We start from the raw sequence: 111574 nt of genomic DNA on the forward strand, positions 1-111574 counted from the left end.
GACCCGAAGAAGAACCCGCAGGTCGCGGCCGCCTTCCCGGTCACCCCGGGCTCGATCGAGCCGACCCCGGGCAGCTACTCGGTCTACAGCCGCACCCCGACCACCACCGGGACGGACGGTCGGCAGATCGAGCACGTGGTGCGCTTCGCGCAGCAGAACGGCGTGGTGTTCGGCTTCAGCGCGGCCGTGGACGGCGCCACCGCGACCGCCGACCCGAAGGCCAAGACCGGCGGCATCCGCAGCACCCGCCAGGCCGGCCAGCTGATCTGGGACTTCGCGCCGAACGGCACCAAGGTGGTCGTGGTCGCCTGACCCGGCGGACACGCCCTACGCCGCGCGGGGCGCCCCGGTGTCGGGCTCCTCGGCCCGCCGTGGCTGCGGCTCGGGCGGGGTGGACACCGCTTCGGCCGCCGCGCAGGCGGCCAGCAGGGCCCGCATCGGCTCCCCGTGAGCGCTGCGGGCGGACTCTCCGGCCCCGGTGCCGCGCGCGGTGCGCTCCGGGGCGGGGGTGGTGCTCGACATGGCGCCTCCCTAGTTAGGCAGACCTAACCGCAGCACCCATCCCACCACGCCCGGTACCCCGCCCGCAACACCTTGCCGACAGCCTGTCGGGAAGACGGCACCCCCGGCTACGCGAGCTCCGCCAGCCGGACGCCCGCCCAGCGCGGGCCGACGCCGGTCAGCACCACCCGGCGCGGATCGTGGTCCTCCCCGGGGGTGTCGCCGATCGCCCGCTCGATCCGGACCTCCAGCCGGTCCTCGGACAGCCGCTCGACCTTGCCCTCGCCCCACTCGACCACCACCACCGACTCCGGCAGCGAGACGTCCAGGTCGAGGTCCTCCATCTCGTCCAGGTCCCCGCCGAGCCGGTACGCGTCCACGTGCACCAGCGCCGGGCCGCCCACCAGCGAGGGGTGCACCCGGGCGATCACGAAGGTCGGCGAGGTGACCGCCCCGCGGACCCCCAGCCCCTCCCCCAGGCCCCGCGTCAGTGTGGTCTTCCCCGCCCCCAGCTCACCGGAGAGCAGCACGAGGTCCCCCGGCCGCAGCAGCGCGGCCAGCTCCCGGCCGAGCCGGCCCATCCGCTCCGGGGTGGGGACGGTGAGAGTGGCGTGCGAGCCCATGCGCGTGTCTTGCCCTTCGGTCCGTACCGGCGCGCCGACCACCGGCCGCCACCGCTACCGTGCCACATCGCCGCCCGCCCGTGTGCCGGGCGGGCCCCACCGGGCGGGCTCGGTCCGGTCAGGGCCGGACGGTCTCAGCCCAGATCGAGGGCAGCGTCGGGCAGCGACGCCGTACCGGCGAACCGGGCGGCCCGACGCACCAGCGCCGCCAGCTCCTCGTCCACCAGCTCCGGCCGCTCCAGCATCACCAGGTGTCCGGCGCCCTCCACCAGCACCAGCTCCGCCCCCGGCAGCCGCTCCGCCATCGCCTCGCTGTGCGCGGGCGGCGTCAGCAGGTCCTTGGTACCGGCCAGCACCAGCGTCGGGAGGCCACGCAGGGCGTCCAGCGCCTGGTACTTCTCGTGCGCGCCGAACACCGGGTAGAACTCGGCGACCACGTCGATCGGGGTGGCGTCCAGCAGCTGCTCGGCGAAGCGGACCACGCCCGGGTCGACGTCCTTCCCGCCGAAGGAGAACTTCCGGTAGAAGACCGCGGTGACGTCCGAACCCAGCCGCCGGGTCGCCTCCACCAGCTCCACCTGACGGCCCAGCAGCCTCATCATCCCGGGCGCGACCTTCTTGAACAGCTTCGCGCCCGCCGACGGCAGACCGAGACTGACCGCGTTCCAGTCGCCCGCCAGCGTGCCGACCAGGGCGACCCCGGCCACCCGCTCCCGGAACAGCTCCGGGTACTGGTCCGCCAGCGCCATCACGGTCATGCCGCCCATCGAGTGGCCGACCAGCACCAGCGGCCCGGTCGGCGCGACGGCGTCGATCACCGCCTTCAGGTCCCCGCCCAGCTGGTCGATGCTGGCCGGCTCGCCGGCCAGGTACGAGCGGGAGCGCTCCGAACGGCCGTGGCTGCGCTGGTCCCAGAACACCAGCCGCAGGCCCTCGCGCAGCGCGGCCCGCTGGAAGTGCCAGCTGTCCTGGTTGAGGCAGTAGCCGTGGCAGAACACCACGGTCAGCGGCTCGCCGTCGGGCGCCCCGCCGTCCGGATCGGCCCAGCCGGTGCCGTCCAGCTCGACGTAGAGCCCGGTGCCGTCCGGGGCGGCCACCGTGGTCGGGCGCCCGCGCAGCGACCCGTACGGGGCACTGGCGTCCAGCTCGGCCCGGGCCCGGCGGCGGGTCGCCCGGCCGACGGTCAGCCGCTCGATCGCCACCCCGGCGGCCGCACCGGCCGCCAGCACGCCGACCGAGATCCCGATCACGCCCGCCCGGCTCACGCCCGAGGCCGCACCGGCCGCCTTGGTGACCGCCGCGACCGGGCCGCCCTCGCCGGGTCCCTCGGTCATGCCCTCAGGCCCTCGGCGAAGCCGCCGGCCAGGTGGCTGCCGCCGACGTAGCGGCGCGGCACCCGGGCGCCGATCCGGGTCACGATCTCGTACGAGATGGTGCCGCTGGCCCGGCCCCAGTCCTCGGCGGTCGGCTCGCCGCGCTCGCCGTTGCCGAACAGCAGCACCTCCTCGCCGATCGGCGGGGTGTCGCCGCCCAGGTCCACCACGAACTGGTCCATCGCCACCCGGCCGGCCACCGTGCGCCACTTGCCGCCGATCTGCACCGGTCCGGCGCCGCTGGCGTGCCGCGGCACGCCGTCGCCGTAGCCGACCGGGACCAGGCCCAGCGTGGTCGGGCCCGGCGTCACGTAGTGGTGGCCGTAACTGACCCCGTGCCCGCCCGGGACGTGCTTGACCAGCGCCAGCCGGGCGGTCAGCGCCATCACCGGCCGCAGCCCGAAGTCGGCCGGCGAGCCCACCTCGGGAACGGGCGACAGCCCGTACGCGGCCAGGCCGGTGCGGACCATGTCGAAGTGCGACTGCGGAAGCAGCAGGGTGGCCGGCGAGTTCGCCAGGTGCCGGACCTCGGGGCGCAGCCCGGCGGCCTCGGCCTGCACCAGCGCCAGGTGGAAGGAGTCCAGCTGGGCCTGGATCGAGGGGTGGCCCGGCTCGTCGGCCGCGGCGAAGTGCGACCAGACGCCGACCACCGTCAGCAGCCCGTCCAGCTCGGCCCGGCGGGCGGCCGCGACCAGCTGCGGCCAGTCGTGCGGCTGGCAGCCGTTGCGGCCCAGGCCGGTGTCCGCCTTCAGGTGCACCCGGGCCGGGATGCCGGTCTCCCGGACGGCCGGCAGCAGTTCGTCCAGCGCCCACTGGCCGCTGACCGAGATGTCGAGGCCCGCGCGCAGCGCCTCCCGCCACGGCCCGCCCGGCGTCCACAGCCAGCACAGGATGCGGGCCTGCTCCGGGCGGATCCCGGCGGCCCGCAGCGCGAGCGCCTCCTCGGGCGTCGCGCAGCCGAGCCAGCCGACCCCGTTGGCGACCGCCTCGCGGGCGCACTCGACCGCGCCGTGGCCATAGGCGTCCGCCTTGACCGCGAGCATCACCGCCGTGCTCCCGACACGTTCGCGCAGCGCGGCGAGGTTGCCGCGCAGGGCGGCCAGATCGATGGTCGCCTCGGCCCGTACGCCGTCGGTGAGGGTGGCCGTGCCGGCCGTCTTCGCTGTTGTCATCAGGGTCAGTCTCCCAGACGTCCCGGAGTCCTCGCCGAACGGCCCGTCGGCGCGGCGCCCGACGCCCGGGGTCCGCCCACCGCTGCGACCTGCGCCGGACCCCTCGTCACCCTCTACCGGACGCCCACGGACCACCGGCGGTTCCACCGGCGCACCCGGCCCCGGGCCCGGCCGGACCGCCCGCCACACCCCCGGCCCCGCCTCAGCCCGCCCGGACCGCCCGCCAGACCGCCGCCAGCGCCTCCGCCACCCCCAGCGCCGTCACCGGCGCCCCCGGCTGACCGGCCGCCTCCCGCCCGGCCAGGCCGTGCAGGTAGGCCGCCACGGACGCGGCGTCCAGCGCCGACAGGCCCGCGGCCAGCAGGGCGCCGGCCAGACCGGCCAGGACGTCGCCGCTGCCCGCGGTGGCCAGCCAGGAGGTGCCCGTCGGGTTGACCCGGACCGCCCCGCCCGGGTCGGCGATCACCGTGGTGGAGCCCTTGAGCAGGACCGTCGCCCGGTAGGCGGCCGCCAGCCGGCGGGCCGTGGCCAGCCGGGTCGCCGCCAGCTCCGCCGCGGCCGGGGGCGGGGTGCCGTCCACGCCCGCGAGCAGCCGGGCGGCCTCACCGGTGTGCGGGGTGAGCAGGGTGGGCGCCGTCCGCCCGGCCAGCGCCTCCGGGCCGAGCCGGCCCAGCTCGGTCAGCCCGTCGGCGTCCACCAGCACCGGGACGTCGCCCGCCAGGGCCTCGGCCAGCGCCTGCCGCGCCCCCTCGCCGCCGCCCGGCCCGACCACCCAGGCCTGCACCCGCCCGGCCCCGGCCGGCCCGCCCTCGGTGACCAGCGTCTCCGGGAAGCGCCGCACCACCTCCTCGGCCGCCGTGCCGACGTACCGGACGGCGCCCGCGCCGCCGCGCAGCGCCCCGGCGACCGCCAGCAGCGCCGCCCCCGGGTACGTCGCCGAGCCGGCCGCCACCCCCACCACGCCGCGCCGGTACTTGTCGCTCTCCGCGCCCGGCAGCGGCAGCAGCGCCGCCACGTCCGCGTGCTGCATGGCCGTCACGTCCGGTGCGGGTAGCTCCAGCCCGATGTCGACCAGCTGGACGGCACCCGCGTACGAGGCCCCCGGGTCGACCAGCAGGCCCGGCTTGTACGTGCCGAAGCAGACCGTGACGTCCGCCCGCAGCGCCTCGCCCGGCACCTCGCCGCCGTCGGCGTCCACCCCGCTGGGCAGGTCCACGGCCACCACCACCCCGCGCCGCCCGGCCCGCGCGTACGGCACCGCCTCGGGCCGCAGCCCGCCCTGGCCGCCGATGCCGACGATCCCGTCCAGCACCAGGTCCGCGCACGAGAAGTCGGCCAGCCCGACTTCCTGCTCCACCGTCACCCGCCCTCCGGCGGCCCGCAGCGCGGCCAGCCCACCCGTGTGCGCCCGCTCCGGCGCCAGCAGCACCGCCGTCACCCGCGCCCCGCGCCGGCCCAGCGCCGCCCCGGCGTACAGGGCGTCACCCCCGTTGTCCCCACTGCCCGCCAGCACCACCACCCGACTGCCGTACACCCGCCCCCGACGCCGGATCAGCAGCCGCGCGCAGGTCGCGGCCAGCCCGGCCGCCGCCCGCTGCATCAACGTGCCCTCGGGCAGCCGCGCCATCAGCGCGGCCTCGGCGGCCCGAACGACTTCAACCCGGTGCGCGTGACGCATGACGAGAGCTCCTCCAGCAGTCGGCTACCGCCGACGCTACGCCCGGCCCGCCCCGGGCCGCAGCCCGCTCAACGCGGAACCCCCGCGGTAGGACGCAGCCACCGCGGGGGTTCCGGGCACGGACCGGTCGGAACTACTCGACCGTGACCGACTTCGCCAGGTTGCGCGGCTGGTCGACCTCGTGGCCCTTGGCCGTGGCCAGCTCGCACGCGAACACCTGGAGCGGCACGGTGGAGACCAGCGGCTGGAGCAGGGTCGGGGTGACCGGGATGCGGATCAGGTGGTCCGCGTACGGGACGACGGCCTCGTCGCCCTCCTCCGCGATCACGATGGTGCGGGCGCCACGGGCCCGGATCTCCTGGATGTTGGAGACGATCTTGTCGTGCAGGATCGACCGCCCGCGCGGCGAGGGCACGACCACGACGACCGGCAGCCCCTCCTCGATCAGCGCGATCGGGCCGTGCTTGAGCTCGCCCGCCGCGAAGCCCTCGGCGTGCATGTACGCCAGCTCCTTGAGCTTGAGCGCGCCCTCCAGGGCCACCGGGAAGCCGACGTGGCGGCCGAGGAACAGCACCGAGCGGGCGTCGGCCAGCGAGCGGGCGAGCTCGCGCACCGGCTCCATGGTCTCCAGCACCTGCTCGACCTGCTTCGGCGCGTCGCCGAGCTCCTTGATGATGGTGAAGATCTCGTCGCCCCACTTGGTGCCGCGCACCTGGCCCAGGTACAGGGCGACCAGGTAGCAGGCGACCAGCTGGGTCAGGAACGCCTTGGTGGACGCGACGGCGACCTCCGGACCGGCGTGCGTGTACAGCACGGCGTCCGACTCGCGCGGGATGGTGGAGCCGTTGGTGTTGCAGATCGCCAGCACCTTGGCGCCCTGCTCGCGGGCGTGCCGCAGCGCCATCAGGGTGTCCATGGTCTCGCCGGACTGGGAGATGGCGATGACCAGCGTGCCCGGGCCCATGATCGGGTCGCGGTAGCGGAACTCGGACGCGACCTCGACCTCGCAGGGGATGCGGGTCCAGTGCTCGATCGCGTACTTGGCGATCATGCCGGCGTGGAAGGCGGTGCCGCAGGCGACGATGACGACCTTGTCGACCGAGCGCAGGTCGGCGTCGGAGATCCGCAGCTCGTCGAGGGTGAGCCGGCCGTCGGTGCCGATCCGGCCCAGCAGGGTGTCGGCGACGGCCTTCGGCTGCTCGGCGATCTCCTTGAGCATGAAGTAGTCGTAGCCGCCCTTCTCGGCGGCGGAGGCGTCCCAGTCGACGTGGTACTCGCGCACGTCGGCCGGGGTGCCGTCGAAGTTGGTCACGGTGACGGACTCGCGGCGCAGCTCGACGACCTGGTCCTGGCCGAGCTCGATCGCCTCGCGGGTGTGCGCGATGAAGGCGGCGACGTCGGAGGCGAGGAAGTTCTCGCCCTCACCGCGGCCGACGACCAGCGGCGAGTTGCGGCGGGCACCGACGACCACGTCCGGCGCGTCGGCGTGCACGGCGACGAGGGTGAAGGCGCCGTCCAGCCGGCGGCAGACGACCCGCATGGCCTCCGCCAGGTCACCCTGGTAGGCCTCGCCGAGCAGGTGGGCGACGACCTCGGTGTCGGTCTCCGAGCGCAGGGTGTGGCCGCGCTCGGCGATCTCGGCCCGCAGCTGGGCGAAGTTCTCGATGATGCCGTTGTGCACCACGGCCACCCGGAGGTGGTCGTCCAGGTGGGGGTGGGCGTTGGCGTCCGTCGGGCCGCCGTGGGTGGCCCAGCGGGTGTGACCGATGCCGGTGGTGCCGCCGGGCAGAGGGGTCTCGGCGAGCGACTTCTGAAGGTTGGCGAGCTTGCCGGCCCGCTTGTCGGTGGACAGGCTCCACTGCCCGTCGGTGCCCTGGACCTGCACCGCGACACCGGCCGAGTCGTAGCCCCGGTACTCCAGTCGCTGCAGGCCCGCGATTACTACGTCGAGGGCGGGCTGCTCGCCCACGTATCCAACAATTCCGCACATGCGTGCCAGCATAAGGGCGGTTCTGCCGCCCTTTTCCCCCGTTGTGCGAACAGTGCGTGACGGACACCACAAGCACCGTGAACGCCGCGACGGCTCACAATGGAGCATGTGCTGACCGAACTCTGTACGCGGGGCGCCGCCACGCCCGGCCCGTCGCCGTCCCCCTACGTGGACCTGAGCAGGGCCGAGTGGAGCGCGCTGCGCGAGCGTACGCCGCTGCCGCTGACCGCCGAGGAGGTGGAGCGGCTCCGGGGCCTGGGCACCGCCCTCGACCTGGACGAGGTCCGCGACGTCTACCTGCCGCTGTCCCGGCTGCTGAACCTGTACATCCACGCCACGCACGAACTGCGCGGCGCGCTGGGCACCTTCCTGGACACCCCGGACACCGACCGCACCCGCACCCCGTTCATCATCGGCGTGGCCGGCTCGGTCGCGGTCGGCAAGTCGACCACCGCCCGGCTGCTCCAGGCCCTGCTCGCCCGCTGGCCCGAGCACCCGCGGGTCGAGCTGGTCACCACCGACGGCTTCCTGCTACCCAACGCGGAGCTGCGCCGCCGCGGCCTGATGGCCCGCAAGGGCTTCCCCGAGTCGTACGACCGCCGGGCGCTGATGCGCTTCGTCGCGGACGTGAAGGCGGGCAAGGAGCGGGTCACCGCGCCGGTGTACTCGCACCTGGTCTACGACATCGTGCAGGGCGAGCGGCTGACCGTGGAGCGCCCGGACATCCTGATCGTCGAAGGCCTGAACGTGCTTCAGCCGGCCCTGCCCGGCACCGACGGCCGCACCCGGCTCGCGGTGGCCGACTACTTCGACTTCTCGATCTACGTCGACGCCCGCACCGACGACATCGAGCACTGGTACCTGGACCGCTTCCGCAAACTCCGTCAGACCGCCTTCCAGGACCCGAACTCCTACTTCCGCCGCTTCACCGAGGTGCCGGAGGAGGAGGCGATGGAGTACGGCCGGCAGGTCTGGCGCACCATCAACAAGCCGAACCTGCTGGAGAACGTGCTGCCCACCCGCGGCCGGGCCACCCTGATCCTGCAGAAGGGCTCGGACCACAAGGTCCGCCGCGCACTGCTGCGCAAGCTCTGAACACGCCTCGGAACAGGACCCCGGAACAGGAACCCCGGAACGGACGAAGGGCCCCCGCCGAACCCGGCGGGGGCCCTTCGCGTCCGGGCTCAGCCCAGGTGCGTCCGGACCGCCTCGGCCAGGCGCTGCGCGACCGCGTCGGCCTGCGCCGCGTCGGCGGCCTCGACCATGACCCGGACCAGCGGCTCGGTACCGGACGGGCGCAGCAGCACCCGGCCGGTGGCGCCCAGCTCGGCCTCGGCCCCGGCGACGGCGGCGGCCAGCTCGGTGCTGGTCTTCACCCGGCTCTTGTCGACGCCCTTGACGTTGATCAGCACCTGCGGCAGCCGGGTCATCACCGACGCGAGGTCGGCCAGCGGCTGCTTGGTGGCGGCCAGCCGGGCACCCAGCATCAGGCCGGTCAGGGTGCCGTCCCCGGTGGTGGCGTGGTCGAGCAGGATGACGTGGCCGGACTGCTCGCCGCCCAGCGCGAAGCCGTGCTCCTTCATCGCCTCCAGCACGTAGCGGTCGCCGACGGCGGTCTCCACCAGCTCGATGCCCTCGCGCTCCATGGCCAGCTTGAAGCCGAGGTTGGACATCACGGTGGCCACCGCGGTGTTGCCGCGCAGCGTGCCGGCCTCCTTCATCGCGACGGCGAGGATCGCGATGATCTGGTCGCCGTCCACCTCGTTGCCGTCCGCGTCGGCGGCCAGGCAGCGGTCGGCGTCGCCGTCGAGGGCGATGCCGAGGTCGGCCCGGTGCTCCTTCATCGCCACCTGGAGCCGGTCCAGGTGGGTGGAGCCGACGCCGTCGTTGATGTTGAGACCGGTGGGCTCCGCCCCCAGGGTGTGGACGACCTCGGCGCCGGCCCGGGCGAAGGCCTCGGGGGCGACGTAGGCGGCCGCGCCGTGGGCGCCGTCGATGACGACCTTGATGCCGTCCAGGCGGTTGGGCAGCACGCCGATCAGGTGGGCGACGTACTTGTCGAAGCCCTCGGTGTACTCGCGGACCCGGCCGACGGCGGCGCCGGTCGGGCGCTTCCACTCGGCGCTGCCGAGCGCGTACGTCCGGTAGTGCTCCTCGATCGCGTCCTCGATCCGGTCGTCCAGCTTGTGGCCGCCCCGGGCGAGGAACTTGATGCCGTTGTCCGGCATCGCGTTGTGGCTGGCGGACAGCATCACGCCGAAGTCGGCGCCGAGCGCGCCGGTGAGGTACGCCACGGCGGGCGTGGGCAGGACGCCGACCCGGAGCACGTCGACGCCGGCGCTGGCCAGGCCGGCGATGACGGCGGCCTCCAGGAACTCGCCGGAGGCTCGCGGGTCCCGGCCGACCACCGCGACCGGCCGGTGGCCGTCGAATGCGCCGGCCTCACCCAGCACGTGGGCCGCCGCGACCGACAGCCCGAGCGCGAGCTCGGCCGTCAGGCCCTCGTTGGCCACCCCGCGTACGCCGTCCGTACCGAAGAGTCGTCCCACTTGTCCCGTCCTCCATACCCACTGCAGGAACCCAACCGATGATCCCCGGCCGCCGCACGCTAGCCGGGGAACACGTCGCCCCGGAGTACGCGTGGTACTCCGGGGCGACGGTTTGCGCAACCAGGGGTGCGCCGCCAGGGCGACCGCACCCCCAGGGACGCGATTAGCGCTTGCTGTACTGCGGCGCCTTGCGGGCCTTCTTCAGACCGGCCTTCTTGCGCTCGACGGCGCGGGCGTCACGGGTCAGGAAGCCGGCCTTCTTCAGCGCGCCGCGGTTGTTGTCCACGTCGGCCTCGTTCAGGGCACGGGCCACGCCGAGGCGCAGCGCGTAGGCCTGGCCGGAGACGCCGCCACCGGTGATGCGGGCGACGACGTCGTAACGGCCGTCCAGCTCCAGGAGCTTGAAGGGCTCGTTCACGGTCTGCTGGTGCACCTTGTTGGGGAAGTAGTTCTCCAGGGTGCGACCGTTGATCTTCCACTGGCCGGTGCCGGGGACGATGCGCACGCGGGCGATCGCCTCCTTGCGACGGCCCAGGCCGGCGCCGGGGACGGCCTCGCCGAAGCGGCCGGCCAGCGACTCGGAGGTGTAGGTCTCCTCGGAGGTGTACTCGCCCTCGACGACGGTCTCGTCGAAGTCGACCTCAAGGGTTTCAGTGGTCTCGGCCACGGTGTTCCTCAGCTCTTTTCAGTGATGGGGGGCTTGGTGGCCGGAATTACTGCGCGACCTGGGTGATCTCGAACGGCACCGGCTGCTGGGCAGCGTGCGGGTGCTGGTCGCCCGAGTAGACCTTCAGCTTCGAGAGCATCTGACGGCCCAGGCTGTTCTTGGGGATCATGCCCTTGATGGCCTTCTCGACGGCCTTCTCCGGGTTGTTCGCCAGCAGGTCGTCGTAGCGCACCGAACGCAGACCGCCCGGGAAGCCCGAGTGGCGGTAGGCCAGCTTCTGGGTCTTCTTGTTACCGGACAGGTGCACCTTGTCGGCGTTGATGATGATGACGAAGTCACCAGTGTCAACGTGCGGCGCGTAGATCGCCTTGTGCTTGCCCCGGAGGAGGTTGGCGGCCTGGGAAGCCAGGCGGCCGAGCACGACGTCGGTCGCGTCGATGACGTGCCACTGACGCTGGACGTCGCCGGGCTTGGGGCTGTACGTACGCACGGTCGTAGCCTTCGCTTTTCAGTGAGTGAGTCCTGACAGGAGCACCGGGACGGAAGAGCAGCCTGGCCAACCTTGGACGCAATTCAAGGGGGACCGCTGGTCGTCGACCTGATGTCTCCGGCGTACCGACCTCTCACGTGAGATAGAGCGAGCCAATACGCACATCAAGCGTCCAGGTTACCGGTCGGGCGGGGAGGGGTCAAAAATCGCCGACCCCGCCCCCGGCCGTCACTCAGCGTTCGCGGTCCACCCGGGTGACGTCCCAGACCGGCTCGGACGACTCGTACACCCGGCCGTCCGCGCCGAACACCAGGAAACGGTCGAAGGTCTTGGCGAACCAGCGGTCGTGGGTGACGCACAGCACGGTGCCGTCGAAGGCCTCCAGCCCGGCCTGCAACGCCTCGGCGCTCTCCAGGTCCAGGTTGTCGGTCGGCTCGTCGAGCAGCAGGGCCGTCACGCCCGAGAGTTCGAGCTTGAGGATCATCAGGCGGGCCTGCTGGCCGCCGGAGAGCGACTCGAACTTCTGCTCCTCCTGCCGGTCCAGCTCGTACCGGCGCAGCGCGCCCATCGCGGCGCCGCGGCTGAGCGCGTGCTCCTCCTCGACGATCGAACGCACCGTCCGCCCGAACAGCTCGGGGTGGGCGTGGGTCTGCCGGAAGTGGCCGGGGACGACCCGGGCGCCGAGCTTCCAGTCGCCGGTGTGCGCGACCGTCGTGTCGCCCGCCAGCAGCCGCAGCAGGTGCGACTTGCCGGCGCCGTTGGCGCCCAGCACGGCGACCCGCTCGCCGTAGAAGACCTCCAGGTCGAAGGGCTGCATCAGGCCGGTGAGCTCCAGCCGCTCCAGGGTGAAGGCGCGGACACCCGTCCGGCCGCCCTTGAGCCGCATGGTGATGGACTGCTCGCGCGGCGGCGCCTCCGGCGGGCCGGCCTCCTCGAACTTCTTCAGCCTGGTCTGCGCCGCGGAGTAACGGGAGGCCATGTCATGGCTGACGGACGCGGCCTGACGAAGGGTGACGACCAGCTTCTTCAGCTTGGCGTGCTCCTCGTCCCAGCGGCGGCGCAGCTCCTCGAAGCGCTCGAAGCGGGCCTTGCGGGCCTCGTGGAAGGTGTCGAAGCCACCGCCGTGCACCCAGACGCTGCTGCCGGCGGCGCCGCTCTCGACGCTGATGATCTTGTCGGCGGTGCGGGAGAGCAGCTCGCGGTCGTGCGAGATGAACAGGACGGTCTTCGGGGTGGCCCGGATGGCCTCCTCCAGCCAGCGCTTCGCCGGGACGTCCAGGTAGTTGTCCGGCTCGTCCAGCAGCAGCACCTCCTCGGGGCCGCGCAGCAGCGCCTCCAGCACGAGCCGCTTCTGCTCACCGCCCGAGAGCGTGTTCAGGCCGCGCCACTGGGCCTTGTCGAAGGGCATGCCGAGGGCCGCCATGGTGCAGACGTCCCAGTCGGTCTCGTAGTCGTAGCCGCCGACGTCGGCCCAGTCCGAGAGCGCCTGGGCGTAGGCCATCTGGGTCTTCTCGTCGTCCTGGGCGATCATCGCCAGCTCGGCGGCGTCCACCGCGCGGGCGGCGACGGCGATCCGCTCGGGCGCGACCGACACCAGCAGGTCGCGCACCGAGGCGTCGGCCGGCAGCGCACCCGGGGTGGACTGCTGGTCCTCGCGGCCGGTGGTGCCGACGAACTGGCGCATCACGCCGAGCCCGCCGCTGATCGTCACCGAGCCGCCGTGCGGCTGGAGGTCCCCGGCGATCATGCGCAGCAGGGTGGTCTTGCCGGCCCCGTTGGCGCCGACCAGCGCGACCGCGGCGCCCTCGCCGACCCGGAACGACGCGTCGTCGAAAAGCACCCGCCCGTCCGGCAGGTAGTACTCAAGGTGCGAAATCTCGACGTGTCCCATGCGGACGATTGTCCCAAGCCGACCCGCCCGGCCAAAACCGATTAAGAGCGGGCGGGCTGCCCGGGCAGCGTGCGCATCCGGCGGGCCGCCCGGTTGCGCTCGGCGAGCTGGTCCTCCGGCGGGTAGCCGACCTCCTCCAGGGTCAGCCCGTACGGCCGGATCACGTTGACCGCGGAGTTGCGGACCCCGCCGGCCAGCACCTCGCCGGGGAACTCCACCGGCCGGTGCCCGTCGCCGACCAGCAGCATCGCGCCGACCAGCGCCCGGACCATGTTGTGGCAGAACGCGTCGGCCCGGACGGTCGCGACCGCCAGCGAGCCCTCCTGGGCCGCGTAGGTGTCCACCGGGACGCGGTCCCAGTGCAGCTCCAGCAGGGTCCGGATGGTGGTGGCGCCCTCGCGCTTCTTGCAGTAGGCGGCGAAGTCGTGCTCCCCGAGCAGCAGCTTCGCGGCCGCGTTCATCCGGTCCAGGTCCAGCGGCCGGTCGTGCCAGAGCACGTGCCCGCGCAGCAGCGGGTCCACCCCGCCGGGGTGGTCGGCGACCCGGTAGGCGTACCGGCGCCAGATCGCCGAGAAGCGGGCGTCGAACCCGGCCGGCGCCTCGCCGACCCGGTAGATCCGGACGTCCCCGGGCAGCCGACCGGCCAGCCGGCGCAGCAGCTTCTCCCGGTGCGCCTCCCACAGCTCGGCCGGCAGGTCGACGTGGGCGACCTGGCCGCGGGCGTGCACCCCGGCGTCGGTGCGGCCGGCCACCGTCAGCGGGAAGAGCTCCTGGCTGCGGGTCACGATCTGCAGCGCGGTCTCGATCTCCTCCTGGACGGTCCGGCGGCCGCCCTTCTGTCGGGCCCAGCCGGAGAACTCGGCGCCGTGGTAGGCGAGGTCGAGCCGGACCCGGACGTACCCGTCGGCCGGGCCGTCCTTCACCGGCGGCTGCTCGGCGCAATCGTTGACCACTGCTGTTCCTTCCCGGGGACGAAGAACGGGCCCGCTCCCCCATCGCTGGGGAAGCGGGCCCGCAACACACCTAGAGGTGTCAGGCCTGCTCGGCGGCCTCGGCCTCGTCGGCCTTGGTCTCGACGGCGGCGGCCTCGTCGGCCTCCTTGACGGCGCGCTTGGTGGCGGCCTCGGCCTCGCCGACGGCGGTCTGCGCGACGGTCAGCGCCTCGACCAGCTCGATCACGGCCATCGGGGCGTTGTCGCCACGACGGGGACCGATCTTGGTGATGCGGGTGTAGCCACCCGGGCGGTTCTCGTAGCGCGGCGCGATCTCGGTGAAGAGGGTGTGCAGCACCGAGATGTCGGTGATGGTCTTGCGCACCAGGCGACGGTTGTGGATGTCGCCCTTCTTCGCCTTGGTGATCAGCTTCTCCGCCAGCGGGCGCAGGCGGCGGGCCTTGGCCTCGGTGGTGGTGATGCGGCCGTACTGGAACAGCTCACGGGCCAGACCGGCGAGCAGCAGGGGCTCGTGGTGCGGGCCGCCGCCGAGGCGGGCACCCTTGGTGGGACGCGGCATGGAATTACTCCTCGAATCTCCGACTGCGGCCGTACCAGGTACCGCAGCGGGCGTACGGGCACTGTGCCCGCACGACTTTCACGACGACGGGGGCGGTTCCGGGGAACCGCCCCCGCGGTCAAGTCTTTCAGTACTGCTCGGTCTCCGCGTAACCCGCGTCGTCCAGGTCGTCGGCGCCGAAGGCGTCGGCGGCGGCGGTCGGGTCGAACCCGGGCGGGCTGTCCTTGAGGGCCAGGCCCATGCCGGCCAGCTTCGCCTTGACCTCGTCGATCGACTTCGCACCAAAGTTGCGGATGTCGAGCAGGTCGGCCTCGGAGCGGGCGACGAGCTCACCCACGGTGTGGATGCCCTCGCGCTTGAGGCAGTTGTAGGAGCGGACGGTGAGCTCCAGCTCCTCGATCGGCAGCGCCAGGTCGGCGGCCAGGGCGGCGTCCGTCGGGGACGGGCCCATGTCGATGCCCTCGGCGTCGATGTTCAGCTCGCGGGCGAGGCCGAACAGCTCCACCAGGGTCTTGCCGGCCGAGGCCATGGCGTCGCGCGGACGCATGGCGGGCTTGGTCTCGACGTCGACGATCAGCTTGTCGAAGTCGGTCCGCTGCTCGACACGGGTGGCCTCGACCTTGTAGGTGACCTTCAGCACCGGGCTGTAGATCGAGTCGACCGGGATGCGGCCGATCTCCTGGCCGGAGGCCTTGTTCTGGACGGCGGAGACGTAGCCGCGACCGCGCTCGACGGTCAGCTCCATCTCCAGCTTGCCCTTGCCGTTCAGCGTGGCGAGGACCAGCTCCGGGTTGTGCACCTCGACACCCGCCGGCGGGGCGATGTCGGCGGCGGTGACGACACCCGGGCCCTGCTTGCGCAGGTACATCACGACCGGCTCGTCGTGCTCCGAGGAGACGACCAGCTGCTTGATGTTGAGGATGAGGTCGGTCACGTCCTCCTTGACGCCCGGCACGGTGGTGAACTCGTGCAGGACGCCGTCGATGCGGATGCTGGTGACAGCGGCACCCGGGATCGACGACAGGAGCGTGCGGCGCAGGGAGTTGCCGAGGGTGTAGCCGAAGCCCGGCTCCAGCGGCTCGATCACGAACCGCGAGCGGAACTCGTCGACGACCTCTTCGGTCAGCGAGGGACGCTGAGCGATAAGCATGGGGAGGTTCCTCCAGTTGTCTTCGGCACCCACTATTTGATGCCGACAGGACCAAGCGTACGGGGTCCCGCCAGAAACGGGACCCCGTACGAGGTTTAAAGCAGACTGCGAGCCCGAAGGCGCTGCGTCAGACGCGGCGGCGCTTCGGCGGACGGCAGCCGTTGTGCGGGGTGGGGGTGACGTCCTGGATCGAGCCGACCTCCAGGCCGGTGGCCTGGAGCGAACGGATCGCGGTCTCGCGGCCGGAGCCCGGACCCTTCACGAAGACGTCAACCTTGCGCATGCCGTGCTCCTGCGCGCGACGGGCAGCGGCCTCGGCGGCCATCTGCGCGGCGAACGGGGTGGACTTGCGCGAGCCCTTGAAGCCGACGTGGCCGGCGGAGGCCCAGGAGATCACGTTGCCCGCGGGGTCGGTGATCGAAACGATGGTGTTGTTGAACGTGCTCTTGATGTGCGCGTGGCCGTGAGCGACGTTCTTCTTTTCCTTGCGGCGGATCTTCTTCGCGCCGGCAGCCTGACGACCCTTGGGGGGCATAAGTCTGTTCTCCTACTGAGGTGGTCGGTCCGCTGACCCGCGGGCCGGAGGGATGTCCGGTTACGGGACGGACTACTTCTTGCCCGGCTTCTTCTTGCCGGCGATCGCGCGACGCGGGCCCTTGCGGGTACGCGCGTTGGTGTGGGTGCGCTGGCCGCGGACCGGCAGGCCCCGGCGGTGACGCAGACCCTCGTAGCAGCCGATCTCGACCTTGCGGCGGATGTCGGCGGCCACCTCACGGCGGAGGTCACCCTCGACCGTGTAGTTGGCGTCGATGTACTGGCTCAGCTTGACCAGGTCTTCCTCGGTGATGTCGCGAACGCGGACATCCGGGTTGACGCCGGTCTCGGCGAGGGTCTGCTGGGCGCGGGTACGGCCGATGCCGTACACGTAGGTGAGGGCGATCTCGATCCGCTTCTCACGGGGGAGATCAACGCCGGCGAGGCGTGCCATTCATGGCTCCTGTGGTTCTTCAGAGGTCTTGCGTGCCACCTACTCCTTCATCTCGCGATGAGGGAGCCCCGGCCTCTGACCGGGGGCGGCAGTCCGGCCCTTCACAGGGACGGATCGGGTGGCCCGCTTATGACGTTTTTCGCGTCGCGCGAAGTACTACGAGAAATGCGGGAGGCAGATCAGCCCTGGCGCTGCTTGTGGCGCAGGTTGTCGCAGATCACCATGACCCGGCCGTGACGGCGGATCACCTTGCACTTGTCGCAGATCTTCTTGACGCTCGGCTTGACCTTCATGTTTCAGGTTCTCCGGGTCTAGATCTGACGTTCTTACTTGTAGCGGTAGACGATCCGGCCGCGCGTGAGGTCGTAGGGGCTGAGCTCCACGACGACCCGGTCGTCCGGCAGGATGCGGATGTAGTGCATGCGCATCTTGCCACTGATGTGCGCGAGGACCTTGTGACCGTTCTGCAGCTCGACCTTGAACATCGCGTTCGGAAGAGACTCGATCACGGTGCCCTCGATCTCAATGGCGCCTTGCTTCTTAGCCATGAACTGCGAGATCCACCTTCCGGGACCGGCTACCGTATGCGGAACGCTCGTGCGAACCTGGGTTCACCCCGCCCCCGAGGGGAAGAGGGCGTGCTGAAGCACGCTACGAGTGAGCCGACGGTCCATCCTACGCCAGCGCGCGCGGTGGGCCAAAACGGAGGCCCCGGAAGGCGGCCACCGTCACACTCCGGTGGAGACCGTCAGCGGCTCGACGTGGGCGGTGCAGGCCGAGCAGCGCCGGGCGGCCTCCGGGATCTCGGTCAGGCACTCGGGGCAGGGGCGCTTCGGGGTCTTCGGCTTCTTCGGCAGGTACCGCTCGGTGGCCTTGGTGACCGGCAGGACGATGCAGAAGTACAGCACCGCGGCGGTCATCACGAAGGCGATCAGCACGTTGAGGAACTGGCCGTACGGGAACGTGACCCCGGCCACCGTCGCCTTGTACGAGCTGAAGTCGCCGGCCGCGCCGACCACCACGCCCACCAGCGGCGTCAGGAAGGCGGACACGAAGCCGGTCACCACCGCGGTGAACGCGGCACCGATGACCACACCGACCGCCATGTCGACGACGTTGCCGCGCATCATGAAGTCGCGGAATCCCTTGAGCACTGCTCTCTCCTGCCCGATCGAAGCCACTAAGCCCTGCCAGCCGATAAAAATAGGACAAAAGCCCTGGAGGTCCAAACCTCCAGGGCCCTGATCCCTCGTCAGCGACGGCGGTCGGCCGCCACCGCCGCTACGCCAGCGGGTCCGGCGCCGCGGTGACGCCCAGCTTCGCGAGCTCCGCCTTGCCGCCGTCGAAGGCGGTCAGCACCAGCGGACCCTGCTCGGTGACGGCCACCGAGTGCTCCCAGTGCGAGGCCCAGGTGCCGTCGTTGGTGACGACCGTCCAGTCGTCCTCCAGCACGGTGGTGTGCGGGGTGCCCAGCGAGACCATCGGCTCGATCGCCAGCACGGTGCCGGGGATCAGCTTCGGGCCCTTGCCGCGGCCGCGCTCCACGTAGTTCAGCACGTGCGGCTCCATGTGCATCGCGGTGCCGATGCCGTGGCCGCCGTAACCCTCGGTGATGCCCCACTTGCCCTTCGGCGGCAGCGGCTGGCGGCGGATGTAGCCCTCGATCGCCTTGGAGACGTCGACCAGGCGGTTGTTCTTCTTCATCTGGGCGATGCCGGCCCACATCGAGCCCTCGGTGACCCGGCTCAGCATCTCGACCTCCGGGCGGACCTCGCCGACCGCCACGGTGATCGCCGAGTCGCCGTGCCAGCCGTCCAGGATGGCGCCGCAGTCGATCGAGATGATGTCGCCCTCCTGGAGCACCCGGTCGCCCGGGATGCCGTGGACGACCTCGTTGTTCACCGAGGCGCAGATCACGCCGGGGAACCAGAGGCCGCCGTGGTGGGCGCGGAAGTTCGAGGTGGCGCCGTGGTCGGTGATGACCTTGTCGGCGATGTCGTTCAGCTCCTGGGTGGTCACCCCCGGAGCGACCGCCTCACGGCAGGCCTTCAGCGCCTCGGCGACGACCAGCCCGGCCGCTCGCATCTTCGCGATCTGCTCGGGGGTCTTGATCTCCACCATCTGGTCACGCCTTCCAAGTCCGGATTACCACTGCTTACCACCGTACGACGCCGAAACGGCCGGGCCGCCCGCACAAGGGGGCGACCCGGCCGTTACCGGAGTCCTCAGGCGCTCTTCTTCTGCTCCAGGGCAGCCACCGCGCGCTCGGTCACCTCGTCGACCTTGCCGAGGGCCGAGATCGTCACCAGCAGGCCCTGGTCCGCGTAGTAGCCGATGATCGGCTCGGTCTTGGAGTGGTACTCCTCCAGACGGACCCGCACGGCCTCCTCGGTGTCGTCCGAGCGCTGGTACAGCTCGCCGCCGCACTCGTCGCAGACGCCCTCGACCTTCGGCGGGTTGTAGACCACGTGGAAGACGTGGCTGCCCTCGTTGCGGCAGAGGCGACGCCCGGCGATCCGCTTGACGACCTCCTCCTCCGGCACCTCGAGGTCCAGCACGCCGTCGAGGACGATGCCCTGCTCGGTGAGGAACTCGTCCAGCGCCTTGGCCTGGCCGAGGTTGCGCGGGAAGCCGTCGAGCAGGAAGCCGTTCGCGGCGTCCGCCTGGAGCATGCGGTCCTTGGCCATCCCGATGGTCACCTCGTCCGGGACCAGGCGACCGGCGTCCATGTACGACTTCGCCTCGAGCCCCAGCGGGGTGCCCTGGCTGATGTTCGCACGGAACAGGTCGCCGGTGGAGATGTGGGGGATGGACAGGGTCTTGGCCAGGACGTGCGCCTGAGTACCCTTCCCGGCCCCGGGAGGACCAACGAGGACGATACGCATCAGCGGAGGAACCCTTCGTAATTGCGCTGCTGGAGCTGGCTCTCGATCTGCTTCACAGTTTCGAGTCCGACGCCGACGACGATGAGCACGCTGGTGCCGCCGAACGGGAAGTTGGTCTGCTGTCCGAAGGCGACCAGGGCGATCATCGGGATCAACGCGATCAGGCCCAGGTAGAGCGAACCCGGCCACGTGATTCGGGTCAGCACGTAGTTCAGGTACTCGGCCGTCGGCCGGCCGGCCCGGATGCCCGGGATGAACCCACCATACTTCTTCATATTGTCGGCAACTTCTTCGGGGTTGAAGGAGATGGCGACGTAGAAGAAGGCGAAGAAGACGATCAGCAGGAAGTAGGTGGCCATGTAGATCGGGTGGTCACCCTTGACGAAGTTCGTCCGGATCCAGGTCGCCCAGCCGGCCTGGCTGTTGGTCAGCTGCACCACCAGGGCCGGGATGTACAGCAGCGACGAGGCGAAGATGACCGGGATGACACCGGCCTGGTTCACCTTGAGCGGGATGTAGGTCGAGGTGCCGCCGAACGCCCGGCGGCCGATCATCCGCTTCGCGTACTGGACCGGGATCCGGCGCTGGGCCTGCTCGACGAAGATGACCAGCATCACAACGATGACGCCGACGGCGACCACGGAGAGGAACTCGACCCAGCCGTCGCCGATGGTGCCGGACTGCTTGATCGCCCACATCGAGGACGGGAACTGCGCGGCGATCGAGGTGAAGATCAGCAGCGACATGCCGTTGCCGATGCCGCGGTCGGTGATCAGCTCACCCAGCCACATGATCACCGTGGTGCCGGCGGTCATCGTCAGCACCATGACGGCGATCCGGAACACACCGGTGTCCGGGACGATCTGGTTGGCCAGCGGGCAGCCGGAGAACAGCGCACCGCTGGAGGCCGTCGCGACGATGCCGGTGCCCTGGAGCACGGCGAGCGCGATGGTCAGGTAGCGGGTGTACTGGGTGATCTTCGCCTGGCCGGCCTGGCCCTCCTTCTTCAGCATCTCCAGTCGCGGGATCACGACGGTGAGGAGCTGGAGGATGATGCTCGCCGTGATGTACGGCATGATGCCGAGGGCGAAGATCGTCAGCTGGAGAAGCGCGCCACCACTGAACAGGTTGACGAGCCCGAACAGGCCGCTGTTCTTCGTCTCCTTCACACACTCGTTCACCGCCGTGAAGCTCACGCCGGGGATCGGGATGTGCGAGCCCAGCCGGAACAGCACCATGATGCCCAGCGTGAACAGCAGCTTCTTGCGCAGGTCGGGCGTCTGGAACGCCCGCGCGAACGCACTGAGCACGGTGCCTCCTGCGCCTCCCGCGCGTCGTCGGCGGGAGGGTCGGTCCTGAAAGGGGGAGTTTGCGGTTCGGGCTCCCGTACAGACGGCACAGGCGAGCCTACGCGCAGCCTACAAGGGAACTCCACGGACTCTAACAGTGCGCAGCCACTCGGAAGAAGCGCGTACGGCCCCTCCCCCACTCACGGGGTACGGGATGCCCGGATTTGCCACACAAAAGAACGAGGGCCCCGGCGCCGACCTGGCCGGAAACGGCGCGAGCCCCGCGCCTCCCGAAGGAGACGCGGGGCTCACAGCCGGTTCAGCGGGCTCAGACGAGCTCGGTGACCGTACCGCCGGCGGCGGTGATCTTCTCGGCGGCGGAGCCGGAGACGGCGTCGACCGTCACCTGAAGCGCAACCGAGATCTCGCCGGTGCCGAGCACCTTGACGAGGGAGTTCTTGCGAACCGCGCCCTTGGCGACCAGGTCCTCGACCGTGACCTCGCCACCCTGCGGGTAGAGCTCGGCCAGCTTGTCCAGGTTGACAACCTGGAACGTGATCTTGAACGGGTTCTTGAAGCCCTTCAGCTTCGGCAGACGCATGTGGAGCGGCATCTGGCCACCCTCGAAGCGCTGCGGAACCTGGTAGCGGGCCTTGGTGCCCTTGGTACCACGACCGGCGGTCTTACCCTTGGAGCCCTCACCACGACCCACGCGGATCTTGTCGGTCTTGGCACCCGGGGCGGGCCGCAGGTTGTGGATCTTGATCGGGTTGTCGCCCATGATCAGTCCACCTCCTCAACCGTCACCAGGTGACGGACCGTGTGGGCCATCCCGCGGATCTCGGGACGGTCCTCCTTCACCACGACGTCGTGCATGCGCTTGAGACCAAGCGAACGCAGGGTGTCACGGTGGTTCTGCTTGCTGCCGATGTACGACTTGGTCTGCGTGATCTTCAGGCGAGCCATCAGGCGCTCACCCCTGCAGCACGCGCCCGCAGCAGAGCGGCGGGGGCCACGTCCTCCAGCGGCAGGCCACGACGGGCGGCGATCTCCTCGGGGCGAACGAGGCCCTTCAGAGCAGCCACGGTGGCGTGCACGATGTTGATCGCGTTGTCGGAGCCGAGCGACTTCGACAGGATGTCGTGGATACCGGCGCACTCCAGGACGGCGCGCACCGGACCACCGGCGATAACACCGGTACCGGGGGCGGCGGGCTTCAGCAGCACGACGCCGGCGGCCTTCTCACCCTGGATCGGGTGCGGGATGGTGCCCTGGATACGGGGAACCTTGAAGAAGTTCTTCTTGGCCTCCTCAACACCCTTGGCGATGGCGGCCGGAACCTCCTTCGCCTTCCCGTAACCGACACCCACGGTGCCCTCGCCATCGCCCACCACGACCAGCGCGGTGAAGCTGAAGCGACGACCACCCTTGACAACCTTGGCGACACGGTTGATCGCGACGACGCGCTCGACGTAAGCGGTCTTCTCGACGGCGGGGGCGTTGCCCCGGTCGTCACGCTTACGGTCGCGCCGCTCGCCACCGGTGCCGCCGCCGGCGCCGCTACCGCGGCGCTGGGGTCCAGCCATTGGAATTACCTCTCTCGATTACGTCCGCCGACAGAGTCGACGAGCGGCTTAGAAGTCGAGCCCGGCCTCGCGAGCCGCGTCCGCCAGGGCGGCGATGCGGCCGGCGTACCGGTTGCCCGCGCGGTCGAAGACGACCGACTCGATGCCGGCGGCCTTGGCGCGCTCGGCGACCAGGCTCCCGACCTTCTTGGCCAGCTCGGTCTTGTCGCCCTCGGCGCCCTTGATGGACACGTCGAGGGTGGACGCCGACGCCAGGGTGTGACCCTTGGCGTCGTCGATGACCTGGGCGACCATGTGGCGGTTCGAGCGCGTCACGACGAGACGCGGACGCACCTCGGTGCCGACGACGCGCTTGCGAACGCGGATCGCGCGGCGCTTGCGAGCGGCGCTCTTGTAGGCGTTGCCCTTGCCGATCTTGACAGAGACACTCATCGCTTACTTACCACTCTTTCCGACCTTGCGGCGGATAACCTCGCCCGCGTACTTGACACCCTTGGCCTTGTACGGGTCGGGCTTGCGCAGCTTGCGGATGTTCGCGGCGACCTCGCCGACCTTCTGCTTGTCGATGCCGTCCACGTGGAACTTGGTGGGCGACTCGACGACGAAGGAGATGCCCTCCGGCGCGGTGACCAGGATCGGGTGGCTGTAGCCGAGCGAGAACTCCATGTCGGAGCCCTTCGCCGCGACGCGGTAACCAACACCGCTGATCTCCAGCGACTTGCGGTAGCCCGCGGTCACGCCGGTGATCATGTTCGCCACCAGCGTGCGGGTCAGGCCGTGCAGGGCCTTCGAGCGACGCTCGTCGTTCGGGCGGGTGACGAGCACGATGCCGTCCTCGCCCTTGCCGATCTCGATCGGCTCGGCGACGACGTGGGTGAGGGAGCCCTTCGGGCCCTTCACCGAGACCGCCTGGCCATCGATGGTGACGTCCACGCCAGCGGGGACCTGGATGGGCAGCCGTCCAATGCGCGACATTGCTGTACCTCCGTTTCCCGAATTACCAGACGTAGGCGAGAACTTCTCCGCCTACGCCCTTCTTGGCGGCCTGCTTGTCGGTGAGGAGACCCGAGGACGTGGAGATGATCGCCACGCCCAGGCCGCCGAGCACCTTCGGCAGGTTGGTGGACTTTGCGTAAACACGCAGACCCGGCTTGCTGATGCGCTTGATGCCGGCGATGGAGCGCTCACGGTTGGGGCCGAACTTGAGCTCGATGGTCAGCTTCTTGCCGACCTCGCCCTCAGCGGGCTCCTCAACCTTGTAGGAGGAGATGTACCCCTCCTGCTGCAGGATCTCGGCGACGTGCGCCTTGATCTTGCTGGCCGGCATCGCCACGGAGTCGTGGTACGCCGAGTTCGCGTTACGCAGACGCGTGAGCATGTCTGCGATGGGGTCGGTCATGGTCATGATGGCCTCAGGCCTCTCTCGCCGTGGTTTCTCCGCACCAGGTCCCCCTGCCGCACTCTTCCGAGTTCGCCAGGGGCACAAGCGCAGGGGACCTACGACGTAGTAAGACTGGGTGCGAGCCCTCCCAGAAGAGGACCACGGACATCCATGGGGAAGCCGTGGCAGGGGGCCCGACCCCACAACCTTACGGGAATCCGTACGGAGGCCCAAAACGGGCCGGTGTGGGATCGGGCACCTCTGCTTCGCTGTGTGCCTAAAGCGCCTGGACTACCAGGAGCTCTTGGTCACGCCCGGCAGCTCGCCGCGGTGCGCCATCTCACGGAGGCAGACACGGCACAGGCCGAACTTGCGGTACACCGAGTGCGGACGGCCGCAGCGCTGGCACCGGGTGTAGGCCCGGACGCCGAACTTCGGCTTGCGCTCGGACTTCGCGATGAGGGACTTCTTCGCCATTGGCTCACGCCTCCTTGAACGGGAAGCCCAGAGCGCGCAGGAGCGCCCGGCCCTCGTCGTCGGTCTGAGCGGTGGTCACGACGGTGATGTCCATACCGCGCTGACGGTCGACCTTGTCCTGGTCGATCTCGTGGAACATAACCTGCTCGGTCAGACCGAAGGTGTAGTTGCCACGGCCGTCGAACTGCTTCGGGGAGAGGCCACGGAAGTCGCGGATTCGCGGCAGCGCCAGCGAAACCAGGCGGTCCAGGAACTCCCACATGCGGTCACCACGGAGGGTGACGTGGGTGCCGATCGGCTGGCCCTCGCGCAGCTTGAACTGCGCGATGGACTTGCGGGCCTTGGTCACGGCCGGCTTCTGACCGGTGATCGCGGTCAGGTCCTTGATCGCACCCTCGATCAGCTTGCTGTCACGGGCAGCCTCGCCGACACCCATGTTGACCACGACCTTGACCAGGCCGGGGATCAGCATGACGTTCTCGTACGAGAACTGCTCCTGCAGCTGGCCCTTGATCTCGGAGTTGTAACGCTCCTTGAGGCGGGGGGCCACCTTCTCAACAGTCGTCTCAGACATCAGATGTCCTCACCGGTCCGCTTGGCAACGCGGATCTTGTTGCCCTGGTCGTCGAAGCGGTAACCGACGCGGGTGACGACCTTCTTGCCGTCCTTCTCCACGACCAGCTGGACGTTGGAGACGTGCACCGGGGCCTCAACGGTGACGATGCCACCCTGGGTGCCCGGACCCGGCTTGGTGTGCTTCTTGACCCGGTTCACACCCTCGACCAGGACCTTGTTCTCAGCCGGCATGGCCTGGATGACCTTGCCCTGCTTGCCCTTGTCCTTGCCGGTGATGACCTGAACCAGGTCACCCTTCTTGATCTTCATGCTGTTCGCCATGGGTTAGAGCACCTCCGGCGCCAGCGAGATGATCTTCATGAACTTCTTGTCGCGCAGCTCGCGGCCCACGGGGCCGAAGATGCGGGTGCCACGGGGGTCACCCTCGGTGTTCTTCAGCACGACGGCGGCGTTCTCGTCGAAACGGATGTACGAGCCATCCGGACGACGACGCTCCTTGACGGTGCGGACGACGACGCACTTGACGACGTCACCCTTCTTCACCGAACCACCGGGGATCGCGTCCTTGACGGTCGCGACGATGACGTCCCCGATTCCGGCGTAGCGGCGACCGGAGCCACCGAGAACACGGATGCAAAGGATCTCCTTGGCACCAGTGTTGTCGGCAACACGCAGTCGCGACTCCTGCTGGATCACAGCTTTCTCCTGATCGTCAACGAGAGTCGACGGGCCGGCCGCTGCTCACACCGGCGTCCCAGGGGGACCCGGTGCACATACGGCCGTACCTCATCGGCTTCGTTACTTGGCCTTCTCGAGGATCTCGACGACGCGCCAGCGCTTCGTCGCGGACAGCGGGCGGGTCTCCGCGAGGAGGACCCGGTCGCCCACGCCGCACGCGTTCTGCTCGTCGTGCGCCTTCAGCTTGTTCGTACGGCGGATGACCTTGCCGTACAGAGCGTGCTTGACGCGGTCCTCGACGGCGACGACGACGGTCTTGTCCATCTTGTCGCTGACGACGAGACCCTCACGGGTCTTGCGGAAACCGCGCGTCTCGTTGGTGTTCTCAGTCATCAGGCGTTCTCCACCGTCTCGATGCCCAGCTCGCGCTCGCGCATCAGGGTGTAGATCCGCGCGATGTCCTTGCGGACGAGCTTGAGCCGTCCGTGGTTGTCGAGCTGCCCGGTCGCCGCCTGGAAGCGGAGGTTGAACAGCTCCTCCTTGGCCTCGCGAAGCTTGGCAACGAGACCCTCGTTGTCCAGCTGGCGAAGCTCAGCAGCCTTGGTAGCGGCCGACATCAGCTCTCACCGTCCTCGCGCCGGACGATCCGGCACTTCATCGGCAGCTTGTGCGCGGCGCGGGTGAGCGCCTCGCGAGCAACCTTCTCGTTCGGGTACGACAGCTCGAACATGACCCGACCCGGGTGCACGTTCGCGATCCACCACTCCGGCGAACCCTTACCGGAACCCATGCGGGTCTCGGCCGGCTTCTTGGTGAGCGGGCGGTCCGGGTAGATGTTGATCCAGACCTTGCCGCCACGGCGGATGTGACGGGTGATCGCGATACGAGCGGACTCGATCTGACGGTTCGTCACGTAGGCCGGGGTGACGGCCTGGATGCCGAACTGGCCGAACGCCAGCTCGGTGCCACCCTTGGCAGCGCCACGGCGCTTCGGGTGGTGCTGCTTGCGGTGCTTGACCCGACGGGGGATCAGCATTGCGGTCAGGCCTCCGTTCCGGTGTTCTCGGCAGCCGGAGCCTCGACGGCCGGGGCCGCGGGGGCCTCGGCAGCGGCGGGACGACGGCCGCGGCCACCGCGCTCGCCACCACGGCGCTCGCCACCGCGGGCGGGACGACCACCCTCGGGACGGGCCGGGCGGTTACCCGAGCGGGCAGCGGCGTTCTCAGCGCGGACCTCGGCGATGTTCTTGACGTCGCCCTTGTAGATCCAGACCTTCACGCCGATGCGGCCGAAGGTCGTCTTGGCCTCGAAGAAGCCGTAGTCGACGTTCGCGCGCAGGGTGTGCAGCGGCACACGGCCCTCGCGGTAGAACTCCGAACGGCTCATCTCGGCGCCGCCGAGACGACCGGAGCACTGGACCTTGATGCCCTTGGCGCCGGACTTCATGGTGCCCTGCATCGACTTGCGCATGGCACGGCGGAAGGAGACGCGGGAGGACAGCTGCTCCGCGACGCCCTGAGCCACGAGCTGGGCGTCCAGCTCGGGGTTCTTGACCTCGAGGATGTTCAGCTGGACCTGCTTGCCGGTCAGCTTCTCGAGGTCGCCGCGGATGCGGTCGGCCTCGGTGCCACGGCGACCGATGACGATGCCGGGGCGAGCGGTGTGGATGTCAACGCGGACGCGGTCGCGGGTGCGCTCGATCTCGACCTTGGAGATGCCGGCGCGCTCCATGCCCTTCGTCATCATGCGACGAATGGCGACGTCTTCCTTGACGTAGTCCTTGTACAGCTTGTCGGCGTACCAACGGGACTTGAAGTCCGTGCTGATGCCGAGGCGGAACCCGTGCGGGTTAACCTTCTGGCCCATTACCGGGTCCCTTCCTTGCTGCTGACGACCACGGTGATGTGGCTGGTCCGCTTGCGGATCCGGTAGGCACGGCCCTGGGCACGCGGACGGAACCGCTTCAGGGTCGGACCCTCGTCAACGTACGCCTCGGAGATGTAGAGGTCGTCCACGTTGGAGTGGTTGTAGTTGTGCGCGGCGTTGGCAATGGCGCTGTCGAGCACCTTGCCGACCGGCACGGTGGCGGCCTGCGGAGCGAAACGCAGGACGGCCTGGGCCTCCGTGGCCGGCAGGCCACGGATGAGGTCCACCACGCGGCGGGCCTTCATGGGCGTTACGCGGATGTACCGCGCCTGAGCCCTGGCTTCCATGGTTGTCCCCTTAATGGAGTAAGTCATTGAGTCGTTCTGGCGCTGAAGCTCAGGCGCTTAGCGACGCTTCGACTTCCGGTCTTCCTTCACGTGGCCACGGAAGGTGCGGGTCGGAGCGAACTCGCCGAGCTTGTGGCCGACCATCGACTCGGTGACGAACACCGGGACGTGCTTACGGCCATCGTGAACCGCGATCGTGTGACCGAGCATGCTCGGGGAGATCACGGAACGACGGGACCAGGTCTTGATGACGTTCTGAGTACCCGCCTCGTTCTGAGCGTCCACCTTCTTGATGAGGTGGCCGTCGATGAAGGGGCCCTTCTTAAGACTGCGCGGCATCTGACCTGCTCCTAGCGCTTCTTGTTGGTCTTGCGGCGGCGCACGATGAGCTTGTCCGACGCCTTGTTCGGGCGACGGGTGCGGCCCTCGGGCTTACCCCACGGCGAGACCGGGTGGCGACCACCGGAGGTCTTACCCTCACCACCACCGTGCGGGTGGTCGATCGGGTTCATGGCGACACCACGCACGGTCGGGCGGACGCCCTTCCAGCGCATACGGCCGGCCTTGCCCCAGTTGATGTTCGACTGCTCGGCGTTGCCGACCTCGCCGACGGTCGCGCGGCAGCGCGCGTCCACCAGGCGGATCTCACCGGAGGGCATGCGCAGGTGCGCCATCTTGCCCTCACGCGCCAGCAGCTGGATGCCGGAGCCGGCCGAGCGGGCCAGCTTGGCACCGCCGCCGGGACGCAGCTCCACCGCGTGGATGGTGGTACCGACCGGGATGTTGCGCAGCGGCAGGTTGTTGCCCGGCTTGATGTCGGCGCCAGCGCCGTTCTCGATCCGGTCACCCTGCGCGATGCCGCGCGGCGCGATGATGTAGCGCTTCTCGCCGTCCGCGTAGTGCAGGAGCGCGATGCGCGCGGTGCGGTTCGGGTCGTACTCGATGTGCGCGACCTTGGCCGGCACGCCGTCCTTGTCGTGACGACGGAAGTCGATCACGCGGTAGGCGCGCTTGTGACCGCCACCCTGGTGGCGAGCAGTGACACGACCGGCGTTGTTACGGCCGCCCTTGCTGTGCAGGGGGCGAACCAGCGACTTCTCCGGCGTGGACCGCGTGATTTCTACGAAGTCGGCCACGCTGGAGCCACGACGGCCCGGCGTAGTCGGCTTGTACTTGCGGATGCCCATTTGGCTCTCTCGTCCTCGTCCTAATCGACGATCACGATCTCCTTGTTCAGGAGACCGGACCACCGAAGATGTCGATGCGGTTGCCCTCGGCCAGCGTCACGATGGCGCGCTTGGTGTCCTTGCGCTTGCCAAAGCCCGTCTTGGACCGCTTGCGCTTGCCCTGACGGTTGATCGTGTTGACAGCCTCGACCTTGACCGAGAAGACCGCCTCGACGGCCTGCTTGATCTGGGTCTTGTTGGCGCCCGGCGACACGATGAACGTGTACTTGTTCTCGTCGAGAAGGCTGTAGCTCTTCTCGGAGATGACCGGCTTCACCAGGACGTCACGGGGGTCCGTGAACGTCTTGCTCGTAACGTCGCTCATCAGGCGGCGCTCCCTTCGAGCTCGCCCTCAGCGGCAACGGCCTTGGCGGACGCGGCCGGACCGGCCACGAAACGCTCGAAGGCGGCCTGGGTGAAGACCACATCGTCGGAGACGAGCACGTCGTAGGTGTTCAGCTGACCGGCGTCCAGGATGTGCACGTTCGGCAGGTTGCGAGCGGACTTGAGGCCCAGCTCGTCCGCACGCTCGACGACCAGGAGGACGTTCTTGCGGTCGGTGATCTTGCCGAACAGGCTCTTGGCGGCCTTGGTCGACGGCGCCTCGGTCGCGGTCACGTCGGTGATGACGTGGATGCGGTTGTGGCGGGCCCGGTCGGTGAGCGCACCGCGCAGAGCGGCGGCGATCATCTTCTTCGGGGTCCGCTGCGAGTAGTCGCGCGGCACGGGACCGTGCACGACGCCACCGCCGGCGAACTGCGGCGCACGGGTCGAGCCCTGACGGGCGCGGCCGGTGCCCTTCTGGCGGTACGGCTTCTTGCCGCCACCGCGGACCTCGCCACGAGTCTTGGTCTTGTGGGTGCCCTGACGGGCCGCAGCGAGCTGCGCCACGACGACCTGGTGCATCAGCGGAACGCTGACCTTCGCGTCGAAGATCTCGGCCGGCAGCTCGATGCTGCCGGTCTTGTCGCCAGCCGGCGACAGGATGTCAATGGTGCTCATTTCCTCACAGCCCCTTCGCCGCGGTGCGGACGAGGACGAGGCCGCCGTTCGGGCCCGGGACGGCGCCCTTGATGAGCAGCAGACCCTTCTCCGCGTCGACCGCGTGCACGGTCAGGTTCTGGGTGGTCACACGCTCGTGACCCATCCGACCAGCCATGCGCAGGCCCTTGAACACACGGCCCGGGGTGGCGCAGCCACCGATGGAACCGGGCGAACGGTGCTTGCGCTGGGTGCCGTGACCGGCGCCGAGACCCTTGAAGTTGTGACGCTTCATGACACCGGCGAAGCCCTTGCCCTTGGAGGTGCCGGTCACGTCGACCTTGACACCCGCCTCGAACAGCTCGGCGGTGATCTCCTGGCCCAGGGTGTACTCGGAGGCGTCCGAGGTACGGAGCTCGACCAGGTGGCGGCGCGGGGTGACACCGGCCTTGGCGAAGTGACCCGCGAGGGGCTTGTTCACCTTGCGGGGGTCGATCTCGCCGAAGCCGATCTGGACGGCGTCGTAGCCGGCCGGGCTGTCGGCGGTGTGGACCTGGGTCACGACATTCGGCCCGGCCTTGACGACGGTCACCGGGACGACCCGGTTGTTCTCGTCCCAGACCTGGGTCATGCCGAGCTTCTCGCCCAGGATGCCCTTAATCTGCTTAGCCATCTTCGGTGCGCCTCTCAGAGCTTGATCTCGATGTCGACGCCAGCCGGCAGGTCGAGACGCATGAGCGAGTCAACCGTCTTCGGCGTGGGGTCGAGGATGTCGATCAGACGCTTGTGAGTACGCATCTCGAAGTGCTCGCGCGAGTCCTTGTACTTGTGCGGCGAGCGGATGACGCAGTACACGTTCTTCTCAGTGGGCAGCGGCACCGGGCCCGCGACCTGCGCACCAGTACGGATCACCGTCTCGACGATCTTCTTCGCCGAGGAGTCGATGACCTCGTGGTCGTAGGCCTTGAGCCGGATGCGGATCTTCTGTCCCGCCATGGCTACTCAGTAGTCCTTTGTCCTTAGTTGCCGCACGACTCCCCCTCCGACCCCCGCGCTCGGGCGTGTCGCACTCGCGCTTGCAAAAAACCGGCGAAGTACTTCGTCGGTTTCGAACTTTCGGGGTGGGGGGAGCCGGGCCGAGGCCCCGCACACGCTTCCCGGAAGATTCCCGTACTTTCGCCCCGCAGCTGCCGTGGCGTAGAACTCACGCTTGACGGCCATCACGGGAACGACGAGTACATGGGACTCGCTTCCGGTCCTCCCGGCGGGAGGCGCGCAGCATCGGCACTCAACCGAGCAACTTGGACATACTGCCACATGGAGCAGCCCGGATGCCAATCGGGGCCGGTGAGGCGTACCTCACCGACCCCGATCGGGTAGTCCTGCTGCTACCGGCGGCGGGTGCCGCCGGTCCGGGTCACCAGGGTCGCTTGTAGCCGCAGACCAGCGCCCAGTCCTCGCCGCTCACGTTGGCGCACCACAGCCGGCCCTTGTCGGGCTCGTTGTTGTACTCCTTGAGGTCCTTGTTCACCGGGGCACAGTCGGTCGGCCCGGCCGGATCGTACTTGGGGCACTTGCCGTTCTTGTTCACCAGGATGTGGGCGCGCCAGGCGTCCGCGCCCATGTCGACGCCCTTGGCGTTCGCGGTCGGCACGAATTCCGGCTTGGTGGTCGGCATGTAGCGGTCGACCGACCAGGAGGCGGCCATGGTGGCGAACAGCGCCACCGCGCACACCGCGCCGGCCACCAGGCGGCCGGTGACCGAGGAGCCGAGCGTCAGCGGCGCGGGCCCGCCGTCGACGCCGATCCGCTGCACCGTCCGGAGCCAGCCGGTGCCCCGCTGGACGGCGAACATCAGGCCGAGCACCGCGAGGATCATCAGCGCGTACAAGATGATCCAGGTGGTGCGCGGGTACAGCTGGACGGCCTTGGCCTGGGCCAGGTGCGAGGCGAAGTAGAAGCGCAGCAGCCAGGCACTGACCAGGGTGGCCGCCACGGTCCGCACGGTGATGCTGCGCAGGCCCAGGCCCAGGGCCAGCGCGGCGCCGGCCAGCAGCATCAGGGTGTAGGCGCTCTGCCCGGAGAGCTCCCCGCGCCACGGGAAGTCGTGGTAGGTCATGCCGGCGTTGCGGTCCGAGGCCCAGCCCATGATGTACGCCGGGTCGATGTACACCGACAGGTAGGCGTACCGGTCCTTGGCCTGGGCACCCAGTCGCACCAGCTCGTACAGCAGCGGCGAGCCGACCACGCCGGCGCTCACCAGGGTCGCGCCGAGGAAGAGCAGCACCCGCTTGATCCGGGCGGCGCCCTGGCGCCACGGGATGACGAACAGCGTCAGGACGAAGACGCCGGGCGCGGCCCAGACGAACCAGCCCGAGTACCAGAGGAACATCACGCCGAAGGAGACGCCGAAGCCGATTCCGCGCAGCAGCGTGGAGCGGGCGGTCAGCTCGTGCGCCCGGCGCAGCTCGCGCAGGGCGCCGGCCAGCATCGGCACCATGACGATCATGGTGACGTGGCTGTACGGCCGGATCGGGTCGAGGAACAGGATCGCGGACGGGACGGCGATCAGCAGCGCCCAGAACGGGCGCAGCAGCAGCCGCCACGACAGGTACGCCATCGGACCGACCAGCGCGGTGCAGATCAGCTGGATGTCCTTCAGGGCGTAGCCGACGCCGCCGACGCCGCCGTAGAACAGCTTCGACCAGATCGCCATCGCCGCGGGGAAGCCGGGCGGGTAGACGCCGGGCAGGCCCTGGCCGCGCAGCATGTCGTTGGCCATGCCGATCAGGTTGCCCGGGTCGCCCTCCTGGCCGCCGAGGCCCCACTGGGTGCCGTTGAGCGCGACCACGATCCCGCCGGCCACCACACCGGTGGACAGCCCGGCCACGGCCGCGCAGACCAGCCGCTGGGCCAGCTGGTTCCGGGCCACGCTGCCCCGGTAGGCGGTGTACAGCAGCACCGCCAGGACGGGCAGGCCCACCACGGCGGCGTACTTCTGGATCATGGCCAGGCCGCTGACCTGGCCGACCCGGTTGAGCGGGTTGACGTCAATGCGGGTGCAGATCAGGGCGAAGCCGAACGCCGCCACGATCGAGACCAGGGCCTCGGCCGAGCGGACCGCCAAGGGCCGCGCCAGCAGGCCGTCGAACCGCCCGGGGCGGGGGGCGACCGTGCCCTCCGGTTGCCGCGACTCCGTGCGGGAGCCGCCGACCGGGCTGGTGGCCAGATCAGTCATGTCAGTCACTTCCGTGGTGGCCACTACCGGTGAGTGGCGTGGAGTGGCGCGGGGGACGGCGATCAGCGGACATCATAGGGCCGCTACCAGAGGCCCCGGCCTCGGGCAAAGACCCTATTCCGGCCTTATCGACCCAGGTCAGCTGCTGCGGACCGCGCGGCCCACCATGGCACCGGCGTGGGAGAAGTCACCCGCGCCGAGGCGGCCGGCGGCGACCATCAGGGCGTGCAGACGGGACGACAGGTGCAGGTCGGCGGAGCGGGCCGCGGCGTTCCAGCCCTTGGCGCGCAGCTCCTTGGAGATGAGGGTGTAGTACCGCAGCTCCTCGTCGAAGCGCTTGCCGTCCTTCACCCGGGTGGAGGAGTCGCTGGCCTGGTGCCGGCGGTAGCGGAACACCGGGCGCTCGTCGACCAGCAGGTTGCCGCCCTCCATCAGCATGTCGACCATGAAGGCCAGGTCGTGGATGGCGTCGATGTCCGGGCGGTACGGGATCTTCGACAGTGCGGACTGCCGGTAGGTGAGCGACGGCGTGTACAGCCAGTTGCCGGACAGCAGGCTCTTGACCGCGGCCTCGCCACTGATCACGCCGGCCTTGCGGGCCGGGGCGCTGATCCGGCGCTTGACCTTGTCACCGATGCCGAGCGAGGGCACCAGCGTCCCGTCGCTGTCCATCACCCGCACGCCCGGCTGGACGGCGATCGCGTTCGGGTCGGCCTTCATCCGCTCCAGGACGACGTCCAGGTAGTCCGGCTCCAGCAGGTCGTCGGCGCCCATCATCGAGACGAACTCGCGCTCGGCGAGGGTCGAGGCCTTGTAGGTGTTGCCGTTGGGGCCCAGCCGCTCCTCGTTGCGGACGTACCGGATCCGCTCGTCGTTCAGGCCCTCGATGTACTCCAGCGCCCGGTTGCCCGGGTACTGGTCATCCACGATCGTCAGCCGCCAGTCCTGCTGGTGCTGGGCCCGGATGCTGTCGATGGTGGCGAACAGGTACTCCGGGTCGCCGTAGTACGGGATGACGAAATCGACGCTCATGACGGCGCCGCACCTCCTGGTCCTGGGTCACGCTTCGGTGCCGCCCGGCCTCGGCCAGCCAGACGCCCCAAGTCAACCAGCTTCCGGTGGGTGGCCGCTGATCGGTACCGGTCCGGGCCCGGGCCGGGGCACCCACAACCGACGCCGGCGGGCGCACGGATGAACGGCCCTGGAATTCCCCTCCGGAAAGCGGACTTTCGCGACGAACCCGAATCACCGATCAGCGCAACGAATGTCCGTTATGTCGACCCATTCCAGGCATTCCGCATGCGAGCGTTGGTGATATGAGCCTACTGTTAGAGTCGCATTTTGGCGCATCGCCACCCGCAACGGGTTTCGAAGGGTTCCCGAATGACCATCAGCGCACTGGACGGCCTCCGAAGAACGGGCCGGTCGCGCTCCGCCCCACCCGACTCGTCGTCAGTCCCGCAGCACGCCACCGGCCGTCCGGAATCGCGCTGGTGGCTGATCGCCGAAGGTGCCGTCGGCGCCGCCGTCGCCATGTTCACGACGTGGCTGGCACGGTTCGTGCACGTCGACCCCATGGTGCGGGTGGGGCAGGTCAGTGGGCTGGCCTCACTCCAGCTCTTTCTGCTGGTCCTGATGGCAGCGACGCTCGCGGTCGCGATTCCGGCGATGCGCCGGTGGCGGCTGCTTCCCGTCCAATTCGCCTCCGCGGTATTCGCCGGGCTCGCCACCGGAATTACCGCGGCCGGTATCTCGATCGCTCTCAAGGGCACCAGCTGGCCGCTGAACGGGCAGGCCGGCGACTCCGTCACCCTGCAGAACTGGGCGTACCAGCTGGCCCACGGCGGCGCGATGGACCCGACGTACCCGCCGCTGTTCCCGCACCTGCTCAGCTGGTACACCCAGCTGTTCACCGACGGTGACCCGGGTCACGCGCTCAAGATGCTCGGCCTGGCGTTCACCGCGCTGCTCGGCCCCGTCGCCTACCTGGCCTGGCGACTGCTGCTGCCCCCGCTGTGGGCGCTCGGCATCGGCGTCACCTCGGCGATCCCGCTGATGGATCCGTACAAGCCGTACACCTCGGTGGTCCTGGTCGGCCTGCTCCCCGTCCTGGCCAAGCTGCTCCAGCTGATCCAGCGCTCGCAGCTGCTCTCCCGGCGGGAGGCCGTGCTGCTCGGTGTGGCCGTCGGCGGTGTCCTCGGGGTCCTGTTCCTGCTCTACTCCGGCTGGTTCGTCTGGTCCGCCGCCGGGCTGATCCTCCTCGGCCTGGTCCTCCTGGTGCGGCTGCGCCGGCTGCACGGCAACCGAGCGCTCGGTGTGGCCGTGCTGCTGCTGGGATCGACCGGTGCCACCTTCCTGCTGGTCTCCGGCGTCTACCTGTACCGGCTCCTCACGTCGGCGGGCGCGGCCGTCGACCGGTACTGCTACTTCGACGTCTACACCGAGCCCACCTACTTCGCGATGTGGGGCAGTGACGTGCCCGGCTCCCTGGCGTACGGCACCTGGCCCGCCCCCGGCGAGATCGGCGGCGTCAGCCTGTTCACCGTGCTGCTGCTCGCCGGTGCCGGTGCGGCGCTGGCGCTCGGGCCGCGCAACTCCGTGGTCCTGGCCATCGCCGCCGCGGCCGCCAGCGCCTTCGCGATGCGCTACTGGTACGCCTCGCACATGTTCAAGAACCAGGCGGTGATGCTGTACCCGCGCACCAACGCCCAGCTGCTGTACTGCTTCCTCGCCCTCACCGGCTTCGCCTTCTTCCTCGGCCTGGACCGGTACCGGAACCGACGGCTCAAGACCGGCCCCGCCGCCGCGATCCGCACCCCGCGCGGGGCCGTCGTCGGCGCGCTCTGCGCCCTCGGGCTCCTGTTCGGCATGGCCGGCTCCTCCACCGCCAACAGGTACATGCCGGAGGACCCGCGGCACAGGTCCGGATTCGGCAGCTTCGCCTGGGAGGCGCAGACCCTGCGCGGTCTGGACGGCAGCTGCTCGCCCTACGCGCCGGAGGAGCTCTGCCACGACGCCCAGAAGCCGGCCGCCTCGGTGGAGGCGGCGGAGCGTCGCGACGCCGAGAACACGAGGCGGGCCGAGACGGAGCCCGCTCCGGCCAAGGTGACCTGCCAGGACCGCAATCCCTTCCCGCTGCCGAACACCCGCCACGCCGGCGCGAACCGGCTCTCCGTCACCGTGGCTGCGCTGCTTGCCGGTTGACCCGGCACGGGCGCCGGTCGGCGCCCCGGGATACGACGAAGCCCTCCCGGCGGCGGTCCCGCCGGGAGGGCTTCGTGGTGTCGGTGTCCGGGTCAGCCCCGGTCGTTGACGGCGTAGACGCGGACCGGGTCGTTCCCGCTGACCAGGTGGAACCGGGCCCGGTCGGTCTCCACCATCTTGATCATCTCGCCGTCGCGCCAGCCGGCCGGGTCGAGCGCGAGGTACTGCGCACCGGTCCGGCGCAGGTCGGCGCGGAGCGCCTTGAGGTCCTCGGTGACGCCGACCTGGACGAGCTTGCGCTCCATCTTCAGGCCCATCAGCGGCAGCCGGATGTCCGGGCCCTGGTCGGAGATCGCGATGACCGAGCCGTCGGGCAGGTTCCGGACGTTGTGGAAGGTGTTCCACGGCCAGACCTGGTCCTGCTGCACCGAGCGGTTGCGCATCAGGTCGACGGTCTCCTTCACCGTGGCGCTGTGGTTGTGCGGCACCGACACCGTCAGGTACGTGGGCTCGGTCGCCGCCCACATCGAGTCCGCGGTGGTCGCCACCAGGCCGAAGCCGATGGCCACGGCCACCGCCCAACGGCCGTACCAGGCCACGCCGGTGGGACGCTCCCGGGCGCCGCTGATCCAGGTCAGGAACACCGCGAGGAAGACGCCGCCGAGGATCGGCAGGTAGATGGTGTACCGGGCCCACCACGGCCCCGGACTGGCCGCCGCCATCACGGCCATCGGCAGCAGCAGGCCCAGCAGCGGGGCCCACTGACGGCGGCAGACGAAGACCACCAGGCCCGCGAGCACAGCCGGGAACAGCACCCAGAGCCAGCCGGTGCCGAGGCCACCGAGTCGCTGGTCGTACGAGAAGGGGGTGGCGACCGGCGTGTTCCAGGACTCCCAGAGCTGTCCGGCCACACCACCGGCGTCCTTGATCGGCTTCGGGGTGTTGTTGACCATGATCAGGTCCTTCACCGTCCCCTTGCCGGAGAAGCCGAACATGGTGAAGGGGTAGAACGGGTTGTCGTAGGCGATCCAGGTCCGCACGTACCAGAACGAGGAGAGCAGCACCGAGGGCAGCACCAGCGCCACGCCCAGCACGGTCAGCTGACGCACCCCCGAGCGCAGCGGGCCGTCCGAACCCGGGTGCGACGCACCCTCGCCGGACGCACGGCGCTCGGCGAGCAGTGCGACGAGTACCTGACCGATGCCCACGGCGACGACGCAGGCCATCGTCAGCAGGTTGGAGGCCTTGACGCTGGTACCGAGGGCCAGCGCGACACCGGCCGGCCACAGGTAGCGCACGCGCCCCGCGACGGCGCCGTTGCCGTCCGGCAGGGCGAGCAGGAACTGGAACGCGGCCGCAGCGGTGGTCGCCGCACCCACATCGACGTAGGACGTCGCCGCCTGGGCGAGGACCGCAGGGATCGTCAGGAAGCCGAGCGCCGCGAGCAGCGCGTGGTCCCGACGGGCGCCGAACCGCTGCGCGAGGCCCAGGGTGGCCGTGAAGCCGAGCAGGGCGAACGGCAGGCTCGCGGCCCACGCCCAGCGCAGCGTGTGGGTGAAGACACCGGCCCAGGCCCCGAGCAGTTCCTGGCCCTGCGGGTAGACGTCCGACCAGAACGCGGCCGGGGTGTGGACGATCCGGCCCTCCTGGATCCACTGGGCCTGGCCGACCAGGTGGTACCACATGCCGTCCCACTCGGTCGGCAGGACGAAGGCGCCCAGCGCGATCCGCCAGCCGTACGCCGTCAGCACCAGCAGCGCGAGGACGACCACCGCCGGGTTGCGCCAGAGCGCCCCGCAGTGACGGACCGCCAGGAGAAGGCCGGACAGCGTCTCCCGGTGGCGGGCCAGCGCGGTGGGGCGCCGGCGCACCAGCGCCACCTCCGCCGCGCCGACGAGCAGGGCCGCGGCGAGCATCGGAACCGGCTTCAGGCCGTGGAAGGGGACTCCGACGAGCAGGGCCAGCCCGATCAGCTGGGTCACCCCGGCGAGGATCCAGGCCGAGAGGGCGTCAGCGGCCCGCCATGGCCCGAACGCGCCGACCACATGTGCCGTGCCGACGGCTGTCGCCGTCAGAGCCAACAACAGCCCCAGTACGCCCACGAGCGATCCTCAACCCATCCACACTTCTGCCACATGGGCACCTGAACGATGATCCCGGCGACGGTACCAGAGGCAAAAGAATGATCAACCGATCGGCCGCCCCCCGCGGCGAACGTTCCGACCCGTCGGCAATGCCTCCGCTTGTGCAGAAGGAGAAAGCGGTACCTGAGGGGACTGTTATGACGATATGAAAACAGTCTGTATCCTGTCCGCGCACGCCTGTCGTCGGGGGGCGCAAGAGCAAACCGAGGTCTGTGGGACCGACCAGCGTGCTGCGTGAGTCCCCCCGCTCCAGGAAGCGTGCTTCCCCGCTTCTTCTTCAGAGGACACCAGAATGGCCCAGATTCTCCGGGCGTTGGAACGGGTGGACAACCAGGTCTACCGATCGGTCCGTGAGCGGTTCGGCGACAAGCGTTCAGTCGACGTCAGCAAGGCCCTGTCCTGGACCGGCGAGCACGCCGCCGGCTGGCTGGCGCTCGGCGTGGCCGGTGCGGTGATCGACACCGAGCGCCGCCGCAGCTGGCTGCGGGCGACCACCGCCGTGGCCGGCGCGCACGTCGCCAGCATGGCCATCAAGCGCGTGGTCCGTCGCCCCCGTCCCAACGGTCCCGGCATGGAGCCACTGGTCCAGACCGCCGGGAAGCACAGCTTCCCGAGCTCCCACGCCACCTCCTCGGCGGCCGCGGTCGTGGCCTTCGCGCCGCTGCTGCCCGCCGCGACGATCGCCCCGGTGGCCGGCGCGGTGTGCTTCTCCCGCCTGGTCGTGGGCGTCCACTACATGTCCGACGTGGTCGGCGGCGCGGCGCTCGGTGCCGCCGTCGCGGCGGCCGGCCGGTCGTGGATCACCAAGGGGCAGCGCGCCGATGTCTGAGTCGAGCACCCTGGAGGCCGGGCCGGTGAGCGCTGCGGGCATACCCGCCGCCACCACCGCCACGCCGTCCGCCGCCGCCCCCGCGTCGGCCATCCGCCCGTTCCGCCTCAAGGCGCTGCCCGGTGGTCTGATCCGCAACGCCCGCCCGCGCCAGTGGGTCAAGAACGTCCTCGTCCTGGCGGCGCCCGGCGCGGCGGGGATGCTCACCCACACCGCGGTGCTCCGTCAGGTCGGCATCGTCTTCGTCCTGTTCTGCGCCGCCGCGTCGGCGATCTACTTCCTCAACGACGCCATGGACGTCGAGGCGGACCGCGCGCACCCGACCAAGCGCAACCGCCCGATCGCCTCCGGCGTGGTCCCGCTGCCGGTCGCCTACCTCTGCGCGCTGCTCCTCGGCGGCGGCGCCATCACCGGCGCCCTGCTGCTGTGCAACACCCCGACCGCGATCGCGCTGGGCTGCTACCTGGTGATGCAGTTCCTCTACTGCACCGGCCTCAAGCACGTCCTGGTGGTCGACCTCGCCTTCGTCACCTCCGGCTTCCTGATCCGCGCCATGATCGGCGGCCTCGCCGCCAACATCCAGCTGTCCCAGTGGTTCCTGATCACCACCGGTTTCGCGGCGCTCTTCATGGTCGGCGCCAAGCGCTACTCCGAGCTGGTCAGCATGGGCGACGCCGCGGCCGAGTCCCGCAAGCTGCTCGGCGAGTACAGCAGCAGCTACCTGCGGTTCGTCTGGCAGGCCTCGGCGGCGGTGGCCGTGCTCAGCTACTGCCTCTGGTCCTCGGACCACACCGGCGGCGCCGACGTGGCGCTGCGCCAGATCACCGTCCTCCCGTTCGTCTTCGCCATCCTCCGCTACGCGATCTTCGCCGACCGCGGTCAGGCCGAGGCGCCGGAGAACGTGGTCCTGAAGGACCGCCCGCTGCTCGCCCTGGGCGCGATCTGGGCGGCCCTGTACGGATTCGCCGTCCTGGGTGGCTGAGATGGCAGGCAGTGACAAGCTCCGCGCCGCACTTCCGGAACTGCTGAAGTTCGGGGTGATCGGCGGACTCGGGTACGCGACCGACGTCGTCCTGTTCGTCCTGCTCCGCGAGCCGGCCGGCCCGGTCCTCGGCAAGGTGCTGTCCCTGACGGCCTCGACCGCGGTCGCGTTCGTCGGGAACAAGTACTGGACGTTCCGGGAGCGCCGGTCCGGCGGGCCGGCCGGCGAGACCGGCCGGGAGACCGCCATGTTCCTGGTGGTCAACCTCGTCGGCGCGCTGGTCCAGCTCGGCTGCCTCGGCTTCTCGCACTACCTGATGGGCCTGACCAGCCCGACCGCGGACCTGATCTCCAGCAGCGTGATCGGGATGGCCCTGGCGACCGCCCTGCGGTTCTGGGGCACCCGGACCCTGGTGTTCCGCGAAGCCCGGGCCTGACCGCCCCTCCAGGGCGTCACGACGGTACGAGGAAGGGCCGCACCCCCCGCGGGGGGTGCGGCCCTTCCTCGTACCCGTCCTCGGCCGTCCGGCCGGGCCGTCAGCGGTCGGAGCCGACCGGGACGTCCAGGCGGTCGTTGTTGTGCCGGATGCCCTCGGTGATGGCGACCGTGCGGGCCAGGTCGGTGAGCTTCTTCTCCAGCGAGCGGAAGCGCAGGTAGGTGTTGAGCGTCAGGAAGCCCATGGCGATCACCATCAGGTAGAGCACCAGGTCCGTGCCGCGGCCCACGCCCACCGCGGTGGCCAGCTTGGTCACCCCGGCCGGCCACAGGATCGCGACCACGTTGGCGATCACGAAGAGCGCGAAGGCGATGCGCTTCCACGCCCGGGTGTTCGCGGCGTCCCAGCGCCGGACGAACAGCAGGGCCATGGCCACCGCGGCCACGACGAGGATCAGCTGAATCCAGAGGTGATTCATCGGCGGTTACGCTCCCGCAGCGAGATGTCGAAGAGGATGTTGACGCCGTTGATCAGGGACTGGCCCTTGGCGCGTGAGTAGTCGGTGTACAGGATGTCCACCGGCACCTCGGCGACCCGGAGGTCCGAGCCGGCGAGGAAGGAAACGATCTCCGAAGCGTGCGCCATGCCGTTCATGGTGATCCGGATCCGGCTGGCGGCCTCGCGGTTCATCACGCGCAGGCCGTTGTGCGCGTCCGTGAGCTTGAGCTTGCGGGCGGTCGGGCTGACCGCGGCGGCGGTGCGGAGCACGACCCGCTTGATCCACGGCACCTGGCCGGTCTGCTCGATGAAGCGGGAGCCGAGCACGATGTCGGCCTCGCCCTCGCGCAGCAGCGCGACCATCTTCTCGACGTCACCGGTCTGGTGCTGGCCGTCCGCGTCGAAGGTCGCGAAGTACTCCGCGCCCTCCTGCTCCAGCGCGTACCTCAGACCCGTCTGCAGCGCGGCGCCCTGCCCCAGGTTGACCGGGTGGCGCACCAGGTGGGCGCCGGTGGTCATGACGTGCTTGGCCGTGTCGTCGGTGCAGCCGTCGTCGATCACCACGATGTTGGGGAAGGTCTTCCGTGCCCCTTCCACGACCTCGGCGATCACCTGGCCTTCGTTGTAGGCCGGGATCACCAGCCAGACGTTGTCGTACTCGGACACAGGGGCTCCATGCTTGGCGAACGGCACGGCGTCGCGTGCCTGGGTCTGTCTATCGGTGATGGTCATGGGCGTCGTCGGCCAATCACAGTCGGGCCCCCACCCTCACGAGGTCCGCAGCGGCTCGGCGGCGCGCTGCTGGTCGGAGGGCTGCCCGGGGTCCGCGGCGGGGCGGGAGGGGAAGGCGCGGTAGAGCGACCACAGCATCAGCACGGCGCTCACCAGCGCGCCGACCAGGTACGCGAGCTCGGCGCGGAGACCGACACTGCCCGGGGCGAGCGCGACGGCTACCAATGCTACGGAACCGGCCGTCCAGCCCACCAACTGACGACGGTGCTGGGCGCTCGACATCAGCGCCTGGCCGAAGACGGTCGCCAGGACGTAGCAGAGCGTCCCGAACACCAGCCAGGTGAAGTCCAGCGGCCCGAGCAGGTCCTTGGCGTTGAACAGCAGCGGGTTGAGCCAGGCGCCGAGCGCGATCACCGGCAGGCCGCCGCCGACGCACATCGCGGTGACGATCGCGGTGGTGCGGGTCAGCACCTTGCGGAACTCGGTGTGGTCGCCGGCCGCGGCGGCACCCGACAGCGCGGAAACCATCGAGGCCTGCAAGGCGCTGTAGGCGAACAGCGGCACCCGGGCCATCACCACGGCCTGGCCGAGGGCGAAGACCAGGGCGTCGGAGGCCTCGGAGTGCTTCGGGGCGAGCAGGCGGACGCAGACCACGGTCGCGTTGACCACCAGCTGGCTGAGCATCACGGAGGCGATCAGCAGACCGAGGCCGCCGGTGAGCTGGCGCCAGGACACCTCCGGCCCGGGGGCGCGGTCGGCGAGGATGCCGCGCAGGCCGATCAGCGAGGCGGCGACCGGCGCGACCACCAGGATCAGGCCGAAGGCCAGCGCCGAGTGCAGTCCGACCACCGCGGTCAGCGCGGCCAGCCCGATGCGCAGCGCGCCGTCGACGGCCAGCTGGGTGCCGTACGGGCCGAACAGGCCGAGGCCGGCCAGCGCGCCGCGGGAGACCGAGCTCACCGCGAGGCCGGCCATGCCGCCGGCGAGGGCCAGCACGAGCGTCCGGTCACCACCGAACAGCTGGTCGGCGATCGGGCCCGCGGCGGCGGCCAGGACGGCGCAGGCCGCGGCCAGGATCGCCAGGGCGAGCAGCAGCATCCGCCGCACGGCGGGTAGCGCCCCGGCGCCGGCCACCTTGCGGGCCGCGACGAGGCGCGTCAGCTCCAGTTCGACGGGCTGGAAGAGCCCCCACCCGACGGACATCACGATCGTCCAGAGCATCGTGACCCTGGCCGCACCGGCCGTACCGAGGCTGTACCCCACCAACGCCATGTAGACGTACGCCGAGGCGCCGAGCACGACCGTGCCACCGACCACGAGCCGGGCCCCCGGGGGAAGGACCCCGAGCAGCTTGGCGATCGGGTTCTTCATCACATGATCACCGAGTTCACCGGCCGACCTTGGCACCCGTCTCCGCACGAGGTCGGCCCGGGCCGTGCGATTGCTGTGAATAGTAGCGGGTCGCCGTGAACCCCCGGTGCACGGAGGCTCACCTTCAGACCCCCGGGAACGTACGACCCCAGGGCTGCGTCCAGAGGATCTCCGGATCGCTCAGCACCTTCACCTTGACGCCCTGCGCGGCCAGGTCCCGCTTGATCCGCTCGCCCACGGAACGGTCGGCGGTCAGGATGACCGGCGTGACGGGCGGCTCGCCCGGACGCAGGCCCGGGAGGAGGTCGAGGGCGCCCTTCAGCCGGCCCAGCGACCGTCGGTAGTCCTCTTCCTTCACCACCGGGCCGCCCATGTCCACCCAGTGCATCTCGTACAGCGCCTTCAGATCGCCGCCGCGCCGGTTCAGCAGCGAGGCGAGCCAGGTGGCCTTGAGGTTCTTGTAGTTGTCGTTGGAGACGAGCGCGATCACCGGACCGTCGGTGCGCAGCACGTCCAGCGCCTCGATGCCCTTGGGGCCCATGTCGCTCTGGAACTCGCCGCGCCCCCAGACCACCAGCGGGTTGGCCGACCACGCCGACGGGTACTTCTCGGTGGTCAGGAAGCCCCACTGGACGTTGGCGAAGAGGCTCAGCGCGGCCGCGATGGCAAGTCCGGAGGCCACCAGCTCACCGGCCCGTCGGCGCAGTGTGCGGCGGCTCCCCCGGTACGCGGGCTGCAGGGCGACGCCGACGGCACCCAGCGAGATCAGGCTCACCACGACGCCCACGGCGGTCATCTTGTGGAAGTAGTACGAGTACTGGCCGATGGTGTGCAGCTGGTACCAGGCGAAGGCACTGAGCAGGCCCCCCGTCCCCAGCAGGACCGCCAGGTGCGCCTGACCGGTCGCGGTGCGGCGGTTGCGCGGCATCGCGGCGGCCAGCAGACCCAGCAGACCGCCACCGATGAGGACGGAGCGGTCGGCGGCAACGCTCGGGCCCGCCATGTTCGAGGCGCTGGCCACGTCGAGGTTGCCCAGCACCGACAGGACGCTCGGCAGTGCGGCCACGCCCAGCGCGAACGCCAGCGCGCCGGCGGTCCACCACCAGCGCCCGGCGAACTTGCGCCGGTGCGCCACCAGTGCGCCCAGCAGCGCCACACCGACGAAGGCGCCGTAGATGTTGTACGCGTAGGTGACGGTGATCAGCCCGGCCGATGCGGCCACCAGGAACTCGGTCACGCCCATGGCCGGCCGGACCAGCACCGCCAGCGCGAGGGTGACCAGGAGAAGTCCGATGAAGGTGGAGTCGAAGCCGTGGACCAGCAGGTCCAGGTAGTTGCTCGCGAGCATGATCGAGGCCACGCTGGCGCACACCGCGGCGCACCGCCAGCCGCGCAGCCGCGGCCCGCCGATCCAGCGGGCGGCCCAGACCAGGGCCCCGCAGAACAGCGCGTACGCCACCAGGAGGTACAGGAAGTACCGGTTCATCGTGTAGAGCATGTCGCCGGGCGCGGCGGACGAGTGGACCAGCGTGTCGGTGAAGGCCAGCAGGAAGTGCGAGCCCTGTGGGTAGGTCACCTCGGACGGTGCCATCAGGTAGTTCCGTGCGGCCTCCTGGTGGAGGAAGTTGAAGCCGCCGACGCCCTGGATGCCGGAGAAGAACGAGAAGTGTGAGAGCCGGTCCTCGGCGGTGGCGAAGTAGGCGACCCGCTCGGCCGCCGACGTCCCGGCGAGCGGGTGGAACAGGTAGTGCCAGAAGCCGTAGACGGTGCCCAGCACCAGCAGGTCGGACCAGCGGAAGCGCAGCGGCAGCCGCGGGGTGCGGCGGGCGGCCCAGGCGGCCACCGTCACCACACTGAACATCAGACCGGTGGTGGCGATCGGCGCGAGCCCCCACGGCCACACGGAGAAGAGCAGCCCGAAGGTCAGCACCGCACCGGTCAGCATCAGTCCGGCGACGACCAGCCGGTCGAGCAGCACGCCGCCGACCCGGATCACGGCGGCGATCGCCAGGACGAGCAGCGGCAGCAGGAGGATGCCCAGGTTCAGCGCGATCAGCCCGGCCGGCACCAGCCAGGACAGGGCGAGCCCACCGGCCAGGAAGGGCAGGCTGCGCCGGGGCCGGGCGTCGACGGCCGGGGCGGGCGACGGCCCTGACGGCGAGGTCGCTCCCTGGAGCTCGCGATCCAGCGCGGAATGAACGGTCGACACCGTGACGTGCCCCTTCGGTCGAGTCCCTGCCACCGCGTCCCCCGGCCGGGTGGGACTCCTCTACCGTCAGCGGGCAGGCTACAAGCGCACAGGATACCGAGCGGGGGCGGGCCGGGGCGCGCGCGGGGCCCGGCTGGTCGGTCCGCGAACTCCGGGCGGCCGGGCCGTGGTTCAGTCCTTGAAGACCCAGACCTTCAGCAGCAGGAAGCGGGCCACCGTGGCCAGGCCGTTGGCCACGATCAGCCCGGCCACCTCCACCGGGCGGGAGGCGTGCGGGACCGCCCGGTCCAGCAGGGCGAGCACGCCGGCGCTGAGACCCAGCCCGATGAGGAAGGCGACCGCCCCCTGGAGCTGATGCCGGATCATCCCCTGCGCGCCGGTGACCCCGAAGGTGAACCGGCGGTTGGCCGCGGTGTTGGCCACCGCGCTGACCGCCAGCGCGATCAGGTTCGCCGCCTGCGGGTTGACGAACCAGCGCGCGGCGACGAACAGCCCCAGGTAGAAGAGGGTGCTGAGGACCCCGATGACCAGGAAGGACGGCAGCTGACGACGGGCCGGCGGGGCGGGCTCGGTCGGCTCCTCGGTGAAGGTCACCGGTTCCGTCCCGGCTCGTCGTCCTCGGCCGAGTCGTACCCGACGAAGTAGGTGGGGCGGGCCTGCACCGCGGAGTAGATCCGGCCGATGTACTCCCCGAGCAGCCCGACGCAGATCAGCTGCACGGCGCCGATGAACAGCATCCCTATGAACAGCGAGGACCAGCCGGGCACCGTCGAGCCGAAGGCGTACGAGACGGTGGTGTAGACCGCGAGCCCGATGCAGACCACGAAGCTCACCAGGCCCAGCCAGGTGGCCAGCCGCAGCGGGGCGGCGGAGAAGTTGGTCACGCTGTCCAGCGCGAGCCGAACCATCTTCGACAGCGGGTAGTGGGTGTCGCCGGCGACCCGCTCCTCCCGGACGTAGACCACCTCGCCGCTGGGGAAGCCGAGCCACGGCACCAGCAGCCGGTAGACCGGCTGGTGCTCGGGCATCTGCTTGAGCGCCTCCACCGCGGCACGGCTGAGCAGCCGGAAGTCGCCGGCCTGGTTGGGCATCCGCTTGCCGACCAGCCTGCGCATCAGCCAGTAGTAGGCGCCGGCCGTCCGGCGCTTGAAGGCGGTGTCGGTGCCGCGGTCCCCGCGCACGCCGTAGACCACGTCGAGGCCCTGCTCGCGGGCCAGCGCGAGCATCTCGGGAATCTTCTCCGGCGGGTCCTGGAGGTCCGCGTCGATGCTCACCACGTAGTCGCCGTACGCCCGGTGGAGGCCGGCGGTGAGTGCGGCCTGGTGCCCGGAGTTGCGGGCGAAGCGGACGATGCGGAACTCCGGCCAGTCCTGCCGGATCTTCTGCATCAGGACCGGGGTGGCGTCCCGGCTGCCGTCGTCGACGCCCACCACCTCGTAGTCGACCCCGAGCCCGTCCAGGATCGGCCGGAGCCGCTCGACGGTCAGCGGGAGCGCCTCCTGCTCGTTGTAGATCGGCATCACGACCGACAACAGTGGTGCCGTTGGCATGGGTGGGATCCCCCTTTCCGCGAGGGCGGGGCCGACTGGTCGCCCGACCATAACAGTCGGCGATGAGCCGCCCGTGAAACGGGTGAGCGGCGGATGAGACGCCGCCGGAAGGCCGAAGGGCCCCGCACACCGGAGTGTGCGGGGCCCTTCGGTTCGCCTGTACGGAGACAGACAGGTCAGAGCACCAATTACTTGATGATCTTGGTGACCTGGCCGGCGCCGACGGTGCGGCCACCCTCACGGATGGCGAACTTGAGGCCGTCCTCCATGGCGATCGGCTGGATCAGCGCGACGGTCATGGCGGTGTTGTCGCCCGGCATGACCATCTCGGTGCCCTCGGGGAGGGTCACGACGCCGGTCACGTCCGTGGTACGGAAGTAGAACTGCGGGCGGTAGTTGTTGAAGAACGGGGTGTGGCGGCCACCCTCGTCCTTCGACAGGATGTAGGCCTGGGCCTCGAAGTCGGTGTGCGGCGTGACCGAACCCGGCTTGATGATGACCTGGCCGCGCTCGACGTCCTCGCGCTTGATGCCACGGAGCAGCAGACCGACGTTCTCACCGGCCTGGCCCTCGTCGAGCAGCTTGCGGAACATCTCGATGCCGGTGACCGTGGTGGTGGTCTTGGTCTCCTTGATGCCGATGATGTCGACAGTCTCGTTGACCTTGAGGATACCGCGCTCGATACGACCGGTGACGACGGTGCCACGACCGGTGATCGTGAAGACGTCCTCGATCGGCATCAGGAACGGCTGGTCCACGGCGCGGGCCGGGGTGGGGATGTTCTCGTCGACGGCGTGCATCAGGCCGAGGAGCTTCTCGCCCCACTCCTTGTCGCCCTCCAGCGCCTTCAGCGCGGAGACGCGGACGACCGGCAGGTCGTCGCCCGGGAACTCGTACTCGGAGAGGAGCTCACGGACCTCGAGCTCGACGAGCTCCAGGATCTCCTCGTCGTCCACCATGTCGGCCTTGTTCAGGGCGACGACGATGTAGGGGACGCCGACCTGGCGGGCCAGGAGGACGTGCTCCTTGGTCTGCGGCATCGGGCCGTCGGTGGCGGCGACGACGAGGATCGCACCGTCCATCTGGGCCGCACCGGTGATCATGTTCTTGATGTAGTCCGCGTGACCCGGGCAGTCGACGTGGGCGTAGTGACGCGCCTCGGTCTGGTACTCGACGTGCGCGATCGAGATGGTGATACCGCGCTGCCGCTCCTCCGGCGCCTTGTCGATCTGGTCGAACGGCGTGAAGGGGTTGATCTCCGGGTACGCGTCGTGCAGCACCTTGGTGATGGCCGCGGTAAGGGTCGTCTTACCGTGGTCGATGTGACCGATGGTGCCGATGTTGACGTGGGGCTTCGTCCGCTCGAACTTCGCCTTCGCCACTGCAGTCCTCCTGAGGACAGTTCTGTACGCCGTGCTGACGTCAGTTGGTCTTTGATCGGGCTGGGCACGGGGTGCCGGAGCACTCCACGCCGTCCCGCGGGTGGGGGCCGGAGGCACCCGGGAGAATCCGACCGGATCCTCCCGGGACGCCTCCTAATAGCCTAAGGGGTCCTAATCATCCCGAATGTCGGGACGTTACTCGCCCTTGGCCTTGGCGATGATGTCGTCCGCCACGTTCTTCGGAACCTCGGCGTACGAGTCGAACTGCATCGAGTAGCTCGCGCGACCAGAGGTCTTGCTGCGCAGATCACCGACGTAGCCGAACATCTCGGAGAGCGGCACCAGCGCCGTGACGACGCGGGCACCGTGACGCTCGTCCATGGACCGGATCTGGCCACGGCGAGAGTTGATGTCGCCGATCACGTCGCCCATGTAGTCCTCGGGCGTGGTGACCTCGACGGCCATCATCGGCTCAAGAAGAACCGGCTTGGCCTTCTTGGCGCCTTCCTTGAAGGCCATCGAACCGGCGATCTTGAACGCGAGCTCGGAGGAGTCGACGTCGTGCGAGGCACCGTCGAGCAGCGTGACGCGGACACCCTGCAGCGGGTAGCCGGCGAGCACACCGAACTCCATGGCCTCCTGGCAACCGGCGTCGACCGAAGGGATGTACTCCTTCGGCACGCGGCCACCGGTGACCTTGTTCACGAACTCGTAGCCCTCGGCCTGCTCGAGCGGCTCGATCGCGATCTGGATCTTCGCGAACTGGCCCGAACCACCGGTCTGCTTCTTGTGCGTGTAGTCGATGCGCTCGACGGCCGAGCGGATGGTCTCGCGGTACGCGACCTGCGGCTTGCCGACGTTGGCCTCGACCTTGAACTCACGCTTCATGCGGTCGACCAGCACCTCGAGGTGCAGCTCGCCCATGCCCGCGATGATGGTCTGGCCGGTCTCCTCGTCCGTGTTGACCTGGAAGGACGGGTCCTCCTCGGCGAGACGCTGGATGGCGACACCCAGCTTCTCCTGGTCACCCTTGGACTTGGGCTCGATCGCGACGCGGATGACCGGGGCCGGGAAGTCCATGGACTCCAGGATGACCGGGTTCTTCTCGTCGGACAGCGTCTCACCGGTGGTGGTCTGCTTCAGGCCCATGACGGCGACGATGTCGCCGGCGCCCACCGACTCGATCTCCTCACGCTTGTTCGCGTGCATGCGGTAGATCTTGCCGATGCGCTCCTTCTTGCCCTTGACGGCGTTCAGCACCGAGGTGCCGGACTCCAGGCGGCCGGAGTAGATCCGGACGAAGGTGAGCTTGCCCAGGTGAGGGTCGGACATGATCTTGAACGCCAGCGCAGCCAGCGGCTCGTCGTCCGAAGCCTTACGGGAGATCTTGGTCTCCGGGTCGTTCGGCTTGGTGCCCTCGATGGACTCGATGTCCAGCGGAGACGGCAGGTACTTGACGACCGCGTCGAGCAGGGGCTGAACGCCCTTGTTCTTGAAGGCGGTACCGCAGAAGATCGGGGTGAAGTCCGAGTTCAGGGTGCCCTTGCGGATGACGTCCTGCAGCAGCTCGACCGGGATCTCCTCGCCCTCGAGGAAGAGCTCGGCGATCTCGTCGCTGATGGTCGAGACGGTGTCGATCAGCGCCTCGCGGTACTCCTCGGCCTGCTCCTGCAGCTCGGCCGGGATGTCGACGATGTCGTACATCTCGCCCTTGGCGGCCTCGGCCGACCAGACCAGCGCCTTCATGCGGACAAGGTCGACAACGCCCTTGAAGTCCGACTCGGCACCGATCGGGAGCTGCATGACCAGCGGGGTCGCGCCGAGGCGGTCCACGATGGTCTGCACGCAGAAGAAGAAGTTCGCGCCCGTGCGGTCCAGCTTGTTGATGAAGCAGATGCGCGGGACGCCGTAGCGGTCAGCCTGCCGCCACACGGTCTCGGACTGGGGCTCGACACCGGCGACACCGTCGAACACCGTCACGGCACCGTCGAGGACGCGCAGCGAACGCTCCACCTCGACGGTGAAGTCGACGTGACCCGGGGTGTCGATGATGTTGATGGTGTGGTCGGCGTCGTCGACCGTCCAGTGACAGGTCGTCGCGGCCGACGTGATCGTGATGCCGCGCTCCTGCTCCTGCTCCATCCAGTCCATGGTGGCAGCGCCATCGTGGACCTCACCGATCTTGTACGAGACACCGGTGTAGAACAGGATCCGCTCGGTGGTGGTGGTCTTGCCCGCGTCGATGTGCGCCATGATCCCGATGTTGCGGACCCTGGCGAGGTCAAGGGAGGTTGCAGCCATGGTGGCTCGTTCTCTCTCTGTCTAGTGACGGGGTACGGACTACCAGCGGTAGTGCGCGAAGGCCTTGTTGGACTCGGCCATCTTGTGGGTGTCCTCGCGACGCTTCACGGAAGCGCCCAGGCCGTTGCTGGCGTCGAGGATCTCGTTCATCAGGCGCTCGGTCATGGTCTTCTCGCGACGGGCGCGGGAGTAACCGACCATCCAGCGCAGCGCCAGGGTGCTGGCGCGGCCCGGACGGACCTCGACCGGAACCTGGTAGGTCGCGCCACCGACACGGCGGGACTTGACCTCGAGGGCCGGCTTGACGTTCTCCAGCGCGCGCTTCAGCGTGACGACCGGGTCCGAGCCGGTCTTCTCACGGACGCCCTCGAGGGCGCCGTAGACGATCCGCTCGGCGGTGGAGCGCTTGCCGTGCAGCAGGATCTTGTTGACCAGCTGGGTGACGACCGGGGAGCCGTAAACCGGGTCGATGATGACCGGGCGCTTCGGGGCGGGGCCCTTACGAGGCATTCTTACTTCTCCTTCTTGGCGCCGTAGCGGCTGCGGGCCTGCTTGCGGTTCTTGACACCCTGGGTGTCAAGCGAACCGCGGATGATCTTGTAGCGGACACCAGGAAGGTCCTTCACACGACCACCGCGGACCAGCACGATGGAGTGCTCCTGCAGGTTGTGGCCCTCGCCCGGGATGTAAGCGGTGACCTCGATCCCGCTGGTGAGGCGCACACGGGCGACCTTACGAAGCGCCGAGTTCGGCTTCTTCGGGGTGGTCGTGTACACACGCGTGCAGACCCCACGACGCTGCGGGGAGCCCTTCAGCGCGGGAGTCTTGTTCTTCTCGACCTTGTCCTGCCGGCCCTTTCGGACCAGCTGCTGGATCGTAGGCACCGTTTCTCCGTTTTCTGTGTGCCAAGGCTTGGTGAAACTAACCTGCGGTGTCTCCCTCGCACACGGCCCCGTGGTCGACCCACGCGGTCGGGTGTGTTGGGCTTATTCCGACACGGAATCCCATGAGCCGATGTACAGCGACGGCGCTCAACGCGCGGAGCGCTGGAGGGCGCTCCGGCTCGGCGCGGCGACCGGTGTGCATGCACGCACAAGGACCCGGGGACACCCCAGGCACAAGGTCAGAGCGTACCTAGCGCATGGGGCGCGGTCAAAACAAATGCAACGCCGCAGGTCGCGGCCTTCGGCCGGGTGTCGCGGGAGTGTCCCGCACACGGCCGCCCGGTGTCCGGCCGCCCTCAACCCGCTTTACCACAGTCGGCCGGCCGCCGCCACCGGACGCCCCGGCGGGTCGCGCTCGGTAGGGCGCGTCTCACCAGGGCGCGCGGAACAGCACCGCGAGCAGTACCGTCCAGATCACGCACCCGGCGTAACCGAAGATCAACCCGAGCGTGGCCATCCAGTCGCCGTCCACGTCCCGCCGGCTCACCCGGGACTTCGCGACGTGCCCGACCACCACCGCGGGCAGCGAGAGGCCGGTCAGCCCGAGCACCATCGCGGTGACCGCGAGCCCGCTGGTGCGGGCCGGCGGGGCCGGGCGCGGGGGCGGCGGCGGCAGGAAGGTCGCCGGCACGGGCGGAGCGGCGTAGGCCACCGGCGTCACCATCGGCCCGGAGGGCAGGTCGGCCACCAGGGTGGCCAGCTGGCCGTAGGTCTGCGCGGCGGCCGCGGCCTCGTGCCGCTGCTCGAACTCCTCGGCGGACAGCCGCCCCTCGGCGAACGCGGCCTTCAGCACGTCGACCGTCCGGTCGCGGTCCGCGTGGCCCGCGCGCATCCCCGCCTGCGGGCCCGGCACCGGCTGCCAGCCCCCGGCCGGGCGCCGCTCGGCGAAGCCGGGGCCGGTCTCGCCCCACGGTTGAACGGCCATCCGCCACCTCCCGGCGCCCCGACGCGACCCGCGCGCTCACTGTCCCTCATAGTGCAGGACGATCGGGGCCCCTGAGTAGTTGCCAGCCCACCGGGAACCGCCGCCGCGGGTTCCCGCGAGCGGCGCGCCTCACCCGTTCGGCGCACACGCTCAGGGGATCCTCAACTGGGAAGACAGTCCGTTCGGCCGGTGCCAGGCTGTGTCCCAGAAGAGAACGTCCGCGTCAAAAAACATCCACGCCGAACAGAGAAGGCCACCATGCAGGCGTCACCGCCGCCGTCCACCGACCCCGGGCCCCGCACCACCTCCGCCGTCAGCATCCAGGGGCTGTGGAAGCACTTCGGCGAGCAGGCCGCCGTCGCCGGTCTCAGCCTGGAGCTGCCGGCCGGCTCGTTCATCGGCCTGGTCGGCCCGAACGGCGCCGGCAAGACCACCACCCTGTCCATGGTCACCGGCCTGCTCCGGCCCGACCAGGGCACCGTGCTGGTGCACGGCCGCGACGTCTGGGCCGACCCGGTCGCGGTCAAGGCCCGGATCGGCATCCTGCCCGAGGGCCTGCGGATGTTCGAGCGGCTCAGCGGCCGCGAACTGCTCCAGTACAACGGGCGGCTGCGCGGGCTGCCCGGCGCCGAGGTGGACCGCCGCGCCGAGGAGCTGCTGGCCGTCCTCGACCTCGCCCGCGACGCCGACAAGCTGGTCGCCGACTACTCCACCGGCATGCGCAAGAAGATAGGCCTGGCCGCCGCGCTGCTGCACAACCCCGACGTGCTGTTCCTGGACGAGCCCTTCGAGGGCGTCGACCCGGTGTCCGCCCAGACCATCCGCGGCGTGCTCAAGCGGTACGCGGCGGCCGGCTCCACGGTCGTCTTCTCCAGCCACGTCATGGAGCTGGTGGAACAGCTCTGCGACTGGGTCGCCGTGGTCAACGCGGGCCGGGTGATCGCCCACGGACCGCTGGAGGCCGTCCGGGGCGGGCGCAGCCTGCACGAGGCCTTCCTCGACCTGATCGGCGTCCGCGAGGACGACGGCCAGGCGCTCGGCTGGCTCGGCGGCGGGCAGCTCGGGGGCGGGCTGTGAACACCGTCACCGACACCGCCGTGCCCGACGGGCGGACGGTGGTCCGCGCCCTGGTGGCGCTCAAGCTGCGGCTGCTGCGCAACGGACTGCGACGCAGCTCCGGCCGCACCGCCGTGTACGTCCTCGGCGCCGTCCTCGGCCTCGCCTTCGCGGGCGGCATCGCCTTCGCGATGGCCATGATGAACGGGCGCTTCGCCGGCTCCGGGGACGCCGGGGTGATGCTGGTCGGCGTGCTGGCCCTCGGCTGGGCCGCGCTGCCGCTGTTCCTGTTCTCCAGCGACGAGAGCGCCGACCCGACCCGGCTCACCATGCTGCCGCTGCGGCCGGGGCCGATGCTGCGCGGCTCACTGCTGGCCGCCCTGATCGGGCCCGGCCCGCTGATCAGCCTGGTGCTGGTCACCGGTGCGGCGCTGTCCGGCGCCGACGGCGTCGCCTCGGCCGGGGCCGCGCTGATCGGCGTCCCGCTCGCGGTGCTCTGCCTGGTCACGCTCTCCCGGGCGGTGGCGGCGGGCAACGCCCGGATGCTCTCCAGCCGGCGCGGCAAGGACTTCGCGATCTTCGGCGGGCTGCTCTTCGCGCTGCTCGTCCAGGCCGCCAACGTCGGTTCGCAGAGCATCTTCGGCCGACCGGGTGAGCAGCTCGACCTCAGCCCGCTGGCGCCGATCGCCTCGGTGCTGCGCTGGGTGCCGCCGATCGGTGCGGCCGACGCGGCCCGGACGGCGGGCGAGGGCCGGTACGGGCTCGCGCTGCTCCAGCTGGCCTCGGCCGGCGTGCTGCTCGCCCTGCTGCTGCGCTGGTGGCGCAGCAGCCTCCAGGAGCTGATGGTGACCGCCGACGCCTCCACCCTGGAGGTGGCGCGCGGGGTGCAGAGCGCACGCGGCTGGAGCCTGCTGCCCGCGGGCCGGACCGGCGCGGTGATGCAGCGCCACCTCCGGTACGCCTGGCGCGAGCCGCGGGCCAAGGCCGCGGTGTTCACCAGCATCGGCATGACGCTGGTGCTCTGCGTGCTGTCGATGGTCCAGGGCTGGTCGAGCGTCTACCTGCTGGCGATGACCGGGATGTTCCTCGGGCTGCAGATGCTCAACCTGTTCGGCATGGACGGCTCGGCGTTCTGGATGGTCGCCGCCACCCTGCTCACCCCCGCCGACGCACGGGACGAGCTGCGCGGCCGCGCGTACGCGGTGCTGTCGTACGCCCTCCCGGTGACGCTGGTGCTCGGGCTCGTGCTGGCCGCCGTCACCGGCGACTGGGCCGGTCTGCCGTCCGCGCTCGGCCTCGCGCTGGGGCTGCTGGGCTGCGGGATCGCGCTCGGCTCGGTGCTCAGCGTGCTCGCGCCGTACACCATGCCGGCCGACAGCAGCCCGATGCGCAACGCCGCCCCCGGGCAGGGCGGGCTGGTGCTGCTGAACAGCTTCGGCTCGATGTTCGGAGTGGCGCTGCTCTCGCTCCCGGTGACCGGCTACCTCGGCTGGGCGGTGCTCACCGGAGCCCCGAGCTGGCCGGTCCTGCTGCTCGGCCCGGCGTACGGCGCCCTGGCCGCCGTCCTGGGCATCCGGCTGGCCGCCGAGCGACTGCTGGAACGCACCCCGGAGATCCTGGCCACGGCCATCGAGCGGTAGCCCCAGCGCCGGTCCGAACGGTCGCGGGCGGGCCGGCCCCGGCGGTCGCGGCGGGCGCTCCGGCATCATGGGCGGGAGGACCGGGCCGTCGAGGAGAGCAGGGACAGACCGTGGGCAAGCGCGCGCAGCAGGGCGGGGGCGGGGGCGCCGGGCCGCTGCTGGAGCAGGCGGTGCGGTCGGTGCTGACGGCGCCGGACGAGGGGCTGGACCTCGCCCTGGACACCGGGGCCTCGCTGCTGGCCGCCTCGGCCGGGCAGTGGCCGGCGGTCAGCCGGGCGGTGCTGGGGTACGCGGACACCGCCGTCGGGCGGTGCTGGTCCGCCGGGTGGCGGCCGGCCGACCTGGTCCGGGTGGTCCGGCGCGGTCTGAAGCCCGTCCACCTGGCGCTCGCGGTGGACCTGATCGCCGCCGAGGGCCGCCGCCATCCGGCGGCCGCGCTGGACCGGCGCTGGCAGGAGCAGCTGCGCGAGCTGGAGACCGAGGTGTGGTGGCCGGCCGACGAGCAGTACCTCGGCGCCTTCGCCCACCGGCACCGGCTGGACCGCTTCGCGCTCGCCACCGCCGTCCTGGAGCTGCTGCGGACCTGGGGCCGGCTGCCCCCGATCGCCCCGGTCGGCCCGGCCCCCGGGCAGCGGGTCCGGCCCGAGCGGGCCGGCGGTCCGGTGCCGGGCGAGCCCCGGATGCTGGCCCGGATCCGGGCGCTGCTGGCGAAGGCCGAGTCCACCGAGTTCCCGGAGGAGGCCGAGGCGCTGACCGCCAAGGCCCAGCAGCTGATGGCCCAGCACAGCATCGACGAGGCTCTGCTGGCCGCCACCGGCACCGACCGGGACACCCCGGCGGCGCTGCGGATCGGTGTCGACAACCCGTACGAGGGCCCGAAGACGATGCTGCTGGACGCGGTCGCGGCGGCCAACCGCTGCCGGGTGGTGTGGGCGAAGGAGTTCGGCTTCTGCACCCTCGTCGGCTTCGACGGCGACCTCGACGGCGTCGAGCTGCTCTACACCTCGCTGCTGGTCCAGGCGACGCACGCGCTCAACAAGGCCGGCTCGGGGCGGGACTCCCGCAGCAAGGCGTTCCGGCAGTCCTTCCTGGTCGCCTACGCGGCGCGGATCCGTGAGCGGCTGACCGCCGCCACCGAGCGGACCACCAGCGCCGCGGCGGCCGGCCGGCACCTGCGCGAGGACGGCACCGAGGAGCAGTTGCTGCCGGACGAGCGGCTGCTGCCGGCGCTCGCCGCCCGTTCCGAGGCGGTCGACGAGGAGGTGGGCCGGCTGTTCCCGAAGCTGGTCTCGCAGCGGGTCCGGGTGAGCGACGGCGAGGGCTGGGCGGCCGGTCGCGCCGCCGCCGACCGCGCCGCCCTGCACGGGCGCGCGGGCGAGCTCCGCCGGTAGCCGCCCGGGTGACCTACCCCACGGTGTGTCAGCCGACCCGGCAACCGACCTGATAGAACGTACTCCGCCACGAACGGATGGGGGATCGACGTGACGGAGTCGGCGGCCGAGTCGGGATACCGGGACCGGGTGCGCGGGGCGCTGCTCGGCGGGGCGATCGGCGACGCGCTGGGCTGGCCGGTGGAGTTCCAGCAACTGCACCAGATCCAGGAGCGGTACGGGCCGGCGGGCGTGACCGGGCTGCCGGCCGCCGGGGGCCCGGTCGAGGTCACCGACGACACCCAGATGACCCTGTTCACCGCCGAGGGCCTGATCCGCGGCTTCGTCCGCGGCTGGTCGGGCGGCGGTGGCTCGGTGCCGGAGGCCGTCCACGGCGCGTACCGGCGCTGGCTGCGGACCCAGTACCAGGGCGCCCCGGACCACGAGCCGCAGCCGCGCCCGTACGACGGCTGGCTGCAGAGCCGGCCGTTCCTGTACGCGCGGCGGGCGCCGGGCAACGCCTGTCTGAGCGGGGTGGCCGAGCACCCGGTGTTCGAGGCGCCGTCCGCGATCGGGCGGCCCGGGCCGATCAACCCGGGTTCGAAGGGCTGCGGCACGGTGATGCGCTCGGCGCCGTTCGGGCTGGCCCGGCTGGGCGTCGAGCAGTCCTTCGGGCTGGCCGTGCAGTGCGCCCAGCTCACCCACGGCCACCCGACCGGCTACCTCGCGGCGGGCGCCTTCGCGGCGCTGGTTGAGCGGCTCGCGGGCGGGACGGAGCCGTGGGCGGCGGTCGGCGAGACCGTCGAGCAGATCCGCGAGCTGCCCTCCTCCAAGGAGACCGTCCAGGCGCTGGCCCGGGCGGTGCGGCTCGCTCAGGAGGCCGAGCCCTCGGCGGAGACCGTGGAGCGGGTCGGCCTCGGCTGGATCGCCGAGGAGTGCCTGGCCATCGCCGTGCACGCGCTGCTGGCGGCCACCCTCGACCCCGACCCGGTGCGCACCGCCCTGCTGCTGTCGGTGAACCACTCCGGGGACAGCGACTCCACCGGGGCGGTCTGCGGCAACCTGGTCGGCGCCGCGTACGGCGCCTCGGCGCTGCCCGCCGACTGGGCCGGGGCGGTCGAGGGCCGGACCGAGCTGCTGCGGGTCGCGGACGACCTGCTGGTGCTGTTCGGCAGCCGCGATCCGGCCCACCCGGCACTCGGCGGCCGCTACCCGGCCTGGTAGCGGCTACTTCGCCTGCGGGTCGGTGACCTGGCCGAGGAACAGCGGCCGCCCGCCCGAGGTGTCCCGGATCAGGAACAGGAACGGCCGGTCGATGTGCAGCTGGACGGTCCTGCTCGGGGCGGGCGCCGCCGCCGCGGCGATCCCCACACCGCTGCCGGCCGCCGCGACCGTGCCCTCCTCGTCGACCTGGACGGTGGCCTTCTGCACCACCGTGCTGACGACGAGCGGGTCCTTGGCGATGCCGCTGAGGTCCGCGTTGTCGAAGACCGAGTGGACGCCGAGCGAGCGCAGCGCGGAGCTGAGCTCGTTGGACGTGTCGAAGTGGAAACGCGGCAGTTGCAGGTCGACGGACTGCTCGGCGAGGGCGGCGAGGATCCGGTCGAGCTGGGGCTGGTCCAGCCCCTTGGTGAAAGCCGCGAAGCCGCCCTGCGCGGGGACGATCAGGTCCATCACCAAGTTTCCGCCCGCGTAAGGGAGTTCGACGGCCTGCCAGGGCTCGCCGACGATCCCGCCGGAGCCGTCGGCGTACTTGAACTCGCCGGTCTGGCCCATCAGCGGGACGGACGGGGTGGAGCCGTCCAGCTTGTGGAACGGGCGGTCGGCGGTGTGGCCGGGCTTGAACTCGGAGGCCCACTTCGCCTTGAGGTAGAGCGCGTCGGTGAGGGCCAGCCGGGTGTTCCCGTTGATCGCGCCCGGCGCGAAGAGGTCCTTGATCCGCCCTTCGGTTGCCTTCTCCACCGCCGCGTTGACGGCCTTTCGGGAGCCTTCCGGGTCCTTGACGAAGTCGGTGGTGTGCACGCCGGCGTCGAAGGCGGCGGCGAGCGTGGCCAGGTAGTCGGGCTGCACCGGGAAACCCTGCTGCGTCCAGACCTCGTCGCTCTGACGCAGGGTGACCCCGTCGGTGGCCGGCACCGGGCGGTTCAGCGCGCCGGTGGCGAGGGCGTACTGCTTCGGGTCGAGGTCGGTGTGCAGGGCCTTCGCCAGTTCGTCGGCGCTCGCCCCGCGGGCGCCGGGGAGCAGCATGGCGAGCACGGTGGCCAGGCCGTTCGGGGAGATCACGAGGTTGCGCCCGGCGTCGTCCGGCTTCGCGGTGAGGGTGTGCAGGAGATCCAGCCCGAAGGCGTCGGTGGCCTTCGCGGTGGCGGCCACCTGGGCCGGATCGACGGCGGGCCGGCTGGCCGGCGCGGAGGCCCTCACCTCCGTGCCGGTCGCGGCCCCGGTGCTGCCGCAGCCGGCGATCAGCGGCGCGGCGAGCACGGCGGCGAGGAGCAGCGCCGCCGGGCGGCGGGACGGACGTCGACGGGTTCCGGTGCGGCTGTTCGTCATGGCCCTTCGACGCGGCACCCCGCCTCCGGGTTCCGCCTCAGTCCCAGAGCGCCCCGAGCGCCAGCAGTTCGTCCCGGTACTCGATCCGCTCGACCCACTCCCCCGGCCAGACCGCCTCGCCGTGGTGGGCGCCGGCGAAGGCGCCGGTCAGGCAGGCGAGCGAGTCGGAGTCCCCGCTGGAGTAGGCGGCCCGGCGGACGGCGGCCACCGGGTCGTCGGGCAGCAGCAGGAAGCAGAGCAGGCCGGTGCCGAAGGCCTCCTCGGCGACCCAGCCCTCGCCGGTGGCCAGGCACGGGTCGGCCTCGACGTCGGGCGCGGCGAGCGCGGCGTCCAGCTGGTCGAGGACGCTCAGGCAGTCGTCCCAGCCGCGCGCGATCACGTCCTGCGGCGAGCGGCCGTACCAGCGGTCGGCGAGGTCGCCGAGCCAGAACTCGTCGTACCGCTCGCGGCTCGCCAGCGCGTACGCCCGCAGCGCGGCCGGCAGGTCGGCCGGCCGGACGCCCTCGGCGAGCCTGCGGACGGCGTACGCGGTGAGGTCGCTGGCGGCGAGCGCCGTGGGGTGGCCGTGGGTGAGCCCGGACTGGAGCTGCGCGGCACCGGACAGGGTGCGGGCGTCGAGGCCGGGGAGCAGCCCGATCGGGGCGACCCGCATGTTGGCGCCGCAGCCCTTGGAGCCGACGTCGCTCGCCTGCTGCCAGCGGTACTCGGGGTGGCTCAGCCGTTCGCAGGCGCGCAGGCAGGTCATGCCGGGGGCGCGGTTGTTCTCCGGGGAGCGCCACCAGTCGACGAACTCCTCGCGGACCGGCCGCGCCAGCCGGGACGGGGTCAGCGGCCCGCGCTCCAGGGCGGTGCGCAGGCCGCGGCCGAGGGCGAGCGTCATCTGGGTGTCGTCGGTGACCAGCGCCCTCTCCGGCAGCGGCAGTTGACGCCAGTCCGGGTGGTCGGCGGCGATCGTCTCGACCGCCTTGAACTCGGTCACCCGGCCGATCGCGTCCCCGATCGCCAGCCCCAGCAGTGCCCCGGTCGCCTTGCCCACGGCCGTTCCCCCCTCTTCGCTACACCTCGACCAGCAGTTCCTTCAGCCCGCGGATCACGTAGCCCGGATTCCACTCGGGCTCGCGGACCAGCCGCAGCCGCGGCGCCCGGCGCAGCAGCGCGCCGTACGACTCGGTGAGCTCCAGTCTGGCAAGCGGGGCGCCGAGACAGAAATGGATTCCGGCGCCGAAGGTGATGTGCGGGTTGTCGGCGCGGCCGAGGTCGAGCCGGTCCGGGTCGGCGAAGCGCTCGGGGTCGCGGTTGGCGGAGCCGAAGAGCAGGGCGATCTCGGAGCCGCGCGGGACGGTGACGCCGCGGACCTCGATGTCCTCCAACACCCAGCGTTCGAACATCTGCAGCGGGGTGTCCCAGCGCATCAGTTCCTCGACGGCGGTGGGCAGCAGGCCGTCCACGTCGCCGCGCAGCCGGGCGAGTTCGCCGGGGTTGCGGAACAGCGCCCACCAGCCGTTGCCGGTGGTGTTGACGGTCGCCTCGTGCCCGGCGTTGAGCAGCAGCACGCAGGTGGAGATCATCTCCTGCTCGCTGAGCGCGTCGGAGCCCTCCTGGGCCTGGATGAGCGCGCTGATCAGGTCCTCACCGGGACGGGCCCGACGCTCCCGGATGAGCGTGCGCAGGTAGTCGGAGAACTCGATGCTGGCGGTGACGGCCCGGCGGGCGGTCTCCTCGGTCGGGTTGAGCTCGAACATCCCGGTGATGTCGGCGGACCAGGGCCGCAGCAGGTGCCGGTCGCCCTCCGGCACGCCGAGCATCTCGGCGATCACCGCCACCGGCAGCGGCTCGGCGACGGCGGCGATCAGGTCGCCGCCGCCGGCCGCGAGCAGGCCGTCGACCAGTTCCCCGGCGAGCCGCCGGACGGTCGGCCGCAGGCCCTCCACCATCCGCGGGGTGAAGGCCTTGGAGACCAGCCGGCGGATCCGGGTGTGGTCGGGTGCCTCCAGGTCGAGCAGCCCGTGGTCGTTGAGGGTGTGGAAGGGCTCGTGCGCCGGGTCGGGCTCGGGGCGGCCGAACTCCTGGTGGCTGAAGCGGTGGGTGTAGGTGCGGCCGAGCCGCCGGTCCCGCAGGAGGGCGCTGACGTCCTCGTACCGGGAGACGAGCCACTGCCCGGTCGGCTCGAAGTAGCTGACGGGCGCGTGCTCGCGCAGTTCGGCGTACGCGGCGTACGGGTGGGCCACGAAGGCCGCCGACCAGGGGTCGAACGTCGTCGGTCGCTCGGTCATCGCTCGATCACTCCAGGCCGTCGGGGGGAGCCGGAAGGATCATCGTACGCACGCGGTTCGCCCGTTTTAAGAGTGTTCGGTCAGCAACTTCCGCACCAGCGCCGGAAGGGCGGTGGAGATCGGCTCCCGGATCACCTCGTCCGCGGCCTCGTCGAACGGCGTCGGCTCCCCGTTCATCACCACCAGCCGGGCGCCCGACTCCAGCGCGATCTGCGGCAGCGCGGCCACCGGGTAGACCTGGAGGCTGGTGCCCACCGCGATGAACAGGTCGCAGGCCTTGGCGATCGCATCGGCCTGCTGGAGCACCACCGGGTCCAGCGCCTCGCCGAACATCACCGTGCGCGGCCGCAGGATCCCGCCGCACTCCCGGCACGGCGGGTCCGGCTCCCCCGCCTCGACCCGCGCCAGTGCCGCCGCCATGTCGCCGGTCACCCGGCAGCTCGCGCACTGCACCTCCCGTGCGGTGCCGTGCAGTTCGAGCACCTTGCGGGCGGGCAGACCGGCGCGCTGGTGCAGCCCGTCCACGTTCTGGGTGAGCACCCGCACCGGCAGCCCGGAGCGTTCCAGCTCCACCAGCGCCCGGTGCCCGGCGTTCGGCTCGGCGGCCAGCGCCCCGGCGTCCCGGCGCATCAGCCAGGACCGGCGACGCACGTCGGGATCGCTCAGGTACGGGCCGAGGGTGACCAGCCGTTGGGCGGACGGGTCCTGCTGCCAGAGCCCCTTCGGGCCGCGGTAGTCGGGGATACCCGAGTCGGTCGAGATGCCCGCGCCGGTGAGCACGGCGATCAGCGGTCGCTTCGCGTTCATACCCCGGACGGTACGGTCCCGGCCCGACGGACGGCCACCGAAATTCCGGCCGGCCGAACCACCCCGGTGGAAGCCGCCCCCCGGGGACCGACCGGAAACGCCGCAGGGCGGCCACCCCGTGTGGGGTGACCGCCCTGCGATCAGTGACTCGAGACTCAGCCGGTGTACGGGCCGTAGTCGTAGTCGTCCAGCGGGACCGCCTGGCCGGAGCCGGCGCCGAAGGGCGACAGGTCGTAGTCGTCGTAGCCGACGGCCGAGTACATCGCGGCCTTGGCCTCCTCGGTCGGCTCGACCCGGATGTTGCGGTAGCGGGGCAGACCCGTACCGGCCGGGATGAGCTTACCGAGGATGACGTTCTCCTTGAGGCCCAGCAGCGGGTCCGACTTGGCGTGGATCGCCGCGTCGGTGAGGACCCGGGTCGTCTCCTGGAAGGAGGCGGCCGACAGCCAGGACTCGGTGGCCAGCGAGGCCTTGGTGATACCCATCAGCTGCGGACGGCCGGAGGCGGGGTGACCGCCCTCGGCGACCACACGACGGTTCTCGGTCTCGAAGCGGCCGCGCTCGACGAGCTCGCCCGGGAGCAGCTCGGCGTCGCCCGACTCGATGATCGTCACGCGGCGGAGCATCTGCCGGATGATGATCTCGATGTGCTTGTCGTGGATCGACACACCCTGCGAGTTGTAGACCTTCTGGACCTCGGCGACCAGGTGGACCTGGACGGCACGCTGGCCCATGATGCGCAGGACGTCGTGCGGGTTGGTGGCACCCATGGTCAGCTTCTGGCCGACCTCGACCGCCTCGCCCTCGCTGACCAGCAGCTTCACACGCTTGGAGACGGGGTACGCGATCTCGTCGGTACCGTCGTCCGGCGTGATGACCAGCTTGCGGGTCTTCTCGGTGTCCTCGATGCGGACCCGGCCCTGCGCCTCCGAGATCGGGGCCACACCCTTGGGGGTACGGGCCTCGAAGAGCTCGACGACACGCGGCAGACCCTGGGTGATGTCGTCACCGGCCACACCACCGGTGTGGAAGGTACGCATGGTCAGCTGGGTACCGGGCTCACCGATGGACTGGGCGGCGATGATGCCGACCGCCTCACCGATGTCGACCAGCTTGCCGGTGGCCAGCGAACGGCCGTAGCAGAAGGCACAGGTGCCGACGGCCGACTCACAGGTCAGGATCGAGCGGGTCTTGACCTCGCTGATGCCGTGGCGGATCAGCTCGTCGATCAGCACGTCACCGAGGTCGGTGTTGGCGGTGGCAAGGAGCTTGCCGTCCACCGTGATGTCCTCGGCGAGCATGCGGGCGTACACGCTGGTCTCGACGTCGTCGGCCTTGCGCAGCACGCCGTCGGCGCCCACGGAGCCGATCGCCAGCTTCAGGCCGCGCTCGGTGCCGCAGTCCTCCTCGCGAATGATGACGTCCTGGGAGACGTCGACCAGACGACGGGTGAGGTAACCGGAGTCGGCGGTACGGAGGGCGGTGTCGGCCAGACCCTTACGGGCACCGTGGGTGGAGATGAAGTACTCCAGCACGGTGAGACCCTCACGGAACGACGCCTTGATGGGTCGCGGGATGGTCTCGTTCTTGGCGTTCGACACCAGACCACGCATACCGGCGATCTGACGCATCTGCATCATGTTTCCACGAGCACCCGAGTCGACCATCATGAAGATGGGGTTCGTCTTCGGGAAGTTCGCGGCCATGGCGTCCGCGACCTCGTTGGTCGCCTGGGTCCAGATGCCGACGAGCTCCTGCTTGCGCTCGTCGTTGGTGATCAGACCGCGCTCGTACTGCTTCTGGACCTTCTCCGCCTTCGCCTCGTAGCCCTCCAGGATCTGGGGCTTGCTCGGCGGGACGATGACGTCCGAGATCGAGACGGTGACACCCGAACGGGTCGACCAGTGGAAGCCGGCCGCCTTCAGGTTGTCCAGGGTCGCCGCGACGACGACCTTGGGGTAGCGCTCCGCCAGGTCGTTGACGATCGCGGAGAGCTGCTTCTTGCCCACCTCGTAGTCGACGAACGGGTAGTCCTCGGGCAGCAGCTCGTTGAAGAGCGCGCGGCCCAGGGTGGTGGTCAGGCGGAAGGACTCGCCCTCGAACCAGGTCGACTGGCCGTCCTCGTCCACCGGAGCGGTCCAGCCGCGCGGCGGGACGGTGCCGGCCGGCAGGCGCAGCTCGATCGGGGCCTGGACGTCCAGGTCGCGGGCGTCGAAGGCCATGATCGCCTCGGCGGTCGACGAGAAGGTGCGGCCGGCGCCCTTCACGTTGTCGCGGTCCGAGGTCAGGAAGAACAGACCGAGCACCATGTCCTGGGTCGGCATGGTGACGGGGCGACCGTCGGCCGGCTTCAGGATGTTGTTCGAGGACAGCATCAGGATGCGGGCCTCGGCCTGCGCCTCCGCGGAGAGCGGCAGGTGGACGGCCATCTGGTCACCGTCGAAGTCCGCGTTGAACGCGGTGCAGACGAGCGGGTGGATCTGGATGGCCTTGCCCTCGACCAGCTGCGGCTCGAAGGCCTGGATGCCGAGGCGGTGCAGGGTGGGCGCACGGTTCAGCAGGACCGGGTGCTCGGCGATGACCTCTTCGAGCACGTCCCACACGACCGGACGGGCACGCTCGACCATGCGCTTGGCCGACTTGATGTTCTGCGCGTGGTTCAGGTCGACCAGGCGCTTCATCACGAACGGCTTGAAGAGCTCCAGCGCCATGGCCTTGGGCAGACCGCACTGGTGCAGCTTGAGCTGCGGGCCGACGACGATGACCGAACGGGCCGAGTAGTCGACTCGCTTGCCGAGCAGGTTCTGGCGGAAACGACCCTGCTTGCCCTTCAGCATGTCGCTGAGGGACTTCAGGGGCCGGTTGCCCGGACCGGTGACCGGACGACCGCGGCGGCCGTTGTCGAACAGCGCGTCGACGGCCTCCTGGAGCATGCGCTTCTCGTTGTTCACGATGATCTCGGGGGCGCCGAGGTCGAGAAGCCGCTTCAGGCGGTTGTTGCGGTTGATGACGCGGCGGTACAGGTCGTTCAGGTCGGAGGTCGCGAAGCGGCCACCGTCCAGCTGCACCATCGGACGCAGGTCCGGCGGGATGACCGGGACGCAGTCCAGCACCATGCCGTTGGGCTTGTTGGTGGTCTGCAGGAACGCGGAGACGACCTTGAGGCGCTTGAGCGCACGGGTCTTCTTCTGGCCCTTGCCGGTGCGGATGATCTCGCGCAGGCGCTCGGACTCCTCCGCCAGGTCGAAGGTCTCCAGGCGGTCCTTGAGGGCCGCCGCGCCCATCGAGCCGGAGAAGTAGGTGCCGAAGCGGTCGCGCAGCTCGCGGTAGAGCAGCTCGTCGCCCTCGAGGTCCTGGACCTTGAGGTTCTTGAAGCGGGCCCACACCTCGTCGAGGCGGTCGAGCTCGCGCTGCGCGCGGTCGCGCAGCTGCTTCATCTCGCGCTCGGCACCCTCGCGCACCTTGCGGCGCACGTCGGCCTTGGCGCCCTCGGCCTCCAGCTCGGCCAGGTCGGTCTCGGCCTTCTTGGCACGGGCTTCGAGGTCGGCGTCGCGACGGTTCTCGATCTGCTGGCGCTCGACCGAGACGTGCGCCTCCAGGGACGGCAGGTCGCGCTGGCGGCGCTCGTCGTCGACCCAGGTGATCATGTAGGCGGCGAAGTAGATGACCTTCTCGAGGTCCTTCGGCGCCAGGTCGAGCAGGTAGCCCAGACGCGACGGCACACCCTTGAAGTACCAGATGTGGGTGACCGGGGCGGCCAGCTCGATGTGGCCCATCCGCTCGCGGCGCACCTTGGCGCGGGTCACCTCGACGCCGCAGCGCTCGCAGATGATGCCCTTGAAGCGGACGCGCTTGTACTTACCGCAGTAGCACTCCCAGTCCCGGGTGGGGCCGAAGATCTTCTCGCAGAAGAGCCCGTCCTTTTCCGGCTTCAGGGTGCGGTAGTTGATGGTCTCCGGCTTCTTGACCTCGCCGTGCGACCACTGGCGGATGTCGTCGGCGGTGGCCAGGCCGATGCGGAGCTCGTCGAAGAAGTTGACGTCAAGCACTGGTCGTCAAGCCCTCTTTCGTAAGTCGAGAGTCGTTCATGTGGTCTGAGGGGGGCCTGGGGGCGGGCCGGCCGCGGTCGTGCGGCCGGCCCAACCTCCGTCAGACCTCTTCGACGCTGCTCGGCTCGCGCCGGGACAGGTCGATGCCGAGCTCCTCGGCGGCGCGGAACACGTCCTCGTCGGAGTCCCGCATCTCGATGGACTGGCCGTCCGAGGACAGCACCTCCACGTTGAGGCAGAGCGACTGCATTTCCTTGATGAGGACCTTGAAGGACTCGGGAATGCCGGGCTCGGGGATGTTCTCGCCCTTGACGATGGCCTCGTAGACCTTCACGCGGCCGAGCACGTCGTCGGACTTGATGGTGAGCAGCTCCTGCAGCGCGTAGGCCGCGCCGTACGCCTCAAGGGCCCACACCTCCATCTCACCGAAGCGCTGACCACCGAACTGCGCCTTACCACCGAGCGGCTGCTGGGTGATCATCGAGTACGGGCCGGTCGAGCGGGCGTGCAGCTTGTCGTCGACCAGGTGGTGCAGCTTGAGGATGTACATGTAGCCGACCGAGATCGGCATCGGGAACGGCTCGCCGGAGCGGCCGTCGAACAGCCGGGCCTTGCCGGTGGAGTTCACCAGGCGCTCACCGTCACGGGTGAGGGTGGTGTTGTCCAGCAGGCCGGTGATCTCGTCCTCGCGGGCGCCGTCGAAGACCGGGGTGGCGAGGTTGGTGCCACCCTCGACCGTGTCGGCGCCGATCGCCTGGAGGCGGCGGGCCCACTCGTCGGCGAGACCGGAGACGTCCCAGCCCTGCTTGGCGAGCCACCCGAGGTGGATCTCCAGGACCTGTCCCGGGTTCATTCGGGACGGGACACCCAGCGGGTTGAGGATGATGTCGACCGGGGTGCCGTCCTCCAGGAACGGCATGTCCTCGACCGGCAGGATCTTCGAGATGACGCCCTTGTTGCCGTGACGGCCGGCGAGCTTGTCACCGTTGGTGATCTTGCGCTTCTGGGCCACGTAGACGCGGACCAGCTGGTTCACGCCCGGCGGGAGCTCGTCGCCCTCTTCGCGGTCGAAGACGCGGACGCCGATGACCTTGCCGGACTCACCGTGCGGGACCTTCAGCGAGGTGTCGCGGACCTCACGGGCCTTCTCACCGAAGATCGCGCGGAGCAGGCGCTCCTCGGGGGTCAGCTCGGTCTCACCCTTCGGGGTGACCTTGCCGACGAGGATGTCACCGGTGACGACGTCGGCGCCGATCCGGATGATGCCGCGCTCGTCGAGGTCGGCGAGGACCTCCTCGGAGACGTTCGGGATGTCCCGGGTGATCTCCTCGGGGCCGAGCTTGGTGTCACGGGCGTCGACCTCGTGCTCCTCGATGTGGATCGAGGAGAGGACGTCGTCCTGCACGAGGCGCTGCGACAGGATGATCGCGTCCTCGTAGTTGTGACCCTCCCACGACATGAACGCCACGAGCAGGTTCTTGCCGAGGGCCATCTCGCCCTCGTCGGTGCACGGGCCGTCGGCCAGCACCTGGCCGGCCTCGACCCGGGCGCCCTCGTCCACGAGCACCTTCTGGTTGAAGGAGGTGCCCTGGTTGGAGCGGGTGAACTTGGCGGCGCGGTACGTGGTGTACGTGCCGTCGTCGTTGGCCACGGTGACGTAGTCGGCCGAGACCTCCTGGACGACACCGGCCTTCTCGGCGGTGATGACGTCGGCGGCGTCGACGGCGCAGCGGTACTCCATGCCGGTACCGACCAGCGGGGCCTCGCTCTTCAGCAGCGGCACCGCCTGGCGCATCATGTTCGAGCCCATGAGCGCGCGGTTGGCGTCGTCGTGCTCGAGGAAGGGGATCATGGCGGTCGCGACCGACACCATCTGGCGCGGCGAGACGTCCATGTAGTCGACCTCGGAGCCCGGCACGTAGTCGATCTCGCCGCCACGGCGGCGGACCAGGACACGCGGCTCGGCGAAGTGGTTGTCCGCGGTCAGCGGAGCGTTCGCCTGGGCGATGACGAAGCGGTCCTCCTCGTCGGCGGTCAGGTAGTCGACCTGCTCCGTCACGAGGCCGCTCTCGTCGACCTTGCGGTACGGGGTCTCGATGAAGCCGAAGGCGTTGACCCGGCCGTACGAGGCCAGCGACCCGATCAGACCGATGTTCGGGCCTTCCGGGGTCTCGATCGGACACATGCGCCCATAGTGCGAGGGGTGCACGTCACGGACCTCGAAGCCGGCGCGCTCACGGGAGAGACCACCGGGGCCGAGGGCGGACAGACGACGCTTGTGGGTCAGGCCCGACAGCGGGTTCGTCTGGTCCATGAACTGCGACAGCTGGCTGGTGCCGAAGAACTCCTTGATGGAGGCGACGACCGGCCGGATGTTGATCAGGGTCTGCGGCGTGATCGCCTCGACGTCCTGGGTGGTCATGCGCTCGCGCACGACGCGCTCCATACGGGCGAGACCCGTACGGACCTGGTTCTGGATCAGCTCGCCGACGTTGCGCAGGCGACGGTTGCCGAAGTGGTCGATGTCGTCGACCTCGACCACGATGTCGCGGCCCTCGCCGTCACGCCACTCGGTCTCGCCCGCGTGCAGCTTCACCAGGTACTTGATCGCACCGATGATGTCGGGCTCGGTGAGCACGCCGGAGTCCAGCGACTCGGCGTTGCCCAGCTTGCGGTTGACCTTGTAGCGGCCGACCTTCGCGAGGTCGTAGCGCTTCGGGTTGAAGTACAGGTTCTCCAGCAGCGTCTGCGCGGCCTCGCGCGTCGGCGGCTCGCCCGGACGCAGCTTGCGGTAGATGTCCAGCAGCGCGTCGTCCTGGCCCTGGGTGTGGTCCTTCTCCAGGGTGTTGCGCATCGACTCGTACTCGCCGAACTCCTCGAGAATCATCTCGTTGGTCCAGCCGAGAGCCTTGAGCAGCACGGTGACGGACTGCTTGCGCTTGCGGTCGATGCGGACGCCGACCATGTCGCGCTTGTCGATCTCCATCTCCAGCCAGGCACCACGCGAGGGGATGACCTTGCAGGAGTAGATGTCCTTGTCGGACACCTTGTCCAGGGTGGAGTCGAAGTACACACCCGGGGAGCGGACCAGCTGCGACACGACGACACGCTCGGTGCCGTTGATCACGAACGTGCCCTTGTGGGTCATGAGCGGGAAGTCGCCCATGAAGACCGTCTGAGACTTGATCTCACCGGTCTCGTTGTTGGTGAACTCGGCCGTGACGAAGAGCGGAGCCGCGTACGTGAAGTCGCGGTCCTTGCACTCGTCAATGGAGTTCTTCGGCGGCTCGAAACGGTGGTCGCGGAAGGTCAGCGACATCGACCCACTGAAGTCCTCGATCGGCGAGATCTCCTCGAAGATCTCCTCCAGACCGGACTTGGTGGGGACGTCCTGACCGTTCTCCAGCGCCGCCTCGACCCGGGACTTCCAGGCCGCGTTGCCGAGCAGCCAGTCAAAGCTCTCGGTCTGCAGGGCCAGGAGGTTCGGGACCTCAAGGGGCTCCTTGATCTTCGCGAACGAGACGCGGAGCGGGGCGGTGGATGCGGCGGAATTGTTCGAGGCGTTGCGCGGCGCGGCCAAGAGGGGGGTCCTTCCGAGGGCTCGGAGCTCACTACGCGCGTACCAGCCGGGCCTGCTTGGGCTTGGTGCCGCCTCCCTCGCAACTGGCCTCTGCCGGGATCGAAACCCCAGGTCAGAGCCGCTTTGCGGAGGCGGTGCCAGACCCCTTCAGGGCAACGCAAACTCCGGGCGACGAGTCACGGAGAAGCTAACAGGCAGCGCAAAGGGACAGTGTAGCCAAAGGGCACACTGCTGTCCAGCTCTGATTCGGAAACCGAATCGGAGACTCCTCCCGGTAGCCGGCGGACGCGAACGCCCACCGGTACTGCACTGGTCTTGCACCAGCGTCCTGCACCGGCCCGGGCACTGCCCGGGCCCGATGACTCACGTGGAGTCATTTCCCGCCTGAGCCGCCGGTTATGCATCCAGCGGCGAACCAACCGGGCGGACTCGCGCCTTGAGAATCGCGCGCCGCGCCAGGTTCGTCAAGGGCCCGCCTCGGGCGCGGACCTCGACCCGTTCATCGGCCGGGCACCCCCCGGCGTTACAGAAGCCGTGGTGGGCGCTACCGCCGCCGACGGTGATCACCATACCCCTCGGCACCGACAGTGCCGAGTGCGCCGTCGGCCACACCGGTGGTTCCGGAGCCCGCGCCGGCCTGGCCCCGGGAACGCCAAAAGGCCGGGCCGACCACCCGCAAGGGTGATCGGCCCGGCCATGGAGCTCCCGCTCCCTCAGAGGGAGCGTGGGGGCACCTCCCGGCCGTCAAGGCCGGGGGAAAGTCACTTGACGGTGACCTTGGCGCCGGCACCCTCGAGGGCGGCCTTGGCCTTCTCGGCAACGTCCTTGGCAACCTTCTCCAGGACCTTGGCACCAGCGGTGTCAACGAGGTCCTTGGCCTCCTTCAGGCCGAGGGAGGTCAGGGTGCGCACCTCCTTGATGACCTGGATCTTCTTGTCACCGGCGGCGTCGAGGATGACGTCGAACTCGTCCTGCTCCTCGACGGCCTCAACGGCGGCGGCAGCGCCACCGGCGGCGGCAACGGCGACCGGGGCGGCGGCGGTGACGTCGAACTTCTCCTCGAAGGCCTTCACGAAGGCGGCCAGCTCGATGAGGGTGAGCTCCTCGAACTGCGCGAGCAGCTCGTCCTGGGACAGCTTCGCCATGATTGGCGTCCTTCCACTAAATCGGCAGGTGGTGCCGTATGTACGGGTTGGGCGGGCACGGGCCCGCAGCGAGGCGGTGAGCCTGCGGAATTACTCCGCGGCCTCGTCCTCGGCGGCGGGAGCCGGCGTACCGGCACCGCCCTGCTCGACCTTGTCGCGCAGCGCGTCCACAGTGCGGACGAGCTTCGACGGCAGGGCCTGGAAGAGCGCGGCAGCCTGGGACTGCTTGGCCTTCAGGGCACCCGCCAGCTTGGCGAGCAGCACCTCGCGGGACTCGAGGTCCGCGAGCTTCTTGATCTCATCGGCGGACAGCGCCTTGCCGTCAAGGACACCGCCCTTGATGATGAGAGCGGGGTTCTCCTTGGCGAAGTCACGCAGAGCCTTCGCCGACTCCACCGGGTCACCGGTGACGAAGGCGACAGCCGTCGGACCGTTGAACAGGTCGTCGAGCTCGGAGATCCCGGCCTCATTGGCCGCGATCTTGGTCAGCGTGTTCTTCACCACGGCGTACTCGGCGTTCTCGCCGAGCGAGCGACGCAGGGTCTTGACCTGCTTCACCGAGAGACCGCGGTACTCGGTCAGCAGCGCCGCGGAGGAGCCACGGAACTTGTCCGTGATCTCGGCGACGGCAGCAGCCTTGTCGGGCCTTGCCATAGGCTTACGCCTCCTTCCGTGATGTCGAAGTCCGGCCGACCGCGAAAGTCGACCATTCACACCTCGAACCGGCCGGACGGAAGGAAAGCTCCTGCGGAAAGCAGATGAGCCCCGGTGCGCAGGCGCACGGGGCTCGAAACGACCTCAACGGGCGGCCGCGCGAACGCGGACCCGGAAATCGAAGCTCCAGACACACCTGCGCGGGCTGCCTGCGCGTGAAGCGCAGATCCTTCGGCCACCGGCTCCCTAGGGCGCACGGCGACAACCAGCGGTCTTTGGCTTCGGCAACAGTAACCGGACTCCTCCGTCCGGGGCAAATCGCCCCCGACCGACCGGGTCCGGCCGGCTCAGCGGGCCAGTGGGGGGACCGTCCGGGGCCCGGTGTCCACGGTGTCCGCCTCCGGCGGGGCCTGCACCGAGAGCAGCGGTCCGCCGAGGTCGGTGTAGACCACCGAGTCGTCCGCCTGGCCGCTGTCGCCCTTGCCGGTGCGCTGGAGCCGGACCAACTGGTCCTTGTCGTTGAGCCAGAGGTCCACGGTGAGCGAGGTCGAGCCGCCGGGCGCGAGCGCGGCCCGCAGGCCGTCGCGGCGGGGCCGGGTCAGCTGGGTCTGGGCGGCCGCGTAGCGCTCGGCGGTGGTGGTGACCCGGTAGTGCTCGACCGTCGAGTCCTCGTACTTCTCCTCGCCGACGAACCGGGCGTCGACCCCGTCGGCGGTGGCGGCGGCCAGCGCCTCGACCGGGTTCAGCAGGTCGATCAGCCCCGCGTACGGGACCTCCTTGCGGCCGTCCGGGTCCGGCGGGACGGCGAAGCGCTCCCAGTGCCGGCCGCCCTGCCGGGCCGCGGTGGCGGAGTCGCCGCCCTGGTAGGCGACGGTGTCCACGACGATCAGCTGTTCGGCCTCGGCCGGGGTCGAGCGGCGGATCTGGAGCGCCGTCTTGGGCTGCCAGAACAGCGGCCCGGCCCCGGCGTCCGGGCCCAGCCGGTAGCTGACCTTGGCCCGGCGGGCGGTCTGCATGGCCAGCTGGGCGGAGAGCAGGACACCGTGCGGCGACCGGTCGGTCGGCTTGGCCGGGCCGGTCGGGGTGGCATCGGTCGGGCTCGGGCTGCCGGAGGGCGTGGACGACGCGTCGTCGCCCCCGCCGCACCCGGTCAGCCCGCTCACCAGCAGGACGACGACGGCCAGCACCGCCAGCCGCTGTCGTCCCACCATCGTCCGTTCCCCTCTCACCCGGTCGCCGCACCGGCGGCCTTCGCTTCCGGCCACCTTGCCACCCGGGACCGGGTCAGCTGGTGGCGCCCCCCTTGTCGAGCTTCGCCAGCTCGGCGAGTTCCACCGTGTCGGACGGGTCCGGCGCGGTCGTGGTGACCGGGGTGCCGTAGTCCGAGTAGGTGACGGTCGCCTTGAGCGTGCCGGCCTTGGTGTCGGCCTGCTCGGTCCGCTTGACCACCAGCTGGTTGGCGTCGACCCAGACGTCGAGCTGCTCGCTGGTGATGCCGGCGGTGTCCAGGTTGTCCTTGATCTTGTCCAGCTCGTCCTGGCTCAGGCCCTTGCCGCTGGCCTTGGCGATGTCGTTCGCGGTGAGCTCGCCGGAGTAGTGGGTGGCGGTCTTGCCGCCCACCGTCTCCTGGCCGACCTCGGTCACCTTGCCGCTGGCGATCAGCGTCCGCACGCCCTGGACCGGGTCCGCGTTCTTGAGCTGGTCGGTCCCGCCGCCGGAGGCCTTGGCGATGTCGGCCTTGCTGTAGTGCAGCCAGTGCCGCCCGCCGAAGGTGTCGACCGCGTCCCCGCCCATCCGCAGGTACATCGAGTCCTTGGTGTAGCGGTACGGCGCGGAGTTGCCGCCGGTCACCACCGAGAGGAGCTTGGCCAGCGGCGAGCCGGACAGGTCCATGGTGATCTCGCCCTGGAGGCCGTCGGCCCAGGACACCGCGCCCTTGCCCTTCATGGTGACCTCGCCGATGGCGATGGTCTCGTCGACCTTGGCCGACTTCGCCGCGCTGGTCTTCTGGGTGACCTGTTCCAGGAAGAGCGCCGGGGTCAGCTTGGCCGGGGCACTCGGCGTGGTCGGGGTCGGGGTCGCCGTCGGGGTCGGGGCGGCGGCGGTGGTCGGCTGCGCGGCGGCGGTGGTCGGCGCGGCCGGGGCGGCCTTCTTGCTGTCGTCGTTGTTGTCGTTGCACGCGGTCGCGGTGAGCGCCAGTGCAGCGAGCACGACGGCGACGGCGGTCTTACGGGTTCCAGCCATGGTTCCCCCCTCGAGGATCCCCGGGCGCGGGGTGCGCCCGGGGGGTCAGCCGGTTGGCGGTGCGTGGGAGCCCGACGGGCTCCGGTCGGGTGGCGGCGGTGGGATCAGCCGAACAGCTTGAGGACGTCGGCCTCGTTGCCGAGGTCGCCGGCGGCCGGCGCCTCGATCTTCGCCGCGCTGCCGAGACCCGAGTACTTGATGATCACGGCGTCCTTCTCACCGTTCTTGTCGCCGTACTCGCTGTACTGGACGAGCTCCTGCTTGGCGTTCAGCCAGAAGTCCACGGTGAGGGTCTTGCCGTCCTCCTCCAGGACCTTCTGGACGCTGGCGCGCTGCTCGGGCGTGAGCGAGGACATCCCCGCCACCAGGGTGGCGGTCTCCTCGACCGCGCGCAGGTGGGTGGTCTGGACGCCGTCGACGGCCTCCTGGCCGACCTTGCTCAGCTTGCCGCCCTGTGCGGCCAGGGTGAGCTGGGCGACCGGGTTGACCATCTGGCCCACCACCAGGAAGCTGCTGCCCATCTCGTTCGAGGCCGGCAGCTTGACCCAGTGCTTGCCGCCGAGCGCCGCGGCCGCGGCCGCGCCGTCGCCGGGGCCGACGTAGACGTCGGCGCCGATCAGCCGGATCTTGACCTTCTTGCCGGCCTCCATGTCACCGGTGAGGTCCACGGCCATCTTGCTCGGGTTCTTCCAGTCGGCGTCGCCGCTGCCGGCGTTGTGCGCGGAGCCGTCCGGGGAGGACATGGTGACCTTGCCGTTGCCGGCCTTCTGCATCACCAGCGCGGAGGCGGCCAGCGCGGCCTTCGGGTCCCCGGCGAGCGCGGCCGCGACCGGGTCACCGCCGCCCTGGGCGGCGACGTCCTTGATGTCGGCCGACTTGGCGTCGTTGCCCTTGCTGCCACAGGCCGTGACGGCACCGAGCAGGACGGCCGCCGTGACGACGGTCGAGGCGAGGCGCACAGCACGCATGGGATTCCCCCCGTAAGATCCGAATGATCCATGGAAGAGCCTATTTTCAGCTTCTTCCCTCGCGGACTCTAACGGATCGCCAGACCCCTCACGCACTGGTTATCCCCTCTCGTCAGCCGTCGGTGGCCGGTGTCGTCTCCTCCGCTCCGGAGGCTGAGACATCCGTCGTGGTCACCGTGGTTCCACCGCTCCCCTTCGCGGTCTCACGCAGCCTCAACAGACGCTCGCCGGGCCCGACCCAGACGTCGTAGCCGATCTCGGCCACCCCGTGCTGCCGGTACCAGTCGACCACCACGGTGAGCCGCTCGGGGCTCAACTCCCCGTCCGCGGCGAAGTATTCGCCGACCGGCGCGGAGCCCTGGTAGTGCGCGACGGTCATCCCGGCCAGCTGCTCGCCGCCGAGCGAGCCGAGCTTCCCGTTCTGGGCGATCGCGTACGCCCGGCTGCCCGGGTTGGTGACCAGCCCGGTCATCCACCCCCCCGCGTAGCCGCCCGGTTCGGCGCCGGCCCGCGAGTCGAGGGTCTCGGCGGTGCCCCGCTCGGCGTGCCGGGGCGGGGCGCCCTGGTAGACGAGGTCGAGCCCGCCGTCCCGGACGGTGAGCTGACCGGTGCCGCGTTCGTCGACCACGGTCAGCGCGCCCTCGTCCCGGGCGCCCCAGGTCAGCGTGCCGGTCGCGGTCCGGCGGCCGGCCGGGCCCTCCTCGACCACGTCGATCCGGGCGCCGCCGCCGTCGTCCAGCGCCTGGGCGGCGGTGAGCACCACCTGCTTGGGCGGCAGCGGCGCGGGAGCCCCGCCGGGGGTGCGGTCCCCCGGCGCGGCCAGCAGGCTGCAGCCGGTGGTGGCGCCGAGCAACAGCAGGGCCGCCGCCAGGGCGGCGGGGCGAAGGGCGGGCGGCACGGCACACTCCGGCGGTCACACGTTCTACATATGAACTGACCGGCAGAGCGTACGACGAGACGGACGCCCGTTCCCATCCACCTCCTGTTCCAATCCGGAAACGACCGGGCCCACCCGGAAACGACGACGGGCCCGCACCCCCGGAGGGGTACGGGCCCGTCGTACGGACTGCTTCAGAGCACTGGGGCTCAGACCGCGGCCGGGTCCTCCTCGACGAGGAGGTTGCGGGTGCGGTTCGGGTCCACCTGGATGCCGGGGCCCATGGTGGTCGACACGGCGGTCTTCTTGATGTAGCGGCCCTTGGCGGCGGACGGCTTGGCGCGGAGCACCTCGTCCAGCGCGGCGGCGTAGTTCTCGACCAGCTGCTCGTCGGTGAAGGAGACCTTACCGATGATGAAGTGCAGGTTCGAGTGCTTGTCGACGCGGAACTCGATCTTGCCGCCCTTGATGTCGTTGACAGCCTTGGCGACGTCCGGGGTCACGGTGCCGGTCTTCGGGTTCGGCATCAGACCACGGGGACCGAGCACGCGGCCGAGGCGGCCGACCTTGCCCATGAGGTCCGGGGTGGCGACGACGGCGTCGAAGTCGAGGCGGCCCTTGGCGACCTCGTCGATGAGCTCGTCGGAGCCGACGATGTCGGCGCCCGCAGCACGCGCGGCCTCGGCACGGTCGCCGGTCGCGAAGACCAGGACCCGGGCGGTCTTACCGGTGCCGTGCGGGAGGATCACGGTGCTGCGGACCATCTGGTCGGCCTTGCGCGGGTCGACGCCCAGACGCATGGCGACCTCAACGGTGCCGTCGAACTTGGTGGTGCTGGTCGCCTTGGCGAGGCGGACGGCCTCGAGCGGGGCGTAAAGGCGCTCGCGGTCGACCTGAGCGTCCGCGGCCTTCAGAGCCTTGCTGCGCTTCACTGCTGCTCCTGAATGGTGATTGGAGTTGTGGTGTTCAACGGGCCTGCGCAGGCCCTACCACAGAGGACGAGAAGGTTTTCAGCCCTCGACGGTGATGCCCATCGACCGGGCGGTGCCGGCGATGATCTTCTCCGCCGCGTCCAGGTCGTTGGCGTTCAGGTCGGGCATCTTGGTGGTGGCGATCTCGCGGACCTGGGCGCTGGTGAGCTTCGCGACCTTGGTCTTGTGCGGCTCGCTGGAGCCCTTGTCGATGCCCGCGGCCTTCAGGATGAGGCGCGCGGCCGGCGGCGTCTTCGTGATGAAGGTGAAGGAACGGTCCTCGTAGACCGTGATCTCCACCGGCACGATCATGCCGCGCTGCGACTCGGTCGCAGCGTTGTAGGCCTTGCAGAACTCCATGATGTTGACGCCGTGCTGACCCAGCGCGGGGCCGACCGGCGGCGCCGGGTTGGCCGCACCGGCGTTGATCTGGAGCTTGATAAGCCCCGTGACCTTCTTCTTCTTGGGAGGCATGTCTCTCCGGGTCCTTCCGAGAGGTGATTGCTGGTGTGCGCGGAACCGGGGCGACACCCGGCTGCCAGCACACACATCGGACCAGGCTAACGCGGATGCGCCGCTGGACCAAAACGGATTCGGGGCAGGGCCCTCGGCCCCGCCCCGAATCCGAAGACCGTATGACTAGTTCTTCTGGATCTGGTCGAAGGAGAGCTCGACCGGGGTCTCCCGGCCGAAGATCTCGACCAGGCCCTTGACCTTCTTCGAGTCGGGGTTGATCTCGTTGATGGTCGCCTGGAGGGTCGCGAACGGACCGTCGGTGACGGTGACCGAGTCGCCGACCTCGAAGTCCAGCACCTGGACCTCGACCGGGCGGACCGGCGAGGCCTTGCCGGCCTCCTTGGCCGCCTGGCGCTCGACGTCCGGGGCGAGCATCTTGACGACCTCGTCCAGGGTCAGCGGGTACGGGTCGTAGGCGTTGCCGACGAAGCCGGTGACACCCGGGGTGTTGCGCACGACGCCCCAGGACTCGGGGGTGAGGTCCATGCGCACCAGCACGTAGCCGGGGAGCTTGTTCTGGCGGATGGTCTTGCGGTCGCCGTTCTTGATCTGGACGACCTCCTCCTGCGGCACCTCGGCCTGGAAGATGTACTCCTCGACGTTCAGCGAGACCGCGCGCTGCTCCAGGTTCTGCTTCACCCGGTTCTCGTAGCCGGCGTAGGTGTGGATCACGTACCACTCGCCCGGCATGAAGCGCAGGTCCTCGCGGAACTTGGCGACCGGGTCGACCTCGACGGCCTCCTCGACCTCGGCCTCCTCGGCCTCGGCTTCCTCGACCTCGGCGACCGGCTCCTCGACGGAGGACTCCTCGTCGGCGAGCTCCACGTCGCTCTCCACGTGCAGCGCGGCCTCCTCGGCGGGCTCGCCGGCCTCGGCCTCGTCGTACGCCTCGACCTCGTCCTCGTCGCTGTCCGCGGCGTCCACGATCTGCTCGGCGGGCTCGGCGTCGTCAGCCAGCTCGGCCGCGTCCAGCTCGGCGGCGACATCCGCCTCGCGGACGGTCTCGTCGGCGTCGTACAGGGGGGACTCAGACACGGTGGCTGCTTCTTTCCTGGAGATGGTGAAGGTGGCGCGCTCCGCGGCCGGCTCCGGCGCGCTACCGCTCACGCGGGCGCCAGGGGAGGCCTCGGAGACTTCAACAGTACCGAGTCAACGGTAGCGGCCGCGTACCTCCGACGCAGACAGCTCGACCCGGGCCGAAGATCGGCCCGGGTCGGGAGGCTGTTTCGAAGGTTGGACGGCTCGGTCAGCCGAAGATCCAGAGGCTCAGCTTGGAGAAGCCGTAGTCCAGACCGGCCACGAAGGCCATCACGACCACGACGAACGTGACCACGACGGCGGTGTAGTTGGTGAGCTCGCCCTTGCTGGGCCAGACGACCTTGCGGAGCTCGGCGATGATCTGGCGGTAGAACAGGCCCATGCGGGCGAAGACGCCCTTCTTGGCCCGCTTGCCGGACTTCTTGTCGCCGGAGCGGTTGGCCCGCTTGCGGTCACGACGCGAGAGCGACTCGCCGTCGACAGGCGTGGCCTCGGCAGCGCCGTCGGCACCCTCGGGGTTGCCGCTCTCAGGCGTTGCGGTGGAGCCCGTGGTCTCCGTCACTCGTCCTCACCTGAATCCGGGTCCTGCCGAGCATCACCTGCGTACCCGATCGGGCACGAGCGGTCGGCTAAAGCGGTGCTGTTCGGTGCCCTCTCCGCATCAAGCCCGCTCGCTCTGTGGAGCGAACGGGCTGAGTGCGGATCAAGCAGCAGGGCAAGAGGGACTTGAACCCCCAACCGCCGGTTTTGGAGACCGGTGCTCTACCAATTGAGCTATTGCCCTACGGCGCCTCGTGGCTCCGTAGCGACCAACCTACCGCATCTCCCGCCGCTGTCTGCACAGGCGGTGAAAGCTCCGGTGTTTTTCGGTGGCCGTCGAGCAGTGAGTGTACGTGGTCCAGGGGCGTTTGGTCGAACCTCTTCTTCCGGGGCCGCCGGTTGTCCGGCATATGTCCGGCATGCCCGCATGATCACCGGCGGTTCGCCGGGCGCCGCCATGTGGACGGGCCGGTACGGATGGTGAAACCGCGCTGCCCGGTCCGTCCCGGTTCTGCGACGATGCAGGCATGAGCGCTTCCACCCCGCAGCCCGACCCCTCCCTCCGCCCCGCCGACCGCCGGGTCTCCGCCCGGATCGGCGCGATCGCCGAGTCCGCGACCCTCGCCGTGGACGCCAAGGCCAAGGCCCTCAAGGCGGCCGGCCGTCCGGTGATCGGCTTCGGCGCCGGCGAGCCCGACTTCCCCACCCCGGACTACATCGTCGAGGCGGCCGTCGAGGCCTGCCGCGACCCGAAGAACCACCGCTACACCCCGGCGGGCGGTCTGCCCGAGCTGAAGGACGCGATCGTCGCCAAGACGCTGCGCGACTCCGGCTACCAGGTGGACGCCTCCCAGGTGCTGGTGACCAACGGTGGCAAGCAGGCGATCTACGAGGCGTTCGCGGCGATCCTGGACCCGGGCGACGAGGTGATCATCCCGGCCCCGTACTGGACCACCTACCCCGAGTCGGTCCAGCTGGCCGGCGGTGTCCCGGTGGAGGTCGTGACCGACGAGACCACCGGCTACAAGGTCTCGGTCGAGCAGCTGGAGGCCGCCCGCACCGAGAACACCAAGGTGGTGCTCTTCGTCTCCCCGTCCAACCCGACCGGCGCGGTGTACACCCGGGCGGAGGCCGAGGCGATCGGCCGCTGGGCGCTGGAGCACGGCCTCTGGGTGCTCACCGACGAGATCTACGAGCACCTGGTGTACGGCGACGCCGAGTTCACCTCGCTGCCGGCCCTGCTGCCCGAGCTGGCCGACAAGTGCATCGTGGTCAACGGCGTGGCCAAGACCTACGCGATGACCGGCTGGCGGGTGGGCTGGGTGATCGGCCCCAAGGACGTCGTCAAGGCCGCGACCAACCTGCAGTCGCACGCCACCTCGAACGTCTCCAACGTCGCGCAGCGCGCCGCGATCGCCGCCGTCGCCGGCGACCTCTCCGCGGTCCACGAGATGCGCACCGCCTTCGACCGCCGCCGTCAGACCATCGTGAAGATGCTCAACGAGATCGAGGGCGTGTACTGCCCCGAGCCCGAGGGCGCCTTCTACGTCTACCCGTCCGTCAAGGGCCTGCTCGGCAAGGAGATCCGCGGCAAGCGTCCGCAGAGCTCCAGCGAGCTGGCCTCGCTGATCCTGGACGAGGCCGAGGTCGCGGCCGTCCCGGGTGAGGCCTTCGGCACCCCCGGCTACCTGCGGTTCTCCTACGCGCTCGGCGACCAGGACCTGGCCGAGGGCATCGGCCGGATCCAGCAGCTGCTGGCCGAGGCCCGCGACTGACCGCGGCAACCGGCTGCACCGCCCCCTTTTCACCCCTTCGGGGGACGGGAAGGGGGCGGTTCCCGTTTGGGGGTCGGATGCGGCAGTATCGGCGAATGGAACGCCTGTTGAACCCGCGAGACGTCCGGGACCTCCCGAAGGCCCACCTGCACCTGCACTTCACCGGCTCGATGCGCCCCGCCACCCTGCTGGAGCTGGCCGACAAGCACGGCGTCCGACTGCCGGAGGCGCTCAGCTCCGGCGAGCCGCCCAGGCTGCGGGCCACCGACGAGCGCGGCTGGTTCCGCTTCCAGCGCCTCTACGACACCGCCCGCTCGGTGCTGCGGGACGAGCAGGACATCCGCCGGCTGGTCCTGGAGACCGCCCAGGACGAGCGGCGGGACGGCTCCCGCTGGCTGGAGATCCAGGTCGACCCGACCTCGTACGCGCCCCGGCTGGGCGGGCTGATCCCCGCCCTGGAGCTGATCCTGGACGCGGTGGAGCACGCCGCCGAGGCCACCGGGGTGGGCATCCGGGTGCTGGTCGCGGCCAACCGGATGAAGTCCCCGATGGACGCCCGGACGCTGGCCCGGCTCGCCGTCCGGTACGCCGACCAGGGCGTGGTCGGCTTCGGGCTCTCCAACGACGAGCGCCGCGGCCTGGCCCGGGACTTCGACCGGGCCTTCGAGATCGCCCGCAAGGGCGGGCTGCTGGCCGCCCCGCACGGCGGCGAGCTGGCCGGGCCGGAGTCCGTCCGGGACTGCCTGGACGACCTGGGCGCCCGCCGGATCGGCCACGGCGTGCGGGCCGCCGAGGACCCCCGGCTGATGGAGCGGCTGGCCCAGCGCCAGGTCACCTGCGAGGTGTGCCCGTCCTCCAACGTCTCGCTGGGCGTCTACGAGCGCCCCGAGGACGTCCCGCTGCGCCGGCTGTTCGACGCCGGGGTGCCACTGGCGCTGGGCGCGGACGACCCGCTGCTGTTCGGCAGCCGGCTGGCCGCCCAGTACGACCTGGCCCGCGACGTCCTGGGCTTCTCCGACGCGGAACTCGCCGAGCTGGCCCGGCAGTCGGTGCGCGGCTCGTGCGCGCCGGAGACCGTCCGCAAGGAGCTGCTGGCGGACATCGACGGCTGGCTCGCCCAGGCGGCCTAGGAGCTCAGAGCTTCACGCCGATCATCACCGGCTCGTTCACCAGCTCGACGCCGAACGCCGCCTGGACCCCGTCCCGGATCTCCCGGGCCAGCGCCAGCAGGTCCTCGGCGGTGGCCGAGCCGCGGTTGGTGAGCGCCAGGGTGTGCTTGGTGGAGAGGGTCGCCGGGCCGCTGCCGTAGCCCTTGCCGAAGCCGGCCCGGTCGATCAGCCAGGCGGCCGAGGTCTTGGTGCGGCCCTCCGGTGCCGGGTAGGCGGGGGCGTCCTCGGCGCCCGGGCGGGCCCTGAAGGAGGCGTACTGCGCGGCGGTGAGCACCGGGTTGGTGAAGAAGGAGCCGGCCGACCAGGTGTCGTGGTCGGTCGGGTCCAGCACCATGCCCTTGCCGGAGCGCAGCCCGAGCACCGCCTCGTACGCCTCCACCAGCGGCACCCGCTCGCCCTGCTCGACGCCGAAGTGCCTGGCCACCTCCGCGTACTTGACCGGGGTGGAGAGCCCGCCGTGGTCGGTCAGGGCGAACCGTACCCGCAGTACCACGTAGCGGTCCGGCTCGGCCTTGAAGCGGCTGTGCCGGTAGGAGAAGGCGCACTCGGCGTCGGTCAGCACGACCACTTCACCGGCCGTGCGGTCGTAGGCGACCACCTCGGTGATCGACTGGGCGACCTCCTGGCCGTACGCGCCGACGTTCTGCACCGGGGTGGCACCGGCCGAGCCGGGGATGCCGGCCAGGAACTCGATGCCGGCCAGCCCGTGCTCGCGGACCGCGCGGGTGACCGCCTCCGCCCAGACCTCGCCGGCCGCCAGCTCCAGCGTGCCGCCGTCCAGGGCGAAGCCGGTGGTGGCGATCCGCAGCACCGTGCCGGGGAAGCCGGCGTCGCCGATCACCAGGTTGGAGCCGCCGCCGAGGACCAGCAGCGGCTCGCCGGCCGCGTCGGCCGCGCGGACGGCGGCGATCACCTCGTCGTCGGTGTGGGCGGTCACCAGGCGGCGGGCCGGGCCGCCGAGCCGGAGCGTGGTCAGCGGGGCGAGGGGGGCGTCGTTTTCTACCAGCACGCCCACCAGCGTACGGGGGGAAGGGCGGCCGCTCCGGCCGCCCTTCCCCTCCCCGCGCTCAACCCCGGGCCGCCCCGGCCGGGACCGGCGGCTGGGCGTCCACCGGGCCGGCGGCCACGGCCACCGACGACTTCGACCGGCGCGGGATGAACAGCGCGCAGACCGCCGCCAGCGCGACCACCCCGGCGCCGACGTACAGCGCGGGCGTCAGCCCGTCGACGAAGGACCGGTCCGAGCTGTAGCCGCCCTGCGCGGAGAACACGGCCGCCAGTACGGCCACCCCGAGCGCCCCGCCGACCTCGCGCAGCGCGTTGTTGGCCCCGGAGGCGATGCCCTGCTCCTCCGGCCGGACGCTGTCCATCACCAGGGCGGCGGTCGGTGCGAAGAACAGCGACATCCCGATGCCGCAGATCACCACGGCCGGGACCTGGGCGACGTAGTCGTAGCCGCTGCCGCCGGCGGTCGCCGCGTACAGCGCCAGGCCGCCGGCCTGCAACACCAGCCCGGCGACCACGATCGGGCGGCCGCCGATCCGGTCGGCCAGGATGCCCGCGACCGGGGAGACGATCAGCGGCATCGCGGTCCACGGGAGCATCCGGATGCCGGCCTCCTGCGGGCTGAAGCCGCCGACGCTCTGCAGGTGCTGGCTGATCAGGAAGATCGAACCGAACATCCCGAGGTACATCAGCAGGCCGGAGGCGTTGACGGCGGAGAAGGCCGGGCTGCGGAACAGTCGCATCGGCAGCATCGGGTGCTTCGCCCAGCGCAGCTCGTACAGCACGAACGCGGCCAGCAGCAGGACCCCGGCGGTCAGCGAGACCAGCACCAGCGGGCTGGTCCAGCCGTCCGGGTTGCCGCGGATCAGGCCGAGGACGACGCCGAACATGCCGCTGCTGACCAGGACGGTGCCGGGCACGTCCAGGGCCGGGCTGGCGCCCCGGCTCTCGCGGAGCCGCAGGGCGGCGAGCGGCACCAGGACGAGGCCGACCGGGACGTTCACCCAGAAGATCCACTGCCAGGAGAAGTGTTCGGTCAGGGTGCCGCCGACCAGCGGCCCGGTGGCGACGGCCAGGCCGTTGACGCCCGCCCAGATGCCGAAGGCCAGCCCCCGTTTGGCCGCTGGGACCGCGGCGCTGAGCAGGGTGAGGGTGAGCGGCATCGAGACCGCCGCGCCCACGCCCTGGAGGGCGCGGGCGGCGATCAGCGAGCCGATGTCCGGGGAGAGCGCGGCCGCCGCGGAGCCGAGGGTGAACAGCGAGAGCCCGATCAGGAAGATCCGGCGGCGGCCGAAGCGGTCGCCGAGGGCCGCGCCGAACATCAGCAGGACGGCGAAGGAGAGGGTGTAGGCGCTGACCGTCCACTCCAGGTCGGAGAGCCCGCCCCCGAGGTGCTCGCGGATGGACGGCAGTGCGGTGGTGACGACCAGGTTGTCCAGGGCGGCCATGAAGCCCGCCAGGCTGGTGATGATCAGGGCCCAGACGCCAGTGCGGCCGAGGCCCGGTTGCTCCGTCATGACTTCCCCCAGGTTCCTTGGATAGTTATTGATCAATAACTTTTGTGCCCCGCAAAGAGGCCGCACGGAGTTCACCGTGCGGCCCGCTACTCGACCCCGTCGCCCTGCTCGCCGTGCTTGTCGAAGCCGTCCCAGATCCGGTGCTCACGGGGGAAGCCCAGCGCCACCAGCGTGTTGATCAGCATCCCGTACGCGAAGAACTCCGTGGTGCCGTTCACATCACCGCCGATCCGCTCGCGGACCCGCTCGAACAGCCGCTCCCACGACTGCCGGGCGGCCTCCCCGATCTCGTCCTCGCCGGCCACCCTGGAGGCGAACACCGAGACGTAGAGCTGCATCTGCATCATGAGCTGCTCCCGGTCCTCGACCAGGCCCATGTACGCCTCGGACATCGCCTCGGCGGCGGCCTCGCCGGTCAACCCCTCCGAGGCCTCGTCGAAGACCCGCCAGGTCTCCTCGATGCAGCGCTCGGCGGCGGCCGTGAAGATCGCCTGCTTGCCGGGGAAGAGCCGGAACAGGTACGGCTGCGAGACGCCCACCCGGCGGGCGATCGCCTCGGTGGAGGTCCCCCGGTAGCCGCCCCTGGCGAACTCGATCATCGCGGCCCGGATGACGCTCTCGCGCCGCTCCTCGGCACTCATCCGCATGCTCGTCCTCGCCATGGAATCTAAGTTAGTGGCCAATCACTATCTTTTCAAGCGCCCGAGCGGGGCGGAAAAGCCCCGTCGAGGGGCCTCCCCACCGCCGTCGGACGGAGCTCAGGCGAGGCGGACGATCGCCTTGGACATCCCGAGCACCTTCTGGCCGCCCGTGGTGGCCAGCAGGTCCACCTGCACCCGGCGGTCGTCCAGCTTCTTGGCGACCTTGGCCGAGACCTCGACCACCGCGCCGACCCCGTCGTTCGGCACCGGGACCGGACGGGTGAACCGGACGCCGTACTCGACCACCGCGCCCGGGTCGCCGACCCAGTCGGTGACCACCCGGATCGCCTCGGCCATGGTGAACATGCCGTGCGCGATGACGTCCGGCAGGCCGACCTCCAGGGCGAACTTCTCGTTCCAGTGGATCGGGTTGAAGTCGCCGGAGGCGCCCGCGTACTGCACCAGGGTGGCGCGGGTCACCGGGAAGGACTGCGCCGGCAGCTCGGTGCCGACCTCGACCTCGTCGTAGCTGATCGCCATCGCGCTCACTCCCCCGCCTCGTCGTCGGCGGCCCGGGCCACCAGCGTCATGATCGACGTCACCACGTGCTCGCCGGTCGCGTCCGTCACCTCGCCGCGGACGGTGAGCACGTCGTTGCCCGCCAGCGACTTGATGTTGTCGATGGTCACCGCGACCGACAGCCGGTCACCGGCCCGCACCGGGCGGGTGTAGGCGAACTTCTGGTCGCCGTGCACCACCCGGGTGAAGTCCAGGCCCAGCTCCGGGTCCTCGACGACCTGGCCGGCCGCCCGGTAGGTGAGCACGAACGGGAAGGTCGGCGGGGCGATCACGTCCGGGTGACCGAGCGCCTTCGCCGCCTCCGGGTCGGCGTACGCCGGGTTGGCGTCACCGATCGCGATCGCGAACTCGCGGATCTTCTCCCGGCCGACCTCGTACGGGTCGGTGGGCGGGTAGGTCCGCCCGATGAAGGAGGGGTCGAGTGCCATGGGCAGCTCCTCGGAAGCGCGGTGGATCCGGCGGCGTCGCACGCCGTCCGGGTGCATACGGAAAAAACTCCGGGCCGCACCCCGTGAGGGATGCGGCCCGGAGTCGGAGACCTGAATTCACACAGGCCCGGTGCCCTGCAACAGGGTCAGCGGGTCTCGCGGTGCGCGGTGTGCGAGTTGCAGCGGGGGCAGTGCTTCTTCATCTCAAGACGGTCCGGGTCGTTACGCCGGTTCTTCTTGGTGATGTAGTTCCGCTCCTTGCACTCCACGCAGGCCAGCGTGATCTTCGGGCGGACGTCGGTGGCAGCCACGGGAGTGCCTTCCTTGGACAACGAATAAGAACACAACAAGAGTAGCCGACCGGGAGTGCGATCTCCCGACCGACTACGCGGGGTAGCGGTGACCGGACTTGAACCGGTGACACAGCGATTATGAGCCGCTTGCTCTACCAACTGAGCTACACCGCCACAGTGATCCGCAGCACAGCCGAAACTGACTGCTTCTCACCAGAGCCCCCATGCGGAATCGAACCGCAGACCTTCTCCTTACCATGGAGACGCTCTACCGACTGAGCTATAGGGGCGAACGAGGAAGAGATTACACGTTCCGCGCCCAGAGGTGAAATCCGTATCCCGACGCGAAGACCGCAGGTCGGCGGCGTGAACGGAGGAGCGATCCAAGGCACCCCGTTCGATCGGCCCGTGAGCCGCACGGCCCGACCCGATACGACTATTGCCCGCCTCCCGGCGGCCCGCCCCCACGCGCCCTAGGCTCGACGTTCATTGATCGGGACGGCCTGGCCGACCGGACGGGCGAGCGCGAGAAGGAGCCGGCCATGGACAGCGCAGCCGCCGACGGGCCGCACTCCGGCCCCGGCCCGGCGGCCAACCCGCTCGGGCACGGCCCCGTCCTCCTGCTCACCGGCGCCCGGCTGGTCGACGGCCGAGTGGTGGACGTCCGGATCAGCGGCGACCGGATCCAGGCCGTCGGCACGGTCGGCAGCCTCGGCCCGCTGCCCGCCCTGCCCGGCGCCCCCACCGTCACCACCGGCGCCCGGATCGACCTCAAGGGCTACCTGCTGCTGCCGGCCCCGGCCGAGGCCCACGCCCACTACGACGTCGCCTTCTCCGCCGCCCTGCCCACCCCGCCGCCGGAGACGTCCGCCGACCTCACCCGCCGGGTCACCGAGGCCGCGCTCACCTCGCTCGGTTACGGCGCCACCGCCCAGCGCACCCACGTCCGGATCGGGGACGTGCACGGGCTGCGCCGGCTGGAGGCGGTGCTCACCGCCCGGCAGGCGCTGCGCGGCCTGGCCGAGCTCCAGGCGGTGGCGATGCCCCGGCTGCTCACCGGCCGGGCCGGCGCGGACGGCCGGGCGCAGCTGCGCGACGCGCTCAAGCTGGGCGCCACCGCGGCCGGCGGCTGCCCGGAGCTGGACCCGGACCCGGCCGGGTACGTCGAGGTGCTGCTGGAGGCCGCCCGGGAGGCGGACTGTGCGGTGGACGTGCACACCACCGCCGGCGATCCGGCCCAACTGGCCCGACTCACCCGCGCGTTGGCCCCGCTGCGGCCGCGGGTGACGCTCGGGCCCTGCGGGGCGCTGGCCCGGGGCGCGTCGACCGTGCTGGCCACCGGCGGGGTGCGGGTGGTCTGCCTGCCGCAGAACGGCGGCTGCGTCGGGCTGGAGGGCCGGTCGGCGAGGCTGCGGCCGGGCCTGCTGCGGGAGTTGACGGAGGCCCGGGTGCCGCTGGCGGCGGGCAGCGGCGCGCTGCGGGACCCGTCCAACCCGGTCGGCCGGGCGGATCCGCTGGAGTCCGCGTACCTGCTGGCGGCGAGCGGGGAGCTGGACCCGGAGGCGGCGTACGGGGCGGTGGCGAACCAGGCCCGGGCAGCGCTCGGGCTGCCGCCGGTGCGGGTGGACGCCGGGTTCCCGGCGGAGCTGTTGGCGGTGCGCGGGGACAGCCTGGCCGGGGCACTCGCGGGCGGCCACAGCCGGCTGGTGGTGCACAGCGGGCGGGTGGTCAGCCGGACCAGCGCCGTGCGGGAGTTCGCGGACACCGTGGCGCTGGCGCTGCCCCGGCAGTCGGGCAGTACGGGCGGGGGCTGACGGCGAGGGCCCGTGCGCGCCGGACGACCAAGCGGTACCGGACGGCCAAGGGGCGCGCGATGGTGCATCGCGCGCCCCTCCCCCACCAGCTGGCCGCCAGGACGGCGGCTGGAGCGGCCCCAGGCCTCCCCCACACGGAGCAGGGCCCGCTCGGTCGGTTCCGACGCTACGCCCACGGAGCACCACCGCCCGTCGGCCTTGACGCTCCCCTGGCGGCGAACGGGCCGCCCTTGACGGGTCGTTGACGCCGGATCGTTGACACCGGGTCGTTGACGCGGGGTCCGGCGTCACGGCTCGTAGCGGTAGCCGATCCCCGGCTCGGTGATCAGATGGCGCGGGCGGGTCGGATCGCGCTCCAGCTTGCGGCGCAGGCCCGCCAGGTAGACCCGCAGGTAGTTGCCGCGCCCCTCCTGCTCCGGGCCCCACACCTCGCGCAGGATCTGCCGGCCGGGCACCAGCCGGCCCGGGCTGGCCAGCAGCAGGGCGAGGATCCGCCACTCGGTCGGGGTGAGCCGCACCGGCCCCCGCGGGCCGGTGACGGTGGTGGCCGCCAGGTCGACGGTGAACTCGCCGATCACCGGCCGGACCAGCGGGGCCCCGCCCGGCGGCCGGCGCAGGACGGCCCGCAGCCGGGCCAGTAACTCGTCCATCAGGAACGGCTTGACGAGGTAGTCGTCGGCACCCGCGTCGAGGGCGCCGACCTTGTCGGCGGCGCCGGAGCGGCCGGAGAGCACGATGATCGGCATCGTGCCGCGGGTGCGCAGGCCGCGCAGCACGTCCATGCCGTCCAGGTCCGGCAGGCCGAGATCGAGCAGGACGGCGTCCGGGGCGGTGTGCGCGGCGCGGTCCAGCGCCTCGCCGCCGCTGGCGGCCGTCCGGACGGCGTAGTGCCGGGCGCTGAGGTTGATCCGCAGCGTGCGCAGCAGGGCCGGCTCGTCGTCGACGACCAGGATTTCGCTCATGCGTCGGACTCCTCCCGGGTGGCGGCGGGCAGGGTGAGCAGCATGGTGGTGCCGCCGCCGGGGGTGTCCTCGACCTCCAGGTGGCCGCCCATGGCCTCGGCGAGGCCGCGGGAGAGCGCGAGGCCGAGGCCGACACCGGTGGTGTTGTCGGTGTCGCCGAGGCGCTGGAAGGGCAGGAAGACCCGGTCGCGGTCGGCGGGGGCGATGCCGGGGCCGCGGTCGATCACCCGGATCTCCACCTGGTCGGCGTGGTGGCTGGCGGTGACCAGGACGGGGGCGCCGGGGGCGTTGTGGCGCAGCGCGTTGGTGATCACGTTGGCCAGGACGCGCTCCAGCAGCGGCGGGTCGGCGAGCACCGATGGGGCGGTGTCCAGGCCGAGCGGCTGGACCGGCGCGTAGGGATCGGTGAGGCTGTCGAGCGCCCGGGGCAGGATCTCGTCGAGGTGCGTCTCGGCCAGGTGCAGGGTGAGCGCGCCGGCCTGGAGGCGGCTCATGTCGAGCAGGTTGTCCACCAGGCGGGTGAGTTTGACCAGCGACTCGTCGGCGGTGGCGAGGAGTTCGGCCTGGTCCTCGGGAGAGAACTCGACGTCGGGGCTGCGCAGCGAGCCGACCGAGGCGAGGGCGGCGGCGAGCGGGGTGCGCAGGTCGTGGCTGACGGCGGCGAGCAGGGCAGTGCGCATCCGGTCGGCGGCCTTGATCGGCTCGACCTCGGCGGCGACCACGGCGAGCCGGTCGCGTTCCAGGGCGGCGCCGACGTGGGCGGCGAAGGCGGTGAGCACCCGCTGGTCGGCGGCGGGCAGCCGGCGCCCGGTGAGCACCAGGACGGCGTCCGCGCCGACCGGCACCTCGGTGGTCTCCGCCGGGCCGCCGCCGTCCGGCTGGTCGGCCTCGCTGTGGGCGAGCACCTCGCGGCCGGTGCGGGAGAGCAGCGCGACGGCCCGCATGCCGAAGGCCGTCCGGGACTTCTCCAGCAGGGCGGGCAGCGCGTCGGCGCCGCGCAGCACGCTGCCGGCCAGGGTGGAGAGGGTCTCGGCCTCGGCGGTGGCGCGGGCGGCCCGGCTGGTGAGCCGGCTGGCGTGGTCGACGACCGTGGAGACGGCGAGCGCGACGGCGGCGAAGACCACCAGGGCGACGATGTTGTTGGTCTCGCCGATGGTCAGGGTGTGGATCGGCGGGATGAAGTAGTAGTTGAGCAGCAGCGAGGCGATGACCGCGGCGAGCAGCGCGGAGGTGGCGCCGCCGAGCAGGGCGACGATGACCACGCCGAGCTGGAAGATCAGCGCGTCGGTGGTCAGGTTGATGCTCTCGTGGGCCTGGGAGAGCACCGCGGTCAGCAGCCAGGGCAGCACCAGGCCGGCGAGGTACCCGGCGACGGTGCGGCGCCTGGAGTGGCGGCGGCCGAGCGAGGGCAGCCGGCCGCGGCCGGTGAACTCGTGGGTGACCATGTGGACGTCGATGTCCTCGGAGGCGTCCACGGTGGTCTCGCCGATGCCGGGGCCGGTGAGGAAGCGGTTGATCCGGCCGCGGCGGCTGGTGCCGAGCACCAGCTGGGTGGCGTCGTGGGCGCGGGCGAAGGCGAGCAGCGCGGTGGGGATGTCGTCGCCGACCACCACGTGGTAGCTGCCGCCGAGGGTCTCGACCAGCTGGCGCTGCTGGGCGAGCGCGCCGGAGGAGGCGCCGGCCAGGCCGTCGCTGCGGGTCACGTGGACGGCCAGCAGGTCGCCGCCGGCGGTGCGGTCCGCGATTCTGGCGGCGCGGCGGATCAGGGTCTCGCCCTCGGGTCCGCCGGTGAGGGCGACCACGACGCGTTCGCGGGTCTCCCAGACGCGGTCGATGTTGTGGCTGGCCCGGTAGTCGCGCAGGCCCTCGTCGACCCGCCCGGCCACCCAGAGCAGGGCGAGTTCACGCAGGGCGGTGAGGTTGCCGACCCGGAAGTAGTTGGAGAGCGCGGCGTCCACCTTCTCCGCCCTGTAGACGTTGCCGTGGGCCATGCGGCGGCGCAGCGCCTGCGGGGCCATGTCGACGAGTTCGATCTGGTCGGCCCGGCGGACCACCTCGTCCGGGACGGTCTCGCGCTGCGGGATGCCGGTGATCTTCTGGACGACGTCGTTCAACGACTCCAGGTGCTGGATGTTGACGGTGGTGATGACGTCGATCCCGGCGGCGAGCAGTTCCTCGACGTCCTGCCAGCGCTTGGCGTGGCGGCCGCCGGGGATGTTGGTGTGCGCCAGCTCGTCGACCAGGACGACGGACGGGCGGCGGGCCAGCAGGGCGTCGAGGTCCATCTCGTCGAACTCGGCGTCCCGGTAGGTGCGTTGGACCCTCGGCAGGACGTCCAGGCCGGCCAGCATGGCCTCGGTGTGTCGGCGTCCGTGGCACTCGATGTAGCCGACCACCACCTCGGCCCCGCGCTGCTGTCTGCGCCGGGCCTCGTCCAGCATCCGGTAGGTCTTGCCGACTCCGGGGGCCGAACCGAGGTACACCCTCAGCCGGCCGCTGCGGGGGCCGGTGCCGGGGGTGAGGTCGCGGGCCATGGGCGCTGCTCTTTCCATCGCGAGGGTGCCGGTCGGGTGGGGTGGGTCGTGGGGCGGGTCGGGTCGGGCGGGTGCGGATACGGGCCGGCCGACCCGGGCGCGGGAGGTGTTCTCCCACGCCCGGGCCGGCCCGGTCATCCGTCGATCTGACGTGATGTCACTTCTGCTCGCTGAGCGCCTTGTTGAGCAGGACGACGTTGACGCCGTCCTGGCCGAGGAAGCCGAGCGAGCGGCCTTCGGTGTACTTCTCGACCAGCTGGTTCAGCTTGTCGGCCGGCAGGCCGCGCTCCTTGGCGACCCGGTTGACCTGCTCCTTGGCGTAGGCGACCGAGATGTGCGGGTCGAGGCCGGAGCCGGAGGCGGTCAGCGCGTCCACCGGGACGCTCGCCGGGTCCACCCCGTCGAAGGCGGCGACGGCGGCCCGGCGGTCGTTGACGGCCTTCAGCAGGTCCTCGCTGTTCGGACCCTGGTTGGAGGCCCCGGAGTTGTCGCCGGCGTAGCTGTTGGCGGAGGGCCGGGGCTGGAACCACTTCGGGTCCGGCTGCGCCTCCTCCTTCGGGTCGTCCGGGTTCTTCTTGGGGAGGTTGTAGTTCTGGCCCAGCAGGCTCGAACCGACCTCCTTCCCAGCGGACTTCACGATCGAGCCGTTGGCCTGCTCGCTGAAGGCGACCTGGCCTATCCCGGTCACCAGCAGCGGGTAGGCGACCCCGAGGATCACCGTCAGCACCAGCAGGACCCGCAGCGCGGTGAAGTGCGTGCGCACGGTGGTGGGCAGGGGCTTGGACATCGGATGCTCCTCTCTCAGCTCAGGCCGGGGATGAACTGGACGATCAGGTCGATCAGCTTGATGCCGACGAACGGCACGACCAGTCCGCCGAAACCGTAGATCCCGATGTTGCGGCGCAGCAGCGAGCTGGCGTCGGACGGGCGGTACTTCACGCCGCGCAGGGCGAGCGGGATCAGGCCGATGATGACCAGGGCGTTGAAGATGATCGCCGAGGTGATCGCGGACTGCGGGCTGTGCAGGCCCATGATGTTGAGGTGGCTCAGACCCGGGTACACCCCGGCGAACATCGCGGGGATGATCGCGAAGTACTTGGCCACGTCGTTGGCGATCGAGAAGGTGGTCAGCGCACCCCGGGTGATCAGCAGCTGCTTGCCGATCTCGACGATCTCGATCAGCTTGGTCGGGTTGGAGTCCAGGTCGACCATGTTGCCGGCCTCCTTGGCCGCCATGGTCCCGGTGTTCATCGCGACGCCGACGTCGGCCTGGGCGAGCGCGGGGGCGTCGTTGGTGCCGTCGCCGGTCATCGCGACCAGCTTGCCGCCCTCCTGCTCCTTCTTGATCAGGGCCATCTTGTCCTCGGGGGTGGCCTCGGCGAGGAAGTCGTCCACGCCCGCCTCCTCCGCGATCGCCTTGGCGGTCAGCGGGTTGTCGCCCGTGATCATGATGGTCTTGATGCCCATCCGGCGGAGCTCGTCGAAGCGCTCCCGCATGCCCTCCTTGACCACGTCCTTGAGGTGGATCACCCCGAGGACACGGGCCGGCGCATCGGCGATCTTCGTCGCCACCACCAGCGGGGTGCCGCCGGCCGCGGAGATGCCGTCGACCAGGGCGGAGACCTCGTCGGTGACCGTTCCGCCGTTGGCGGTGACCCAGTTGGCGACGGCAGCGGCCGCGCCCTTGCGGACCTGGTGAACTCCGCCGGCCTCGTCCAGGTCCACACCGGACATCCGGGTCTGGGCGGTGAACGGGACCCAGGTGGCGTGGGTCAACTCGCCCTGGGCGCGGGCCCGCAGGCCGTACTCGGTCTTGGCGAGGACCACGATCGAACGGCCCTCGGGGGTCTCGTCCGCGAGCGAGGAGAGCTGCGCCGCGTCGGCCAGTTCGTCGGTGGAGACCCCGCTGACCGAGAGGAACTCGGCGGCCTGGCGGTTGCCCAGGGTGATGGTGCCGGTCTTGTCCAGCAGCAGGGTGTTGACGTCGCCGGCGGCCTCGACGGCACGGCCGGACATCGCCAGCACGTTGCGCTGCACCAGCCGGTCCATGCCGGCGATGCCGATCGCGGAGAGCAGCGCGCCGATGGTGGTCGGGATGAGCGCCACGATCAGGGCGACCAGGACGATCATCGACTGCGGGGCGCCCGCGTAGGTGGCCATCGGCTGGAGCGTGACGACCGCGACCAGGAAGACGATGGTCAGCGAGGCCAGCAGGATGTTGAGCGCGATCTCGTTCGGCGTCTTCTGCCGGGCGGCGCCCTCGACCAGGGCGATCATCCGGTCGATGAACGACTTGCCGGGCTCGGAGGCGATCTTCACCACGATCCGGTCGGACAGCACCTTGGTGCCGCCGGTCACCGCGCTGCGGTCACCACCCGACTCGCGGATGACCGGCGCGGACTCACCGGTGATCGCCGACTCGTCCACGGACGCGACGCCCTCGACGACGTCGCCGTCACCGGGGATGATCTGCCCGGCCTCGACCACCACGTGGTCGCCGAGCCGCAGCGCGGTGCCCGGCACCTCCTCCTCGGCCTGGCTCTTCGGCCAGTCCAGCAGGCGGCGGGCGACGCTCTCGGTCTTGGTCTTGCGCAGGGTGTCGGCCTGGGCCTTGCCACGCCCCTCGGCGACGGCCTCGGCCAGGTTGGCGAAGATCGTGGTCAGCCAGAGCCAGACGGTGATGGCCCAGGCGAACACGGACGGGCTGGCGATCGCGGAGACGGTGGTCACCACCGAGCCGACCTCGACCACGAACATCACCGGGTTCTTGACCATCACCCGGGGGTCGAGCTTCTTCACCGCGTCCGGCAGGGAGGCAGCGATCAGCTTCGGGTCGAGGAGGCCGCTGGACACTCTGTGCGGCGCGGCGGCGGGCTCGGCCTGCTCGGCCGGAGTGGGAGTGAGCGTGGGGGTGGACATCAGGAGAGACCTTCCGCGATCGGCCCGAGAGCCAGGGCCGGGAAGTAGGTGAGGCCGACGACGATCAGGACCACGCCCGACAGCAGGCCCACGAACAGCGGCTTGTGGGTGGGCAGGGTGCCCGGGGTGGCGGGGACCGGCTGCTGCTGCGCGAGCGAGCCGGACAGCGCCAGCACGAAGACGATCGGCAGGAACCGGCCGAGGACCATCGCCAGGCCGAACGCGGTGTCGTACCAGTCGGTGTTCACCGTGATCCCGCCGAACGCCGAACCGTTGTTGTTGGCGGCGGAGGTGAACGCGTACAGCACCTCGGAGAAGCCGTGGGCGCCCGAGTTGAGCATCCCGGCCCGCTCGCCCGGCAGGGCCATCGCCAGACCGGTGCCGACCAGCACGATCGTCGGGGTGGTCAGGATGTAGAGGGAGGCGAACTTCATCTCCCGGCCGCCGAGCTTCTTGCCCAGGTACTCCGGGGTGCGCCCGACCATCAGACCGGCGACGAACACCGCCACGATCGCCAGCACGAGCATGCCGTACAGGCCCGAGCCCACCCCGCCGGGCGCGATCTCGCCCAGCATCATGTTGAAGATCGTGATCCCACCGCCGAACGGCGTGTAGGAGTCGTGGAAGGAGTTCACCGCACCGGTCGACGTCAGCGTGGTCGAGGCGGCGAACAGCGAGCTGGCCGCGATGCCGAAGCGCTGCTCCTTGCCCTCCATCGCGCCGCCGGCCGCCTGAAGGGCGCTGCCGGAGTGGTGCGACTCGGCCACGGTGATCAGCGCCACCGACGCCACCCAGAAGATCGCCATCACGGCCGCGATCGCGTAGCCCTGCCGGTTGTCCCCGACCATCCGGCCGAAGGTCCGCGGCAGCGCGAACGGGATCAGCAGGATCAGGAAGATCTCCAGCCAGTTGGTGAAGCCGGTCGGGTTCTCGAACGGGTGCGCCGAGTTGGCGTTGAAGAAGCCGCCACCGTTGGTCCCGAGCTCCTTGATGACCTCCTGCGAGGCCACCGGACCACCGGGGATCCTCTGCACGTCGCCGGCCAGCGAGGTGACCTCGTGGAAGCCGTGGAAGTTCTGGATCACGCCGTTCGCCACCAGGACCAGCGCGAAGACGATCGCCAGCGGCAGCAGCAGGCGCAGGTTGATCCGGACCAGGTCCACCCAGAAGTTGCCCAGCCGGTCGGTCCGGTTGCGGGTGAAGCCCCGGATCAGCGCGGCCACCACGGCGATGCCGACGGCCGCCGAGACGAAGTTCTGCACCGCCAGGCCCGCCATCTGCACCAGGTGGCCCATCGCGGACTCACCCGCGTAGGACTGCCAGTTGGTGTTGGTGACGAAGGAGATCGCGGTGTTCCACGCCTGGTGGCCTTCCATCTGCTGGACGCCGAGGTTCAGCAGCAGGAAGGTCTGGAGGCGGATCAGGCCGTACAGGAAGAGCACCGAGACGGCCGAGAAGGCCAGCACCGAGCGCAGGTAGACCGGCCAGCGCTGGTCGGCGTCGCCGTCGACACCGATCACCTTGTAGATGCCGCGCTCGACTCTGAGGTGCTTGGCGGTGGTCAGGGTGCGGGCGATGTAGTCGCCCAGGGGGCGGTAGCACAGGACCAGCGCGCCGACCAGGGCGAGGGCCTGCGACCAGCCCGCGAGAGTGGAACCCATGTCAGAACTTCTCCGGGAAGATCAGCGCGACGACGAGGTAGCCGACGAGGGCGGCGGCCACGATGAGACCTGCGAGGTTCTCGGCGGTCACAGCTTCTCCACCCCCCGCGCGATCAGGGCGATGACGGCGAACACGGCGACCGTGACACCGACGTAGATGAGATCGGACATGGGCTCCACCAGCGTGGTTCGGGAGACTGCCGCGGCCGGGCCGGGGGGCTTCGGGCGGCACCGGCGGACGGCCGGCAGATGCAGCCAAGCAGCCCGTCAGGGGCGCGTTACGAGTTCCTGACGCCCTCCATACGGGTGAAAGCGGGACGTTGACGGGACCTTGACGCAGGTGTCGGGCCGACACCGGAACGCGGCAGGTCCCGGACGGCCACTGCCGCCCGGGACCTGCCACCCGTACCCGTCAGACGCTCTCCGGCGCCGGGAGCTTCTCGTACCCCGACGCCGGCACCGGCTCGCCCCGGCGCACCGCGCCCGGCGCCCGGCGCGACGGGCCGTGCGCCCGCCCGGAGGAGGTCAGCTGCCACGGCACGCTGATCACCATCACGCCCGCCGTGAACAGCAGTCGGCTCTTCAGCCAGAGCGCCGACTGGTTGTGCAGCAGGTGCTCCCACCAGTGGCCGACCACGTACTCCGGGATGAACACGGCGACCGCGTCGCGCGGACTGGTCCGCCGGTACTCCCGCACGTACTGGACCACCGGCTTGGTGATCTCCCGGTACGGCGAGTCCAGCACCGTGAGCGGCACCCGCACGCCCGCCTTGGCCCACTGCTGCTCCAGTTCGCCGGTGGCCTCCGGCTCCACCGCGACGGTCAGCGCCTCCAGCGAGTCCGGCCGGAACGCCTCCGCGTAGCCGAGCGCCCGCAGGGTCGGCTTGTGCAGCTTGGACACCAGCACGATGCCGTGCACCTTCGACGGCCGCACCGACTCGGCGTCCGGGTCGTCCACCGCCAGCTCGGCGGCGACGCTGTCGTAGTGCCGGCGGATGCCGCGCATCATCACCCACAGCACCACCGCGGCGACCACGGCCAGCCAGGCGCCCTGGGTGAACTTGGTGATCAGGACGATGACCAGCACCAGCGCGGTCACCACCGCGCCGAAGGCGTTGATCACCCGGGACCGCTGGGCGGCGCCGCGCACGGCCGGGTCGGTCTCGGTGGCCAGCGCCCGGTTCCAGTGCTTCACCATGCCGATCTGGGAGAGCGTGAAGGAGGTGAAGACGCCCAGGATGTACAGGTGGATCAGGCTGGTGACGTCCGCGTCGTACAGCCAGAGCAGTCCGCCGGCCACCACAGCGAGCGCGATGATGCCGTTGGAGAAGGCCAGCCGGTCGCCGCGGGTGTGCATCTGCCGGGGCAGGTAGCGGTGCTCGGCCAGGATCGAGGCCAGCAGCGGGAAGCCGTTGAAGGCGGTGTTGGCCGCCAGGATCAGCACCAGCGCGGTGACCGCCTGGACGGCGTAGAACAGCACGCTGTGGTCGCCGCCGAAGACCGCCGCCGCCAGCTGGGCGATCACGGTCTGCTGCGGCGCGCCCGCGCAGTCGCCGGGGAAGCCGGTCAGCCGGCAGGCGTCGCCCTCGACGATGTGCACCTTGGCGATCAGCGCCAGCGCGGTGATGCCGACGAACATCACGACCGCCGTGGTGCCCATCACGGCCATCGTGGTCGCGGCGTTGCGGGACTTCGGCGCCCGGAAGGCCGGCACGCCGTTGGAGATCGCCTCCACCCCGGTCAGCGCCGTGCAGCCGGACGCGAACGCCCGCAGGCCCAGCATCAGCAGCCCCAGCCCGGCCAGGGTGTCCTTGCCGTCCTCCGGGAGGATCCCGTACGAGGCGCTGGACGCCACCGGCGCGTCGCCGAGCGCCACCCGGACCAGCCCGGTGACCACCATCAGCAGGATGCCGCCGATGAACAGGTACGTCGGCGCGGCGAAGGCCTTGCCGGATTCCCGGACGCCGCGCAGGTTCATCGCCATCAGCAGCACCACGAAGCCGAGCGCCAGTTCCACCCGGTGGTCGGCCAGCGAGGGCAGCGCCGAGATGATGTTGTCCACGCCGGAGGCCACCGAGACCGCGACCGTCATCACGTAGTCGACCAGCAGCGAGGCCGCCACCACCAGGCCGGAGTTGGCCCCCAGGTTGCGGGACACCACCTCGTACGAGCCGCCGCCGCTCGGGTAGGCGTGCACGACCTGGCGGTAGGACATCACCACGACCGCCATCAGCGCGACCACACCGGCCGCGACCCACGGGGTCAGGGAGAGGAAGGCGGCGCCACCGACGGTGAGCACCAGCAGGATCTCCTGGGTCGCGTAGGCGACCGAGGAGAGCGGGTCGGAGGCGAAGATCGGCAGGGCCAGCCGCTTGGGCAGCAGCGTCTCGCCCAGCTCCTCGCTGCGCATGGCCCGACCGATCACGAGGCGCTTGAGCGCCTGGGGCACGTTGAACACGAATGTGAGGGTAAAACGCGCCCACCGCAACGGATTCCGTTGCGGTTGGCACCGGGAACCCGCGTGTTCCAAGGGCTTCCCGCAGGTCAATGCGGTTGTGGACGGGTCCGTTCCGGCCGTATCGAGGGCGTCGAGGGCACCCCGTTAAGAGCCCGTCAAGATATGAGGTTGTTATCGGACGGCGCGCTCCCCCCGGTCACATCCGCATCCGCAGCCGGCAGACCACCGCGTCGGTGTGCCGGCGCAGCGCCCGGTCGATCACCGCGCCGCGGCGGTTCTGCAACGCCCGCTGCCACCAGCGGGCCGGCTCCACCTCCGGGATCAGCACGGTCAGCCGGTCGTACGCGTGCTCCTCGCCCAGCCGGTTGACGAAGGCCGCGATCGGCGGGCCCAGCCGGCGGTGGTCCTCCGGGATCTCCACCAGCGGCACACCCGGCCGCCACAGCTCCCAGTCCCGGCGCAGCGCCTCCGCCTCGGCCGGCTCGTGCACCACCGTCACCGCCAGCACCTCGTCGCCGAGCGACAGCGCCGCCGACAGGCCGTCCCGGGTGAGCCGGGTGATCGCGGTCACCGGGACGACGACCAGACTGCGCTGCCGGGTCAGCGCGCCCGGCACCCGGCCCAGCTCCAGGCGCTCGCCGATCCGCGCGTAACTGCGGTGGACCGCCTCGAACAGCACCACCAGCAGCGGCAGCGCCACCACGATGCCCCAGGCGCCCTCGGTGAACTTGGTGCCGGTCACCACCAGCGCGGCGACGCCGGTGAGCAGCGCGCCGAAGCCGTTCAGCGCGGCCTTCCGGTGCCAGCGGGCCGGCCGGTGGAGGTACCAGTGCCGGACCATGCCGACCTGGCAGACCGTGAAGCCCACGAACACGCCGATCGAGAACAGCGGCACCAGGCTGTTCACGTCCCCGCCGGAGCCGACCAGCAGCACCGCCGACACCGCCGCGAGGAACAGCACGCCGTGCCGGTGCACCTGGCGGTCGGCGCGCAGTGCGAACACGTGCGGGAGGTGGTTGTCGCGGGCCAGCAGGTGCAGCAGCACCGGCAACCCGCCGAAGGAGGTGTTGGCGGCCAGGCCGAGCAGCACCACGGTGGCGAACTGGACGACGTAGAAGGCCGCGCCGTGGCCGAGCGAGGCGTCGGCCAGCTGGGCGAGCACGGTGACGCCCTCGACCGGCTGGAGGTGGAAGCGGCCGATCAGCACGGCCAGTCCGATCAGCATCACGCCGAGCAGGGCGCCCAGCGCGACCTCGGTGTGCTGCGCCCGCCTGACCCGCGGCGTCCGGAACGACGGGACGGCGTTCGCCACCGCCTCCACCCCGGTCAGCGCCGAGCAGCCGGCGGCGAAGGCCTTGAGCAGCAGCAGCGCGCCGACGGCGGTGGCGTTCCCGGCCAGCGCCGAGGCGTGGCCGGCCGCCGCCTCGGTGCTCGCGGGGGCGTCCCGGAACAGGCCGACCACGATGATCGCCAGGATCGAGACGACGAAGACCGCGGTCGGCGCCAGGAACCAGCGCGCCGACTCGGCGATCCCGCGCAGGTTCACCGCGGTGACCAGGGCGAGCACACCCAGGCAGAGCCAGACCCGGTCGCCGTACAGGCCCGGGACGGCCGAGGTCAGCGCGGCCACCCCGGCGGTCACCGAGACCGCCACGTTCAGGACGTAGTCGATCACCAGCGAGGCGGCCGCGGTCAGCGCCGTCCGCCGTCCCAGGTGCGCCTTGGCCACCGCGTACGAGCCGCCGCCGTCCGGGAAGGCCGCGATCACCTGCCGGTACGAGGCCACCAGCACCGCCAGCAGCACCGCGATCGCCACCGTCACCGGCAGCGTGAACCCCAGCCCGTACGCCCCGGCCGCGGCCAGCACCAGCACGACGGCCTCCGGCCCGTACGCCACCGAGGCCATGGCGTCCAACGACAGCGCCGCCAGCCCCCCGAGCACGCTCAGCCGGTGCCGCTCCCCACCCGCGCCGGTATCAGGCGGCTCGGCTTCGGCCACGACGGCCGGGGTGGTGACGGCGCTGGACATCGGACGGGACCTCCGTGATCGGCAACTGCTCCGATCCTGCGGTCCCGTCCCCGGCCGTTCGAACCCTCCGTACGCGTTCCTGACGCCACCCCGAGCGCTCTTGACGCGCCCTTGACGCCACGCAGAGCCCTGGCCGGGGGTGGGGCGAGCCGCTGGTCCCGGCGGGCGCCGGCTGGGAAGACGATCAGCTCGTTCGAAGGACTCCCACCCCCGACCCGACCACTCTGCTGCCCTGGTCCCGCAATTGCAACCTCTGTGCAACAAGTGCCACCCGACCCGCGGGCAAACGAAACAGCCCCCGATCCGCGTTTCCGCAGATCGGGGGCTGTTTCCTATCCTGTGGCTGGTGCAGGGTTCGAACCTGCGTAGCTTGCGCGACAGATTTACAGTCTGCTCCCTTTGGCCGCTCGGGCAACCAGCCAGGATTTCGTTTCCCGGGGCGCTGCCCCGTTCGACTTCGTAAACGATACCCGATGTCGGGGGGTGCTTCGCCACTCGATAGGTCACGTGATGATCAAGGCCTCCGGCGTGGCTGTCGGGGGCGGGGGTGGGGTGGCGCTGGATAGGCTGGGGCGGCGGGCGTCCGGTGGGGCGGGCCGTGTCAGTGAAGCCAGAGCATCAAGGAGACCAACACCCATGGCCGACTCCAGTTTCGACATCGTCTCGAAGGTCGAGTGGCAGGAGGTCGACAACGCGATCAACCAGACCTCCCGTGAGATCGCCACCCGTTTCGACTTCAAGGGCGTCGGCGGCGAGATCAGCCGCTCCGGCGAGAAGATCGAGATGAAGGCCAACGGCGAGGAGCGCGTGAAGGCCATCCTGGACGTGCTGCAGAGCAAGTTCATCAAGCGCGGGCTGTCGCTGAAGGCTCTGGACGCCGGCGAGCCGCAGCTGTCCGGCAAGGAGTACAAGATCTTCGCGGACGTGAAGGAGGGCATCACCACGGAGGATGCCAAGAAGGTCGCGAAGATCATCCGCGACGAGGGTCCGAAGGGCGTCAAGGCCCAGGTCCAGGGCGACGAGCTGCGCGTCAGCTCGAAGAGCCGTGACGACCTCCAGACCGTCCAGGCCCTCCTCAAGGGCAAGGACCTGGACTTCGCGATCCAGTTCGTGAACTACCGCTGAGCAGGCTTCCGACCTGCGGAGTCGCCAGCTCTTCCGGCAGGGAGGGCGTGGCGGGGGCACCCCCGCCGCGCCCTCCCTGTTCCGTTCCCGCGCCGTTCCCGCGCCGCACGAAGTGTTATCGGCGGCGTGGCCGCCCGGTCTCCTGTGGTGTCGACGCAAGGGGCGTCGACCGGCTCCCAGCCGCCGGGCGAGACCAGGGAAGTCACCTCCGCTCATGCATTCCATACGTCGCAAGCAGGCACTGGCGGTCGTCCTGGCCGTCGGGGTGATGGCAGCCGCACTGAGCGCGTGCGGGCCGGAGGACGGCGGGACGGCCGCGGACCGGGCCGGCGCCGTGGCGGCGACCGTACCGGCGACCCCGCCGGGCCCCGCGACGGCGGCCGCGACGGCCACGGCCACGGCCACGGCTGCGACCACGGCCACCGGTAACCCGCCGTCCGCGCCGGCGCCTTCGGCGACCGCCGCCTCACCCACCGCGGCCCCGTCGACGGCCCCGGGCACGCCGACCGCGTCGGCGAGCAGGACGCCGTCGCACCCCGCCGCCACGGCCAAGGCACCGAGCAAAGCGCCGACGGCGACCGGCGGCGCGCCGGCTCCCGCCGTCAACGCGCCGATCACCCCCACCGCGACGCGGCCCGCCCCCGTCGCGCCGGCCCCTGCCGTTCCGGACACCGCCGCGCAGGGCTACCCCGCCGGCAGCGCCGAGGCGTTGTCGCTGCGGCTGATCAACGAGGAGCGCGCCCGCAACGGCGTGCCGGCGCTGGTCGTCAAGGCCGATCTGACGGACTTCGCGGTGAAGTGGGCTCAGCACATGCGCGAGACCGGGTTCGCCCACTCGGAGAACGCCTCCGGGGCCGGGCCCAGCCTCACCGGCAGCCGGACGCTGACCGGGGAGTGCATCGTGATGTGGAGCGACGCCGCCCTGACCGGGCAACAGGCCGCCGAGCAGTTCCAGAAGATGTGGACCGAGTCCCCCGGACACCACGCCGCCCAGATCAACCCGCGCTACCAGGAGATCGGCGTCGGCTTCTACCACGACTCCACCGGCTGGTGGGGCGTCCACGAGTTCGCCGGCTGAAGCCACGGACCGTCCCGGCAAAGGCCGACGGCTCCGCTCCCCGGGTGGGGGGCGGGGCCGTCGGCCTTTGCCGGGACGGGTGGGTCAGTGCGGGGCGGGGTGGGGGTGGGCCGCGGCGGTGAGGGCCTGGGCCTGGGAACGGAGACTGGTGAGCTGGTCCTGCAAGGTGGGGGCGCCGGAGGTCTTCGGCGGGGACGGGACGGTGACCGGAGGCGGGGACGGCAGTTGGCCGATCAGGCCCTGCAAGGTGCTCTGCAGGGTGGCGACGAGCTGCTGGACGGCGCCGAGGTCGGGGACGGCGGACGTCACCGTGGAGAGCAGGCCGGTGACCAGGTTCACGATGCCGCCGAGCGCCCCGAGGACCGAGCCGAGGTCGGGGGCGGCCGGGAGGGCCGGCGTGGCGGGCAGCGGAACGGCGGGGGCCGGCGGGACGGCGACGGGCACCGGCAGTCCTGCCGGGAGCGACGCGGGAAGGGCCGGCAGAGCCGGGAGGGCCACGAGGTCCGCGGGGGTCACGAGGTCCGCGGGGGCCGCGAGATCCGCGGGGGCCCGGACGGTCGTGGCAGCGGTGGAGACGGTGGTGGTACGGGGGGCCGCGGCGTCATGGCCGGCGGCGGTGGCGGACGCCGTGGCGACCAGGCTCAGCGCGAGCGCTGTGGTCAGCACGGCGGCCATCCGGGTGGCACGCATGGGTACTGCTTCCTCTCAGTGCGAGTCAGGCGAGATCGCCTGCTTCACACCGTGGGGCAGCCCTGCGGGCGCAGCCACCGCACGTACGCCGAACGGTGCGTCCGCCTCAACCGGCCGCCGCCCAGCCGCCGGTGCTGCGGTGGGCGGGCAGGCCGACCGACTCGAACTCGTCCGTCCGGCCCGGCTCGGTGCGGGCGCCGATCTGCCGCAGGGCACGGGAGATCGGGGTGCCCTCGGGCGGGGAGGGCTCGAACTCGCCGCTGGTGAGCGGGCCGAGGATGATCCGGCCGTCGACCCAGACGGCCGCGCGCTGGGTGCCGCTGCCGCCGAAGTACTCGGCCTCGACGCAGGCGATCGGGCCGGCCTTGGACCAGGCGGCGAGCCGGAGTTCGAAGCCTTCCGGGTGCCACCCGAAGCCAGCCCCGTCGGCCGGCCGCCGCCCGCCCTCGTCGGCCTGGAGCGCGGACAGCACCTCCGGTGTGACCGGGATCAGGGCGAGCCCCTGGGCCAGTGGCACCACCCGGGCCGCCGGCACTTCCGCCGCCGCCACCGTCAGCAGCTCCAATGTGCCTATCAGCGCCTGGAGTTCATACGACATGCGGGACATCGTGTACCACCGCACCGACAGTCGGCCCGGAATTTATGATTCCGTGCCCGGCCGGAGACCGTAGAGGAGCGTGAACACGGTCACGTCCATCGCGTCCTCGGCCGCGCTCGGGCCCTCCGCGTTCACCTCGTCGAAGAGCGCGGCGAGTTCGGTCCGCAGCCGGAGCAGGCGCTCCGGGGTGAGCCGCAGCGTCAGGTGCGCGAACAGCCCGGGCGGGCCGACCGAGCCGTCCCGCGGGGAGCTGAAGTCCAGCCGGTCGCCGAGGATTTGGACCCGGAAGTCGTCCCGGACCCGGTCGATCGAGGCCAGGATGGCGTCATAGGCCTCGGAGCGGGCCGGGGAGTCGGCGGTGAACATCTCCGGGGCGAGCCGGATCGACTCCTGGGCGGCGGCGTACCGGCTCTCGACGATGCCGGAGACCAGCCGGGTGCCGGCCACCAGGATCAGCCCGGCCTTCTCCAGCTGCTTGATGTGCCGGTAGAGCTTGGTCTGCGGCTCGTCGAGCTCGGCGGCGATCTCCTTCGCGGTGAGCTCGCGCCCGGCGGTCGACGACAGCGCGCCGAGGATGGCCAGCCGCAGCGGGTCGGCGAGTGCCTTGAGTACGGCGACGTCGCCGACCTGGCGGTTCTTGACGAAGGCGGGCTGTTCGCCGCCGGCGGGTTCCAGATCTTGCTCGGCCACGGGGCCACCTTCGCAGATCGGCCGCGGCACCTGCAATCACGGTTCGGTCAGCGATCACCCTTGCGCAAGCAATCACGACTAAGCCATCATTCACGAAACAGTGAATGACTGCGTCGACGTGAGCGGTGAGCACGAGCAGGCAACGCGAGGGGCGGGCACGATGAGCGGGGACAGCACGAGCACAGCGGTGGAGCCCGGGCAGCAGGGCGCACCGCCCGTCCCGCTCCGCCGCAACCTGCGGTTCCAGGCCCTCTGGGCCGGCCAGGCCTGCGCCACGCTCGGGATGCGGGTCGGCGACACCGCCTACCCGCTGCTCGTCCTCGCCCTCACCGACTCCCCCACCGCCGCCGGGGCCTTCGGCGCCGTCCAGATGACCGCCACGCTGCTGCTGGGCATCCACGGCGGCGCGGTCGCCGACCGCTTCGACCGCCGCCGGGTGCTGATCACCGCCGACGCCGCCCGGCTGCTCGCCTCCGCCAGCGTCCCCGCCGCCATGGCGCTGCACCGGCTGACCCTGGTCCACCTGCTGCTGGTCGCCGTCGTGGTCGGGGCCACCGTCGCCTACAGCGGTCCGCTGCGGATGCTGGCCCTGCGCTCGGTGGTCGCGCCGGAGCAGCTGACCCAGGCGCTGGCCCAGGAGGAGGCCCGGATGAGCGGGGCCTCGCTGGCCGGCCCGCCGCTGGCCGGGTTCCTGCTCGGGCTGGGCCACGCAGTGCCGTTCCTGGGCACCGCGCTCGCCTCGGTCGCCGCGGTCGTCTCGGCGCTCGTGGTGCGCTTCCCCGGCCGGCCGGAGCAGGCCGGGGAGTCGGCGGCGGCCGGGTCGCGGCCCGGCGGCGCCCTGGAGGGCTTCCGGTACCTGGCGTCCGCCCCGCTGCTGCGCCCGGCGCTCGCCGTCCTGCTGGTGATCAACCTGGCCGGCACCGCCCTGGTGCTCCCGGTGATGGTCGTCCTGCGGGACCAGGGCACCGGCAGCGCCGGGATCGGCCTGGCGCTGGCCGGCGAGGCGCTCGGCGCGCTGGCCGGGACGGTGCTGGTCTCCCGGCTGCACCGGCTGGCCGGGCCCGGGGTGCTGCTGCTGGTGACCGCCTGGATCGCGGTGCCGGTGCCGCTGGCGCCGCTGCTGCCGGGCGGGGCGGCCACCGTCTTCGTCGCCCTGTTCGTGGTCGGGGCGGGCATTCCGGCGCTGCGGGTGATGATCGACCTGCTGGTGTTCCAGCAGGTGCCGGACGCGCTGCGCGGCCGGGTGATCGCCGCGACCATCACCCTGATCACCGCCGGCATGCCCGCCGGGACCTTCGGCAGCGGGCTGCTGCTGGACCACCTCTCCCCGACCGCCGCGCTCGCCGCGGTCTCCGGCCTGTTCGCCGCCGCGCTGCTGCCGGCGACCGCGAGCCGGACGCTGCGCCGCGCCGCCTGGCCCGCAGCGCCGGGCACCGAGGGCACGGAGATCTCGAAGGCCGCGGAGGTCCCGGAGACCTCGGACGCCGCCGCGGCCGCCGAAACCCCCGGCGCACACCCCTGACAGACGATCACCCGTACGGGTGCACGCCGCATGCGACGGCCTCGGCAACCGGGTGAACTGACCGGGTACGGCCCGCCCCCGGGGCCCTACCCCCGGCGGCACCCGAGCCCGGATGCCACCCGAGCCCGGGCGCCACCGCGCCCGGGACGCCGAGGTGGTGCTCGCCGGGGCGATCGTGCCGTCGGCGCCCTGCCCGGACGAGTCCGCCGCCGTCCAGGACGAGATCGACGACCTCGATCTGCGCGACACCGTCCGCCGGTGGCCGCGCCGGTCGCCCCGCCCCGCGCCGCCCCGCTCCAGGAGCTTTCGCATGACCGACGAACTCGCCCGCCGGATAGCCGACCTGATGCCCAGGGCCAAGACCGACCTGGCCGAGCTGGTGGCCATCCCGTCCGTCGCCGACCCCCGCCAGTACCCGCCGGAACGCTGCCGGGAGGCCGCCGAGTGGGTCGCCGCCGCCTTCGCCGAGGTCGGCCTGCGCGACGTCCACCTGGAGGAGACCCCGGACGGCAGCCACGCCGTGATCGGCCACCGCCCGCCCCCGCCCGGCGCCCCGACCGTGCTGCTCTACTGCCACTACGACGTCCAGCCCCCGCTCGACGACGCCGCCTGGACCTCCCCGCCGTTCGAACTGACCGAGCGCGACGGCCGCTGGTACGGGCGCGGCGCCGCCGACTGCAAGGGCAACATCGTCATGCACCTCACCGCGCTGCGGGCGCTCGGCGACGACCTCCCGGTCGGTCTCAAGCTCGTCGTCGAGGGCTCCGAGGAGCAGGGCACCGGCGGCCTGGAGGAGTACGTGCCCCCGCACGCCGGGGAGTTGCACGCGGACGCCCTGCTGATCTGCGACACCGGCAACGCCGCCGTCGGCGTTCCCACCGCCACCACCTCGCTGCGCGGCGTGGTCACCGTGGTGGTCACCGTCCGGGCGCTGCACGGCGACGTGCACTCCGGCATGTTCGGCGGCCCCGCCCCGGACGCGCTGGCCGCACTGATCCGGATGCTCGACTCGCTGCGCGACACCGACGGCGGCACCCGGATCGACGGCCTGGACTGCGAGGGCGTCTGGACCGGCGTCGGCTACGACGAGCAGCAGTTCCGGACCGACGCCGGGGTGCTCGACGGCGTCCGGCTGACCGGCTCCGGGGCGGTCGCCGACCGGCTCTGGGCCCGCCCCGCCGTGACCGTCCTCGGCATCGACTGTCCGCCCGTGGTCGGCTCGGCCGCCGCCGTCCCGGCCACCGCCCGGGCCCGGGTGAGCCTGCGGGTGCCGCCCGGCACCGGGGCGCGGGCCGCCCAGGACGCGCTGATCGCGCACCTCACCGCCGCCGCGCCGTGGGCCGTCGAGGTGACGGTCGACCGGGAGAGCGCCGGTGCGCCGTTCCGCGCGGAGACCGGCGGGCCGGCGTACGCCGCGCTCGACCGGGCGATGCGGGAGGTCTACGGCCGGCCGATCTCCTTCCTCGGCCAGGGCGGCTCGATCCCGCTCTGCAACGTCTTCGCCACCACCTACCCGGAGGCCGAGATCGTGCTGATGGGCGTGGAGGAGCCGCGCTGTCTGATCCACGCGCCGAACGAGAGCGTCGAACCGGCCGAGATCGAACACATGGCGCACGTCGAGGCGTTGTTCCTGCGGCACTTCGCCCACCCCACCCGGACGTGATGGAGTCTCAGCAGCACGTAGCACGCGGGCCGCAGCACGCAGGCCGCCGCCCGCGGCACCGCGCCCCGACCGAGGAGGACCCACCCGTGCCCCGACCCTTCACCACCGAGGACTACGCCGCCCGGATGGCCCGGGCCACCGCCGAAGCGGTCGGCGCCGGGCTGGCCGGCCTGGTCGTCGCCCCCGGCCCCGACCTGACCTACCTGTGCGGCTACCAGCCCACCGCGATCACCGAGCGGCTCACCGCCCTGGTGCTCACCGCCCGCCGCGAACCCGCGCTGATCGTCCCCAAGTTGGAGCGCCCGGACGCCGAGAAGGCGGCCGGCGCCCCGGCCGTCCGGCTGCTCGACTGGTCCGACGGCGAGGACCCGTACGCCACCGCCGTCCCGCTGCTGGACCCGGCCGGACGGTACGGCATCTCCGACAACGCCTGGGCGATGCACCTGCTCGGCCTCCAGGGCGCGCTACCCGGCACCGGCTTCACCTCGCTCACCGAGACGCTGCCGATGCTGCGCGCGGTCAAGGACGCCGACGAGCTGGAGCGCCTCGCGGCGGCCGGCGGGGCCGCCGATGCGGCCTACCGGGGCATCCTGGAGGTCGAGTTCGCCGGCCGCCGGGAGACCGACGTCGCCGCCGACCTCGGCGCGCTGCTCATCCAGTACGGGCACAGCCAGGTCGACTTCACCGTGGTCGGCTCCGGCCCCAACGGCGCCAACCCGCACCACGAGGCCGGGGACCGGGTGATCCGGCCCGGTGACACCGTGGTCCTCGACTTCGGCGGGCTCAAGGACGGCTACGGCTCGGACACCACCCGCACCGTGCACGTCGGCCCGGAGGTGCCCGCCGAGGTGCAGAAGGTGCACGACGTGGTCCGGCTCGCCCAGCAGACCGCGTTCGAGGCGGTCCGGCCCGGCGTCTCCTGCCAGGAGATCGACCGGATCGCCCGCCGGGTCATCACCGAGGCCGGGTACGGCGAGCACTTCATCCACCGCACCGGCCACGGCATCGGCATCACCACGCACGAACCCCCGTACCTGGTCGAGGGCGAGGAGCGGCCGCTGGTGCCGGGCATGTGCTTCTCGATCGAGCCCGGGATCTACCTGCCCGGCCGGTTCGGGGTGCGGATCGAGGACATCGTCACCGTCACCGCGACCGGCGGCCGCCGGTTCAACAACACCCCTCACGAGCTGGGCATCGTGTCCTGAGGCCCGCTCCCGGGCGGGCTCCGGCGGAGGGGCCGGGCGGGCGCGCGCTCCGGCGGGCGGGGCTTTCTCACGATCCGGTCATCGGCCGTCAAGGGTCCTCCCAGTTCGCCCCGCTAGCTTCGGCGCGCATGACCCGTCTGCTCCGCCCGGCCCCACCAACCCCCGTGCGGGCCGGGCGGCCGCGTCCGCCCGCCCCGCTGCGCCGGCTGGCGTGGCCGCTCTACCTGCTGGGGTTCGCCTGGTACCTGCACACCGAGGGCCTGCCCGCCGCCAACGACGTGATGTTCTGCTGGCTGATCGGTGCGCTGCTGACCGCCGCCGTGCACAGCGGGCACGGCCCCCGCGGCTTCCTGCTGGTGCTGCGCGACTGGGTGCCGGTGATGGCGGCGGTGTGGACGTACTCGCTGCTGCGCGGCTACGGCGCGCACACCCCGTGGGCGCCGCACTGGCTGCCCCAGCTGCGCGCCGACGAGCTGCTCGGCCTCGGCAGGGCGTGGACCGTCCGGCTCCAGCACGCGCTGTACACGCCCGGCACGCCGCACTGGTACGACTACGCGGCGGTCGCCGTCTACCTGTCGCACTTCTTCGTGGTCTTCGTCCTGCTGGCGGTGCTCTGGCGGCGCCGGCCCGAGCGGTTCCGGCGGCTGCTCGCCTGCTACCTGGCGCTGACCTTCGCCGGCTTCGCCACGTACGTCCTCTACCCGGCCGACCCACCGTGGCTGGTCGCCCAGCAGGGGCACCTGCCGGAACTGCACCGGGTGGTCTGGGAGGTGATCGCGCAGAGCGGGCTCCCGCAGGCCGCCTCGCTGGTCGAGAACGGCAGCCAGTTCGCCAACGACGTCGCCGCGATGCCCTCGCTGCACTCCGCCTACCCGGCGATGCTGCTGCTGTTCTGCTGGCCGACCGCCGGGCCCCGGCTGCGGGCGCTGCTGGTCGCGTACCCGCTCGCGATGACCTTCACCCTGGTCTACGGGGCCGAGCACTTCCTCGTCGACGTGTTCGCCGGCTGGGCGTACGCGGCGGTGGTGGTGCTCGGGCTGCGCCGGCTGGACGGGCGGCGGGCGGCCCGACGGGCGGCACAACGCGGGCGCGGGGCGGCAGACTTGGCCGGGTGCAGATGAAACCCGCCCCCGCCGCCACCCCCGCTCCCGCGCCGAAGCCCACCCCCGAGCAGCTACGGGCCGCCCAGGACGGCACCATTCCGGACGTCACCGGCCCCGGCCTGCGGGTGCTGTTCTGCGGGATCAACCCGGGTCTGTGGTCCGGCGCCACCGGCCACCACTTCGCCCGCCCCGGCAACCGCTTCTGGCCCGCCCTGCACCGCTCCGGTTTCACCCCGCGCCAGTTCCGGCCGGACGAGCAGGGCGAGTTGCCCGCCCTGGGCCTGGGCATCACCAACGTCGCCCCGCGCACCACCGCCAAGGCCGACGAGCTGACCGCCGAGGAACTGCGCGCGGGCGGCGCCGCGCTGGTCGAACGGGTGCTGCGGCTGCGCCCGCGGGTGCTGGCCGTCCTCGGCATCGGCGCGTACCGGACGGCCTTCGGGCGGCGCGACGCGGTGGTCGGGCGGCAGCCGGAGGGCATCGGCGACACCGAGGTGTGGGTGCTGCCCAATCCGAGCGGGCTCAACGCGCACTACACGCTGGACGCGCTGGCCGCCGAGTTCGGCAGGCTCCGGGAGTCACTGGACAGCTGATCGACCGTCAGGCCGCCGCCAGGCCCGTCGGCAGCGGGGCCGAGCGCAGTTCGCGGATCAGCGCCCGGACGGCGGCCGTCCCGGCCAGTTCGGGCGTGGTGACGTACCCGACGAACCGGCTGGGCGGGTTCGGCCCGAGGTCGGCGACGGCGAGCCCGGCCGGGGCGCCGAGCAGCGCAGTGCGGGGCATGATCGCCATGCCGAGGCCCTGGGCGACCAGCGAGACGGCGATGGTGTCGTCCTCGACGTCGACGGTCCGGGGCGGGATCCAGTCCTGCCGCCGCCACCAGTCCCGGGTGTAGGAGCCGCAGTTCTCGTCCCAGTCGACCAGCGGCAGCTCGCGCGGCGCCGGGTGGCCCTGCGGGTGCGCGAGCGCGTACGACTCCGCGAAGAGGCGGGCCGAGACCAGGCCCGGGACGGGCGGCGGTCCGCCGGCGTCCAGGGTGGCCAGGCCCAGGTCGGCGCGGCCGTCGGCGACCTCCCCGGCGGTGCCGCGGCCGATCTCCCGGACGATCCGGACCTGCGGCGTCAGCCCGGGGTGGCGGGCCGCGAGCCGGGCCAGCACCGGCGGCAGCAGGTGCGCGGCGACGCTGCGGAAGGCGGCGATCCGCAGCGGGCCGGTGA

At 71.0% G+C, this 111574-nt stretch carries 110 protein-coding genes and 4 tRNA genes (2 of these 114 running past the window's edge); 20 read left to right on the top strand and 94 right to left on the bottom strand.

Going from position 1 to position 111574, the window contains the following annotated elements; translation table 11 throughout:
• On the top strand, positions 1 to 312 hold the 3' portion of the coding sequence (locus ABTY15_RS00235; RefSeq protein WP_350574552.1) for a hypothetical protein. 261 nt of this gene lie to the left of the window's left edge; the window shows 312 of its 573 coding nt (coding positions 262-573); the start codon falls outside the window, past its left edge; it ends in the stop codon at positions 310 to 312.
• Positions 313 to 327: 15 nt separating this feature from the next.
• On the opposite strand, the gene ABTY15_RS00240 is transcribed toward ABTY15_RS00235, so the two are convergent.
• The 6 genes from ABTY15_RS00240 to glmS all read right to left on the bottom strand — a co-directional run bounded on the left by ABTY15_RS00240 (position 328) and on the right by glmS (position 7337).
• Positions 328 to 522 carry a hypothetical protein gene (locus tag ABTY15_RS00240; RefSeq protein WP_350573963.1) on the bottom strand — a complete coding sequence of 65 codons (195 nt, stop codon included), beginning with the start codon at positions 520 to 522 and terminating at the stop codon, positions 328 to 330.
• Positions 523 to 629: 107 nt separating this feature from the next.
• On the bottom strand, positions 630 to 1124 hold the full coding sequence (gene tsaE / locus ABTY15_RS00245) for a tRNA (adenosine(37)-N6)-threonylcarbamoyltransferase complex ATPase subunit type 1 TsaE (protein WP_350573965.1): 495 nt from the start codon (positions 1122 to 1124) through the stop codon (positions 630 to 632).
• A 134-nt stretch (positions 1125 to 1258) separates the two neighbouring features.
• Positions 1259 to 2458 carry an alpha/beta fold hydrolase gene (locus ABTY15_RS00250; protein WP_350573967.1) on the bottom strand — a complete coding sequence of 400 codons (1200 nt, stop codon included), beginning with the start codon at positions 2456 to 2458 and terminating at the stop codon, positions 1259 to 1261.
• Positions 2455 to 3669, bottom strand: coding sequence for an alanine racemase (gene alr, locus ABTY15_RS00255; protein WP_350573969.1), 1215 nt, complete (start codon positions 3667 to 3669; stop codon positions 2455 to 2457). Before alr ends, ABTY15_RS00250 begins: the two co-directional genes overlap by 4 nt.
• A 202-nt stretch (positions 3670 to 3871) precedes the next feature.
• On the bottom strand, positions 3872 to 5347 hold the full coding sequence (locus ABTY15_RS00260; protein WP_350573970.1) for an NAD(P)H-hydrate dehydratase: 1476 nt from the start codon (positions 5345 to 5347) through the stop codon (positions 3872 to 3874).
• Between the two features lie 133 nt (positions 5348 to 5480).
• Positions 5481 to 7337 (bottom strand): glutamine--fructose-6-phosphate transaminase (isomerizing), encoded by a 1857-nt coding sequence (glmS, locus tag ABTY15_RS00265; protein WP_350573972.1) that lies wholly within the window; start codon positions 7335 to 7337, stop codon positions 5481 to 5483.
• Positions 7338 to 7436: 99 nt separating this feature from the next.
• On the opposite strand from glmS, the gene coaA reads away from it, so the two are divergent.
• Positions 7437 to 8432: a type I pantothenate kinase gene (coaA, locus tag ABTY15_RS00270; RefSeq protein WP_350573974.1), complete on the top strand. Its 996-nt coding sequence runs from the start codon at positions 7437 to 7439 to the stop codon at positions 8430 to 8432.
• An 89-nt stretch (positions 8433 to 8521) separates the two neighbouring features.
• Here the strand turns inward: coaA and glmM are convergent, their stop codons facing one another.
• The 38 genes from glmM to ABTY15_RS00460 form a co-directional block, all read right to left on the bottom strand.
• Positions 8522 to 9886 (bottom strand): phosphoglucosamine mutase, encoded by a 1365-nt coding sequence (glmM, locus tag ABTY15_RS00275; RefSeq protein ID WP_350573975.1) that lies wholly within the window; start codon positions 9884 to 9886, stop codon positions 8522 to 8524.
• 163 nt (positions 9887 to 10049) lie between these two features.
• On the bottom strand, positions 10050 to 10553 hold the full coding sequence (gene rpsI / locus ABTY15_RS00280) for a 30S ribosomal protein S9 (protein WP_350573977.1): 504 nt from the start codon (positions 10551 to 10553) through the stop codon (positions 10050 to 10052).
• Between the two features lie 46 nt (positions 10554 to 10599).
• The gene (gene rplM / locus ABTY15_RS00285) at positions 10600 to 11043 is read right to left on the bottom strand and encodes a 50S ribosomal protein L13 (RefSeq protein WP_030055846.1); all 444 of its coding nucleotides are present in this window, start codon (positions 11041 to 11043) and stop codon (positions 10600 to 10602) included.
• A 232-nt stretch (positions 11044 to 11275) separates the two neighbouring features.
• Positions 11276 to 12934, bottom strand: coding sequence for an ABC-F family ATP-binding cassette domain-containing protein (locus ABTY15_RS00290; protein WP_350573978.1), 1659 nt, complete (start codon positions 12932 to 12934; stop codon positions 11276 to 11278).
• A gap of 41 nt (positions 12935 to 12975) precedes the next feature.
• On the bottom strand, positions 12976 to 13887 hold the full coding sequence (truA, locus tag ABTY15_RS00295) for a tRNA pseudouridine(38-40) synthase TruA (RefSeq protein ID WP_350573979.1): 912 nt from the start codon (positions 13885 to 13887) through the stop codon (positions 12976 to 12978).
• A 79-nt stretch (positions 13888 to 13966) separates the two neighbouring features.
• Positions 13967 to 14446 carry a 50S ribosomal protein L17 gene (gene rplQ, locus ABTY15_RS00300; RefSeq protein ID WP_350573981.1) on the bottom strand — a complete coding sequence of 160 codons (480 nt, stop codon included), beginning with the start codon at positions 14444 to 14446 and terminating at the stop codon, positions 13967 to 13969.
• A gap of 127 nt (positions 14447 to 14573) precedes the next feature.
• A complete protein-coding gene (locus ABTY15_RS00305; protein ID WP_030055844.1) occupies positions 14574 to 15596 on the bottom strand; it encodes a DNA-directed RNA polymerase subunit alpha in 1023 nt (340 codons plus the stop codon).
• A gap of 127 nt (positions 15597 to 15723) precedes the next feature.
• On the bottom strand, positions 15724 to 16131 hold the full coding sequence (gene rpsK / locus ABTY15_RS00310) for a 30S ribosomal protein S11 (RefSeq protein WP_030232513.1): 408 nt from the start codon (positions 16129 to 16131) through the stop codon (positions 15724 to 15726).
• 72 nt (positions 16132 to 16203) lie between these two features.
• The gene (gene rpsM / locus ABTY15_RS00315) at positions 16204 to 16584 is read right to left on the bottom strand and encodes a 30S ribosomal protein S13 (protein WP_030259703.1); all 381 of its coding nucleotides are present in this window, start codon (positions 16582 to 16584) and stop codon (positions 16204 to 16206) included.
• Between the two features lie 179 nt (positions 16585 to 16763).
• On the bottom strand, positions 16764 to 16877 hold the full coding sequence (gene rpmJ / locus ABTY15_RS00320; RefSeq protein ID WP_003956441.1) for a 50S ribosomal protein L36: 114 nt from the start codon (positions 16875 to 16877) through the stop codon (positions 16764 to 16766).
• 33 nt (positions 16878 to 16910) lie between these two features.
• Positions 16911 to 17132 carry a translation initiation factor IF-1 gene (infA, locus tag ABTY15_RS00325; protein ID WP_003956442.1) on the bottom strand — a complete coding sequence of 74 codons (222 nt, stop codon included), beginning with the start codon at positions 17130 to 17132 and terminating at the stop codon, positions 16911 to 16913.
• Positions 17133 to 17312: 180 nt separating this feature from the next.
• Complete coding sequence (gene mscL, locus ABTY15_RS00330; protein ID WP_350573983.1) at positions 17313 to 17738, bottom strand: large conductance mechanosensitive channel protein MscL; 426 nt, start codon at positions 17736 to 17738, stop codon at positions 17313 to 17315.
• A gap of 127 nt (positions 17739 to 17865) precedes the next feature.
• Complete coding sequence (gene map / locus ABTY15_RS00335) at positions 17866 to 18705, bottom strand: type I methionyl aminopeptidase (RefSeq protein WP_350573985.1); 840 nt, start codon at positions 18703 to 18705, stop codon at positions 17866 to 17868.
• A gap of 104 nt (positions 18706 to 18809) precedes the next feature.
• Positions 18810 to 19469 (bottom strand): adenylate kinase, encoded by a 660-nt coding sequence (locus tag ABTY15_RS00340; protein ID WP_350573987.1) that lies wholly within the window; start codon positions 19467 to 19469, stop codon positions 18810 to 18812.
• On the bottom strand, positions 19469 to 20779 hold the full coding sequence (gene secY / locus ABTY15_RS00345) for a preprotein translocase subunit SecY (protein WP_350573989.1): 1311 nt from the start codon (positions 20777 to 20779) through the stop codon (positions 19469 to 19471). Before secY ends, ABTY15_RS00340 begins: the two co-directional genes overlap by 1 nt.
• A gap of 307 nt (positions 20780 to 21086) precedes the next feature.
• A complete protein-coding gene (gene rplO / locus ABTY15_RS00350) occupies positions 21087 to 21539 on the bottom strand; it encodes a 50S ribosomal protein L15 (protein WP_255752515.1) in 453 nt (150 codons plus the stop codon).
• 2 nt (positions 21540 to 21541) lie between these two features.
• Positions 21542 to 21724: a 50S ribosomal protein L30 gene (gene rpmD / locus ABTY15_RS00355; RefSeq protein ID WP_030055835.1), complete on the bottom strand. Its 183-nt coding sequence runs from the start codon at positions 21722 to 21724 to the stop codon at positions 21542 to 21544.
• A complete protein-coding gene (gene rpsE, locus ABTY15_RS00360; RefSeq protein WP_350573992.1) occupies positions 21724 to 22344 on the bottom strand; it encodes a 30S ribosomal protein S5 in 621 nt (206 codons plus the stop codon). The genes rpmD and rpsE overlap by 1 nt, the downstream gene beginning before the upstream one ends.
• A gap of 48 nt (positions 22345 to 22392) precedes the next feature.
• The gene (gene rplR, locus ABTY15_RS00365) at positions 22393 to 22776 is read right to left on the bottom strand and encodes a 50S ribosomal protein L18 (protein WP_030280785.1); all 384 of its coding nucleotides are present in this window, start codon (positions 22774 to 22776) and stop codon (positions 22393 to 22395) included.
• Positions 22777 to 22779: 3 nt separating this feature from the next.
• Complete coding sequence (gene rplF / locus ABTY15_RS00370; RefSeq protein WP_350573994.1) at positions 22780 to 23319, bottom strand: 50S ribosomal protein L6; 540 nt, start codon at positions 23317 to 23319, stop codon at positions 22780 to 22782.
• 22 nt (positions 23320 to 23341) lie between these two features.
• Complete coding sequence (gene rpsH, locus ABTY15_RS00375; RefSeq protein ID WP_238862988.1) at positions 23342 to 23749, bottom strand: 30S ribosomal protein S8; 408 nt, start codon at positions 23747 to 23749, stop codon at positions 23342 to 23344.
• A gap of 267 nt (positions 23750 to 24016) precedes the next feature.
• A complete protein-coding gene (locus ABTY15_RS00380) occupies positions 24017 to 24202 on the bottom strand; it encodes a type Z 30S ribosomal protein S14 (protein WP_030055830.1) in 186 nt (61 codons plus the stop codon).
• A 4-nt stretch (positions 24203 to 24206) separates the two neighbouring features.
• On the bottom strand, positions 24207 to 24776 hold the full coding sequence (gene rplE, locus ABTY15_RS00385; protein ID WP_350573995.1) for a 50S ribosomal protein L5: 570 nt from the start codon (positions 24774 to 24776) through the stop codon (positions 24207 to 24209).
• Positions 24776 to 25087 carry a 50S ribosomal protein L24 gene (rplX, locus tag ABTY15_RS00390; RefSeq protein ID WP_030263484.1) on the bottom strand — a complete coding sequence of 104 codons (312 nt, stop codon included), beginning with the start codon at positions 25085 to 25087 and terminating at the stop codon, positions 24776 to 24778. The genes rplE and rplX overlap by 1 nt, the downstream gene beginning before the upstream one ends.
• Positions 25088 to 25102: 15 nt before the next feature.
• Positions 25103 to 25474, bottom strand: a complete 372-nt coding sequence (gene rplN / locus ABTY15_RS00395) for a 50S ribosomal protein L14 (protein ID WP_030232481.1) — start codon at positions 25472 to 25474, stop codon at positions 25103 to 25105.
• Between the two features lie 102 nt (positions 25475 to 25576).
• Positions 25577 to 25849 carry a 30S ribosomal protein S17 gene (rpsQ, locus tag ABTY15_RS00400; RefSeq protein WP_030280777.1) on the bottom strand — a complete coding sequence of 91 codons (273 nt, stop codon included), beginning with the start codon at positions 25847 to 25849 and terminating at the stop codon, positions 25577 to 25579.
• The gene (gene rpmC / locus ABTY15_RS00405) at positions 25849 to 26073 is read right to left on the bottom strand and encodes a 50S ribosomal protein L29 (protein ID WP_030263491.1); all 225 of its coding nucleotides are present in this window, start codon (positions 26071 to 26073) and stop codon (positions 25849 to 25851) included. Before rpmC ends, rpsQ begins: the two co-directional genes overlap by 1 nt.
• A complete protein-coding gene (gene rplP / locus ABTY15_RS00410; protein WP_030232476.1) occupies positions 26073 to 26492 on the bottom strand; it encodes a 50S ribosomal protein L16 in 420 nt (139 codons plus the stop codon). Before rplP ends, rpmC begins: the two co-directional genes overlap by 1 nt.
• A gap of 5 nt (positions 26493 to 26497) precedes the next feature.
• On the bottom strand, positions 26498 to 27322 hold the full coding sequence (gene rpsC, locus ABTY15_RS00415; protein WP_097237487.1) for a 30S ribosomal protein S3: 825 nt from the start codon (positions 27320 to 27322) through the stop codon (positions 26498 to 26500).
• Positions 27322 to 27669: a 50S ribosomal protein L22 gene (gene rplV / locus ABTY15_RS00420; protein WP_095874452.1), complete on the bottom strand. Its 348-nt coding sequence runs from the start codon at positions 27667 to 27669 to the stop codon at positions 27322 to 27324. Before rplV ends, rpsC begins: the two co-directional genes overlap by 1 nt.
• 57 nt (positions 27670 to 27726) lie before the next feature.
• Positions 27727 to 28008, bottom strand: a complete 282-nt coding sequence (gene rpsS / locus ABTY15_RS00425) for a 30S ribosomal protein S19 (protein WP_030280772.1) — start codon at positions 28006 to 28008, stop codon at positions 27727 to 27729.
• 11 nt (positions 28009 to 28019) lie between these two features.
• Positions 28020 to 28856 carry a 50S ribosomal protein L2 gene (gene rplB, locus ABTY15_RS00430; RefSeq protein ID WP_030232466.1) on the bottom strand — a complete coding sequence of 279 codons (837 nt, stop codon included), beginning with the start codon at positions 28854 to 28856 and terminating at the stop codon, positions 28020 to 28022.
• Positions 28857 to 28902: 46 nt separating this feature from the next.
• Positions 28903 to 29220 carry a 50S ribosomal protein L23 gene (gene rplW / locus ABTY15_RS00435; protein WP_030280768.1) on the bottom strand — a complete coding sequence of 106 codons (318 nt, stop codon included), beginning with the start codon at positions 29218 to 29220 and terminating at the stop codon, positions 28903 to 28905.
• Positions 29220 to 29897 carry a 50S ribosomal protein L4 gene (gene rplD, locus ABTY15_RS00440; protein WP_350573998.1) on the bottom strand — a complete coding sequence of 226 codons (678 nt, stop codon included), beginning with the start codon at positions 29895 to 29897 and terminating at the stop codon, positions 29220 to 29222. Before rplD ends, rplW begins: the two co-directional genes overlap by 1 nt.
• A gap of 4 nt (positions 29898 to 29901) precedes the next feature.
• Positions 29902 to 30549 carry a 50S ribosomal protein L3 gene (rplC, locus tag ABTY15_RS00445; RefSeq protein ID WP_031063055.1) on the bottom strand — a complete coding sequence of 216 codons (648 nt, stop codon included), beginning with the start codon at positions 30547 to 30549 and terminating at the stop codon, positions 29902 to 29904.
• A 14-nt stretch (positions 30550 to 30563) separates the two neighbouring features.
• Entirely contained in the window at positions 30564 to 30872 is a 309-nt protein-coding gene (gene rpsJ, locus ABTY15_RS00450; RefSeq protein ID WP_012785157.1) for a 30S ribosomal protein S10, read from the bottom strand.
• Positions 30873 to 31293: 421 nt separating this feature from the next.
• On the bottom strand, positions 31294 to 33114 hold the full coding sequence (locus ABTY15_RS00455; RefSeq protein ID WP_350574000.1) for a hypothetical protein: 1821 nt from the start codon (positions 33112 to 33114) through the stop codon (positions 31294 to 31296).
• Positions 33115 to 33252: 138 nt separating this feature from the next.
• Complete coding sequence (locus tag ABTY15_RS00460) at positions 33253 to 34146, bottom strand: glycosyltransferase family 2 protein (RefSeq protein ID WP_350574002.1); 894 nt, start codon at positions 34144 to 34146, stop codon at positions 33253 to 33255.
• 351 nt (positions 34147 to 34497) lie between these two features.
• Between ABTY15_RS00460 and ABTY15_RS00465 the strand changes: the two genes are divergently transcribed.
• Entirely contained in the window at positions 34498 to 36318 is a 1821-nt protein-coding gene (locus ABTY15_RS00465) for a hypothetical protein (RefSeq protein WP_350574004.1), read from the top strand.
• 92 nt (positions 36319 to 36410) lie between these two features.
• On the opposite strand, the gene ABTY15_RS00470 is transcribed toward ABTY15_RS00465, so the two are convergent.
• Positions 36411 to 38420, bottom strand: coding sequence for a hypothetical protein (locus ABTY15_RS00470; protein WP_350574006.1), 2010 nt, complete (start codon positions 38418 to 38420; stop codon positions 36411 to 36413).
• Between the two features lie 334 nt (positions 38421 to 38754).
• Here ABTY15_RS00470 and ABTY15_RS00475 point away from each other — a divergent pair, with 334 nt between their 5' ends.
• Genes ABTY15_RS00475 through ABTY15_RS00485 form a run of 3 tightly spaced genes read left to right on the top strand, consistent with a single transcriptional unit; the run spans position 38755 to position 40709 of the window.
• The gene (locus ABTY15_RS00475; protein ID WP_350574008.1) at positions 38755 to 39291 is read left to right on the top strand and encodes a phosphatase PAP2 family protein; all 537 of its coding nucleotides are present in this window, start codon (positions 38755 to 38757) and stop codon (positions 39289 to 39291) included.
• A complete protein-coding gene (locus ABTY15_RS00480; RefSeq protein WP_350574010.1) occupies positions 39284 to 40273 on the top strand; it encodes a decaprenyl-phosphate phosphoribosyltransferase in 990 nt (329 codons plus the stop codon). The genes ABTY15_RS00475 and ABTY15_RS00480 overlap by 8 nt, the downstream gene beginning before the upstream one ends.
• Position 40274: 1 nt before the next feature.
• On the top strand, positions 40275 to 40709 hold the full coding sequence (locus tag ABTY15_RS00485) for a GtrA family protein (protein WP_350574012.1): 435 nt from the start codon (positions 40275 to 40277) through the stop codon (positions 40707 to 40709).
• Positions 40710 to 40809: 100 nt separating this feature from the next.
• Here ABTY15_RS00485 and ABTY15_RS00490 read toward each other — a convergent pair whose 3' ends face one another.
• The 11 genes from ABTY15_RS00490 to ABTY15_RS00540 all read right to left on the bottom strand — a co-directional run bounded on the left by ABTY15_RS00490 (position 40810) and on the right by ABTY15_RS00540 (position 52621).
• On the bottom strand, positions 40810 to 41187 hold the full coding sequence (locus ABTY15_RS00490; protein ID WP_350574014.1) for a DUF2304 domain-containing protein: 378 nt from the start codon (positions 41185 to 41187) through the stop codon (positions 40810 to 40812).
• Positions 41184 to 41873, bottom strand: coding sequence for a glycosyltransferase family 2 protein (locus ABTY15_RS00495; protein ID WP_350574016.1), 690 nt, complete (start codon positions 41871 to 41873; stop codon positions 41184 to 41186). The genes ABTY15_RS00490 and ABTY15_RS00495 overlap by 4 nt, the downstream gene beginning before the upstream one ends.
• A 102-nt stretch (positions 41874 to 41975) precedes the next feature.
• On the bottom strand, positions 41976 to 43310 hold the full coding sequence (locus ABTY15_RS00500) for a hypothetical protein (RefSeq protein ID WP_350574020.1): 1335 nt from the start codon (positions 43308 to 43310) through the stop codon (positions 41976 to 41978).
• Between the two features lie 124 nt (positions 43311 to 43434).
• A complete protein-coding gene (locus ABTY15_RS00505; protein WP_350574022.1) occupies positions 43435 to 45519 on the bottom strand; it encodes a hypothetical protein in 2085 nt (694 codons plus the stop codon).
• Between the two features lie 171 nt (positions 45520 to 45690).
• Positions 45691 to 46113, bottom strand: a complete 423-nt coding sequence (locus tag ABTY15_RS00510) for a GtrA family protein (RefSeq protein WP_350574024.1) — start codon at positions 46111 to 46113, stop codon at positions 45691 to 45693.
• Positions 46110 to 47069 (bottom strand): glycosyltransferase family 2 protein, encoded by a 960-nt coding sequence (locus ABTY15_RS00515; RefSeq protein WP_350574026.1) that lies wholly within the window; start codon positions 47067 to 47069, stop codon positions 46110 to 46112. Before ABTY15_RS00515 ends, ABTY15_RS00510 begins: the two co-directional genes overlap by 4 nt.
• Before the next feature lie 188 nt (positions 47070 to 47257).
• A complete protein-coding gene (tuf, locus tag ABTY15_RS00520) occupies positions 47258 to 48451 on the bottom strand; it encodes an elongation factor Tu (RefSeq protein WP_350574028.1) in 1194 nt (397 codons plus the stop codon).
• A gap of 195 nt (positions 48452 to 48646) precedes the next feature.
• On the bottom strand, positions 48647 to 50752 hold the full coding sequence (gene fusA / locus ABTY15_RS00525; protein WP_350574029.1) for an elongation factor G: 2106 nt from the start codon (positions 50750 to 50752) through the stop codon (positions 48647 to 48649).
• A 39-nt stretch (positions 50753 to 50791) separates the two neighbouring features.
• Complete coding sequence (rpsG, locus tag ABTY15_RS00530; protein ID WP_030055803.1) at positions 50792 to 51262, bottom strand: 30S ribosomal protein S7; 471 nt, start codon at positions 51260 to 51262, stop codon at positions 50792 to 50794.
• A 2-nt stretch (positions 51263 to 51264) separates the two neighbouring features.
• The gene (gene rpsL, locus ABTY15_RS00535; RefSeq protein WP_014144289.1) at positions 51265 to 51636 is read right to left on the bottom strand and encodes a 30S ribosomal protein S12; all 372 of its coding nucleotides are present in this window, start codon (positions 51634 to 51636) and stop codon (positions 51265 to 51267) included.
• 430 nt (positions 51637 to 52066) lie between these two features.
• Positions 52067 to 52621 carry a DUF1707 and DUF4190 domain-containing protein gene (locus tag ABTY15_RS00540; protein ID WP_350574030.1) on the bottom strand — a complete coding sequence of 185 codons (555 nt, stop codon included), beginning with the start codon at positions 52619 to 52621 and terminating at the stop codon, positions 52067 to 52069.
• Positions 52622 to 52879: 258 nt separating this feature from the next.
• On the opposite strand from ABTY15_RS00540, the gene ABTY15_RS00545 reads away from it, so the two are divergent.
• The 4 genes from ABTY15_RS00545 to ABTY15_RS00560 all read left to right on the top strand — a co-directional run bounded on the left by ABTY15_RS00545 (position 52880) and on the right by ABTY15_RS00560 (position 57911).
• Positions 52880 to 53698 (top strand): ABC transporter ATP-binding protein, encoded by an 819-nt coding sequence (locus tag ABTY15_RS00545; protein WP_350574032.1) that lies wholly within the window; start codon positions 52880 to 52882, stop codon positions 53696 to 53698.
• A complete protein-coding gene (locus ABTY15_RS00550; protein ID WP_350574033.1) occupies positions 53695 to 55317 on the top strand; it encodes a GumC domain-containing protein in 1623 nt (540 codons plus the stop codon). Before ABTY15_RS00545 ends, ABTY15_RS00550 begins: the two co-directional genes overlap by 4 nt.
• A gap of 110 nt (positions 55318 to 55427) precedes the next feature.
• On the top strand, positions 55428 to 56708 hold the full coding sequence (locus ABTY15_RS00555) for a DUF2786 domain-containing protein (protein WP_350574035.1): 1281 nt from the start codon (positions 55428 to 55430) through the stop codon (positions 56706 to 56708).
• A 90-nt stretch (positions 56709 to 56798) separates the two neighbouring features.
• Positions 56799 to 57911 carry an ADP-ribosylglycohydrolase family protein gene (locus tag ABTY15_RS00560; RefSeq protein ID WP_350574037.1) on the top strand — a complete coding sequence of 371 codons (1113 nt, stop codon included), beginning with the start codon at positions 56799 to 56801 and terminating at the stop codon, positions 57909 to 57911.
• A 3-nt stretch (positions 57912 to 57914) separates the two neighbouring features.
• Here ABTY15_RS00560 and ABTY15_RS00565 read toward each other — a convergent pair whose 3' ends face one another.
• The 17 genes from ABTY15_RS00565 to ABTY15_RS00645 form a co-directional block, all read right to left on the bottom strand.
• Positions 57915 to 59237 carry a serpin family protein gene (locus ABTY15_RS00565; RefSeq protein WP_350574040.1) on the bottom strand — a complete coding sequence of 441 codons (1323 nt, stop codon included), beginning with the start codon at positions 59235 to 59237 and terminating at the stop codon, positions 57915 to 57917.
• Positions 59238 to 59274: 37 nt separating this feature from the next.
• Entirely contained in the window at positions 59275 to 60273 is a 999-nt protein-coding gene (locus tag ABTY15_RS00570) for an ADP-ribosylglycohydrolase family protein (RefSeq protein ID WP_350574042.1), read from the bottom strand.
• Between the two features lie 19 nt (positions 60274 to 60292).
• Positions 60293 to 61510, bottom strand: coding sequence for a cytochrome P450 (locus ABTY15_RS00575; protein WP_350574044.1), 1218 nt, complete (start codon positions 61508 to 61510; stop codon positions 60293 to 60295).
• A gap of 66 nt (positions 61511 to 61576) precedes the next feature.
• Entirely contained in the window at positions 61577 to 62317 is a 741-nt protein-coding gene (locus ABTY15_RS00580) for an SIR2 family NAD-dependent protein deacylase (RefSeq protein WP_350574046.1), read from the bottom strand.
• A 155-nt stretch (positions 62318 to 62472) separates the two neighbouring features.
• Positions 62473 to 66366 carry a DNA-directed RNA polymerase subunit beta' gene (locus ABTY15_RS00585; protein WP_350574048.1) on the bottom strand — a complete coding sequence of 1298 codons (3894 nt, stop codon included), beginning with the start codon at positions 66364 to 66366 and terminating at the stop codon, positions 62473 to 62475.
• A 100-nt stretch (positions 66367 to 66466) separates the two neighbouring features.
• On the bottom strand, positions 66467 to 69946 hold the full coding sequence (gene rpoB, locus ABTY15_RS00590) for a DNA-directed RNA polymerase subunit beta (RefSeq protein WP_350574050.1): 3480 nt from the start codon (positions 69944 to 69946) through the stop codon (positions 66467 to 66469).
• A 761-nt stretch (positions 69947 to 70707) separates the two neighbouring features.
• The gene (gene rplL, locus ABTY15_RS00595; protein ID WP_350574051.1) at positions 70708 to 71091 is read right to left on the bottom strand and encodes a 50S ribosomal protein L7/L12; all 384 of its coding nucleotides are present in this window, start codon (positions 71089 to 71091) and stop codon (positions 70708 to 70710) included.
• Between the two features lie 90 nt (positions 71092 to 71181).
• On the bottom strand, positions 71182 to 71745 hold the full coding sequence (gene rplJ / locus ABTY15_RS00600; protein WP_188308276.1) for a 50S ribosomal protein L10: 564 nt from the start codon (positions 71743 to 71745) through the stop codon (positions 71182 to 71184).
• Positions 71746 to 72092: 347 nt separating this feature from the next.
• Positions 72093 to 72956: an SCO4651 family lipoprotein gene (locus ABTY15_RS00605; RefSeq protein WP_350574053.1), complete on the bottom strand. Its 864-nt coding sequence runs from the start codon at positions 72954 to 72956 to the stop codon at positions 72093 to 72095.
• Positions 72957 to 73029: 73 nt separating this feature from the next.
• Positions 73030 to 73989 carry an SCO4651 family lipoprotein gene (locus ABTY15_RS00610; protein ID WP_350574055.1) on the bottom strand — a complete coding sequence of 320 codons (960 nt, stop codon included), beginning with the start codon at positions 73987 to 73989 and terminating at the stop codon, positions 73030 to 73032.
• A gap of 104 nt (positions 73990 to 74093) precedes the next feature.
• Entirely contained in the window at positions 74094 to 74957 is an 864-nt protein-coding gene (locus ABTY15_RS00615; RefSeq protein WP_350574057.1) for an SCO4651 family lipoprotein, read from the bottom strand.
• A gap of 112 nt (positions 74958 to 75069) precedes the next feature.
• Complete coding sequence (locus ABTY15_RS00620; protein WP_350574059.1) at positions 75070 to 75855, bottom strand: hypothetical protein; 786 nt, start codon at positions 75853 to 75855, stop codon at positions 75070 to 75072.
• A gap of 188 nt (positions 75856 to 76043) precedes the next feature.
• Positions 76044 to 76766: a 50S ribosomal protein L1 gene (gene rplA, locus ABTY15_RS00625; RefSeq protein WP_030232341.1), complete on the bottom strand. Its 723-nt coding sequence runs from the start codon at positions 76764 to 76766 to the stop codon at positions 76044 to 76046.
• Positions 76767 to 76844: 78 nt separating this feature from the next.
• Entirely contained in the window at positions 76845 to 77279 is a 435-nt protein-coding gene (gene rplK / locus ABTY15_RS00630; RefSeq protein ID WP_207809812.1) for a 50S ribosomal protein L11, read from the bottom strand.
• Positions 77280 to 77444: 165 nt separating this feature from the next.
• The gene (gene nusG / locus ABTY15_RS00635) at positions 77445 to 78356 is read right to left on the bottom strand and encodes a transcription termination/antitermination protein NusG (protein WP_350574061.1); all 912 of its coding nucleotides are present in this window, start codon (positions 78354 to 78356) and stop codon (positions 77445 to 77447) included.
• 211 nt (positions 78357 to 78567) lie between these two features.
• A complete protein-coding gene (gene secE / locus ABTY15_RS00640; protein WP_350574063.1) occupies positions 78568 to 78921 on the bottom strand; it encodes a preprotein translocase subunit SecE in 354 nt (117 codons plus the stop codon).
• A gap of 149 nt (positions 78922 to 79070) precedes the next feature.
• Positions 79071 to 79143, bottom strand: a tRNA-Trp gene (locus ABTY15_RS00645).
• Positions 79144 to 79426: 283 nt separating this feature from the next.
• On the opposite strand from ABTY15_RS00645, the gene ABTY15_RS00650 reads away from it, so the two are divergent.
• Together ABTY15_RS00650 and ABTY15_RS00655 are read left to right on the top strand one after the other, a co-directional pair.
• Positions 79427 to 80674 carry a pyridoxal phosphate-dependent aminotransferase gene (locus ABTY15_RS00650; protein WP_350574065.1) on the top strand — a complete coding sequence of 416 codons (1248 nt, stop codon included), beginning with the start codon at positions 79427 to 79429 and terminating at the stop codon, positions 80672 to 80674.
• A gap of 95 nt (positions 80675 to 80769) precedes the next feature.
• Positions 80770 to 81804 (top strand): adenosine deaminase, encoded by a 1035-nt coding sequence (locus ABTY15_RS00655; protein WP_350574067.1) that lies wholly within the window; start codon positions 80770 to 80772, stop codon positions 81802 to 81804.
• A gap of 4 nt (positions 81805 to 81808) precedes the next feature.
• Here ABTY15_RS00655 and ABTY15_RS00660 read toward each other — a convergent pair whose 3' ends face one another.
• The 8 genes from ABTY15_RS00660 to ABTY15_RS00695 form a co-directional block, all read right to left on the bottom strand.
• Positions 81809 to 82852, bottom strand: coding sequence for a UDP-N-acetylmuramate dehydrogenase (locus ABTY15_RS00660; protein ID WP_350574069.1), 1044 nt, complete (start codon positions 82850 to 82852; stop codon positions 81809 to 81811).
• 58 nt (positions 82853 to 82910) lie between these two features.
• On the bottom strand, positions 82911 to 84365 hold the full coding sequence (locus ABTY15_RS00665; RefSeq protein WP_350574071.1) for an MFS transporter: 1455 nt from the start codon (positions 84363 to 84365) through the stop codon (positions 82911 to 82913).
• 86 nt (positions 84366 to 84451) lie between these two features.
• Positions 84452 to 85027, bottom strand: coding sequence for a TetR/AcrR family transcriptional regulator (locus tag ABTY15_RS00670; protein ID WP_350574073.1), 576 nt, complete (start codon positions 85025 to 85027; stop codon positions 84452 to 84454).
• A gap of 96 nt (positions 85028 to 85123) precedes the next feature.
• Positions 85124 to 85546 carry a MaoC family dehydratase gene (locus tag ABTY15_RS00675; RefSeq protein ID WP_350574075.1) on the bottom strand — a complete coding sequence of 141 codons (423 nt, stop codon included), beginning with the start codon at positions 85544 to 85546 and terminating at the stop codon, positions 85124 to 85126.
• A 5-nt stretch (positions 85547 to 85551) separates the two neighbouring features.
• Positions 85552 to 86013, bottom strand: a complete 462-nt coding sequence (locus ABTY15_RS00680) for an FAS1-like dehydratase domain-containing protein (RefSeq protein WP_350574077.1) — start codon at positions 86011 to 86013, stop codon at positions 85552 to 85554.
• Positions 86014 to 86159: 146 nt separating this feature from the next.
• Positions 86160 to 86324 (bottom strand): 50S ribosomal protein L33, encoded by a 165-nt coding sequence (gene rpmG, locus ABTY15_RS00685; protein WP_006604855.1) that lies wholly within the window; start codon positions 86322 to 86324, stop codon positions 86160 to 86162.
• A gap of 83 nt (positions 86325 to 86407) precedes the next feature.
• A tRNA-Met gene (locus ABTY15_RS00690) sits at positions 86408 to 86480 on the bottom strand.
• 43 nt (positions 86481 to 86523) lie between these two features.
• A tRNA-Thr gene (locus tag ABTY15_RS00695) sits at positions 86524 to 86596 on the bottom strand.
• A 252-nt stretch (positions 86597 to 86848) separates the two neighbouring features.
• On the opposite strand from ABTY15_RS00695, the gene ABTY15_RS00700 reads away from it, so the two are divergent.
• The gene (locus ABTY15_RS00700; protein ID WP_350574079.1) at positions 86849 to 88120 is read left to right on the top strand and encodes an amidohydrolase family protein; all 1272 of its coding nucleotides are present in this window, start codon (positions 86849 to 86851) and stop codon (positions 88118 to 88120) included.
• Between the two features lie 287 nt (positions 88121 to 88407).
• Here the strand turns inward: ABTY15_RS00700 and ABTY15_RS00705 are convergent, their stop codons facing one another.
• The 9 genes from ABTY15_RS00705 to ABTY15_RS00745 form a co-directional block, all read right to left on the bottom strand.
• The gene (locus ABTY15_RS00705; RefSeq protein WP_350574081.1) at positions 88408 to 89082 is read right to left on the bottom strand and encodes a response regulator; all 675 of its coding nucleotides are present in this window, start codon (positions 89080 to 89082) and stop codon (positions 88408 to 88410) included.
• Positions 89079 to 91616, bottom strand: a complete 2538-nt coding sequence (locus ABTY15_RS00710) for an ATP-binding protein (protein ID WP_350574083.1) — start codon at positions 91614 to 91616, stop codon at positions 89079 to 89081. Before ABTY15_RS00710 ends, ABTY15_RS00705 begins: the two co-directional genes overlap by 4 nt.
• Before the next feature lie 157 nt (positions 91617 to 91773).
• Entirely contained in the window at positions 91774 to 92403 is a 630-nt protein-coding gene (gene kdpC, locus ABTY15_RS00715) for a potassium-transporting ATPase subunit KdpC (RefSeq protein ID WP_350574085.1), read from the bottom strand.
• Positions 92404 to 92417: 14 nt separating this feature from the next.
• Positions 92418 to 94535, bottom strand: coding sequence for a potassium-transporting ATPase subunit KdpB (gene kdpB / locus ABTY15_RS00720; protein WP_350574087.1), 2118 nt, complete (start codon positions 94533 to 94535; stop codon positions 92418 to 92420).
• Complete coding sequence (kdpA, locus tag ABTY15_RS00725; RefSeq protein ID WP_350574090.1) at positions 94535 to 96196, bottom strand: potassium-transporting ATPase subunit KdpA; 1662 nt, start codon at positions 96194 to 96196, stop codon at positions 94535 to 94537. Before kdpA ends, kdpB begins: the two co-directional genes overlap by 1 nt.
• 1 nt (position 96197) lies before the next feature.
• A complete protein-coding gene (gene kdpF, locus ABTY15_RS00730) occupies positions 96198 to 96287 on the bottom strand; it encodes a K(+)-transporting ATPase subunit F (RefSeq protein ID WP_350574092.1) in 90 nt (29 codons plus the stop codon).
• Between the two features lie 321 nt (positions 96288 to 96608).
• Complete coding sequence (locus ABTY15_RS00735; protein ID WP_350574554.1) at positions 96609 to 98606, bottom strand: APC family permease; 1998 nt, start codon at positions 98604 to 98606, stop codon at positions 96609 to 96611.
• A gap of 244 nt (positions 98607 to 98850) precedes the next feature.
• Complete coding sequence (locus tag ABTY15_RS00740) at positions 98851 to 100683, bottom strand: APC family permease (protein ID WP_350574094.1); 1833 nt, start codon at positions 100681 to 100683, stop codon at positions 98851 to 98853.
• A 340-nt stretch (positions 100684 to 101023) separates the two neighbouring features.
• Positions 101024 to 101104: transfer RNA gene (locus ABTY15_RS00745), tRNA-Tyr, on the bottom strand.
• A gap of 215 nt (positions 101105 to 101319) precedes the next feature.
• Between ABTY15_RS00745 and ABTY15_RS00750 the strand changes: the two genes are divergently transcribed.
• The gene (locus tag ABTY15_RS00750) at positions 101320 to 101808 is read left to right on the top strand and encodes a YajQ family cyclic di-GMP-binding protein (protein ID WP_350574096.1); all 489 of its coding nucleotides are present in this window, start codon (positions 101320 to 101322) and stop codon (positions 101806 to 101808) included.
• 214 nt (positions 101809 to 102022) lie between these two features.
• Positions 102023 to 102886, top strand: a complete 864-nt coding sequence (locus ABTY15_RS00755; protein WP_350574098.1) for a CAP domain-containing protein — start codon at positions 102023 to 102025, stop codon at positions 102884 to 102886.
• 84 nt (positions 102887 to 102970) lie between these two features.
• Here the strand turns inward: ABTY15_RS00755 and ABTY15_RS00760 are convergent, their stop codons facing one another.
• From ABTY15_RS00760 to ABTY15_RS00770, 3 genes are all read right to left on the bottom strand, one after another.
• Positions 102971 to 103576, bottom strand: coding sequence for a hypothetical protein (locus ABTY15_RS00760; RefSeq protein ID WP_350574100.1), 606 nt, complete (start codon positions 103574 to 103576; stop codon positions 102971 to 102973).
• Between the two features lie 106 nt (positions 103577 to 103682).
• Positions 103683 to 104174 carry a hypothetical protein gene (locus ABTY15_RS00765; protein ID WP_350574102.1) on the bottom strand — a complete coding sequence of 164 codons (492 nt, stop codon included), beginning with the start codon at positions 104172 to 104174 and terminating at the stop codon, positions 103683 to 103685.
• 42 nt (positions 104175 to 104216) lie between these two features.
• Entirely contained in the window at positions 104217 to 104864 is a 648-nt protein-coding gene (locus ABTY15_RS00770; protein ID WP_350574104.1) for an ArsR/SmtB family transcription factor, read from the bottom strand.
• Between the two features lie 160 nt (positions 104865 to 105024).
• Here ABTY15_RS00770 and ABTY15_RS00775 point away from each other — a divergent pair, with 160 nt between their 5' ends.
• The 5 genes from ABTY15_RS00775 to mug all read left to right on the top strand — a co-directional run bounded on the left by ABTY15_RS00775 (position 105025) and on the right by mug (position 110950).
• Entirely contained in the window at positions 105025 to 106386 is a 1362-nt protein-coding gene (locus ABTY15_RS00775) for an MFS transporter (RefSeq protein ID WP_350574106.1), read from the top strand.
• Between the two features lie 310 nt (positions 106387 to 106696).
• A complete protein-coding gene (locus ABTY15_RS00780; RefSeq protein ID WP_350574556.1) occupies positions 106697 to 108049 on the top strand; it encodes a dipeptidase in 1353 nt (450 codons plus the stop codon).
• Positions 108050 to 108174: 125 nt separating this feature from the next.
• Entirely contained in the window at positions 108175 to 109254 is a 1080-nt protein-coding gene (locus tag ABTY15_RS00785) for an aminopeptidase P family protein (protein ID WP_350574559.1), read from the top strand.
• A gap of 128 nt (positions 109255 to 109382) precedes the next feature.
• Positions 109383 to 110375: a phosphatase PAP2 family protein gene (locus ABTY15_RS00790; RefSeq protein ID WP_350574108.1), complete on the top strand. Its 993-nt coding sequence runs from the start codon at positions 109383 to 109385 to the stop codon at positions 110373 to 110375.
• Entirely contained in the window at positions 110372 to 110950 is a 579-nt protein-coding gene (gene mug, locus ABTY15_RS00795; RefSeq protein ID WP_350574562.1) for a G/U mismatch-specific DNA glycosylase, read from the top strand. Before ABTY15_RS00790 ends, mug begins: the two co-directional genes overlap by 4 nt.
• A 7-nt stretch (positions 110951 to 110957) precedes the next feature.
• Here the strand turns inward: mug and ABTY15_RS00800 are convergent, their stop codons facing one another.
• A protein-coding gene (locus tag ABTY15_RS00800; RefSeq protein WP_350574110.1) for a LysR family transcriptional regulator crosses the window boundary here: on the bottom strand, positions 110958 to 111574 show its 3' portion. 286 nt of this gene lie beyond the right edge of the window; 617 of the gene's 903 nt are visible here — the last part of the coding sequence; the start codon falls outside the window, past its right edge; the stop codon is at positions 110958 to 110960.

Origin of the sequence: Kitasatospora sp. NPDC097643 (assembly GCF_040302625.1) — a bacterium.
Classification (GTDB): domain Bacteria; phylum Actinomycetota; class Actinomycetes; order Streptomycetales; family Streptomycetaceae; genus Kitasatospora.

What these genes read in the sequence shown, in the direction of transcription:
- ABTY15_RS00240 (WP_350573963.1), bottom strand. Translation starts at nt 522, where the DNA reads ATGTCGAGCACCACCCCCGCCCCGGAGCGCACCGCGCGCGGCACCGGG.
- tsaE (WP_350573965.1), bottom strand. Translation starts at nt 1,124, where the DNA reads ATGGGCTCGCACGCCACTCTCACCGTCCCCACCCCGGAGCGGATGGGC.
- ABTY15_RS00250 (WP_350573967.1), bottom strand. Translation starts at nt 2,458, where the DNA reads ATGACCGAGGGACCCGGCGAGGGCGGCCCGGTCGCGGCGGTCACCAAG.
- alr (WP_350573969.1), bottom strand. Translation starts at nt 3,669, where the DNA reads ATGACAACAGCGAAGACGGCCGGCACGGCCACCCTCACCGACGGCGTA.
- ABTY15_RS00260 (WP_350573970.1), bottom strand. Translation starts at nt 5,347, where the DNA reads ATGCGTCACGCGCACCGGGTTGAAGTCGTTCGGGCCGCCGAGGCCGCG.
- glmS (WP_350573972.1), bottom strand. Translation starts at nt 7,337, where the DNA reads ATGTGCGGAATTGTTGGATACGTGGGCGAGCAGCCCGCCCTCGACGTA.
- coaA (WP_350573974.1), top strand. Translation starts at nt 7,437, where the DNA reads ATGGAGCATGTGCTGACCGAACTCTGTACGCGGGGCGCCGCCACGCCC.
- ABTY15_RS00290 (WP_350573978.1), bottom strand. Translation starts at nt 12,934, where the DNA reads ATGGGACACGTCGAGATTTCGCACCTTGAGTACTACCTGCCGGACGGG.
- rplQ (WP_350573981.1), bottom strand. Translation starts at nt 14,446, where the DNA reads ATGCCGCGTCCCACCAAGGGTGCCCGCCTCGGCGGCGGCCCGCACCAC.
- ABTY15_RS00305 (WP_030055844.1), bottom strand. Translation starts at nt 15,596, where the DNA reads ATGCTTATCGCTCAGCGTCCCTCGCTGACCGAAGAGGTCGTCGACGAG.
- rpsK (WP_030232513.1), bottom strand. Translation starts at nt 16,131, where the DNA reads ATGCCCCCCAAGGGTCGTCAGGCTGCCGGCGCGAAGAAGATCCGCCGC.
- rpsM (WP_030259703.1), bottom strand. Translation starts at nt 16,584, where the DNA reads ATGGCACGCCTCGCCGGCGTTGATCTCCCCCGTGAGAAGCGGATCGAG.
- rpmJ (WP_003956441.1), bottom strand. Translation starts at nt 16,877, where the DNA reads ATGAAGGTCAAGCCGAGCGTCAAGAAGATCTGCGACAAGTGCAAGGTG.
- infA (WP_003956442.1), bottom strand. Translation starts at nt 17,132, where the DNA reads ATGGCTAAGAAGCAAGGCGCCATTGAGATCGAGGGCACCGTGATCGAG.
- map (WP_350573985.1), bottom strand. Translation starts at nt 18,705, where the DNA reads ATGGTGGAGATCAAGACCCCCGAGCAGATCGCGAAGATGCGAGCGGCC.
- ABTY15_RS00340 (WP_350573987.1), bottom strand. Translation starts at nt 19,469, where the DNA reads ATGCGTATCGTCCTCGTTGGTCCTCCCGGGGCCGGGAAGGGTACTCAG.
- rplO (WP_255752515.1), bottom strand. Translation starts at nt 21,539, where the DNA reads ATGGGCGACAACCCGATCAAGATCCACAACCTGCGGCCCGCCCCGGGT.
- rpmD (WP_030055835.1), bottom strand. Translation starts at nt 21,724, where the DNA reads ATGGCTCGCCTGAAGATCACGCAGACCAAGTCGTACATCGGCAGCAAG.
- rpsE (WP_350573992.1), bottom strand. Translation starts at nt 22,344, where the DNA reads ATGGCTGGACCCCAGCGCCGCGGTAGCGGCGCCGGCGGCGGCACCGGT.
- rplR (WP_030280785.1), bottom strand. Translation starts at nt 22,776, where the DNA reads ATGAGTGTCTCTGTCAAGATCGGCAAGGGCAACGCCTACAAGAGCGCC.
- rplF (WP_350573994.1), bottom strand. Translation starts at nt 23,319, where the DNA reads ATGTCGCGCATTGGACGGCTGCCCATCCAGGTCCCCGCTGGCGTGGAC.
- rpsH (WP_238862988.1), bottom strand. Translation starts at nt 23,749, where the DNA reads ATGACCATGACCGACCCCATCGCAGACATGCTCACGCGTCTGCGTAAC.
- ABTY15_RS00380 (WP_030055830.1), bottom strand. Translation starts at nt 24,202, where the DNA reads ATGGCGAAGAAGTCCCTCATCGCGAAGTCCGAGCGCAAGCCGAAGTTC.
- rplE (WP_350573995.1), bottom strand. Translation starts at nt 24,776, where the DNA reads ATGTCTGAGACGACTGTTGAGAAGGTGGCCCCCCGCCTCAAGGAGCGT.
- rplX (WP_030263484.1), bottom strand. Translation starts at nt 25,087, where the DNA reads ATGAAGATCAAGAAGGGTGACCTGGTTCAGGTCATCACCGGCAAGGAC.
- rpsQ (WP_030280777.1), bottom strand. Translation starts at nt 25,849, where the DNA reads ATGACTGAGAACACCAACGAGACGCGCGGTTTCCGCAAGACCCGTGAG.
- rpmC (WP_030263491.1), bottom strand. Translation starts at nt 26,073, where the DNA reads ATGTCGGCCGCTACCAAGGCTGCTGAGCTTCGCCAGCTGGACAACGAG.
- rplP (WP_030232476.1), bottom strand. Translation starts at nt 26,492, where the DNA reads ATGCTGATCCCCCGTCGGGTCAAGCACCGCAAGCAGCACCACCCGAAG.
- rpsC (WP_097237487.1), bottom strand. Translation starts at nt 27,322, where the DNA reads ATGGGCCAGAAGGTTAACCCGCACGGGTTCCGCCTCGGCATCAGCACG.
- rplV (WP_095874452.1), bottom strand. Translation starts at nt 27,669, where the DNA reads ATGGAAGCCAGGGCTCAGGCGCGGTACATCCGCGTAACGCCCATGAAG.
- rpsS (WP_030280772.1), bottom strand. Translation starts at nt 28,008, where the DNA reads ATGCCGCGCAGTCTTAAGAAGGGCCCCTTCATCGACGGCCACCTCATC.
- rplB (WP_030232466.1), bottom strand. Translation starts at nt 28,856, where the DNA reads ATGGGCATCCGCAAGTACAAGCCGACTACGCCGGGCCGTCGTGGCTCC.
- rplW (WP_030280768.1), bottom strand. Translation starts at nt 29,220, where the DNA reads ATGAGCGACGTTACGAGCAAGACGTTCACGGACCCCCGTGACGTCCTG.
- rplD (WP_350573998.1), bottom strand. Translation starts at nt 29,897, where the DNA reads ATGAGCACCATTGACATCCTGTCGCCGGCTGGCGACAAGACCGGCAGC.
- rplC (WP_031063055.1), bottom strand. Translation starts at nt 30,549, where the DNA reads ATGGCTAAGCAGATTAAGGGCATCCTGGGCGAGAAGCTCGGCATGACC.
- rpsJ (WP_012785157.1), bottom strand. Translation starts at nt 30,872, where the DNA reads ATGGCGGGACAGAAGATCCGCATCCGGCTCAAGGCCTACGACCACGAG.
- ABTY15_RS00455 (WP_350574000.1), bottom strand. Translation starts at nt 33,114, where the DNA reads ATGACTGATCTGGCCACCAGCCCGGTCGGCGGCTCCCGCACGGAGTCG.
- ABTY15_RS00460 (WP_350574002.1), bottom strand. Translation starts at nt 34,146, where the DNA reads ATGAGCGTCGATTTCGTCATCCCGTACTACGGCGACCCGGAGTACCTG.
- ABTY15_RS00465 (WP_350574004.1), top strand. Translation starts at nt 34,498, where the DNA reads ATGACCATCAGCGCACTGGACGGCCTCCGAAGAACGGGCCGGTCGCGC.
- ABTY15_RS00475 (WP_350574008.1), top strand. Translation starts at nt 38,755, where the DNA reads ATGGCCCAGATTCTCCGGGCGTTGGAACGGGTGGACAACCAGGTCTAC.
- ABTY15_RS00480 (WP_350574010.1), top strand. Translation starts at nt 39,284, where the DNA reads ATGTCTGAGTCGAGCACCCTGGAGGCCGGGCCGGTGAGCGCTGCGGGC.
- ABTY15_RS00485 (WP_350574012.1), top strand. Translation starts at nt 40,275, where the DNA reads ATGGCAGGCAGTGACAAGCTCCGCGCCGCACTTCCGGAACTGCTGAAG.
- ABTY15_RS00490 (WP_350574014.1), bottom strand. Translation starts at nt 41,187, where the DNA reads ATGAATCACCTCTGGATTCAGCTGATCCTCGTCGTGGCCGCGGTGGCC.
- ABTY15_RS00500 (WP_350574020.1), bottom strand. Translation starts at nt 43,310, where the DNA reads ATGAAGAACCCGATCGCCAAGCTGCTCGGGGTCCTTCCCCCGGGGGCC.
- ABTY15_RS00515 (WP_350574026.1), bottom strand. Translation starts at nt 47,069, where the DNA reads ATGCCAACGGCACCACTGTTGTCGGTCGTGATGCCGATCTACAACGAG.
- fusA (WP_350574029.1), bottom strand. Translation starts at nt 50,752, where the DNA reads ATGGCTGCAACCTCCCTTGACCTCGCCAGGGTCCGCAACATCGGGATC.
- rpsG (WP_030055803.1), bottom strand. Translation starts at nt 51,262, where the DNA reads ATGCCTCGTAAGGGCCCCGCCCCGAAGCGCCCGGTCATCATCGACCCG.
- ABTY15_RS00540 (WP_350574030.1), bottom strand. Translation starts at nt 52,621, where the DNA reads ATGGCCGTTCAACCGTGGGGCGAGACCGGCCCCGGCTTCGCCGAGCGG.
- ABTY15_RS00545 (WP_350574032.1), top strand. Translation starts at nt 52,880, where the DNA reads ATGCAGGCGTCACCGCCGCCGTCCACCGACCCCGGGCCCCGCACCACC.
- ABTY15_RS00565 (WP_350574040.1), bottom strand. Translation starts at nt 59,237, where the DNA reads ATGACGAACAGCCGCACCGGAACCCGTCGACGTCCGTCCCGCCGCCCG.
- ABTY15_RS00575 (WP_350574044.1), bottom strand. Translation starts at nt 61,510, where the DNA reads ATGACCGAGCGACCGACGACGTTCGACCCCTGGTCGGCGGCCTTCGTG.
- ABTY15_RS00580 (WP_350574046.1), bottom strand. Translation starts at nt 62,317, where the DNA reads ATGAACGCGAAGCGACCGCTGATCGCCGTGCTCACCGGCGCGGGCATC.
- rplL (WP_350574051.1), bottom strand. Translation starts at nt 71,091, where the DNA reads ATGGCGAAGCTGTCCCAGGACGAGCTGCTCGCGCAGTTCGAGGAGCTC.
- rplJ (WP_188308276.1), bottom strand. Translation starts at nt 71,745, where the DNA reads ATGGCAAGGCCCGACAAGGCTGCTGCCGTCGCCGAGATCACGGACAAG.
- ABTY15_RS00605 (WP_350574053.1), bottom strand. Translation starts at nt 72,956, where the DNA reads ATGGTGGGACGACAGCGGCTGGCGGTGCTGGCCGTCGTCGTCCTGCTG.
- ABTY15_RS00610 (WP_350574055.1), bottom strand. Translation starts at nt 73,989, where the DNA reads ATGGCTGGAACCCGTAAGACCGCCGTCGCCGTCGTGCTCGCTGCACTG.
- ABTY15_RS00615 (WP_350574057.1), bottom strand. Translation starts at nt 74,957, where the DNA reads ATGCGTGCTGTGCGCCTCGCCTCGACCGTCGTCACGGCGGCCGTCCTG.
- rplK (WP_207809812.1), bottom strand. Translation starts at nt 77,279, where the DNA reads ATGCCTCCCAAGAAGAAGAAGGTCACGGGGCTTATCAAGCTCCAGATC.
- ABTY15_RS00650 (WP_350574065.1), top strand. Translation starts at nt 79,427, where the DNA reads ATGAGCGCTTCCACCCCGCAGCCCGACCCCTCCCTCCGCCCCGCCGAC.
- ABTY15_RS00655 (WP_350574067.1), top strand. Translation starts at nt 80,770, where the DNA reads ATGGAACGCCTGTTGAACCCGCGAGACGTCCGGGACCTCCCGAAGGCC.
- ABTY15_RS00665 (WP_350574071.1), bottom strand. Translation starts at nt 84,365, where the DNA reads ATGACGGAGCAACCGGGCCTCGGCCGCACTGGCGTCTGGGCCCTGATC.
- ABTY15_RS00670 (WP_350574073.1), bottom strand. Translation starts at nt 85,027, where the DNA reads ATGGCGAGGACGAGCATGCGGATGAGTGCCGAGGAGCGGCGCGAGAGC.
- ABTY15_RS00675 (WP_350574075.1), bottom strand. Translation starts at nt 85,546, where the DNA reads ATGGCGATCAGCTACGACGAGGTCGAGGTCGGCACCGAGCTGCCGGCG.
- ABTY15_RS00680 (WP_350574077.1), bottom strand. Translation starts at nt 86,013, where the DNA reads ATGGCACTCGACCCCTCCTTCATCGGGCGGACCTACCCGCCCACCGAC.
- ABTY15_RS00700 (WP_350574079.1), top strand. Translation starts at nt 86,849, where the DNA reads ATGGACAGCGCAGCCGCCGACGGGCCGCACTCCGGCCCCGGCCCGGCG.
- ABTY15_RS00705 (WP_350574081.1), bottom strand. Translation starts at nt 89,082, where the DNA reads ATGAGCGAAATCCTGGTCGTCGACGACGAGCCGGCCCTGCTGCGCACG.
- ABTY15_RS00710 (WP_350574083.1), bottom strand. Translation starts at nt 91,616, where the DNA reads ATGGCCCGCGACCTCACCCCCGGCACCGGCCCCCGCAGCGGCCGGCTG.
- kdpC (WP_350574085.1), bottom strand. Translation starts at nt 92,403, where the DNA reads ATGTCCAAGCCCCTGCCCACCACCGTGCGCACGCACTTCACCGCGCTG.
- kdpB (WP_350574087.1), bottom strand. Translation starts at nt 94,535, where the DNA reads ATGTCCACCCCCACGCTCACTCCCACTCCGGCCGAGCAGGCCGAGCCC.
- kdpA (WP_350574090.1), bottom strand. Translation starts at nt 96,196, where the DNA reads ATGGGTTCCACTCTCGCGGGCTGGTCGCAGGCCCTCGCCCTGGTCGGC.
- ABTY15_RS00735 (WP_350574554.1), bottom strand. Translation starts at nt 98,606, where the DNA reads ATGCGCAGCGAGGAGCTGGGCGAGACGCTGCTGCCCAAGCGGCTGGCC.
- ABTY15_RS00740 (WP_350574094.1), bottom strand. Translation starts at nt 100,683, where the DNA reads ATGTCCAGCGCCGTCACCACCCCGGCCGTCGTGGCCGAAGCCGAGCCG.
- ABTY15_RS00750 (WP_350574096.1), top strand. Translation starts at nt 101,320, where the DNA reads ATGGCCGACTCCAGTTTCGACATCGTCTCGAAGGTCGAGTGGCAGGAG.
- ABTY15_RS00755 (WP_350574098.1), top strand. Translation starts at nt 102,023, where the DNA reads ATGCATTCCATACGTCGCAAGCAGGCACTGGCGGTCGTCCTGGCCGTC.
- ABTY15_RS00760 (WP_350574100.1), bottom strand. Translation starts at nt 103,576, where the DNA reads ATGCGTGCCACCCGGATGGCCGCCGTGCTGACCACAGCGCTCGCGCTG.
- ABTY15_RS00765 (WP_350574102.1), bottom strand. Translation starts at nt 104,174, where the DNA reads ATGTCGTATGAACTCCAGGCGCTGATAGGCACATTGGAGCTGCTGACG.
- ABTY15_RS00775 (WP_350574106.1), top strand. Translation starts at nt 105,025, where the DNA reads ATGAGCGGGGACAGCACGAGCACAGCGGTGGAGCCCGGGCAGCAGGGC.
- ABTY15_RS00780 (WP_350574556.1), top strand. Translation starts at nt 106,697, where the DNA reads ATGACCGACGAACTCGCCCGCCGGATAGCCGACCTGATGCCCAGGGCC.
- ABTY15_RS00785 (WP_350574559.1), top strand. Translation starts at nt 108,175, where the DNA reads ATGGCCCGGGCCACCGCCGAAGCGGTCGGCGCCGGGCTGGCCGGCCTG.
- ABTY15_RS00790 (WP_350574108.1), top strand. Translation starts at nt 109,383, where the DNA reads ATGACCCGTCTGCTCCGCCCGGCCCCACCAACCCCCGTGCGGGCCGGG.
- mug (WP_350574562.1), top strand. Translation starts at nt 110,372, where the DNA reads ATGAAACCCGCCCCCGCCGCCACCCCCGCTCCCGCGCCGAAGCCCACC.